At 63.2% G+C, this 114,864-nt stretch carries 104 protein-coding genes and 2 pseudogenes (2 of these 106 cut by a window edge); 45 read left to right on the top strand and 61 right to left on the bottom strand.

What is annotated here, in order from left to right:
• A protein-coding gene (locus tag ABIA90_RS03900) for a DUF892 family protein (RefSeq protein ID WP_354117355.1) crosses the window boundary here: on the top strand, positions 1-649 show its 3' portion. The gene continues 647 nt to the left of window position 1, outside the view; 649 of the gene's 1,296 nt are visible here — the last part of the coding sequence; its start codon lies beyond the left edge, outside the window; its stop codon occupies positions 647-649.
• A gap of 269 nt (positions 650-918) precedes the next feature.
• Here ABIA90_RS03900 and gor read toward each other — a convergent pair whose 3' ends face one another.
• From gor to rpiA, 3 genes are all read right to left on the bottom strand, one after another.
• Positions 919-2,307: a glutathione-disulfide reductase gene (gor, locus tag ABIA90_RS03895; protein WP_063984020.1), complete on the bottom strand. Its 1,389-nt coding sequence runs from the start codon at positions 2,305-2,307 to the stop codon at positions 919-921.
• Positions 2,308-2,438: 131 nt separating this feature from the next.
• Entirely contained in the window at positions 2,439-2,987 is a 549-nt protein-coding gene (locus ABIA90_RS03890; RefSeq protein WP_071915171.1) for a DUF2059 domain-containing protein, read from the bottom strand.
• Positions 2,988-2,989: 2 nt separating this feature from the next.
• The gene (rpiA, locus tag ABIA90_RS03885; protein ID WP_028146742.1) at positions 2,990-3,715 is read right to left on the bottom strand and encodes a ribose-5-phosphate isomerase RpiA; all 726 of its coding nucleotides are present in this window, start codon (positions 3,713-3,715) and stop codon (positions 2,990-2,992) included.
• Between the two features lie 165 nt (positions 3,716-3,880).
• Between rpiA and ABIA90_RS03880 the strand changes: the two genes are divergently transcribed.
• From ABIA90_RS03880 to ABIA90_RS03855, 6 genes are all read left to right on the top strand, one after another.
• Entirely contained in the window at positions 3,881-4,555 is a 675-nt protein-coding gene (locus ABIA90_RS03880; protein WP_063984022.1) for an HAD-IA family hydrolase, read from the top strand.
• Between the two features lie 153 nt (positions 4,556-4,708).
• Positions 4,709-5,212: a hypothetical protein gene (locus ABIA90_RS03875; RefSeq protein ID WP_354117354.1), complete on the top strand. Its 504-nt coding sequence runs from the start codon at positions 4,709-4,711 to the stop codon at positions 5,210-5,212.
• 131 nt (positions 5,213-5,343) lie between these two features.
• Positions 5,344-6,396, top strand: coding sequence for a GTP 3',8-cyclase MoaA (gene moaA, locus ABIA90_RS03870; protein WP_085404869.1), 1,053 nt, complete (start codon positions 5,344-5,346; stop codon positions 6,394-6,396).
• Between the two features lie 300 nt (positions 6,397-6,696).
• The gene (locus ABIA90_RS03865; protein ID WP_014496195.1) at positions 6,697-7,236 is read left to right on the top strand and encodes a TRAP transporter small permease subunit; all 540 of its coding nucleotides are present in this window, start codon (positions 6,697-6,699) and stop codon (positions 7,234-7,236) included.
• Positions 7,233-8,834 carry a TRAP transporter large permease gene (locus ABIA90_RS03860; RefSeq protein ID WP_063984025.1) on the top strand — a complete coding sequence of 534 codons (1,602 nt, stop codon included), beginning with the start codon at positions 7,233-7,235 and terminating at the stop codon, positions 8,832-8,834. Before ABIA90_RS03865 ends, ABIA90_RS03860 begins: the two co-directional genes overlap by 4 nt.
• A gap of 238 nt (positions 8,835-9,072) precedes the next feature.
• A complete protein-coding gene (locus ABIA90_RS03855; RefSeq protein ID WP_354117353.1) occupies positions 9,073-10,359 on the top strand; it encodes a M20/M25/M40 family metallo-hydrolase in 1,287 nt (428 codons plus the stop codon).
• Positions 10,360-10,485: 126 nt separating this feature from the next.
• Here the strand turns inward: ABIA90_RS03855 and ABIA90_RS03850 are convergent, their stop codons facing one another.
• The 4 genes from ABIA90_RS03850 to ABIA90_RS03835 form a co-directional block, all read right to left on the bottom strand.
• Positions 10,486-11,886 (bottom strand): sensor histidine kinase, encoded by a 1,401-nt coding sequence (locus ABIA90_RS03850; protein WP_354117352.1) that lies wholly within the window; start codon positions 11,884-11,886, stop codon positions 10,486-10,488.
• Between the two features lies 1 nt (position 11,887).
• Positions 11,888-12,562, bottom strand: a complete 675-nt coding sequence (locus tag ABIA90_RS03845) for a response regulator transcription factor (RefSeq protein ID WP_028146749.1) — start codon at positions 12,560-12,562, stop codon at positions 11,888-11,890.
• Between the two features lie 161 nt (positions 12,563-12,723).
• A complete protein-coding gene (locus ABIA90_RS03840) occupies positions 12,724-13,677 on the bottom strand; it encodes an ABC transporter substrate-binding protein (RefSeq protein ID WP_502916619.1) in 954 nt (317 codons plus the stop codon).
• Between the two features lie 131 nt (positions 13,678-13,808).
• Positions 13,809-15,572, bottom strand: coding sequence for a cache domain-containing protein (locus tag ABIA90_RS03835; protein ID WP_354117350.1), 1,764 nt, complete (start codon positions 15,570-15,572; stop codon positions 13,809-13,811).
• A gap of 464 nt (positions 15,573-16,036) precedes the next feature.
• Between ABIA90_RS03835 and ABIA90_RS03830 the strand changes: the two genes are divergently transcribed.
• From ABIA90_RS03830 to ABIA90_RS03820, 3 genes are all read left to right on the top strand, one after another.
• Positions 16,037-16,894, top strand: coding sequence for a hypothetical protein (locus tag ABIA90_RS03830; protein WP_063984030.1), 858 nt, complete (start codon positions 16,037-16,039; stop codon positions 16,892-16,894).
• 296 nt (positions 16,895-17,190) lie between these two features.
• Positions 17,191-17,796: a hypothetical protein gene (locus tag ABIA90_RS03825; protein WP_354117349.1), complete on the top strand. Its 606-nt coding sequence runs from the start codon at positions 17,191-17,193 to the stop codon at positions 17,794-17,796.
• Positions 17,793-18,080: a hypothetical protein gene (locus tag ABIA90_RS03820; RefSeq protein ID WP_208086091.1), complete on the top strand. Its 288-nt coding sequence runs from the start codon at positions 17,793-17,795 to the stop codon at positions 18,078-18,080. The genes ABIA90_RS03825 and ABIA90_RS03820 overlap by 4 nt, the downstream gene beginning before the upstream one ends.
• Here the strand turns inward: ABIA90_RS03820 and ABIA90_RS03815 are convergent.
• The 4 genes from ABIA90_RS03815 to ABIA90_RS03800 all read right to left on the bottom strand — a co-directional run bounded on the left by ABIA90_RS03815 (position 18,029) and on the right by ABIA90_RS03800 (position 21,962).
• On the bottom strand, positions 18,029-18,463 hold the full coding sequence (locus ABIA90_RS03815; protein WP_354117348.1) for a YunG family protein: 435 nt from the start codon (positions 18,461-18,463) through the stop codon (positions 18,029-18,031). The two genes, ABIA90_RS03820 and ABIA90_RS03815, sit on opposite strands and share 52 nt — an antisense overlap.
• A gap of 524 nt (positions 18,464-18,987) precedes the next feature.
• Entirely contained in the window at positions 18,988-20,079 is a 1,092-nt protein-coding gene (locus ABIA90_RS03810) for a TRAP transporter substrate-binding protein (protein ID WP_014496209.1), read from the bottom strand.
• Between the two features lie 194 nt (positions 20,080-20,273).
• Positions 20,274-21,416, bottom strand: a complete 1,143-nt coding sequence (locus ABIA90_RS03805; protein ID WP_247306983.1) for an Mrp/NBP35 family ATP-binding protein — start codon at positions 21,414-21,416, stop codon at positions 20,274-20,276.
• 108 nt (positions 21,417-21,524) lie between these two features.
• Positions 21,525-21,962: a VOC family protein gene (locus ABIA90_RS03800; protein WP_063984035.1), complete on the bottom strand. Its 438-nt coding sequence runs from the start codon at positions 21,960-21,962 to the stop codon at positions 21,525-21,527.
• Positions 21,963-22,151: 189 nt separating this feature from the next.
• On the opposite strand from ABIA90_RS03800, the gene ABIA90_RS03795 reads away from it, so the two are divergent.
• From ABIA90_RS03795 to ABIA90_RS03775, 5 genes are all read left to right on the top strand, one after another.
• Positions 22,152-23,024: an NAD(P)-dependent oxidoreductase gene (locus ABIA90_RS03795; RefSeq protein WP_354117347.1), complete on the top strand. Its 873-nt coding sequence runs from the start codon at positions 22,152-22,154 to the stop codon at positions 23,022-23,024.
• Positions 23,025-23,046: 22 nt separating this feature from the next.
• Positions 23,047-24,324: a sodium:proton antiporter NhaD gene (gene nhaD / locus ABIA90_RS03790; RefSeq protein ID WP_354117346.1), complete on the top strand. Its 1,278-nt coding sequence runs from the start codon at positions 23,047-23,049 to the stop codon at positions 24,322-24,324.
• 137 nt (positions 24,325-24,461) lie between these two features.
• Positions 24,462-26,057: a sensor histidine kinase gene (locus ABIA90_RS03785; RefSeq protein ID WP_028159846.1), complete on the top strand. Its 1,596-nt coding sequence runs from the start codon at positions 24,462-24,464 to the stop codon at positions 26,055-26,057.
• Between the two features lie 44 nt (positions 26,058-26,101).
• Positions 26,102-26,305, top strand: a complete 204-nt coding sequence (locus ABIA90_RS03780) for a DUF1289 domain-containing protein (RefSeq protein WP_028146760.1) — start codon at positions 26,102-26,104, stop codon at positions 26,303-26,305.
• 28 nt (positions 26,306-26,333) lie between these two features.
• Entirely contained in the window at positions 26,334-26,873 is a 540-nt protein-coding gene (locus ABIA90_RS03775; RefSeq protein ID WP_063984038.1) for a TIGR02281 family clan AA aspartic protease, read from the top strand.
• 108 nt (positions 26,874-26,981) lie between these two features.
• On the opposite strand, the gene ABIA90_RS03770 is transcribed toward ABIA90_RS03775, so the two are convergent.
• Positions 26,982-27,344: a hypothetical protein gene (locus ABIA90_RS03770; protein WP_354117345.1), complete on the bottom strand. Its 363-nt coding sequence runs from the start codon at positions 27,342-27,344 to the stop codon at positions 26,982-26,984.
• 45 nt (positions 27,345-27,389) lie between these two features.
• A complete protein-coding gene (locus tag ABIA90_RS03765) occupies positions 27,390-28,853 on the bottom strand; it encodes a hypothetical protein (protein WP_354117344.1) in 1,464 nt (487 codons plus the stop codon).
• A 488-nt stretch (positions 28,854-29,341) separates the two neighbouring features.
• Here ABIA90_RS03765 and ABIA90_RS03760 point away from each other — a divergent pair, with 488 nt between their 5' ends.
• Complete coding sequence (locus ABIA90_RS03760; RefSeq protein ID WP_038943855.1) at positions 29,342-30,010, top strand: outer membrane protein; 669 nt, start codon at positions 29,342-29,344, stop codon at positions 30,008-30,010.
• A gap of 52 nt (positions 30,011-30,062) precedes the next feature.
• On the opposite strand, the gene dusA is transcribed toward ABIA90_RS03760, so the two are convergent.
• Positions 30,063-31,058: a tRNA dihydrouridine(20/20a) synthase DusA gene (gene dusA, locus ABIA90_RS03755; RefSeq protein ID WP_354117343.1), complete on the bottom strand. Its 996-nt coding sequence runs from the start codon at positions 31,056-31,058 to the stop codon at positions 30,063-30,065.
• A 132-nt stretch (positions 31,059-31,190) separates the two neighbouring features.
• On the opposite strand from dusA, the pseudogene ABIA90_RS03750 reads away from it, so the two are divergent.
• A pseudogene (locus ABIA90_RS03750) lies at positions 31,191-32,375 on the top strand (aconitase family protein); the annotation flags it as partial.
• Positions 32,376-32,780: 405 nt separating this feature from the next.
• Here ABIA90_RS03750 and ABIA90_RS03745 read toward each other — a convergent pair.
• From ABIA90_RS03745 to ABIA90_RS03655, 19 genes are all read right to left on the bottom strand, one after another.
• Positions 32,781-33,482 (bottom strand): HpcH/HpaI aldolase family protein, encoded by a 702-nt coding sequence (locus ABIA90_RS03745; RefSeq protein ID WP_354117342.1) that lies wholly within the window; start codon positions 33,480-33,482, stop codon positions 32,781-32,783.
• A 16-nt stretch (positions 33,483-33,498) separates the two neighbouring features.
• Positions 33,499-34,302 carry an SDR family NAD(P)-dependent oxidoreductase gene (locus ABIA90_RS03740; protein ID WP_354117341.1) on the bottom strand — a complete coding sequence of 268 codons (804 nt, stop codon included), beginning with the start codon at positions 34,300-34,302 and terminating at the stop codon, positions 33,499-33,501.
• A 7-nt stretch (positions 34,303-34,309) separates the two neighbouring features.
• Entirely contained in the window at positions 34,310-35,992 is a 1,683-nt protein-coding gene (locus ABIA90_RS03735) for a hydantoinase B/oxoprolinase family protein (RefSeq protein WP_354117340.1), read from the bottom strand.
• Between the two features lie 13 nt (positions 35,993-36,005).
• Positions 36,006-38,072, bottom strand: a complete 2,067-nt coding sequence (locus tag ABIA90_RS03730) for a hydantoinase/oxoprolinase family protein (RefSeq protein ID WP_354117339.1) — start codon at positions 38,070-38,072, stop codon at positions 36,006-36,008.
• 163 nt (positions 38,073-38,235) lie between these two features.
• The gene (nac, locus tag ABIA90_RS03725; protein WP_231145246.1) at positions 38,236-39,174 is read right to left on the bottom strand and encodes a nitrogen assimilation transcriptional regulator NAC; all 939 of its coding nucleotides are present in this window, start codon (positions 39,172-39,174) and stop codon (positions 38,236-38,238) included.
• Positions 39,175-39,318: 144 nt separating this feature from the next.
• A complete protein-coding gene (locus ABIA90_RS03720) occupies positions 39,319-40,527 on the bottom strand; it encodes an aspartate transaminase (protein ID WP_354117338.1) in 1,209 nt (402 codons plus the stop codon).
• Between the two features lie 56 nt (positions 40,528-40,583).
• Positions 40,584-41,324 carry a branched-chain amino acid ABC transporter ATP-binding protein gene (locus ABIA90_RS03715; protein WP_354117337.1) on the bottom strand — a complete coding sequence of 247 codons (741 nt, stop codon included), beginning with the start codon at positions 41,322-41,324 and terminating at the stop codon, positions 40,584-40,586.
• A complete protein-coding gene (locus ABIA90_RS03710) occupies positions 41,317-42,087 on the bottom strand; it encodes an ABC transporter ATP-binding protein (RefSeq protein WP_354117336.1) in 771 nt (256 codons plus the stop codon). The genes ABIA90_RS03715 and ABIA90_RS03710 overlap by 8 nt, the downstream gene beginning before the upstream one ends.
• Complete coding sequence (locus tag ABIA90_RS03705; protein ID WP_354117626.1) at positions 42,084-43,070, bottom strand: branched-chain amino acid ABC transporter permease; 987 nt, start codon at positions 43,068-43,070, stop codon at positions 42,084-42,086. The genes ABIA90_RS03710 and ABIA90_RS03705 overlap by 4 nt, the downstream gene beginning before the upstream one ends.
• Before the next feature lie 43 nt (positions 43,071-43,113).
• Entirely contained in the window at positions 43,114-43,986 is an 873-nt protein-coding gene (locus tag ABIA90_RS03700; RefSeq protein WP_354117335.1) for a branched-chain amino acid ABC transporter permease, read from the bottom strand.
• A 21-nt stretch (positions 43,987-44,007) separates the two neighbouring features.
• On the bottom strand, positions 44,008-45,195 hold the full coding sequence (locus tag ABIA90_RS03695) for an ABC transporter substrate-binding protein (RefSeq protein ID WP_354117334.1): 1,188 nt from the start codon (positions 45,193-45,195) through the stop codon (positions 44,008-44,010).
• A 974-nt stretch (positions 45,196-46,169) separates the two neighbouring features.
• On the bottom strand, positions 46,170-47,135 hold the full coding sequence (gene corA, locus ABIA90_RS03690; RefSeq protein ID WP_354117333.1) for a magnesium/cobalt transporter CorA: 966 nt from the start codon (positions 47,133-47,135) through the stop codon (positions 46,170-46,172).
• A 102-nt stretch (positions 47,136-47,237) separates the two neighbouring features.
• The gene (locus tag ABIA90_RS03685; protein WP_354117332.1) at positions 47,238-48,098 is read right to left on the bottom strand and encodes a DUF4118 domain-containing protein; all 861 of its coding nucleotides are present in this window, start codon (positions 48,096-48,098) and stop codon (positions 47,238-47,240) included.
• Between the two features lie 810 nt (positions 48,099-48,908).
• Positions 48,909-49,163 carry a hypothetical protein gene (locus ABIA90_RS03680; protein WP_502916618.1) on the bottom strand — a complete coding sequence of 85 codons (255 nt, stop codon included), beginning with the start codon at positions 49,161-49,163 and terminating at the stop codon, positions 48,909-48,911.
• Positions 49,164-49,189: 26 nt separating this feature from the next.
• Entirely contained in the window at positions 49,190-50,524 is a 1,335-nt protein-coding gene (locus tag ABIA90_RS03675; protein ID WP_354117624.1) for a TolC family outer membrane protein, read from the bottom strand.
• An 83-nt stretch (positions 50,525-50,607) separates the two neighbouring features.
• The gene (locus tag ABIA90_RS03670) at positions 50,608-53,766 is read right to left on the bottom strand and encodes an efflux RND transporter permease subunit (RefSeq protein ID WP_354117331.1); all 3,159 of its coding nucleotides are present in this window, start codon (positions 53,764-53,766) and stop codon (positions 50,608-50,610) included.
• A gap of 20 nt (positions 53,767-53,786) precedes the next feature.
• Complete coding sequence (locus tag ABIA90_RS03665) at positions 53,787-55,016, bottom strand: efflux RND transporter periplasmic adaptor subunit (RefSeq protein WP_502916617.1); 1,230 nt, start codon at positions 55,014-55,016, stop codon at positions 53,787-53,789.
• Positions 55,017-55,534: 518 nt separating this feature from the next.
• On the bottom strand, positions 55,535-56,260 hold the full coding sequence (locus ABIA90_RS03660; RefSeq protein ID WP_071915194.1) for an outer membrane protein: 726 nt from the start codon (positions 56,258-56,260) through the stop codon (positions 55,535-55,537).
• A 65-nt stretch (positions 56,261-56,325) separates the two neighbouring features.
• Positions 56,326-57,948, bottom strand: coding sequence for an outer membrane beta-barrel protein (locus ABIA90_RS03655; protein WP_354117329.1), 1,623 nt, complete (start codon positions 57,946-57,948; stop codon positions 56,326-56,328).
• Positions 57,949-58,390: 442 nt separating this feature from the next.
• On the opposite strand from ABIA90_RS03655, the gene ABIA90_RS03650 reads away from it, so the two are divergent.
• The 7 genes from ABIA90_RS03650 to ABIA90_RS03620 all read left to right on the top strand — a co-directional run bounded on the left by ABIA90_RS03650 (position 58,391) and on the right by ABIA90_RS03620 (position 64,191).
• Positions 58,391-58,966 (top strand): hypothetical protein, encoded by a 576-nt coding sequence (locus tag ABIA90_RS03650; protein ID WP_354117328.1) that lies wholly within the window; start codon positions 58,391-58,393, stop codon positions 58,964-58,966.
• A gap of 329 nt (positions 58,967-59,295) precedes the next feature.
• Positions 59,296-61,005 carry a DUF4118 domain-containing protein gene (locus ABIA90_RS03645; protein ID WP_354117327.1) on the top strand — a complete coding sequence of 570 codons (1,710 nt, stop codon included), beginning with the start codon at positions 59,296-59,298 and terminating at the stop codon, positions 61,003-61,005.
• On the top strand, positions 60,998-61,723 hold the full coding sequence (locus ABIA90_RS03640; RefSeq protein WP_354117326.1) for a response regulator: 726 nt from the start codon (positions 60,998-61,000) through the stop codon (positions 61,721-61,723). The genes ABIA90_RS03645 and ABIA90_RS03640 overlap by 8 nt, the downstream gene beginning before the upstream one ends.
• Positions 61,724-62,085: 362 nt before the next feature.
• The gene (locus ABIA90_RS03635) at positions 62,086-62,208 is read left to right on the top strand and encodes a hypothetical protein (RefSeq protein WP_354122421.1); all 123 of its coding nucleotides are present in this window, start codon (positions 62,086-62,088) and stop codon (positions 62,206-62,208) included.
• A gap of 291 nt (positions 62,209-62,499) precedes the next feature.
• Positions 62,500-63,264 (top strand): outer membrane protein, encoded by a 765-nt coding sequence (locus tag ABIA90_RS03630; RefSeq protein ID WP_354117325.1) that lies wholly within the window; start codon positions 62,500-62,502, stop codon positions 63,262-63,264.
• 130 nt (positions 63,265-63,394) lie between these two features.
• The gene (locus tag ABIA90_RS03625; protein WP_166352105.1) at positions 63,395-63,595 is read left to right on the top strand and encodes a hypothetical protein; all 201 of its coding nucleotides are present in this window, start codon (positions 63,395-63,397) and stop codon (positions 63,593-63,595) included.
• Between the two features lie 155 nt (positions 63,596-63,750).
• Positions 63,751-64,191 carry a hypothetical protein gene (locus tag ABIA90_RS03620; RefSeq protein ID WP_081369286.1) on the top strand — a complete coding sequence of 147 codons (441 nt, stop codon included), beginning with the start codon at positions 63,751-63,753 and terminating at the stop codon, positions 64,189-64,191.
• A gap of 252 nt (positions 64,192-64,443) precedes the next feature.
• Here ABIA90_RS03620 and ABIA90_RS03615 read toward each other — a convergent pair.
• The 7 genes and pseudogenes from ABIA90_RS03615 to ABIA90_RS03585 form a co-directional block, all read right to left on the bottom strand.
• Positions 64,444-64,593, bottom strand: a pseudogene (locus tag ABIA90_RS03615) (DUF3088 family protein); the annotation flags it as partial.
• A gap of 28 nt (positions 64,594-64,621) precedes the next feature.
• Positions 64,622-64,942: a 4Fe-4S dicluster domain-containing protein gene (locus tag ABIA90_RS03610; protein WP_063984159.1), complete on the bottom strand. Its 321-nt coding sequence runs from the start codon at positions 64,940-64,942 to the stop codon at positions 64,622-64,624.
• Positions 64,939-66,567, bottom strand: a complete 1,629-nt coding sequence (locus tag ABIA90_RS03605) for an FAD-dependent oxidoreductase (protein WP_354117324.1) — start codon at positions 66,565-66,567, stop codon at positions 64,939-64,941. The genes ABIA90_RS03610 and ABIA90_RS03605 overlap by 4 nt, the downstream gene beginning before the upstream one ends.
• Before the next feature lie 24 nt (positions 66,568-66,591).
• Entirely contained in the window at positions 66,592-67,374 is a 783-nt protein-coding gene (locus ABIA90_RS03600) for a MetQ/NlpA family ABC transporter substrate-binding protein (RefSeq protein WP_354117323.1), read from the bottom strand.
• Positions 67,375-67,415: 41 nt separating this feature from the next.
• Positions 67,416-67,661: a hypothetical protein gene (locus ABIA90_RS03595; protein ID WP_085404152.1), complete on the bottom strand. Its 246-nt coding sequence runs from the start codon at positions 67,659-67,661 to the stop codon at positions 67,416-67,418.
• Between the two features lie 29 nt (positions 67,662-67,690).
• Entirely contained in the window at positions 67,691-68,488 is a 798-nt protein-coding gene (locus tag ABIA90_RS03590; protein ID WP_354117322.1) for a MetQ/NlpA family ABC transporter substrate-binding protein, read from the bottom strand.
• A 35-nt stretch (positions 68,489-68,523) separates the two neighbouring features.
• Positions 68,524-69,843 carry an O-acetylhomoserine aminocarboxypropyltransferase/cysteine synthase family protein gene (locus tag ABIA90_RS03585; RefSeq protein ID WP_354117321.1) on the bottom strand — a complete coding sequence of 440 codons (1,320 nt, stop codon included), beginning with the start codon at positions 69,841-69,843 and terminating at the stop codon, positions 68,524-68,526.
• 251 nt (positions 69,844-70,094) lie between these two features.
• Here ABIA90_RS03585 and ABIA90_RS03580 point away from each other — a divergent pair, with 251 nt between their 5' ends.
• Positions 70,095-71,501 carry an LLM class flavin-dependent oxidoreductase gene (locus ABIA90_RS03580; protein ID WP_354117320.1) on the top strand — a complete coding sequence of 469 codons (1,407 nt, stop codon included), beginning with the start codon at positions 70,095-70,097 and terminating at the stop codon, positions 71,499-71,501.
• Between the two features lie 12 nt (positions 71,502-71,513).
• Here ABIA90_RS03580 and ABIA90_RS03575 read toward each other — a convergent pair whose 3' ends face one another.
• Positions 71,514-72,368, bottom strand: a complete 855-nt coding sequence (locus tag ABIA90_RS03575; protein ID WP_354117319.1) for a LysR family transcriptional regulator — start codon at positions 72,366-72,368, stop codon at positions 71,514-71,516.
• 130 nt (positions 72,369-72,498) lie between these two features.
• Between ABIA90_RS03575 and ABIA90_RS03570 the strand changes: the two genes are divergently transcribed.
• The gene (locus ABIA90_RS03570; protein WP_354117318.1) at positions 72,499-74,121 is read left to right on the top strand and encodes an MFS transporter; all 1,623 of its coding nucleotides are present in this window, start codon (positions 72,499-72,501) and stop codon (positions 74,119-74,121) included.
• Positions 74,122-74,331: 210 nt separating this feature from the next.
• Entirely contained in the window at positions 74,332-75,297 is a 966-nt protein-coding gene (locus ABIA90_RS03565; protein WP_354117317.1) for an aliphatic sulfonate ABC transporter substrate-binding protein, read from the top strand.
• Positions 75,298-75,305: 8 nt separating this feature from the next.
• On the opposite strand, the gene nikE is transcribed toward ABIA90_RS03565, so the two are convergent.
• The 5 genes from nikE to ABIA90_RS03540 are packed head-to-tail and all read right to left on the bottom strand — an operon-like array spanning position 75,306 to position 80,887.
• The gene (nikE, locus tag ABIA90_RS03560) at positions 75,306-77,015 is read right to left on the bottom strand and encodes a nickel ABC transporter ATP-binding protein NikE (RefSeq protein WP_354117316.1); all 1,710 of its coding nucleotides are present in this window, start codon (positions 77,013-77,015) and stop codon (positions 75,306-75,308) included.
• Entirely contained in the window at positions 77,012-77,926 is a 915-nt protein-coding gene (locus tag ABIA90_RS03555) for an ABC transporter permease (RefSeq protein ID WP_354117315.1), read from the bottom strand. The genes nikE and ABIA90_RS03555 overlap by 4 nt, the downstream gene beginning before the upstream one ends.
• Positions 77,923-78,840 (bottom strand): ABC transporter permease, encoded by a 918-nt coding sequence (locus ABIA90_RS03550; RefSeq protein WP_071915210.1) that lies wholly within the window; start codon positions 78,838-78,840, stop codon positions 77,923-77,925. The genes ABIA90_RS03555 and ABIA90_RS03550 overlap by 4 nt, the downstream gene beginning before the upstream one ends.
• Positions 78,841-78,843: 3 nt before the next feature.
• On the bottom strand, positions 78,844-80,454 hold the full coding sequence (locus ABIA90_RS03545) for an ABC transporter substrate-binding protein (RefSeq protein ID WP_354117314.1): 1,611 nt from the start codon (positions 80,452-80,454) through the stop codon (positions 78,844-78,846).
• Positions 80,441-80,887: a hypothetical protein gene (locus ABIA90_RS03540; protein WP_354117640.1), complete on the bottom strand. Its 447-nt coding sequence runs from the start codon at positions 80,885-80,887 to the stop codon at positions 80,441-80,443. The genes ABIA90_RS03545 and ABIA90_RS03540 overlap by 14 nt, the downstream gene beginning before the upstream one ends.
• On the opposite strand from ABIA90_RS03540, the gene ABIA90_RS03535 reads away from it, so the two are divergent.
• On the top strand, positions 80,777-82,117 hold the full coding sequence (locus ABIA90_RS03535) for an LLM class flavin-dependent oxidoreductase (protein WP_354117313.1): 1,341 nt from the start codon (positions 80,777-80,779) through the stop codon (positions 82,115-82,117). The two genes, ABIA90_RS03540 and ABIA90_RS03535, sit on opposite strands and share 111 nt — an antisense overlap.
• 13 nt (positions 82,118-82,130) lie before the next feature.
• On the opposite strand, the gene ABIA90_RS03530 is transcribed toward ABIA90_RS03535, so the two are convergent.
• On the bottom strand, positions 82,131-83,222 hold the full coding sequence (locus ABIA90_RS03530; RefSeq protein WP_354117312.1) for an LLM class flavin-dependent oxidoreductase: 1,092 nt from the start codon (positions 83,220-83,222) through the stop codon (positions 82,131-82,133).
• Positions 83,223-83,639: 417 nt separating this feature from the next.
• Between ABIA90_RS03530 and ABIA90_RS03525 the strand changes: the two genes are divergently transcribed.
• The 6 genes from ABIA90_RS03525 to epsC are packed head-to-tail and all read left to right on the top strand — an operon-like array spanning position 83,640 to position 88,884.
• Positions 83,640-84,365, top strand: a complete 726-nt coding sequence (locus ABIA90_RS03525) for an ABC transporter permease subunit (protein ID WP_354117623.1) — start codon at positions 83,640-83,642, stop codon at positions 84,363-84,365.
• Entirely contained in the window at positions 84,362-85,090 is a 729-nt protein-coding gene (locus ABIA90_RS03520; protein ID WP_354117311.1) for an ABC transporter ATP-binding protein, read from the top strand. The genes ABIA90_RS03525 and ABIA90_RS03520 overlap by 4 nt, the downstream gene beginning before the upstream one ends.
• 17 nt (positions 85,091-85,107) lie before the next feature.
• A complete protein-coding gene (locus tag ABIA90_RS03515) occupies positions 85,108-86,112 on the top strand; it encodes an NrtA/SsuA/CpmA family ABC transporter substrate-binding protein (RefSeq protein WP_354117310.1) in 1,005 nt (334 codons plus the stop codon).
• A 15-nt stretch (positions 86,113-86,127) separates the two neighbouring features.
• Positions 86,128-87,360, top strand: a complete 1,233-nt coding sequence (locus ABIA90_RS03510; RefSeq protein ID WP_354117309.1) for an acyl-CoA dehydrogenase family protein — start codon at positions 86,128-86,130, stop codon at positions 87,358-87,360.
• A 44-nt stretch (positions 87,361-87,404) separates the two neighbouring features.
• Positions 87,405-87,977: a flavin reductase family protein gene (locus ABIA90_RS03505; protein WP_354117308.1), complete on the top strand. Its 573-nt coding sequence runs from the start codon at positions 87,405-87,407 to the stop codon at positions 87,975-87,977.
• The gene (epsC, locus tag ABIA90_RS03500) at positions 87,967-88,884 is read left to right on the top strand and encodes a serine O-acetyltransferase EpsC (RefSeq protein ID WP_166352076.1); all 918 of its coding nucleotides are present in this window, start codon (positions 87,967-87,969) and stop codon (positions 88,882-88,884) included. Before ABIA90_RS03505 ends, epsC begins: the two co-directional genes overlap by 11 nt.
• Here the strand turns inward: epsC and ABIA90_RS03495 are convergent.
• From ABIA90_RS03495 to ABIA90_RS03475, 5 genes are all read right to left on the bottom strand, one after another.
• Positions 88,881-89,747 (bottom strand): ABC transporter permease, encoded by an 867-nt coding sequence (locus tag ABIA90_RS03495; RefSeq protein ID WP_354117307.1) that lies wholly within the window; start codon positions 89,745-89,747, stop codon positions 88,881-88,883. The genes epsC and ABIA90_RS03495 overlap by 4 nt on opposite strands.
• Entirely contained in the window at positions 89,740-90,597 is an 858-nt protein-coding gene (locus ABIA90_RS03490; RefSeq protein WP_354117306.1) for an ABC transporter ATP-binding protein, read from the bottom strand. The genes ABIA90_RS03495 and ABIA90_RS03490 overlap by 8 nt, the downstream gene beginning before the upstream one ends.
• Complete coding sequence (locus ABIA90_RS03485) at positions 90,594-91,652, bottom strand: ABC transporter substrate-binding protein (RefSeq protein WP_354117305.1); 1,059 nt, start codon at positions 91,650-91,652, stop codon at positions 90,594-90,596. The genes ABIA90_RS03490 and ABIA90_RS03485 overlap by 4 nt, the downstream gene beginning before the upstream one ends.
• Before the next feature lie 22 nt (positions 91,653-91,674).
• The gene (locus ABIA90_RS03480) at positions 91,675-92,601 is read right to left on the bottom strand and encodes a TauD/TfdA dioxygenase family protein (RefSeq protein WP_354117304.1); all 927 of its coding nucleotides are present in this window, start codon (positions 92,599-92,601) and stop codon (positions 91,675-91,677) included.
• A 296-nt stretch (positions 92,602-92,897) separates the two neighbouring features.
• Entirely contained in the window at positions 92,898-94,337 is a 1,440-nt protein-coding gene (locus ABIA90_RS03475) for an FAD-dependent oxidoreductase (protein ID WP_354117303.1), read from the bottom strand.
• Between the two features lie 373 nt (positions 94,338-94,710).
• Here ABIA90_RS03475 and ABIA90_RS03470 point away from each other — a divergent pair, with 373 nt between their 5' ends.
• The 10 genes from ABIA90_RS03470 to ABIA90_RS03425 all read left to right on the top strand — a co-directional run bounded on the left by ABIA90_RS03470 (position 94,711) and on the right by ABIA90_RS03425 (position 104,872).
• Positions 94,711-95,547 (top strand): class I SAM-dependent methyltransferase, encoded by an 837-nt coding sequence (locus ABIA90_RS03470; protein ID WP_354117302.1) that lies wholly within the window; start codon positions 94,711-94,713, stop codon positions 95,545-95,547.
• A 36-nt stretch (positions 95,548-95,583) separates the two neighbouring features.
• Positions 95,584-96,927: an LLM class flavin-dependent oxidoreductase gene (locus ABIA90_RS03465; protein WP_354117301.1), complete on the top strand. Its 1,344-nt coding sequence runs from the start codon at positions 95,584-95,586 to the stop codon at positions 96,925-96,927.
• A gap of 45 nt (positions 96,928-96,972) precedes the next feature.
• Positions 96,973-97,788, top strand: coding sequence for a MetQ/NlpA family ABC transporter substrate-binding protein (locus tag ABIA90_RS03460; RefSeq protein WP_354117300.1), 816 nt, complete (start codon positions 96,973-96,975; stop codon positions 97,786-97,788).
• Between the two features lie 9 nt (positions 97,789-97,797).
• Positions 97,798-98,124: a hypothetical protein gene (locus tag ABIA90_RS03455; RefSeq protein WP_354117299.1), complete on the top strand. Its 327-nt coding sequence runs from the start codon at positions 97,798-97,800 to the stop codon at positions 98,122-98,124.
• Positions 98,125-98,337: 213 nt separating this feature from the next.
• Complete coding sequence (locus ABIA90_RS03450) at positions 98,338-98,490, top strand: hypothetical protein (RefSeq protein WP_155795282.1); 153 nt, start codon at positions 98,338-98,340, stop codon at positions 98,488-98,490.
• A gap of 45 nt (positions 98,491-98,535) precedes the next feature.
• Positions 98,536-99,048 (top strand): Lrp/AsnC family transcriptional regulator, encoded by a 513-nt coding sequence (locus tag ABIA90_RS03445; protein ID WP_354117298.1) that lies wholly within the window; start codon positions 98,536-98,538, stop codon positions 99,046-99,048.
• A 601-nt stretch (positions 99,049-99,649) separates the two neighbouring features.
• On the top strand, positions 99,650-101,302 hold the full coding sequence (locus tag ABIA90_RS03440; protein WP_354117297.1) for an ABC transporter substrate-binding protein: 1,653 nt from the start codon (positions 99,650-99,652) through the stop codon (positions 101,300-101,302).
• 38 nt (positions 101,303-101,340) lie between these two features.
• Positions 101,341-102,351 carry an ABC transporter permease gene (locus tag ABIA90_RS03435; RefSeq protein WP_354117296.1) on the top strand — a complete coding sequence of 337 codons (1,011 nt, stop codon included), beginning with the start codon at positions 101,341-101,343 and terminating at the stop codon, positions 102,349-102,351.
• A complete protein-coding gene (locus ABIA90_RS03430) occupies positions 102,348-103,196 on the top strand; it encodes an ABC transporter permease (protein ID WP_354117295.1) in 849 nt (282 codons plus the stop codon). The genes ABIA90_RS03435 and ABIA90_RS03430 overlap by 4 nt, the downstream gene beginning before the upstream one ends.
• Positions 103,175-104,872 (top strand): ABC transporter ATP-binding protein, encoded by a 1,698-nt coding sequence (locus ABIA90_RS03425; protein ID WP_354117294.1) that lies wholly within the window; start codon positions 103,175-103,177, stop codon positions 104,870-104,872. Before ABIA90_RS03430 ends, ABIA90_RS03425 begins: the two co-directional genes overlap by 22 nt.
• A 43-nt stretch (positions 104,873-104,915) precedes the next feature.
• On the opposite strand, the gene ABIA90_RS03420 is transcribed toward ABIA90_RS03425, so the two are convergent.
• Together ABIA90_RS03420 and ABIA90_RS03415 are read right to left on the bottom strand one after the other, a co-directional pair.
• Positions 104,916-105,929 (bottom strand): DUF2891 domain-containing protein, encoded by a 1,014-nt coding sequence (locus tag ABIA90_RS03420; protein WP_354117293.1) that lies wholly within the window; start codon positions 105,927-105,929, stop codon positions 104,916-104,918.
• Positions 105,926-106,849, bottom strand: coding sequence for a hypothetical protein (locus ABIA90_RS03415; protein WP_354117292.1), 924 nt, complete (start codon positions 106,847-106,849; stop codon positions 105,926-105,928). The genes ABIA90_RS03420 and ABIA90_RS03415 overlap by 4 nt, the downstream gene beginning before the upstream one ends.
• Before the next feature lie 89 nt (positions 106,850-106,938).
• On the opposite strand from ABIA90_RS03415, the gene ABIA90_RS03410 reads away from it, so the two are divergent.
• The gene (locus tag ABIA90_RS03410) at positions 106,939-107,853 is read left to right on the top strand and encodes a LysR family transcriptional regulator (protein ID WP_354117291.1); all 915 of its coding nucleotides are present in this window, start codon (positions 106,939-106,941) and stop codon (positions 107,851-107,853) included.
• 25 nt (positions 107,854-107,878) lie between these two features.
• On the opposite strand, the gene ABIA90_RS03405 is transcribed toward ABIA90_RS03410, so the two are convergent.
• From ABIA90_RS03405 to ABIA90_RS03375, 7 genes are all read right to left on the bottom strand, one after another.
• Positions 107,879-108,280, bottom strand: coding sequence for a VOC family protein (locus tag ABIA90_RS03405; RefSeq protein ID WP_354117290.1), 402 nt, complete (start codon positions 108,278-108,280; stop codon positions 107,879-107,881).
• A 133-nt stretch (positions 108,281-108,413) separates the two neighbouring features.
• A complete protein-coding gene (locus ABIA90_RS03400; protein WP_085404180.1) occupies positions 108,414-109,196 on the bottom strand; it encodes a class II aldolase/adducin family protein in 783 nt (260 codons plus the stop codon).
• A 16-nt stretch (positions 109,197-109,212) separates the two neighbouring features.
• Positions 109,213-110,205, bottom strand: a complete 993-nt coding sequence (locus ABIA90_RS03395) for an NAD(P)-dependent oxidoreductase (protein WP_354117289.1) — start codon at positions 110,203-110,205, stop codon at positions 109,213-109,215.
• 488 nt (positions 110,206-110,693) lie between these two features.
• Positions 110,694-112,391 carry a GMC family oxidoreductase gene (locus ABIA90_RS03390; protein WP_354117288.1) on the bottom strand — a complete coding sequence of 566 codons (1,698 nt, stop codon included), beginning with the start codon at positions 112,389-112,391 and terminating at the stop codon, positions 110,694-110,696.
• A gap of 63 nt (positions 112,392-112,454) precedes the next feature.
• Positions 112,455-113,786, bottom strand: a complete 1,332-nt coding sequence (locus ABIA90_RS03385; RefSeq protein WP_354117287.1) for an MFS transporter — start codon at positions 113,784-113,786, stop codon at positions 112,455-112,457.
• Positions 113,787-113,858: 72 nt separating this feature from the next.
• A complete protein-coding gene (locus ABIA90_RS03380; protein WP_354117286.1) occupies positions 113,859-114,665 on the bottom strand; it encodes an enoyl-CoA hydratase/isomerase family protein in 807 nt (268 codons plus the stop codon).
• A gap of 29 nt (positions 114,666-114,694) precedes the next feature.
• Positions 114,695-114,864, bottom strand: partial view of an AMP-binding protein gene (locus ABIA90_RS03375; protein ID WP_354117285.1) — the 3' portion only. Its footprint extends 1,375 nt past the window's final position; only the last 170 of its 1,545 coding nucleotides appear in the window; its start codon lies off the right edge, out of view — the gene reads right to left on this strand; it ends in the stop codon at positions 114,695-114,697.

Below are 114,864 nucleotides of genomic sequence, written 5' to 3'. Positions count from 1 at the left end.
AGGTCCCTGGAATGAAGGCGAGGACTGGGTTTTCATGGAATCACCGGCACTCCAGAACGGCGATCCCGGTGCGGCGCCTTCCATCGTTGCCGAGAGCTCGCCATCGGAACCGTCCGTTGGCCTTGACGACCTGCTGATCGATCAGCTGCGGGATCTCCTGCACGCGGAGAAGCAGTTGACCAAGGCATTGCCTCAGATGATCGAGGCTGCCCGCTACGACCAGCTCTCCGAGCTGTTCACAGTTCACCTGGCCGAAACCGAAGCGCAGATCGAGCGTCTCGACGAGTGCTTCGAACTTCTCGGGAAGAAGCCGCGCGCCAAGGCTTGCAAGGGCATGCAGGGGCTTGTCGAGGAAGGCGACGAAGTGATCAAGGAGGGCGCCAGGAAGGACGATGCCGCCGCGGATCTCGCGTTGATCGGTGCGGCACAGCGTGTCGAGCATTACGAGATTGCCGGCTACGCGACCGCCCGCAACCTGGCGCAGCAGTTGCGTCACACCGCCGTCGTCGCGCTGCTTTCCAAGAATCTCGCCGAGGAAGAGAACGCGGATCAGTTGCTCAATCAGGTCGCACGTTCGTTGATGTCGGTTGCGAAGATGCCCGCCGCCATCGAGCAGACCTTCGCCGAGGATGAGCCCGCCGGAGGCTAGGTCGGCCTTGAACCATTGACCACAAGGCAACGCGGCCCCTGCAGGGGCCGCTGCGCCACCACAGCCGGAAAGGATCTAGCATGCCCCCGAAGATCAAAGAACATACCTGCCCGCTGTGCAATGGAACCGGCTTTCCCAAATCCAAGGAGCCAGCGCACCCGGGTCGCAAGATCTATCCAGTCAAATGCGAGTCCTGCCAAGGCAAGGGCAAGATATCGGAGATGACGTGACGTGATCTCAGTGCTTTGAGGTCGCGCTGAAGGCCGGTCCTACTCCGCCGCCTGACGCACATGGCGCGCCGTCGGCGTGCGCATGGTCACGAGCTCTTCGGCCGCGGTCGGATGCAGCGCGATCGTCGCGTCGAAGTCGGCTTTGGTCGCCTTCATCTTCACCGCGATCGCGACCACCTGGGTGACCTCGGCGGCACAATCGCCGACGATGTGGCAGCCGAGCACGCGGTCGGTCGAGCCATCGACGACGAGCTTCATCAGCACGCGGGTGTCACGGCCGGACATCGTCGCCTTGATCGGGCGGAACGTCGTCTTGTAGATGTCGACGTGGCTGAATTGCGCACGCGCCTCGGTCTCCGTCAGACCGACCGTGCCGACCTCCGGCTGCGAGAACACCGCGGTCGGAATGTAGGAATGATCGACCTGCACCTCGCGCTTGCCGAACACGGTGTCGGCAAACGCATGCCCCTCGCGAATCGCAACCGGGGTCAGATTGTGCCGGTGGGTGACGTCGCCGATCGCATAGATGTTGTCGACCGAGCTCTTCGAGAAATGGTCCACCGCGATGCCACCATTCTCGGGGTTGATGGCGACGCCGGCCTTCTCCAGGCCGAGATTGGCGACCGACGGATGGCGGCCGATCGCGAACATCACCTGGTCGGAAGCAAGGCTCGAGCCGTTCGACAGATGCGTGGTAAATTCCTCGCCGTGCCGATCGACCTTCGCCACCGTGCAGCCGGTGAGAATGGTGATGCCCTGTTTTTCCATCTCGCTGCGGACGTGGGCGCGAACGTCCTCGTCGAAACCGCGCAGGATGTTGTCACCGCGATAGATCACGGTGACGTCGGAGCCGTAGCCGGCGAAGATGCCGGCGAATTCCAGCGCTATATAGCCGCCGCCCTGGATCACGATCCGCTTCGGCAGCTTCTTCAGATGGAACGCCTCGTTGGAGGAGATCACGTGCTCGATGCCGGGGATCGAGGCGCCGTGGTTGGGCGCGCCGCCGGTGGCGATCAGGATGTATTTTGCGGTGATCTTCCGGTCGTTCTCGAGCAGGCGCACGGTGTGCTTGTCCTCGATCACCGCGCGACTCTTGACGACCTGCGCGCCCGACTTCTCGACATTCGTCGTGTAGGCCGCTTCCAGCCGCGCGATCTCCTTGTCCTTGTTGGCGATCAGCGTCGGCCAATCGAAGGTCGCGGGCGGAACGGTCCAGCCGAAACCGGCGGCATCTTCCAGCTCGTGACGGACATGCGAGCCGATCACGAACAGCTTCTTCGGCACGCAGCCGCGGATCACGCAGGTCCCGCCCATGCGGTACTCTTCCGCGATCATCACACGCGCACCGTGGCCGGCCGCGATGCGGGCGGCACGCACGCCGCCCGAGCCGCCACCGATGACAAAGAGGTCGACGTCGAATTCAGCCATTGTCCACTCCGACCTCTTCTTTCAGCGCATGATCCGGAGACGTGTGCAGCGGTTCTCCGATAGGACCATGCGCAAATAACACCCTAAAGCGCGATGACGCGCTTTAGGGATTTCTGATCAGATAGGTACTGTCAGATTTCCTTGCCACGCTTGCGCATCTCGGCACGGAAGGCACCCATCACGGTCTCGGAGAAGTTCTGGGCCCAGGAGTTCATGAAGGCCATGCTGAGGCCGATGGCGCGCGGCTCGGCGTCGATCAGCTTCTTGCCCAGCGGCGACTTGTAGAAGGTGACGAGGTCCTTCAGTTCCTGCTCGGTGAACTCGCTGGCATAGATCTGCGCCATGCCTTCGCCGATCTCGTTCTGGCGGCCGTTGAGCTGCTGGGCCACGATCGGCGCGACCTCGCTGAGCTCCTTCTGGTAGTTGAGATTCTGCTGGATCAGCGTGATCTTGGTCTTCTCGACCATGCCAGGCACGGCACCCTGATACATCGCGGTGGCGTTCTTGATCTGCAGGATCTCCTTGGCCGCCGCGATCGCCGCAGGCGAGGCTTTCGGCGGGGCCGGCGCGGGAGCAGCCTTCTGGGCCGGCGCGGCCTGCTGCGCGATCGCCGGGACCGCCGAGACGGCCAGTCCAGCAGCAAGCGTCGCGGCCGGCAAGAATCTCAATACGCTCTTCATTCCTAGTCTCCTTTCGGCTTACGCCGTTCAATCACGCGAATTCCCTCGCCGCCCGCCAAAACGGCCGAGCTGGCCAAGCCGATAAACAAGCCATGCTCGACCACGCCGGGGATCGAGCTCAACGCCTTGGCGAGGCCAGGCGGATCCACGATGCGTCCGAGCTGAGCATCGAGAATCCAGTGGCCGCCATCGGTGACGAAAACGTGGCCATCCTTGTCGCCGCCTTTGGCCTTGCGGACCGCCATTTGCCCGGAAACGCCGCATTCGGCAAATGCCTTCTCGATCGCGCGGCGCGTCGCGCCGAGCCCGAACGGGATGACCTCGATCGGCAGCGGAAAGCGGCCGAGCGTCGGCACCCATTTGCTGTCGTCGGCAATCACGATCATGCGATCCGAGGCGGCCGCCACGATCTTCTCGCGCAGCAGCGCGCCGCCGCCGCCCTTGATCAGGTTGAAGTCGGGATCGATCTCGTCGGCGCCGTCGACGGTGAGGTCGAGATGATCGATCTCGTCCAGCGTCGTCAGCTTCACACCGCAGCGCTCGGCATCGAGGCGCGTCGCCTCCGAGGTCGGCACGCCGATCACTTTCAACCCGGCCTGCACGCGCTCGCCGAGCAGCTCGACGAAATGCTTGGCGGTCGAGCCGGTGCCGAGCCCGAGCTGCATGCCGTCACGCACCTCCTCGAGGGCGCGCGCCGCAGCCTGCCGCTTCAACTGGTCCATGTTCACGATGCGCCCGCCCCTGAATTTTAGAGTGTGCCGCCGATAGGTTGCTTGCGGCGGCCTATGTAGCCTCGTTTTTCCCGCCGGAACAGGCCTCCGGGCCGATCTTATAAGGTGAACTTATGGCTTCGGCCCTTGCGCCGATCCGGCCGGCCCGATAGCGCTGGGACCATGACCTCCCCTTACACCCTCGTCTTCGATCTCGACGGCACGCTTGTGGATACGGCGCCCGACCTGATCACCGCGCTGAATTTCGTGCTCGACCGCGAAGGGCTGCCGCCCGTGCCGATGGCCTCGGCCCGCAACATGATCGGCGCCGGCGCCCGCAAGCTGATCGAACGGGGGCTGGAGGCCGAAGGCCGCATGGTCACGCCGGCGGACATGGACCGGATGACGGCGGATTTCATCGCCTATTACGCCGACCATATCGCGGTCGAATCCCGCCCGTTCGAAGGGCTCGAGGCCGCGCTCGACCAGTTTGCCGCCCAGGGCCACCGGCTGGCGGTCTGCACCAACAAGCTGGAATGGCTGTCGAAGCGGCTTTTGGACCAGCTCGACCTCACCCGCCGCTTTGCAGCGATCTGCGGCGCGGACACCTTTGGCGTCCAGAAGCCCGATCCGACCATTTTCCGCGAGACCGTGGCGCGCGCCGGCGGAGCGGTCAAAGCCAGTATCATGGTCGGCGATGCCGGAACCGACGTCGGCGTGGCCCGGCGCGCCGGGGTGCCCGTGATCGGGGTCAGCTTCGGCTATACGGACGTGCCGATCGCCGAGCTGAAGCCGGACCGGCTGATCCATCACATGCGCGACCTGCCGGCCGCGGCCCACAGCCTGATGACTGCCTAGGAACCACAAGCCTCTGAGATAACTGCCATATTCTACGGAACCCTGCGTTAACCATCTATTAACTATGCGCAGCGCGCCGGTTGCTTGCTTGGAACGACGCTCGTAGGTTCGCCCGGGGATGTGGCGGTTCGTCGCAGTTAGAAGTGGGTGGTCATGCGTCGTGTCATCGCGATTGCGCTAGCGGGAGCGAGCCTTGGTGGCTGCTCCTCGATGTCTTGGGACATGTTCAAATCGGCGCCGCCGACCGTCCAGGTCCGGCTCGAATCCAATCCTCCGGGGGCTGACGCCACGACCTCGCTGGGTGCGGGTTGCAAGACCCCCTGCTCCGTCTCGGTTCCCGCCCCCGACGCGCCGTTCACCGTCGCTTTCGCGCTGCCGAAATATCAGCCGGCGAGCGTGCCGGTGAACGTGATCAAGAATCCCGGGGATTTCACCACGCCCGCCTCGGTCACCACCGACCCGAATCCGGTGTTCGCGGAACTCCAGCCGGCAGTGCCGCCCAAGCCTGTGAAGAAGCCGCACCGGCCGAAGAAGCCGAAGCCGGCCGCAGCCGCCGCGGCCCCTGCGGATGCCGCACCCGCTGCGGCCCCTGCGGATGCTGCACCTGCTGCGGTGGCGGGCTCGCCGTTCCCCGATCCGAACGCAGGAAAGCGCTGATCCAGGCGCTGATTACGTATACCACCCGATTGTCCTAACCGCGTCCGATGCTTAGATTGCTTCCAGAGCACCACTGAAGCAAAGGTGCGCCCGTCGCCGTAAGTGACAAGGCATTTGGCAAGGCATCTGGTATGAACGGACCTTCCGCGAGCCCTCTCGCAGCAGCGAGCCCCCGCGACGCGCTGTCGAGCGCGATGACCGATCCGTTCGGGCGGACCATCTCGTATTTGCGCGTATCCGTCACCGACCGCTGCGATCTGCGTTGCTTCTATTGCATGTCGGAAGACATGACGTTCCTGCCCAAGGCGGACCTGCTGACGCTGGAGGAGCTCGACCGGCTCTGCACGGCCTTCATCGCCAAGGGCGTGAAGAAGCTGCGGCTCACCGGCGGCGAGCCGCTGGTCCGCCGCAACGTGATGACGCTGGTGCGCTCGCTGTCCCGCCACCTTTCGAGCGGCGCCTTGAGCGAGCTGACCCTGACCACCAACGGCACCCAGCTTGCGAAACACGCCCGGGAGCTCGCCGATTGCGGCGTCCGCCGCATCAACGTCTCGCTCGACACGCTCGATCCCAAGAAATTTCGTGAGATCACCCGCTGGGGCGAGATCGACAAGGTGCTGGAGGGCATCGAAGCCGCGCGCGCCGCTGGGCTTGGCGTGAAGATCAACGCGGTGGCGCTGAAGAACCTCAACGAGGACGAGCTTCCCGACCTGATGCGCTGGGCGCACGGCAAGGGCATGGGCCTGACGCTGATCGAGGTCATGCCGATGGGCGAGATCGGCTCGGGCCGTATCGACCAGTACCTGCCGCTGTCGCTGGTGCGCGCGCGGCTCGCCCAGCAATTCACGTTGACCGATCTGGCCGAGAGCACCGGCGGGCCGGCGCGCTATGTCAGCGTTGCCGAGACCGGCGGCAAGCTCGGCTTCATCACGCCGATGACCCATAATTTCTGCGAATCCTGCAACCGGGTGCGCATCACCTGCACGGGCACGCTGCACACCTGCCTCGGCCACGAGGATGCTTCAGATTTGCGCAAACCCCTGCGTGCATCTGACGACGACATGCTGCTTGCGGATGCGATCGACCGCGCCATCGGGCTGAAGCCCAAGGGCCACGATTTCATCATCGACCGCCGCCACGACCGCCCCAGCGTCTCCAGGCACATGAGCGTCACGGGCGGCTGAGGGATTCGCGCCCTCCCCGCCATAAGCTTTTGACTCGGCGTCAATTTGCCCATTTTCCGATTGACGGCGCACAAGCCCGCTGGTTTGGTGCAGCCGCCTTTGCTTGCCCGGCAGCAATAAGCCGGCCGCGCCCCTTTGGCGGTCGCGGTCAAGACGGCAAGGCACGAGGGGAGGACTGACGCCGCAATCGCTCCGGAATATTGTCCGTGCGGTCGCGTGCTTTTCGCACGCCGGCCAGGCGATGCGTGCTGAAGCCTCCCGTAAAGTGTTGGGCCGCGACGGCGACGGAGAGAAAGTAAGATGCGTCCATTGCTGGCGGTGAGCAACGCCATCGACGCCCTCAATGAAAAGATTGGGTACGTCTGTAACATCCTGGTGCTGCTGGCGTGCCTGGTCAGCGCGGCCAATGCCATGATCCGCTATGCCTTCAGCAACTCTTCGAACGGCTGGCTGGAGCTGCAATGGTACATGTTCGCCATCCTGGTGATGTTCGGCGCGTCCTACACCTTCAAGCGCAACGAGCATGTCCGCGTCGAGATCTTCTACCTCACGCTCTCGGAACGCGGCCAGCTCTGGCTCGACATGATCGGCACGCTCTGCTTCCTGATCCCCTCCTGCCTCCTGCTCGCCTATCTGTCCTGGCCGTTCTTCATGCAGGCCTATAACGTCGGCGAGATGTCGGGCAATGCCGGCGGCCTGATCCGCTGGCCCATCAAGTTCGTGATCCCCGCCGGCTTCGTATTGCTGGCGCTCCAGGGTGTTTCCGAAGTCATCAAGCGAATCGCGGCTCTCCAGGGCTATGTGACGATCGACGCCAAGTACGAGAGGCCGACCCAATGATTACGCTGGAAATGATGCCGCCGCTGATGTTCGGCGGCCTGGTTCTGGCGATGCTGATCGGCTTCCCCGTCGCATTCACGCTCGCGGCGGTCGGCCTCTCCTTCGGCTTCCTCGCCATCCATCTCGGATTCTTCGACCTCAACTTCCTCCAGGCGATTCCCGGCCGCGTGTTCGGCAGCGTGCTTTCCAACGAGCTGCTGCTCGCGATCCCGTTCTTCACCTTCATGGGCGCCATATTAGAGAGATGTGGACTAGCCGAAGATATGCTGGACTCGATGGGCCAGCTGTTCGGCCCGGTCCGCGGCGGCCTCGGCTATTCCGTCATCATCGTCGGTTTCATCCTCGGCGCCATCACCGGCACGGTGGCGGCGCAGGTCATCGCCATGGCGCTGATCTCGATGCCGGTGATGATCCGCTACGGCTACAACATGCGCTACATCACCGGCGTGCTCGCGGCCTCCGGCACGATCACTCAGCTGGTGCCGCCCTCGCTGGTGCTGATCGTGCTCGCCGACCAGCTCGGCAAGTCGGTCGGCGACATGTATCTCGGCGCCTGGGGCCCGTCGGTGTTCCAGATCATGCTGTTCGCCGGCTACACCTTCATCCTCGGCCTGATCAAGCCGAGCCACGTGCCGCCGGTGCCGAAGGAAGCGCGCACCCTGACCGGCTGGGCGCTGTGGAAGAAGTGCCTGATGGGCATCATCCCCTCGGCCGTGCTGATCTTCGTCGTGCTCGGCACCATGATGATGGGTCTTGCGACCCCGACGGAAGCCGGCGCCATGGGCGCGGTCGGCGCCATCGTGCTCGCCGCGATCCATCACAAGGACTTCACCTCGAAGGACCGCATGATCCTGATCGGCGGCGTGATCGCCGCCGGCGTCGGCACCATCGTCGCGATGCTGTTCACCGAGAACCTGGTCTTCAGGCTCTCGTTCGCAGTCACCTATCTCGCCGTGGCCTGGATCTGCATCCAGGCCGCGCGCATCCCCGAGCTGCGCGACCTCATCAAGCAGGGCTACGAGTCCACCATGCGCCTCACCTGCATGGTCACCTTCATCCTGATCGGCTCGACCTGCTTCTCGGTGGTGTTCCTCGGCGTCTCCGGCGGCGTCTGGCTCGAGCATCTGCTGACCTCGCTGCCCGGCGGCGTGTGGGGCTTCCTGATCTTCATCAACCTCTTCATCTTCTTCCTGGCGTTCTTCCTCGACTTCTTCGAGATCGCCTTCATCATCCTGCCGATGATCGCGCCGATCGCGCAGAAGGTCCTCGCCCCGGTGGTGGGACCGGACGCGGCGCTGATCTGGTTCGGCGTGATGCTGTGCGTGAACATGCAGACCTCGTTCCTGCATCCCCCGTTCGGCTTCGCGCTATTCTATCTGCGCGGCGTGGCGCCGAAGGAAGTGAAGAGCTCCGACATCTATTGGGGTGCAATCCCCTGGATCGGCCTGCAGCTGATCATGGTGCTGCTCGTGATCATCTTCCCGATCACGGTGACGGGCCTGCTCGACAAGCCGCTCAACGTCGATCTCGACAAGGTCAAGATCGAAGTGCCGCAGATCGACCTGCCGCCGCTGGATCTCGGACCACCGCAGAAGTAGCGGCCGCGCTTTCTTCCTTCTCCCCTTGCGGGAGAAGGTGGCGCGAAGCGCCGGATGAGGGGTTCTCTCCGCGCACTCGAATGAGCGTTGGACCCGCGGGGACAACCCCTCACCCGTCTCGCCGCTATCGCGGCGAGCCACCCTCTCCCGCAAGGGGAGAGGGTGAAGTGACCCACACGTGACAAGCAACGCAAACACGGGCATACCGGGCCATCCTCCAACTGATGGACCGCCGCGCATGTCCCGATCGCTCCCTGCTCCGTCGCTCGCTCCCTTGATCGCATCGCTCTGGCTGGCATGTGCCGCAACGCTTGCGCATGCGGAACCGATGAGCGATGTCCATGCGCTGGCGCAAAAGGAGCAGCAGCCGCTGCTCGACACGCTGCGCGATCTCGTCAGCATCGAATCCGGCAGCAAGGACATCGACGGCCTGAACCAGATCGCCGAGCGCGTTGCCGGCCAGCTCAAGCAGCTCGGCGGCACGGTGGAGATTTTACACCCCACCGATGTCTATCGCCTCGACGACACGCCCGAGACAATCGGCCCGGCCGTGCACGCCGTGTTCAAGGGCACCGGCAGCAAGAAGATCATGCTGATCGCCCACATGGACACGGTGTACCTGAAGGGCATGCTGAAGGACCAGCCGTTCCGCGTCGACGGCGACAAGGCCTACGGCCTCGGCATTGCCGACGACAAGCAGGGCGTCGCGCTCATTCTCCATACCGTGGCGATGCTCCAGAAACTCAATTTTAGGGATTACGGCACGCTCACGGTGCTCACCAATGGCGACGAGGAGATCTCCTCGCCCGGCTGGCGCAGCACCATCACCAAATTCGCCGCGGATCAGGACGTGGTGTTCTCGTTCGAGGGCGGCGGCACCGACGGCACACTGCGCCTTGCCACCAGCGGCATCGGCTCGGCCTATCTTACGGTGCACGGCAAGTCCTCGCACGCCGGCGCGCGGCCCGAGGGCGGCGTCAACGCGCTGTACGAGCTCTCGCACCAGGTGCTGCAGATGAAGGACCTGTCCAAGCCCGAGCAGGGCCTGAAGCTGAACTGGACGGTCTCCAAGGCCGGCACCAACCGCAACGTGATCCCGGCCGACGCCTCGGCCCAGGCCGATGCGCGTGCGCTCAAGGTCGCCGACTTCGACGAATTGCAGAAGGCGCTGCAGGAGAAGATCAAGAATCGCCTGCTGCCCGACTCCAGGGTCGACTTGAAATTCGAGGTGCGCCGCCCGCCGCTGGAGGCCAACGACGCCTCGCGCCGCGTCGCAGCCTACGGCAAGACAATCTATGGGGAAATCGGACTGTCCCTCAAGGTCGACGAGAAGGCGACCGGCGGCGGCACCGACGCCGCGTTTGCCGCGCTCAAGACCAGCGGCGCCGTGGTGGAAGGCATGGGCCTGTCAGGCTTCGGCGCGCACTCCAACGATGCCGAATATGTGCAGATCAACAGCATCGTGCCGCGGCTCTATCTGGCCACGCGCATGATCATGGATCTGTCCACGGGCAAGCTGAAATAGCGCGCCGCTTTCTTCCCTTCTCCCCTTGTGAGAGAAGGTGGCGCGAAGCGCCGGATGAGGGGTCTCTATCCGCACGTTTTAATGAGAGTTGGACTCGCGGAGAGAACCCCTCACCCGTCTCGCCGCTTATCGCGGCGAGCCACCCTCTCCCACAAGGGGAGAGGGTGAAGAAGCCGTCTTCTCCGCCAGCCGAAACCGCAGCGTGAACTCCGCGCCGCCGCCCGGAAGATTCTCCACCGCCACCGTCGCGGCATGATCGTCCGCGACCCCGCGCACGATCGAGAGCCCGAGGCCCGCGCCGTCGCTGCGCTGGCGGTCGGCGCGCCAGAAGCGCTGGAAGATCAGCTCGCGCTCGGCCTCAGCGATGCCGGGGCCGCAATCGCGCACGCGCACCGAACCGTCCTCGCGCACCTCGACGTCGACGGAGGTATCCTTCGCCGTGAACTTGATGGCGTTTTCGGCGAGGTTGAAGATCGCGCGCTGGAGCATCTCCGCATTGCCGTGGATCAGCACCGGCGCGTCGGCGCCCTTCAGCGCGATGTCCTTGTGCTGCGCGATCGCGAACGGCGCGATGGAGCCGACCACCTCGGCACAGACGGCGCGCAGGTCCGCGGTCTCGCCGGGATCGAGCACCAGGGTGTCGAGCTCGGCGATCTCCAGCAGCTGGGCGACGATGCGGCTCATGCCTTCGATGTCATCGTGCAGCGCCTTCCTTGCGGCGCCATCGCCCAGCGTCTCGATCCGCGTGCGCAGGATCGTGAGCGGCGTGCGCAACTGATGCGCGGCATCCGCCGTGAACTGCCGCTGCACCCGAAAACCGTCCTCGAGCCGGTCGAGCGCCTGGTTGACGGCGGTGACGAGCGGCATGATCTCGCGCGGGATCTGTTCCGTCGGCAGGCGGATGTCGGTGCGCGCCGGGCCGATATTGCTGGCCTCCTCCGACGCCTTCCACAATGGCGCGATGGCGCGGCGGAAGATGATGATATCGGCGGCGAGCAGGATCAGCAGGATGGGAATGGTGATCCACCCGACCCGGCGGAAGAAGTTCGAGATGATGTCGTCGATGATGACGTCACGATGCGCCAGATCCTCGGCCACGCGGATGCGCACGATCTTGCCGTCGATGATGCGGGTGACGCCGGCGCCTGAAATCGTCTCGGAAAGTGTCGGCGGCGCCGACGCGGCCGCTCCCGTCTTGCGGCGGGACGAAAACAGCAAATGGCCGTCGGCATCGCGGATGTCGTAGAGATAGCGGCCGTAGGCTTCCGAATAGAGGCCTCGCAGGCTGTCCGGCAGGTTGAACGTCAGCAGGCCGTCCGGCGCCGCGACAATGCGCTCGGCCAGCACCTCGGCCTGCGCGCGCATGGCTTCGCGGTGCAGCTGGTCGACTTCGGAATTGAGCAGCCAGAACAGCACCAGCGGCAGGAAGATCGCGACCACCGCGACCGCCACGATGTGCATGAACACGATGCGCCAGATCAACGATTTGAATGTCGGCGATCTGCCATAGGCCCCGGCGGCCGCCACGCTATTTCTCCTCGGACATGAGATAGCCGACGCCGCGGATGGTGTGGATCACGACCTTGGCGCCGTGCTCGGTGAGCTGCTTGCGCAGCCGCGAGACGTAGACCTCGACCGCGTTGGAGGCGACCTCGCCTTCGAGCCCGAAGATATGGTCCTCGACGTTCTTCTTCGGCACCACCCGCCCCTGCCGGCGCAGCAGGATCTCCAGCACCGAGGTCTCGCGCGCGGAGATGATCCGCGGCTGGTCGTCGACGAAGATCTGGCGGCTTTCGGTGTCGTAGACGAGATTGGCGAGGCGCAGCGAGCGGCCGAGCAGCTGGCCCGGCCGGCGCAGGATCGCCTCCAGCCGCGCCACCAGCTCCTCCATGGCGAACGGCTTTGCGAGATAGTCGTCGGCGCCGCTGCGCAGGCCGCTGACGCGGTCCTGTAGGCCGCCGCGCGCGGTCAGCACCAGCACCGGCAGCGGCTCCATCTGCCGGCGCAGCTCGCGCAGCACCGACAGGCCGTCGCCGTCGGGCAAGCCGAGGTCAAGGATCATCGCAGCATAGCTGACGCTGCTGACCGCCTCGCGTGCCTCGGCCGCGGTGCTCACGATGTCGCTCTGGTAGCCGGCGGCCGACAGCCCGGCGGCAACGAGCCGCGACAGCTCGACATTGTCCTCGACGATCAGAAGGCGCATCGCAGTCCCGCCGGATGTTCCGGTGCAATCACGGCTCGCGCCGCATCTTCGCTCTCTTCCACCATTCCGGCCGCCTCGGCCAGCGAAAAAGCGCGTGGCAGGCTGGCCCACGCCCCCTGTCAGGTTCGTGTAAGCCGACCTGGGCGCGTTCCCATGATGATTTACTCGATCACCTCATCCGCGCCGGCAATGACTGCTGCGGAGAACGGATGGCCGAGCAGTTTCGCTGCCTTCAAATTGACAACGAGCTCCACCTTCGTGACGAGCTGAACCGGAAGATCGGAAGGCTTCTCGCCCGACAGAACGCGTCCGGCATAGATACCCGCGCGACGGTGCGACTGCATGAAATCTCCTCCGTAGCTCATCAAACCTCCAGCCACGGGAAAGTCTCGGGTCTGCGTGATTGCGGGCAATTGATATTTCATCGCGAGAGCCGCCAGCCGGGCACTGCGAAATGCAAAATAAGGGTCGGAGGTAAACACAACTCCGCCTGGCCCGTCCCTGGCAACGGCCGCGAACACGGATTCAAATTCATCCTCCTTGCTTGCGCTATAGATCTGCAGTTGAACCCGCAGGGTTTCTGCGGCCGCCTGAAGCTTCTGCAATTGTGATGGTGCGGTCGGACTTGTCGGGTTGGCGACCACCGCCAATCTGGTCGCCGTGGGCAACAGGTCGCGCATCAGCTCAAGCCGCTTTGGCGACACATCGACGCTCAGGCTCGATACCCCCGTGATATTTCCGCCCGGCCGCGACAGGCTGTCCACCACGCGTAGCTGAACGGGGTCGCCGCCCATCTCGAACACGATGGTCTTGGTCGTACCCGTACCCTTCGCGGCAAGTGCCACGGGAGCCCCGCCAGGAGCCACGATCAGATCTACATTTCTGGCGACCAATTCGGCAGCCAGGGCTGGCAATCGAGAATATTGTCCGGCGGCCCACTGAAAGTCGATCGCCACATTGCGCCCCTCGACGAAGCCGGCTTCCTCCAGTCCCTGTCGGAAAGCCTCAAGTCGACTGCCAAAGAGCTCGGGTGACTCCGGGCAAAGATATCCGATGACCGGCATGGAGGGCTTCTGCCCATACGAGACGGTCGTCCACGTCGCGGCGCCTGCCATCCAAAGAAGAAAATCACGCCGTCTGGCGCGTCTGCGTAGCGTTGCTGCTTCAGAGTTGGCGCACCTCATGCCCACGGACCCGCTGCCGTCAGCCGTTTGCCGGAGCATAGCCCCGGATACGCGGACAGTCTCTAGCGGATTGTGCCGGGCATCCCGCTGCCACTCGGCTCGAGAGCCTCGAAGGATATTCCGAAGACTGGAATGGCTTCGTCAAATCCTTTGATCTCGCGGCCCCCGAGATCCTCAACGGGCCGCCTGCCCTTGACGTCGGCGGCGACTTTGGCGTCGATCAGGATTTCCTTGTCTGCGGCAGATGCGCACAGCCGGGCCGCAAGATTCACGACGCTTCCAATGGCGGTGTAGTCGAGCCGGTCCTCGTATCCGATCCGGCCGACAGTCGCCGGCCCGCTGGCAAGGCCGATTCCGAAACCAATGTGGTAGCCACGCGATCGCCAGCCGGCGATGAGGGCTTGCACGTTCGTCTGCATGTCGATGGCGAGATCGATGGCTCTCAATGCAGGCTCTTCGACCGGGACAGGTGCGTTCACCAGCACCATCAGTCCGTCTCCGGAGAAATTGATCAGCGTCGCTTCGAATTTCGTGATGACCCTGCCAAGGCTTTCATAATATTCCGACAATACGCTCATGACGTCCTCGGGCGCGGCGCCTGCTGAAAACGCGGTGAACCCCCTCAAATCGCAGAAGACAACGACGACTTCCGTACGGCGGCCGTCCAGCACGCTGTCATCGCCGGCTCGATCGACGAGATCGGCGACCTGAGGGGCAAGGAACCGCTTGAGCTTGGCGATGCGCTCCTGGTGCTGCTGCGCCAGCGCCAACTCGGACGCCATTCTGTTGAAACTGTTTGCAAGACGCTGGAACTCGTCCCCGGTGTGGATCGAGATGCGGTGGTCAAAGGACCCGGCACCAATCCTCTCCGTGCCCTCCTCGAGCAGCTTGATCGGCTCCGTCATCCGGTGCGCCAATGCATAGGCAAGAATGCCTGCGAGCATGGTGCTGATTGCGAGAAGCATTGCCGTCCGCCACAGGGCGGAATAGATCGGCGCGTAAGCTTCGGATAGCGGCTGCACGACCACGACTGTCCAGTCGGGGCCCTGTACGGGAGCAGCGCTGGCGGCAACATAGTGTCCTTGCGCATCCCGGCTCGTGGCGAAGCCCGCTTTCGACCCTATCGCGTCCCGCACAGCCCGAAATGGCTTGGAGGTTGCTTCCTCCGCCCCGCGGAGCACGAGGCTGATGTCGGGATGGGCGATCAGGCGACCCGATCGGTCCAGGACGAAGGCGGAGCCGGTCTTTCCGACCTTGATCGCCGAGATCACGTCCCAAATCAGCTTGAGGTTCACTTCGGCTATGACTGCGCCGACAGCCGGCCGGTTGCCGGCAATCCCGACCGTCAAGTACGGTTCGGAGCCTCGATTGTAGCTGACGTCGCTGAACCAGATCTGAGCTGCGCGGGCACCAACCAAGGCGGGATCGGCTGATCGGTCCGTGCGGCTCTCGATACGATTGAGGCCGATCCGCGAGATGTAGAGACGCTCCAGGCCATTGCCGTCGAGGAGTGTGAGACTGACGATGGCGGGCGCTTGTCGAAGCAGGCGCAACGCGTCGGTCCGCCGGCGTTCGTCGAACTCGTCACTCCATGGAAGCTGAACCAGCCAGCCAAGCTGACTCGTGATGCCGTGGATGAAATCGTGTATTTCGGCGGCCGCGGATGCGGACTGGAGGCTAAGCCACTGGTCGAGCCTCGCGCGCTGATCGCGATAGCCGAACCACGCCTCAATGACGCCGTTGAATGCAAGTGGGATCGCGACAGCCACGAAAAGCGCGAACAGATATTTATGAAAAAGGCCGCGAAACCGATCCTGAGGAATCATGATCCGGTCTCCTGATAATCACATAAATACAATGACCCAGAATAACATGTCGCTCCGCCGTCGGGTGGGGTTCATTCGAACCCGAGCGTACCGGTGCACCCTTCGCGCTTTCTAGGGCGGACCAGCCGCGCGGTCCGGCGACAAATTGGCGCCATGGCTGAATTGTCGGCCGATGTCAGCCTCCGGCTGACTGGCCTTCGCGCCGCACGCCGGCTTTTGACCACCCTGAACGGGCGTTGCTGCCGAGCAGACGTAGCATGCGCCGCAGCCACGTTGATCTAGGTCAAGCATCACCCCCGCCTTTGGCCTCACGTCATGTTCAGCCCATTTCAGGCGGCGACGTCGCCTTTCAGTTCGCTGGCGCCCGGCAATTTCCAGCTCGGCGTCGCATTCTTCCAGTGGCCTCCTCTCCCTCCTGATCCTGCAGCAGGCTTATTGGGGGTTCGTCGACGAGGACCTTGCTCATGATAACAATTCCAGAACTGACGTCCCAGGCGCTCGGTGCGTTCCTCATCTCGGAGACAAAAGGCCGCTTCGGCTCATCGCATGCCAGCTTGCCGGAATTGCTCCCTTACGCGGCGAAGCTGGCCCTGGAATGTATCGGCAACAGCGATGCATTGTATCACAACGTGGAGCACACCCTGTTGGTCACGCTGGTGGGGCACGACATCCTGATCGGCCGCTCACTTCTGAGGCAAACCACGGCCAGCGATTACGCTCACTTTATCCTGGCCTGTCTGATCCACGACATCGGCTACGTTCGGGGCGTCATCTACGGAGACCAGGAGGGCGCCTATGTCGTTGATGGTACCGGCCGAACGGTTGAGTTGCCGGTCGGCTCTTCCGATGCAGCGCTTGCGCCCTATCACGTCGATCGCTCAAAATTGTTCGCGGTGGAGCGCCTCGACGCAGTCGACCAGATCGACGCCGCGCGCGTTGCCCAAGCCATCGAATATACCCGCTTTCCCTATACAGACGCACCAACGAGCGAACTCAAGGATGATCTGGACGAGGAAGAAGGTTTGTTGCTCCGCGCCGCTGATCTGATCGGCCAGCTCGGCGATCCGAACTACATGAAGAAATCAAATGCGCTCTTCTATGAATTCGAAGAGATAGGGCTCAACAAATCGCTCGGATACGCCACACCCGCGGACGTGGTGCACAAATATCCGCAGTTCTACTGGACCAAGGTCGCACCGCAAGTCCCGACGGCGATCCGTTATTTGAACGTAACCTCGAGCGGAAGACAATGGATCAGCAACCTGTATGGCAATGTCTTCCGCGCCGAGCGAGAGGTTAGACTATCTGGTCCGCAGCTGTAGATCGGTGGTCACCGCCTTGGCCTTCCTCCGAAAACATCTGGCGGGCCCGCGTCGGCCATGGCCTCGCGATTACAGTACGCATCGTCAAAACCTCATGTTCAGGGAGGGCGACAGCATGGCAAGAGCTCGCAGGATGACGCGGCGCCCTACCATCCTGCGCCCGCTTCATTCAAAATTGAGCATTCCGCGCATTATCGGTTGTTTCAATTATATTTACAACCTAGTCACGCTTGAGCGGTTCATCATCGACGGGCGCGCCGCGCGGAAGTCCGCTGCGGCACCGGGGATCCAGTCACATGAAGCGAAAGCTTGTTTGGAGCAGCGCGCTGAGCCGGATCGTTTTTGCTCTCGCCGCAACGATTTTCATCGCATCGGAGAGCCATGCGCAGTCCGGACAATCGAAGAGTACCGGTGCGATTTTGCCGGATGTCGCGATGCTGATTCATGGACCGTTCGGTGAGGACTCGTACAAGCTGACCAGTACAGCGGATGATTCCGTCACACTCGAAGAGTTTGGCGACCGGCGCATGCGTCTTGAGATACGTCAGATTCCAGACAAGAAATGCGTCTTTCTTTCCACAAGTCAGGAGAAGGATGGGTTCAACGTCGTGCAATTGGATTTTACGAAGTTCGACGGGACTTATCAGCTGTGGGAAGCTTGCCGCGGGCCGGCCGATGCTCCGCCTGACAACAGATGCACCTATTCTCTTCATTTCAGTTCGCAGAAGCGGGCATTCTGTCATTCGCGGCGTTCACAGTTGGACTCCGACGTGAGCAAGATGCCGTTTCCCGATGAAGCCTGCCAGCCGTACGCGCTCGGTGCGCGAGCAAAGCAATTCTACACCAAATACATCGATGCCTTCGAGCGCATCAAGGAGCAGTGCGGGGGTAACAGCCGATGACCGACGGCGAACAGAAGCTCCTGATCGCGCTTGTTCTGATGGTCAACCAGCATCTGGACGAGTACGGCGACGAAGTGGACTCCATTTCGGTGTCTGCTGGCGAACATGCGATTGAAGCGCTGGCGGATTATGGCCTGATGGAGGTCGTCAACACGCGGTTCGGCCGATGGACGGATGCGGGTAAGCAGTTTCGCCGAGACGTCGCAGGAATACGCGATCCGCAGCCGATCGATTATCCGGGGCAGATACGATTGGTCGGGAAGTCGGACCCGGAGGCCGACTGACGGACGCCGGGCAAGCCCGCCGTCCCACCAGCCGGGATAGTACTAGTACGGTGCCGCAGAAAAGCGGCTCTGAGTTCGGCCAGTTGGTCGCTCGTTGCTCCCGGCTCTGCGTCGGCTTGATCTGTGAGCAAGTCGACGTAGGCAATCGGCTGATCGAACTGGCTCGCCGTGAAGTCATACCGCCGTCCTTCGATCCGATTGTAGAAATGATCGCCCGCCGGCAGAGGCGTTTTCAGCAACTCGCCGCCGAAGAGTTCATGAACGAGCAGCGCCGTGACGTTGCACTGTCCTGCCGCCGGATTGCTCGCCGTCCATTGGCTGGAAGTCGACAGCGACCATGCCTTACGCAGCGCGCTTTGAACCTCATCGGGATCGAAGCTCATCGTTACCTCAAGGGATCGGCGCCGAAGTATCTATTTCGGATTATACGATTATCGCTTTTTGCCACTGTTTTGCCCGACGTGTCAAACGGCTTCGCTGCTGGGTTGAGCCCCGACTCCATGCCACTCGTCATTGCGAGCGTAGCGACTTGTCCGCCGAAGCCTCGGCGAAGGCGGAAGCAATCCAGAAACCCTCCGCGGCGACAGTCTGGATTGCTTCGTCGCAAGGGCTCCTCGCAATGACAATGTGGGAACAGAGGCGCGCCAAATGACGATGTCATTCCAGATGCCGCGATCAGGCCAAATCGCCGCGTTGGCCCCGGCTGCGCGACGATTGCCCCTTCCTGCTGATTTACCCCAACCGTCCAAATGGTTGGCGGCATCCAGAGGGCCACCTGCCCTGACCCCGCTTCTACTGTGCATGGGGTTGTTTTTCATATTTTTGTTTGGGCGGCCGCTGGCGGCAAAGAAAAAGCCCGGCCTCGCGAACGAGGCCGGGCTCTGTCGTCTTGCGACGTTTCGAAAGATCAGCCGCGGGTGCGCGAGCGGATCATGAAGCTGTCGTAGGTGTATTCGGCGACCTGCCACCACAGATATTCGTCGGAGCGGTAGGCCTGCATGGCGTCGATCGACTTCTTGAAGTCGGGGTTCTTGGCCGAGATCTCGCCCCACAGCTCGTTGGTCGACTTGAGGCAGGCCTCGAGCACTTCGTTGGTGAAGGGACGAAGCTGGGTGCCGCCGGCGACCAGACGCTTCAGCGCCGCCGGGTTCTGCATGTCGTAGCGCGCGGCCATCCAGCTGTTGGCGTTGGCCATCGCGTTGGTGAGGATCGCCTGGTAGTTCTTCGGCAGCGAATTCCACTTGTCCAAATTGGTGAAGGCGTGGACGGTCGGACCGCCTTCCCAGAAGCCGGGATAGTAGTAGTACTTGGCGACCTTGGCGAAGCCGAGCTTCTCGTCATCGTAGGGGCCGACCCACTCGGCGGCGTCGATGGTGCCCTTCTCCAGTGCCGGATAGATGTCGCCGCCAGCGAGCTGCTGCGGCACGACGCCGACCTTCTGGAGCACCTGGCCGGCGATGCCGCCGATGCGCATCTTGAGGCCGGAGAGGTCCGCAACGGTCTTGATCTCCTTGCGGAACCAGCCGCCCATCTGGGTGCCGGTGTTGCCGCAGGGCTGACCGATCACGTTCGACTTCTTGAAGAACTCGTTGCCGAGTTGCTCGCCGCCGCCCTGGTACCACCAGGAGTTCTGCTGGCGCGCGTTGAGGCCGAACGGCACCGAGGCGTAGATCGCCCAGGTCGGGTCCTTGCCGACATAGTAGTAGGAGACGGTGTGGCACATCTCGACCGTGCCGTTCGAGGTCGCGTCGAGCGCCTGGAGGCCGGGGACGATTTCGCCGGCGGCGAACACCTGGATCTGGAATTTGTTGTCGGTCATCTCGGCGACGTACTTCGCCAGCTGCTCGCCACCGCCATAGATGGTGTCGAGCGACTTCGGGAAGCTCGACGTCAGGCGCCACTTGATCTCGGGCATGGACTGCGCGATCGCCGGCGAGGCCACCGCGGCGGTCGCCGCCGCGCCTGCTGCCGACACTTTCAGGAAATCACGACGCTTCATCTTCAGGTCTCTCCTTGTTGGGGCGTTTCCCCTAAACTTCCTCGTTGTCGCCGCTCGTTCCGGCGACGCGTTCTAAGCCGCGTCGAACCGAAGGGGCTTGACTGCCGTGGCCTTTAACACGGAAGCCCCGCTTTCGGAACGCGACAATGGCATGACGGGGCTCTACGAAAGTCGCATGTCCCCAAAAGACCGGCTCAGGCCGCAGCGATAACGCCTTTGAGCTGGTCCCGGACCTGCCCCGCAATGGCGCGATAGATCGCCGCATGAGGGCCGTCCGGCTCGCTGTCGACCACGGGATTGCCGGCATCCGAGGTGGCGCGAATCGCCATGTGCAGAGGGATCTCGCCCAGGAACGGTACCCCGAGCTTCTCGGCCTCGTGGCGCGCGCCGCCATGGCCGAAAATGTCCGATTTCGTGCCGCAATGCGGGCACTGGAAGTAGCTCATGTTCTCGACGATGCCGAGCACGGGCACGTTGACCTTCCTGAACATCGCAAGCCCCCGCCTTGCATCGATCAGGGACAGGTCCTGCGGGGTCGAGACGATCACGGCGCCCTTGAGCGGTACATTCTGCGCCAGCGTGAGCTGGGCATCGCCGGTACCGGGCGGCATGTCGACCACGAGTACGTCGAGGCTCCCCCATGCGACGTCGCGCAGCATCTGCGTCACCGCCGACATCACCATCGGACCGCGCCAGATCATCGCGGTCTCTTCCTCCACCAGGAAGCCGATCGACATGATGGCGAGGCCAAAGCGTTTGAGCGGAATCATCTTGCGCTCGCCGTCCAGCGCCGGCTTCTCGTGGAGGCCCGTCAACCGCGGCACCGAGGGGCCGTAGATGTCGGCATCGAGCAGCCCGACCCTGAGGCCGAGGTCGCGCAGGCCCAGCGCCAGGTTGAGCGCGGTGGTCGACTTGCCGACGCCGCCCTTGCCCGAGGCAACCGCGATCACGGCAGCGACACCCGGAATCTCGGACTGGCGCGCCATCGGCGATTGGGCGCCGCCCTGCGGCGGTGGCTTGTGGGCGTGGACCGGCTGCACGCCCGGCGTGCCGCGGCTCGGCGTTGGCGGCGGAGGTGGTGTCGCACCCGGCTTGCGCTCGGCGGTCAGCGCCACCATCACGGTGGTGACACCGGGAATGGCGCGCACCGCGGCCTCGGCCTCGGCCCGGACGGATTCCCAGGCCCGCGCCTCGGCGGCATCGACGTTGATCGAGAAGAACACCTTGCCGTCGGCCGCGCTGATCGCGCTCAGCACATTGGCATTGGTGAGCGCGACCCCGCGGGGCGACTTGATCCTGGCGAGGCTGTCGAGAACCTGTTGCTGCGTCACGCTCAAAGCGCATCTCCTGAACAGAGCATGATCCGGAAAAGTGTGGAGCGGCTTTCCGATCAGATCACGCTCAAGGCTTGAGGATGCCCCATTAGAGCGGAAACGGCCAAAAGGCTACTGCTTGCCGATATCGTCAGCCATCTCCGCGGGGGCAGCCCCCTGCTCCGCAGCGGCCTCGTAATTGAGCTCGATCATGACCCCGTTGGGGTCGTGGACGAAGATCTGCCAGAGGTCGCCGCCCGGCACCTGGCGGGAGTCGAATTTCATGCCCTTGGACGTCAACCGCTGCTTCATGCCGTCGAACCCGCGGCTGACGAAGGCGACGTGGTGGACAACGCCGGAATCCGGCTTTTGTGGCTCCGAGGTCGGGGAAATATCGACGAGGTGCACCACCGCCTTGCCCTCGCTGTACATCCAGGCCCCCGGGAAGGCGAAATCGGGCCGGGCGCCTTTTTCCAGGCCCAGCACGTCCTCATAGAAGCGGACCGTCTCGGCCAGATTCCGGGTCCGGATGTTGAAATGATCGAGGACACCAACGCTCACGCCGCCCATGCTTTCGCTCCCTTTTTTTATGTAGGACCTTAAGTCCCGCCATCCTAGCACAGGCGGCTGCCAAACGAAGCCGTTGCCCTCTGGCCTCAAGGGTTTATGGTGCGCTCCTAATCCGCCCTCATAGCGGAACCAGGCGCCCCCTCGCCCGGCAAAAACCGTAAAACCCAAACTACGGACAAGGTACCACACATGGCTAAAGTCGCTTTCCTCGGTCTCGGCGTGATGGGCTTCCCCATGGCCGGACACCTCGTGAAAAAAGGGGGCCATGAGGTCACCGTCTATAACCGCACCGCGGCCAAGGCGAAGGAATGGGCGGACAAGTTCGGCGGCAAGACCGCGGCGACCCCGAAGGCCGCGGCCGAGGGCCAGGATTTCGTGATGTGCTGCGTCGGCAACGACAACGATCTGCGCGCGGTCACGATCGGCCCCGACGGCGCGTTCGCCGGCATGAAGAAGGGCGCGACCTTCGTCGACCACACCACCGCCTCCGCCGAAGTCGCGCGCGAGCTTGACGCTGCCGCCACCAAGGCCGGCTTCAAGTTCATCGACGCTCCCGTCTCGGGCGGCCAGGCCGGCGCCGAGAATGGCGTGCTGACGGTGATGTGCGGCGGCGCCGAGGGCGCCTATGCCGGCGCCGAGCCGATCATCACCGGCGCCTACGCGCGGATGTGCAAGCTGCTCGGGCCCGCCGGGAGCGGCCAGCTGACCAAGATGGTCAACCAGATCTGCATCGCGGGTCTGGTCCAGGGCCTCTCCGAGGGTATCCACTTCGCCAAGAAGAGTGGCCTCGACGTCGCCGCCGTGATCGAGACCATCTCCAAGGGCGCAGCGCAGTCCTGGCAGATGGAGAACCGCTACAAGACCATGAACGAGGACAAGTATGATTTCGGCTTCGCGGTCGAATGGATGCGCAAGGACCTCTCGATCTCGCTGGCCGAAGCCCGCCGCAACGGCGCCAATCTGCCGGTGACCGCGCTGGTCGACCAGTTCTACGCCGAGGTCGAGAAGATGGGCGGCAAGCGCTGGGATACGTCGAGCCTGCTCGCGCGCCTGAACCGCTGACACCTGTCGAACTGATCCCGCCTTGCTGATCGCGATCGCCGTCATCTTCATTCTGGCCTATGCGGCGATCGCGCTCGAACACCCACTCCGGATCAGCAAGAGTGCCACGGCGCTGATCGGCGCCGGGCTGCTCTGGGCGATCTACGCGGCCACGATCGGCGACCACGCCATGGTCGGCCGGCAGATCGACGAATCCGTCGTTTCCACCGCGCAGATCGTGTTCTTCCTGATCGGCGCGATGACCATCGTCGAGGTGATCGACGCCCACGACGGGTTCGAGGTCATCACCTCCCGCATCAGCACGACGAGCCAGGTCCGCCTGATGTGGCTGATCGGCTTCGTGACCTTCTTCCTCAGCGCGATCCTGGACAATCTGACCACCACCATCGTGATGGTCTCGCTGATCCAGCGGCTGATCGCCAGGCGCGACGACCGCCTGCTGTTCGCTTCCCTCATCGTCATCGCCGCCAATGCCGGCGGCGCCTGGACCGTAATCGGCGACGTCACCACGACCATGCTGTGGATCGGCGGGCAGATCACGCCGTTGAAGATCATGGGCTCGGTGTTCCTGCCCTCGTTGGTCAATCTGCTCGTGCCGCTCGCCTTCATCAGCCTTCTGGTGAAAGGCAAGACCATCGCGCCGCCACCCAAGGACGACGGAGTTCAGCTCGTCGGGTCGTTCGAGCGCAATCTGATGTTCTATCTCGGGCTCGGTGTATTGATCGCCGTGCCCGCCTTCAAGGCGGTCACGCATCTGCCGCCCTTCATGGGCGTGCTGCTCGGGCTCGGCATCGTCTGGCTGATCGGCGAGGTCGTTCACCGCGACAAGGACGAGCATGTCCGCCGGCCGCTGACGCTCGCGCATGCGCTGACGCGGATCGACATGAGCTCGATCGTGTTCTTCCTCGGCATTCTGCTGGCGGTCGCCTGCCTCGAACATGCGGGCCTCCTGTCGATGCTGGCGCGCTGGCTGGAGGCGACGATTGGCCGCCAGGACGTCATCGTCGTCGTGCTCGGCCTGCTCAGCGCCGTCATCGACAACGTGCCGCTGGTGGCGGCGACCATGGGCATGTACGACCTCGGCCACTACCCGCCCGACAGCTTCCTCTGGGAGTTCATCGCCTATTGCGCCGGCACCGGTGGCTCGATCCTGATCATCGGCTCGGCCGCGGGCGTCGCCGCCATGGGGCTCGAGCGGATCGAGTTCCTCTGGTACGCCCGCCGCATCGCCATCCCCGCGCTCGCGGGCTATCTGGCGGGCGCGGTGGTCTACGTCGCCCAGCATGCGGCACTGCACTGACCGGCACTGCGCGCGTTCAAAATTAACGCCGGGTTAACGTAATTCTTTAGCTCCTTAAGTCACCTCTTAAGGATTTCTTGCCAGAGATAGACAATGCAGAAGGCCCGCCTTTGCGCAGGCAGGAATGTTGTTGTTCGATGAGTAAACCCGCTGAAAAGCCAGAGGTCGTACAGCTTCCGGCCGAGCCGGTGAGCGCGCCATCGGCGAGCAGCCGCCGGGCTGCGTCGCAGCGGGTACGCGAGGCGCGCGACAAGTTAACGTCGACCAGCGGAACCCGGCCGGCTTTCGACGCCGAGATGCTGCGCCAATATGCCCAGACGCGGCTGTCGGCCTCCTATGTCGTGATGCTGCTGGTGGTCGCCACCGGCGTGCTGTTCGGGCTGTGGATGCAGCCGATCCCGGCCGCGGCCTGGACCGCCGGCATGCTCTGTATCCACGCCGCGATGATCCGCAGCTGCCACCGTTTCCTGGCTGAGGCCTCCTCGCCCGCGGCGACGCGCGCCTGGCGGACGCACTTCGTCGTGCTCGACCTGCTCTATGGCCTGTGCTGGATGGCGATCCTGATCCATCCCGTGCTCGACATGGTCACGGAAACGCTGATGATGTTCCTGATGCTGCTGGTGATCGCGGTGTCGAGCATGCTGGCCGCCAATCTGCCGATCGCCGCCCTCGCAGCCACGGCGCCGGTCGCGGTCGCGATGGCGCTGAGCTTTGCAATCACCGGCGCGCTCGACAATTACATCCTGGCGGCGCTCGCGCTCGCAGCCGAAGGCTATTTCGTGCTGCTGGCGCACCGCCTGCACTCCTCGACCTTCGCCACGCTCGAGGCACGTGCCGAGAAGGACGCGCTGATCGGCGAGCTCGAACAGGCCAAGGCGATCTCGGACGAAGCGCGCCACCGCGCCGAATCCGCCAACGTCGCAAAATCACGCTTCCTCGCGCAGATGAGCCACGAGCTGCGCACGCCGCTGAACGCGATCCTCGGCTTCTCCGAGGTGATGAAGAGCGAAATTTTTGGCGCGCACGCGGTGCCGGTCTACAAGGAATATTCCGCCGACATCCATAATTCCGGCGTGCACCTGCTCAACCTCATCAACGAGATCCTCGATCTGTCGCGGATCGAGGCTGGCCGCTACGAGCTCAACGAGGAAGCGGTGTCGCTGGTCGGCATCGTCGCCGACTGCCATCATTTGATGAAGCTGCGCGCCTCGAGCCGCGGCATCACCATCCACGAGGTGTTCGAGCAGGCCATGCCGCGGCTCTGGGCCGACGAGCGGGCGATCCGCCAGGTCGTGCTCAACCTGCTCTCCAACTCGATCAAGTTCACCCCGCAAGGCGGCGAGATCTGGCTCAAGGCCGGCTGGACCGCTTCGGGCGGGCAATATCTCTCGGTGAAGGATTCCGGCTCCGGCATCCCCGAGGACGAGATCCCGATCGTGCTCGCCTCGTTCGGCCAGGGCTCCAACTCGATCAAGTCGGCGGAACAGGGCGCAGGGCTCGGCCTGCCCATCGCCAAGAACCTGATCGACCTGCATGGCGGCACATTCACGCTGAAATCGAAGCTGCGCATCGGCACCGAAGTGATCGTCACCTTCCCGCCGGAGCGCGTGATGAGTGCGCTGGCGCCGATGTCGGACGATTCTCCGCCGCTCCAGCCGGACAGTTCCGCGGTGCCCGACGAGAAGCGCCGGCCGCGCCACAAGCCGATCATGAGCGCAGGTACGGGCTCTTAACGAGATGCTTGCAGACATGCCCGACGATCCCCCACTATGGCCACATGAGCAAAGAAACGCCGTGCGTCGCCGTCTGCATGATCGATCCCAAGACGCGGCTGTGCTTCGGCTGCGGCCGGACCTTGCCGGAGATCGCGCGCTGGCACGCCATGGAGAGCACGGAACGGCTCGCGGTGATGGCGCTGTTGCCGGCACGCATGGCGGACGCGGGTTTGCAGCCGATCGCGGGATCGCCGAAACGCGCCTGACCGCCCTGCGTCGCCTCGGAGGCGCGCAATGATCCGCTTCCTGCTCGTTCTCGTCATGCTCGCCGGCACGGCCGGTGCCGTTGTCGCCTATGGCGATCCCGACCGGATCGCGCGCGCGAGCAACAAGGTCTCGCACATGTTTCGCGCGCAGATCGCCTCCCCGGCCCCGGCCGTGCAGATCCAGCGCGGCCAGGGCGGCGAATTCGCGCTACGTGCGAAGATCAACGGCGTCGCCGCGCCGATGGTGATCGATACCGGCGCGACCTCGGTGGTGCTGACCTGGGAAACCGCGAAAGCGATCGGACTGCCGCTCGAGATGCTCGAATACGACGTCGATCTCGAAACCGCGGGTGGCCACACCAAGGCAGCCCGCCTTACGCTCGACCGTCTCTCCGTCGGCCACCTCGTCGAAAAGTCGGTGCCGGCCCTCGTCGTGCCGCGCGGGCAGATGAAGACCAATCTGCTCGGCATGAGCTTCCTCGACCGCCTGGAGAGCTGGGGTGTGCGCGCCGACAAGCTGATGCTCACAGGCTACCCGGAATTGCCCGATCGCCGCGCGCTCCGATAATTCGCTGCCCGCCCCATGCGCACGATCGGGGCCCAATCGGCCGGGACTGCCTGAGCCGCATAACGCGATCGGCGTTTGTCAAATCGCCCTTGGCCGCTCTGGCGCCAGTCAAACTGACGGAGCCGCGCCATCCAAACAGCCCCGCTTGATCCAGTCCGCGATCTCATCGATATCGGCATCTGCAAAGAAAGAATTCGCGTTGAGCGGCATCCGGCCGAACCGCGCATTCGGGTCGTTTGCATCGAAATCCGGCGTATCGCCCCGTAGGGCGTGAATCATGATCGAGTTGTCTGGATCGCCAACGACGACGACACGCTGCCCCTTGACCGTGCCGTCGGTGACGAACGTGGTGTGGGTCATCTCGCGCCACCAGCGGCCATGGCCCGACAGGTCCGGGTCTGCGCCGACCTTGGTACAACAGGCGTCCATGAAATTCTGGAAATCTGCATAGGTCGTGATTTTGCCTGCCATGTCCGATCTCCCAACCGCTTTGTCACTTCAATTCGGAACCAAACATCACTGACGTTGAAGCACGCGGGCCAATGCCTGCACCATCGGGTCATTGTCGAGGGCGGTCCTCGCCGGCGACCCAGCCTGATTGGTTTTTCGTGATGCCGTCTTGGCGCTGGCCCCTGTCGATAAGGGCGCTGCAATCCGCCGGAATGCCGCGGATGCCAGCATTTGCTGCGCTGGGTCATGTGCATCGAGTGCCATGAACGCGACGAAGTCCCGGCCGAGCTGATTTGACACGGCCTGATGGCATTCCATGCAGCTGGAGCCGTTCCGCTGCTGGTAGGTTTCCATCGTCGTGTTCGCCAGGGTCGAACCAACTCCCAGCGGGAACGGTCCTCCTGCGTTCGTCGGACTTGGTGTCCCCGGCGTGCTTGGCCATTGCGTCATGATCAGCATGTAGTTGGCCCAGACCGTTCCCCTGATCTCGGGGAGATTCCAATACGCCCGGTTCATCTGCATCGTATCGGGCTGGATCGGTTGCAGACGAACGACCTGCATCGGATCCGGGTTATCGCTTGGAGGATTGTCGTCGGAGATCATCTTGGGGGCCGGCGTCGGCGCGAGCCCCGGAGGCGGAGATCCGGAGTTGAACGAGTAAGGAACCTGCGCCGCCTTGGCGTCCGGCTCATCATTTTTTGGTGGAACGTTATCGATATGCTCGAACGAGCTCCAGATCCATTGCGGCCGGAGCTTCGTCTTGATCACGATATGGAGGCCGACGAGCGCGATGTCCCGCTCGTTGCAAACGATGCTTCCGCCGCGCGTCGTCGCGACCGGATCAAAGACCATGGCTTTGGCGATGTAATAGCGGCCGCGGTCGATCCCATCGTTTGGCTTGAGCACCCGCCAGGCAGCTTTCAGCTCAATTGAACCATCCCGAAACGCTCCGGGTTTCGCTGCGGTGGGCAGATTCTGCTTGATGTACCACTTGTTGTTGTCATCGACGATTGAATCGAACTGCTCTCGGTTAAAGCGAACCTCGTAGCGGCTGTACATCCGGCTCTGATCAATCAGCGGATTGGCAAGGCGGGCCAGCGTGAAGGCGGCCTGATTGAAATCCGCGAAATGGCTGAATGCGCTGAGCGTCTTGGTCTGGTTGGTGACAGAGCCTCCGCACGGGTTCGTACCGTCGTAGCTGGCCCATGATGCCGGTTTCGGCGCGCCCGGCGCAAAGACCTCGTAGCGCGCCTTGTAGGTCTCCCAGACGCGGGGGCCCGCGTCGCCGAGCTTCTTGGTCCGATCGGGCTGCCCGCGGTTTGGGGCGCCATCCATAGCCGGCCAGTTCAACGCGACGAAGGCGCGCCAGCTGAAATTGTCAAACCGCGGAAACGGATTGCCAGGCGCATCCGGGACATCATCGATGCGGTCTGGCAGCGCCTGCGGCGTCACATCCTGCGCCGACGCATTGCGCGGACCGAAAAATATCGAGACGCTCACCAGGATCACTATGGCCATGAAAATTGGCATCGCTGGTCCCTCATCAAATCGACCCACATGAAGGGCCCGAACCCAACGTCTCCGACGCGAAAACAACCGCGAACGTCACCGCATGAAATGCTGCGAGGGCCGAAGGATCGTCGGACGAGTAAATAACAGATCAATAAACAATCTTAGATTGCAGAACGCATCCTGTCTAATGCTTTATTGTCGCAAACCCTCTCGATCCACCCATCATTGCGATGTCGAGCATGCGCGACGCCAGAGGCATGTCGGCTCGTCATCATGACGGACAGCGGCCGATCTGGCGCCTCGTAAGGCCACCTTTGCGCCAGCGCGCTGCGCAACATCGGCGCGGCTGCCGGCCAACCGCCTAACCCCGAGCCCCGCGAACAATCCATCGATGTGGCATTTCCTCTATTTACAAACCGCCTAGTCGGTTTATAACGATCTCATTCCCGGATCGGGGTTGGACAAGGCTGCTCCGTGAGGTGCGGCCAAGTGGGAGATTGAGAAGCATGACTGCCAGAGCCGCCTTACGCCGCACGATGCGCGCCCTGCCCTTTGCCGCGGTGTTCGCCGCAAGCAGCGCCTGCGCTGCCGACCTGTCGCCGCGCTACGCCGCGCCCTCCTCCGCCTACACGGCGCCGCAGCCGGTGTATTCGTGGACGGGTCTCTATGCGGGCTTCAACGCCGGCTACGCAGAGAGCGGCGACGACGCGTTCAATAATCTCGTCGGCATCAGCGGCGGCAAGGTCAAGGGCGCCGTTGGCGGCGTGCAGATTGGCTACAACTACCAGCTCTCGCCGATGTTCGTGGTCGGCATCGAGAATGACTTCGAGGGCGGCGACATCAAGAACCACGACGCGCTCAACAGCGCCGCGGTGAGCATCCCCTGGTACATGACCGGCCGCGCCCGCGCCGGCATCGCGACGATGGATTCACGGCTGCTGTTCTTCGGGACCGCGGGTCTTGCCACCGGCGAGTTGAAGGACGGGCCGATCAACAAGATGAAGATGGGCTGGACCGCGGGCGGCGGCGTCGAATGGGCGTTCCTGCCGAAATGGTCGGCCAAGGCCGAATATCTCTACACCGAGTTCAAGCACGACGATCTGCCGGACTGGAACGCCGCCAAATTCCACACCTTCCGCGTCGGCGTGAACTATCATTTCGATCTGCTCCGCTGACGCGGATCGACGAGGAGCCGGATTTTGCGATCCGGCTCTTCACCCGTTTGGGCTAGGCCGCGGCCTCCGCCGGAGCGCGCGCACCGACACGCGCGATCGCATCGCGCAGCACGTCCACACCGGCGCCCGGGTTCACCCCCTGCTCGGCAAGATGGCGGCGGAAGGCGCGCGCGCCGGGCACGGCGTGGAACGCCCCGACGAAATGCCGCGTGATCGCATGCAGCCGCGTGCCCCGCGCAAGCTGCTGCTCGATATAGGGCATCATCGCTTCGAGCGCGTCCTGCATCGTCGCATGCGGCGCCGCTTCGCCGAAGATGTCTTGATCGACGGAGAGCAGCCGCCATGGCTCCTGATAGGCGGCGCGGCCGAGCATCACGCCGTCGACGTGCTCGAGATGCGCTTTCGCCTCGTCGATACCGGGGATGCCGCCGTTGATGATGATGGGCACATCAGGCATCGCGCGCTTGAGGCGATAGACGCGGTCATAGTCGAGCGGCGGGATGTCGCGGTTCTCCTTCGGCGACAGACCGTTGAGCCAGGCCTTGCGGGCATGCACGATCAGCGCATCGCAGCCTGAGGCGACCACTCCGCGCGCAAGCGTATCGAGCGCGACCTCCGGATCCTGATCGTCGATGCCGATGCGGCATTTGACGGTGACGGGAATGGAAACCGCGCCCTTCATCGCGTCGACACATCGCGCCACAAGCTCCGGCTCCGCCATGAGGCAGGCTCCAAAGCGGCCATCCTTCACACGATCCGACGGGCAGCCGACATTGAGGTTGATCTCGTCATAACCGAACTCTTCGCCGATCCGCGCGGCCTGTGCGAGCTCGCGCGGATCCGACCCGCCAAGCTGAAGCGCCACCGGATGCTCGACCGCGTCGAACCCGAGCAGCCGCTCCCGATCGCCATGAATGATGGCGCCAGTCGTCAACATCTCCGTATAGAGCAGCGCCCGCCGCGTCAGATGGCGATGGAACACCCGACAGCGGCTATCGGTCCAGTCCATCATGGGGGCTACGGAAAAGCGATAGTCTTGATATTCCAACGAGTTATCCTATTCTTACAATGGACTAGAGCAGGAACAGGTGCACACGTGTGCACTCCAAACTAGCCAAAATTGCACACGTTTGTACCGCATTTGATCTCGCGGTGCACACGTAGCGCACACGAAATCGGGGTGGAGTATGGCTGCACCACTTGCATCGGCAATTCCGGGCCGCTCGCGCCCGTGATGGCCGATGCCGTGACATCGCAAAAAATTGCGCCGGTTGCGGTGCTCTCCGGCAATCGCAACTTTCCCGGACGCATCCACAGCCAGGTCGAGAACGGCTTTCTTGCCTCGCCACCGCTGGTCGTCGCCTTTGCGCTTGCCGGCGATGCGCGGCGGGATATCCTGCATGATCCGATCGGACGCAGCAGTGATGGCCGCGACATTCATCTTGCCGATCTCTGGCCGAGCGGCGCTGAGATCGATGCTGCCCTGGCCGAGGCGCGAGACGTCAGCGATTACGCCGCCGCCTATGACGCCGCCGAGGCGAGCGCCGACTGGGCCGCGCTCGATGCGCCCCGCGACACGCTGTTTCCCTGGGATCAGGCCTCGACCTATATCCGGCGGCCGCCATTTGCGAGCCTCGGCAAAGGCACGCGTCTCGGCCATTATGCCGCGACGCCGCTGCTTGTGCTCGGCGACGATATCACGACTGACCACATCTCGCCGGCCGGTGCGATACCGGCGAGCGGCGACGCTGGCGAGTATCTCGTCGCGCGTGGCGAAGCACCGCATGATCTCAACGTCTTCGCCTCGCGCCGCGGCAATTGGGAAGTGATGCTTCGTGGTCTCTTCACCAACAAGAGCGTGCGCAATCTCCTCGCACCCGAACTCCGCCCCGGCACCACAATTCACGCCGGCTCCGGCGAACGCCTGTCGCTGTGGCGGGCCGCCGAGCGATACGCCAAAGAAGGCCGCTCCGTCGTTTTGCTCGCCGGAGAGCGCTATGGAATGGGCTCATCGCGCGACTGGGCGGCTAAGGGCGTGGCTCTGCTCGGCGTCCGTGCCGTGCTGGCCCTCAGCTTTGAGCGCATCCATCGCTCCAACCTGATCGGCATGGGCATCTTGCCGTTGCGATTGCCCTCCAATCGTCGGCCTCAAAGTCTCAACCTACTCCCGAGCGACACGATCGAGATCGATGCTCCGCTCGATGCCATCCGCCCCCGCGGGAGTGTGACTGTACGCCTCCATCGCGGCGAAACCGAGTTGGACAGCTTCCAGGCGACCGCCGCAATCGAAACAGGCCTCGAGTGCGAGATCCTCTGCGCCGGCGGCCTACTGCCTCTGATCCTACAAGGCACTCTAGGATCGTGAATATTTGCGGGCCATGGCGTCAAACATCGTGGCGCTTGAATGCTGGTCAACCATAGTTCGCCTTGGCCCTTGGTTGCATGCACTCGGAAAGGTCGGCACACCGCCATCGTCGGCAATCATTGCATGCGGCTGATGATCTCCGCGGGTATGACGACGCGGCAATGCCCTTTTGGGCGCACGTTTCGGCGTTCAGGCGGCGCTGATGGCTGCAGGCTCGGTTTGTCGACGATGTTCAGGGCACTAAAGGGATAGCCACGTTTGTCGAGGATGGATTTTCTTTGATCTCCCGGTGCACACGTCGTGCACACGCCGCCCTCTAACCGTTTGAAAAACTTAAACTCTCGCTCCAATCCATCATCGGCAAGTTTGCGCTAGTTTCAGCCACCGAGCTCCAACTCGATCCAATCACCGAACGAGCATCTTTTTGACGCCAATCAGTCCAACACGAAGGAAAGGGTCGGAGTGGATGTAGAAATACCGAACCCCCTGCTCAAGCCAGGACGGCAGCTCGTCCAGCGTGACGAGCGTACCTGCGACCTTTCCGGAGGCGCGGATCTTCTTCACTGCAAACGCGACCCGCTCCATCACGGCCTGCGGCCGCGGCTGACCGAACGGCGGCGCCGGCGGATAGCCCATGTTCTGCGAGAGGTCCCCGGGCCCGATGAAAAAGACATCAATTCCCTCGACCGCGGTCAGTTCTTCGATGTTGTCGATCGCCCTGGGAGTCTCGATCATGGCGATGACCAACCGCTTTTCGTAGTCGGCGGGACAGGCATAGCGGACGGCATCGACGATGGCACACGCCTGGTCCGCGGTATCGACCATCGGCACCATCAGTCCGTCCGCGCCGGCGTTGAGATAGCGGATCAAGACCGGCCGCTCGTGGGAGTGGGGGCGAACGATCGCGGCGCCCCCTGCGCCACGAACGGCCTGGGCGGTAACGCGGACATCCTCAAAGCTCCAGGTGCCGTGCTCGCAATCCACGAAGATGGCATCGGCACCGAGTTCCACCAGGCGGACCGCCAGCCCCGACGAGGCGTGATGCGGCGTAAGCATGGTGACCGCTTCGCCCTTGGCGAGACGCTCGCGCAATTTAGCTCCGTTCATTGGGGGTCCTTCTCTGTCAGGTCTTCGGCTTGTCGCTGAGGCCTTCGGGCGCGCCGACCCAGCGCGCGGCCTCGATGTCCGCGGAGGTGTCGCGCATGAAAGTCGGGCAGATGTGCAGCTCGGGGATCACCGCGCCCTTCTGCAGGCTGGCGCAGAGCAGAACCGCGCGCGCGACGTCGTGTGGATGGAGCATCACGGCCCGCTCGCCTTCGAGCGGCGGCCGGGCGCGATTGTCCATGATCGGCGTATCGGTCTCGCCGGGCAGGATGGTCGTCGCACGGATGCCCTGGTTGCGGTAGGTGGTATGCAGGAAGCTCATGAAGTTCTTCACACCGGCCTTGGCTGCGCCATAGGCGGCGCCGCCGAGCAGGTTCGGATTGACGACCGCGAGCGACGAGACGGTAATTACCGTGCCCTCCTTCTTTGCGATCATATCCTCCAACACGGCCTGGGTCAGATTGAACACCGCGGTGAGATTGACGTTCACTGTGGCATTCCACTCGGCCTCAGTGATGAAGCGGGCGTTCAGCACCTTGCTGGCACTGCCGGCGTTGTTGACGAGAATATCGATCGCCCCAACGTTGCGCCTGGCCCAGGCGACCGTCTCCAGAATCGCCTCGCGCGACGCGACATCCAGCACGCGGGCGACGGCCTTGCCGCCCGCATTCTCGATGACAGCGACGACGTCCCGCAGCGGATCGATTCGACGCCCGGTCAGGACGACCGTTGCGCCTTCCTGCGCCAGCAGGATCGCGGTCTCACGTCCGATCCCCGTTCCGGCGCCGGTGACAAGCGCGATCTTTCCATCGAGCAGACCCATGACATTCCTATTCGGCGGCAGTCGCCGCCACGTTTGAGCGCTGATAGCCGTAAATCTGCCTCGCCGCCGCAGGCGTGATCAAGCCTTCGGCGAGGTCGAGCTCGATTGCGGCCGCCGAGCGCTCGGACGTCCGCCCCCATCCGCCACCGCCGGGCGTCTCGACCTCCAGACGGTCACCCGTCTTCAGGACCACCTTTCCCTTGGGAAATTGCGGATCCCCGTTCTTGTACACCTTGCCGGCACTGCCGGACTTGCCATCGACGACGCCGAAGCAGGGATGACGTACGCGCTCCGACGCCAGATAAATGTTCATCGGATTGCGCCCGAGATTGCGCAGCACGACACGCTGGCCGAGGCCGCCGCGGCTCTTGCCGGCGCCGCCGGAGTCCGGAATGAGTTCCTTGCACTCGGTGAGCGCGGGTACCGCGATCTCGAACATCTCAATCGCCGTGACCCTGCAGTTGGATGGGAAGCTCAACGTGTCCAGGCCGTCGAACTCCGCACGTGCGCCCTGCCCGCCGTGAAAATTCTGCACCGAACCATATTGCGAACCGTCGTCGCGCCGTCCCACGCAATTGGCGGCCCAGATCGGCGCGCCGCCGCTATCGCCCATCACCTTATCCGGCACCACGCCTTCCAACGCCTTGAAAATCAGCGATGGGATGACATGCCCGATCAGGTTACGCGAATTTCCCGCCGTCCATTCCTCCGGATTGAGAATCGAGCCGAGCGGCGCCTCGTCCGTGATCGGCGTGATGCAGCCCTCATTGTTCGGCGTGTCCGGGTCGAGCAAGCATTTCAGAGCATAGACCGAATGGGCGTAGCGATAATTGGTCCGGCAGTTGATCGAGTGAAGAATTTGCTCGGATGTTCCGGTGTAGTCGACGTGGATGGAATCGTCGCGGACGATCACAGCCGCCTTCAGCGTCACATCGGTATCGTAGCCGTCGAGCAGCACCTCGGCATTATAGGTGCCATTCGGCCATTGCCGGATGGCGCGGCGGGTCTGCGCTTCGGAGCGGGTGTGGATCGCGTCAGCCAGCTCGTCGATGCCATCGAGATCATATTCGTCGAGGAATTTCACCAGTTCGCGGCCCATGACATTGTTGGCCGCGACCATGGATTCGAGATCACCCATCACCTCGGTCGGAAGGCGAACGGAGGCGGCAATGATGTCGAGCACGTCCTGGTTGGGGACTCCGGCCTTGTGCAGCTTCACGATCGGGAAACGGATGCCCTCCTCGAAGATGTCGCTGGCCTCGGAATGCAAGGGAGCACCACCGATATCCGGCAGATGCGCGATCGAGCCGGCATAGGCCACCACCTTCCCCTTCTTGAAGATCGGCGTGATCATCGTCACGTCAGGCAGGTGCCCGGTGCCGATCTCCGGATCGTTGGTGGCGAGCACGTCGCCTTCTTGCAGGGTCCCGGCCGGAAACTTCGACAGGAAGTATTTCTGCGCGGCGACCGGCAGCGAGGTGATGAATACCGGGATCGACCAAGTGCATTGCGCCAGCGCGCGGCCGCGGCTGTCGAGCAGCACGGTGACATAGTCGTGGTTCTCGCGCACGATCGGCGAGAACGCGGTGCGGCCGAGCACGATGTCGGCCTGGTCGGCGATGAAGATCAGGCGATTCCACATCACCTGCAAGTTGATGGGATCGTTGAAATCGGCGGCGTTCACGGACATAGGTGCGTCGTCCTCAGGCGATGTTGATCACGAGATTGCCGTTGATGTCGACGTGAGCCGTGCCGCTCGGCCCGACGACCGCGGTGGATTCCCGCTGCTCGACAATGGCCGGGCCCTTGATCTCTTCGTCGACCAGCAGCTTGTAGTGATCGTAGACCGGCGTTTCGACGAAGCCATTGCGCTCGCTGAAATAGACCGAACGGTTACCTTTCTTGGCCTCGGCAGCATGCCGCGTGTGCGGGCGGGTCACCTGATCCTTTTGTCCGCTGGAGCGCAGACGCCAGGTGATCACCTCGACCGATGAACCCGAGACAGTGCGGCCGAACAGTTCGCGGTAGAGCTTGTAGAAATTGGCGAGAAGCTCTTCGTGGAACTGCTTCGGCGACAGGCTGCGATCCGGCAGCGCCACCGTGATCTCGTGGCCCTGGCCGACGTGACGCATGTCGACGGTGTAGGTGTTGGTGATCGTCTCGGGCGCAACGCCGGCGGCGCGGACGACATCCGCGCCCTGCGCTGCGAGGTCGCCGAGCAGGCGATCCATCGCGACAAAATCCCAATTGTCGACCTGCATCGGAAAGCTCGCGGAGAGATCGACAGCCACCGGTGCGATCAGCAGGCCGATCGCCGAGGTGACGCCGGCGCCGGTCGGACAGATGATACGCTTGATGCCGAGCTTGCGCGCGATGCCGTAGGCATGCACCGGGCCTGCGCCGCCGAAGGCGACCATCGGCAGGCTGCGCGGATCGACGCCGAGGTCGGTCGCGTGCACCGCCGCCGCCTTGCTCATGGATTCATTGACGAGATCATGGATGCCGAAGGCGCAGCGGGGCACGCTGACGTCGAGCGAGGCCGCCAGCTTTGTCATCGCCGCCAGCGCGGCGTCCTTCGACACCTTGAACGAGCCGCCGACGAAGGATTCGGTGCCCATATAGCCGAGCAGGATATCGGCATCAGTGACGGTCGGCTCGGTTCCGCCGCGCTGATAGGCGGCCGGCCCCGGCATCGCGCCCGCCGAGCGTGGCCCGACATCGAGCAGGCCCAGCGGGTTCTTCGCCGCGATCGAGCCGCCGCCGGCGCCGATCTCGATCATGCGGATCGACTGGATTTTCAGCGGGAAGCCCGAGCCCTTGCGGAAGCGATGATAATGCGCGACCTCGAGATCGGTACCGACCGTCGGCTCGCCGTTCGGGATCAGGCACAATTTGGCGGTGGTCCCGCCCATGTCGAAGGACAGCACGCTGCCCTCGCCGGCGATGTGGCCGAATTCGGCGGCAGCAACAGCGCCTGCGGCCGGACCCGACTCAACCAGGCGCACCGGCAACTCCGCAGCGCGGCTGCTTGGCACGAGGCCGCCCGACGACGTCATCCACAGCACCTGCCGACTGATCCGCTTGGCGGCGAACTCACGCTCGAGATGTGCGACGTGTCCCGACATCTGCGGCCGCGTATAGGCGTTGACGACGGTAGTCGAGGCCCGGTCGAATTCGCGCACCTCCGGGCAGACTTCGGAGGATAGTGACACAAAGATATCTGGGTCTTCCTCACGCAGCAGTGCGGCGATGCGCTGCTCATGATCAGGATATTTGTAGGCGTGCAGCAGGCAGACGGCGACGGATTTGATGCCCCCCTCGCGCAGCCGGCCGGCGATCTCGCGGACCGTCTCCTCATCCAGCGCCGTGATGACCTCGCCATCGGCAGCGATACGCTCGACCGCGCCAAAGCTGTTGGCACGCGTCACCAGCGGATCGGGATATTTCAGGTTCAGATCATAGAGATCGTAACGGCCTTCGTTACGAATACGCAGCATGTCCTGGAAGCCGGCGGTCGAGATGAAGCCGGTCTTGACGCCCTTGCGCTCCAGCACGGCATTGGTGACCACGGTGGTGGCGCCGAGCACCTGAAGCCCGTCGAGAGCGACGTCGTCTCCGAATTGTTCGAGCAGCTCGGACACGCCACGAACCACGGCCTCGGCTGGGTTGGCCGGCGTGCTCAGCACCTTGTGGAGATGCAATTCGCCCTTGTCGTCGAGCAGCGCGAAATCGGTGAAGGTTCCCCCGGTATCGAATGCGAGCTTGGCCATCTTTGTCCTCGAAGCGATTGCCTTCGAAGGTAGAAAATGCGGTTGCGGCCGACCACCACAACTCCCGTCTGCCGCCATAGGTTTTGTTTATGGCCTGACGAAACCGGCGCGATGCAGCCGCCGCGCACGGCGTTGCCCGGACTCTGGCCTGCAGCCGTGTTGCCTAGACCGCTTTGATGCCCTGCGGGTGGCTGCGCATCAGCTTCTCGACCACGGTCAGAAGCACCGAGCGCGTGGCGAGCGCGGGCTCCGACAGCGGCAGATGGTCCGAAATACACAGGGAGACGGTCGCCTCGATCGCGGGACGTACCAGCCGCCGCACTTCGACCCCGCCAAAGCTCGACGCGGTCGCTGCGACCGAGGCCGGCAGGATGGTCGAGCCGAGGCCCTCGGTCACGGCCGCACCGAGCGCGGAGACGGATTCGATCTCGGAGGCGACATTCGGCTTCACCCGTGCCCGCGCCAGCGATTCATCGATCAAGCGCCGCAGGAAATGCCCCTGGCTCGGCAGCAACAGCTTTACGTCGGCCAGCGCGGACAGCGGCAGCGGCTCGTCGGTCGGCTTTTTCGCGACAGGCCCCGCCGGCGAAACGAGATACAACTCCTCACGGAACAGCGGCTGCAGCTTCACGCCTTTGATCGGGCCGGAGCCGTAGATCATGGCCATGTCCATCCTGCCGGTCATGATCAGCTCGCTCAACACATGGCCAAAGCTGTCGTTGATATGGACGATGATCTGCGGATGCAGCGTCGACATCTCCTTCAAGATCGGCAGCGACAACGTGCTCGATGCCGAATAGGTCGCAAGCCCGATCGACACCCGCCCGGCCAGCGCCTTGGTCGATTGATCGATGTCGATCTGTGCCTGCTCGATCTGCTTCAGCAGCAATTGCGCGTGGCGGTAGAGGATGAGGCCGGCCTCGGTCGGGACGATGCCGTGATTGCTGCGCAGCAACAGCTTGTGCTTGAAGTGAGTTTCAAGGGCTGCGATCTGCTGCGACAGCGCCGGCTGAGCCGTGCGGAGCAGCCCGGCGGCGCGCGAGACGCTGCCGGCATCGACCACCTTGACGAAGCTCTTCAGCTTCCTGAAATCGACGCTCATCTGTGTCGAACGCTGGTCCTGAACCGGACGGGCAACGCCCGCGCGGCCGTTCATGAAAACACGATCTGGATCGACACTATCCTTTATCTACGCCATTGATTTCAATCGGTTTCGTCGCCTGCGCGCCGATTTGCTTGATTGCCCTCAGCGCAGCGCCCGGCAGGCCTTCTCAATGCGGTCACAGGCGTCCTTGATCGCCCCCATCGAGGTCGCGATCGACAGGCGGAAATACGGCGAGAGCCCATAGGCAGCGCCCTGCACCGCGGCTACGCCGACATCGTCGAGCAGATAGAGCACGAAATCGAGATCGCTCTCGATGAGCTTACCATCAGGCGTCGTCTTGCCGATCACCCCCGCGCAGCCGGGATAGAGATAGAAGGCGCCATCAGGCACCAGGCAGGACAGGCCGGGGATCGCGTTCAACCGCGCGCAGGCATAGTCGCGGCGCTCCTTGTAGAGCTTGACGCTATCGCGAACGAACGACTGGTCGCTGGTCAGCGCATGGGCGGCGGCCGCCTGGCTGATCGACGAGGGACAAGATGACATCTGCGACTGCAGCTTGTTGATGGCGGCGACCAGTGGCGCGGGACCCGCGGCATAACCGATCCGCCAGCCGGTCATTGCGTAGGTCTTGGACACGCCATTGGCGAGCAGGACGCGGTCCTTCAGGGCCGGCACCGCCGCGGCAAGGGTCGTCGCGGGCTCGTCGCGGTACCAGATCTGGTCGTAGATGTCGTCCGACAACACGAGGACATTGGGATGGCGGAGCAGCACGTCGCCGATCGCCTTGAGGTCTTCGCGGGAATAGGCCGCGCCGGTCGGGTTCGAGGGCGCATTGAGGATCAGCCAGCGCGTGCGCGGCGTGATCGCGGCCTCCAGTGCTCCCGCCGTCAGCTTGAACCCCTGGTTCTCGGAGCAGCGGACGATGACAGGCTTGCCGTCATTGGCGATGACCATGTCGGGATACGAGACCCAATACGGCGCGGGAATGATGACCTCGGCCCCCTCCTCCACGCTCGCCATCAGCGCGAGAAACAGAATCTGCTTGGCGCCGCCGCCGACGCAGATCTCGCTGTCCGAATAGTCAAGACCAAGGCGGCGCTTGTAGTCCGCGATAATCGCGTTTCGTAGCGCGACGGTGCCATTGACGGCGGTGTATTTCGTCTCGCCGCGATCAATCGCCTCATGCGCCGCCGCCTTGACGTGATCGGGCGTATCGAAGTCGGGTTCGCCGATCGCCATGTCGACGATGTCGCGGCCGGCGGCCTTCAGCTCGCGCACGCGCGCGGACGCGGCCGTGGTCGGGGATATCTTGATGCGCGAGACGCGCGCGGCCGGCACGAAAATCGTCACTGTGGTCGTCCTTTTGCGTTTTCGATGATCCGCGCCCGTCAAGCAGGCGCCCATTATCAATGTTCGACGTCGGTCTCGCCGCGCATGCGGCCGGTGAGGAAGAGTTCGCCGAGCTCGTCGTGGGTGATGTCGGCGGGACGGCCGTCCCAGATCACCTTGCCGAGCCGCAGGATGACGGCGCGCTGCGCCACCGCCATCGCCTTCTTGGTGTTCTGCTCGACGAGCAAAATGGTCTGGCCGGCCGCGTTGATCCGCAACAGCTCATCGAAGACGATTCCGATCGCGGTCGGCGACAGACCGACAGAGGGTTCGTCGACCAGCAGGATCTTTGGCCGCTGCAGCACCGCCATCGCGACCTCGAGCAACTGCTGCTCGCCGCCGGACATGTTGCCGGCCAGCGTGTTGCGACGTGTCTTCAGGATCGGAAAGAGATCGTAGACATAGTCGCGCTCGGCCTTCACCCTGCTATCGCGCAGCGTATAGGCCGCCATCTGAAGGTTCTCGTCGACCGTCATGACCGGGAAGTTGCAGCGACCCTGCGGTACCCAGGAGATGCCTTCGGCGAGGATCGCGCGAGATTTCAAGGCAGTGATGTCCTTACCCTGCCAGTCGATGCTGCCGCCCTTGACGGTGGTCATACCGTAGAGCGTCTTCAGCAGCGTCGACTTGCCGGCACCGTTCGGTCCCATCAGGGCGACGAACTGCCCCTGGGGCACGTCGAGATCGACGCCATTGAGGATGTCGAGCGAGCCGTAACCCGCGCGCAGGCCCTTAATTGAGAGAGAAGGTTCAGCCACCGAGGTAGGCCTCCCGCACCGCCTGGTTCTGGACGATTTCGTCGGGTGTTCCTTCCGCGAGCTTACGCCCCTGGTCGAGCACGACCACGCGCTTGCACAGGCTCGTGACCACGTCGATGTTGTGCTCGATAATCAGGAAGCTGACGCCGAAGGAGGTATTGGCGAGGCGGATGCTCTCGACCACACGCTCGATCAGCTTCGGATTAATGCCGGCCATCGGCTCGTCGAGCAGGATGAGCTTTGGTTCCGGCATCAGCATCGAGGCGAACTGGATCAGCTTCTGCTGGCCGCCGGAGAGCTTGCCCGCGGGCTGGAACCGCACGTCCCAGAGCCCTGCGATCTTGATCAGCTCGCGCGCCCGCTCGCGCAGCGCCGCGACGCGATTGCGGGCCGCCGCGCCGATCCCGAAGGTCGACAAGATACCGGGGAAAGTGAACATCTGGCCGGCGATCACGAGGTTCTCCTCGATGTCGAGCGCGGAGAACACCACGGTCTTCTGGAACGAGCGCAGCATGCGCCCCTCCCGCGCGATGTCGTTCAGCGACCAGCCCGTGATGTCCTGCCCGTCGAGCTTCACCGCGCCCGCGCTCGGCCTCGCGAGCCCGGTCACGCAATCGAAGAAGGTGGACTTGCCCGAGCCGTTCGGGCCGATGAGACCGCAGATTTCGCCGCGGCCGACATGCAGGTCGACACCATCGACCGCGCGCACTGCGCCGTAGGATTTGCAGAGGCCGGAGATATCGAGAATTGGCAGGCCGGTCATTTGCGCCTCTCGAGGAATGACCAGAACCGGCCGATCAATGGCGCGAATCCGCTCGGGAACCAAAACACGAGCGCAAGCAGGAAGAAGCCATAGGCAATCATGCGCAGTTCCGGCGCCACGCGTAGGGCTTCCGTCAGGCCGACAAACATCAAGCTGCCGAAAATGACGCCCGAGATTGTCCCCGCTCCTCCGCCGAGCACGATGATCAGCATCGTCGTCGAGTAGTACATCTGGAAGGTCAGCGGGCTGACGACCGTCAGGTAATGCGCATAGAGGCTGCCGCCGAGGCCGGCGAAGGCGGCGCTGATCATGAAGACGACGAGTTTGTAGTGCCAGGTCGGGATGCCCACGGATTCAGCGAGCGTCTCGTTCTCGCGAATGGCGATCATGTTGCGGCCGGCCGGCGATCGCACGATCAGATAGATCGCCAGTGTCGCGAGGGCAGCGATGACGAGGACAAGATAATAGAAGCCGACGGTTCCGGAGACCGTGAACGACGCCGGCCCCAGCGCGAAGTAAGGCTTGGGAATCGCCGCCAGCCCCATGTCTCCGCGCGTCAGGCTGATCCAGTTCTTGGCGATGGCCTGCCCGATGATGACGAAACCGAGCGTGCACATCACGAACGACGTCGCACGCAGCCTCAGAGCGGGAATTCCGAGCGGCGCCGCAACCGCGCCGGTCACGAGGCCGGCGGCGAGGAAATTCAGATAGAACGGCGTGCCGAAATGGACCGCCAGCAGCGCAGAAGTATAGGCCCCGATGCCGAAGAACGCCGCCTGCGCTAATGACAGGAGACCGGTGTAGCCGAGCAGCAGATTGAGACCATGTGCTGGCAGCAGGAAGATCAGCGCGATGATGATCGCATGCAGCGGGTAATTCCCGAGGAACAGCGGCGCGACGCAGGCCAGCGCGATGAGCGCGAGGCCAAACGGAATACGGAGATCCCGCCCTGTCGCCGCAACCGGGCTTTCGGCTGGTGTCATGGTCTGCTCTCGGACGATCTCAGTCATGTCACATCCATGGCAATCAGAAGCGGGCCTGCGCGGAGAACAGCCCATGCGGACGCCACATCAGCACCAGCATCAGGGTCGCAAAGCCCACGGTGTCGCGGAACTGCAGTCCGACATAAGTCGCGACCAGGCTCTCTGCGATGCCGAGGATCATCGCCGCCACGAACGTGCCGCGGACGTTACCCAGCCCGCCCATGATGATGATCGGCAGCGTCTTGAACGTGATGAGCTCTCCCATGCCGCCGTAGACGCTGACGTTCACGGGCGCTGTGAGCACGCCTGACAGGCCGGCCAGCGCCGCGCCGAGGATGAAGGTCCAGAGCGCGATATGGCGGACGTCGATGCCGACCACCGCGCAGCACTCGATGTTCTGCGAGACCGCCCGCATCGCCTTGCCCATCCGGCTATAAGTGACCATCAGCTCGAGGCCGACGAACACGATCAGGCCGATGACGATGATCAGGATACGCTGCTCTGCCAAAGTGAAGCCGAACAGAGTCACCGGCTCGATATAGCCGCCGGAGAAGAACTTGTAGCCGCCGCCAAAGACCAGGATGACGGTGTTCTGCAGGATCAGGGCGACGCCCAGCGTCGCGAGCACGCCGGCCTCGGCCGGCGCCCCCACGATCCGCTGCATCACGAAGTTGCCGACCACCACGGCGATCACCGCGGTGGCAACCACGCCGATCACGACCGCTACCGGATACGGCAGATCGAAATACTCGATCGCGAACCAGGCCCCGAAGGTGCCGAGCATGTAATATTCGCCATGGGCGAAATTGATGGCGCGCAGCACGCCGAAGATCATCGTCATGCCGACGGCAACGATCGCATAAACCGATCCGGAGACGATGCCGTTAACAACCTGCTCGATGATCGTATAGAACATGTGGTCTGCCGTCCCGTTGCCTTACTTGGGATAGTCGATCTCGGCCGAATAGGCTCCTTTGATGGCCGGCTTGCCGTTCTCGATCTCGAGCAGGATCATCGGCAGGCGCGCCTGATTGTGGTCGTCGAAGGTGACTTCGCCCACCGCGCTCGCATAGTGGATATTGGAGAGCGCGGTACGAACCTTCTCGCGGTCGATGCTCTGGGCCTGCTCGATTGCCTTGGCCAGAAGATGCGTCGTCTCCCAGTGCACATAGGCGTGATTGTTGGGGGCTTCGCGATACTCGGCGGTGAACTTGTCGACGAAGGCCTTGCTCTTCTCGGACTCATAGGCCGGAAGCCAGGCCGCGGCCTCGATTGCTCCCTCGAGCGCCTTCGGTGCCGCCTTGATGGAGCTTGCTGTATTGAACTCGGCGTTGCCGATCAGGGGGATCTTGCCGGCAATCCCGGTTTCGATCATTTGACGACCGACGATGGGTGTGGAATCGGCATTGCCATACATGATGATGGCCTGGGCACCGGAATCGCGGATCTTGGACAGGACGCTGCGGAAATCGACCTCGCCTTCCTTGTAATAGTCTTCCGTCAAGATCTGACTCTTGAAGCGCGGCAGGTACTTCTTGGTAAACTCAATGGCCGCACGCCCGTAGTCGGTGTCGACCGATAGCACGGCGTATTTGGAAAATCCCTTCTTCTCGGCGGCGTATTGCAGCACGACGAGGGCGCGGTTTTCGTCGGTCGGATAATTACGATAGGTCCATTTGAATCCGCCGACGCCCGCCTTGTAGGTGATCTTCGGATTCGACGAGGCGGCATTGAGGAGAAGCACACCGGCGTCCTCCGCGACCGGCTGCATCGCGAGCGTTACCGAGCTCGAGACGTCGCCAATGATGAAGTCGACCTGGTCCTGATCGATGAGGCGCCGGGTTGCCGAAACACCCTCGACCGGGGTGCCTTGGCTGTCGCCGGCCAGGATGTTGATCTTGCGCCCGCCGACGCCGCCAGCGCCGTTGATTTCCTTCGCCGCCATCTGGGCACCGCGCATCGAGAAGGCGCCGTACCGGGCATTGGGTCCGCTCATCGGCGCGACGAGACCGAGCCTAACCGTCCCATCTTCGCTTCGCGCCGCGAAGGCGCTGGAGGAAGCGGTCTGTAGTCCAATCAGGGCGGTTCCGATGCAAAATCCTCGTCGGCTCAACTCGATGGTCATTTGCCCGCTCCGTTGCTGCTACAAAATGATGCGCCCGCGAACGCCGCCACTTCTGTGGTCTTGCCCTTGGAATTTTTTGCTGCGGCCGACGGTAAAAAATAGATTTACGTTCGATGACAGGGGAAGCACGACTGTCCTCTGCCGCCATAGTGAATTCTTATGGCGCCCCTGAGTTCTGTCGATTTGCCGCGCTCGATATGCAGCTAGCGCGCGCGAGAGGGACCGCTAACAAATGCCCGCTTGAATCACGTTCGCCGTGTGCTCAGTTCCGAACGGCCCCTCTCGCCCCGCGCGCGAACCGGCGCGAACGGCGCTTCTGCTACCCCGCGCCTCGACCGAAATCGTCGAACAGTAAAGGCGGACGAGCAGTCCAGCGCCCCGGTGCGGCGCCACCCGCATCGGAAGGCCTGATCACGTTAGCTGTGATGAGATTTTTCTTGATCTCCCGGTGCACACGTCGCGCACACGGCACCTCCTAACGCATTGAAAAACTTGAACTCTCGCTCCAATCCATCATGGGAGCCGTAGAAAACTTCCAACGCAAGTCATTCATTTTATTGAACTATTTTATCTAGGATCGACCCCGTATGTGACTGGATCGACTGAGAAATTTGGTACGACGAGGCTTTCGCAGATTGCTCCTTCTAGGCTCATCTATGTCCGAATTGGAAGCGAAAATCTGGCCTTCGGATTCTCACCACGCACACGAAAACCCCATGTACACGTCACTCGCGCAGCGCTCGCCCTTTACGCGGGTCACATTGAAGGCGAATTCGCGCAAACCGGGTCGACATTTGGCCGGCACGTTTTGCGGGAGATCACAAGTGGGAAGAGGTGGTACGCAGCACTCACGGCGATCTTGTGTTGGTGGCAGATGTCTACGAGTCGCGAGCTCTCCGAATTTCCACAACTGAGCTTTGCCGCGGTGCGATCTATGAATTAGCCCAACCCGGCAATCCGACGGGTCACCAGCATCAGAGCCATCGAGCGCGTTTGAAGCGCAGGTAAAGCACCCCGCAAAGCAGGATGATAACGCCCACTACGACAAAGTAGCCGTATTGCGTCTTCAGCTCGGGCATATTTTCGAAGTTCATGCCGTAGATTCCGGCAATCGCGGTGGGTACGGCCAGTATGGCGGCCCAGGCGGCCAACTGCCGCGTGATCACGCCCTGACGCTGCTGCTCCAACAGATTGCTCACCTCGAAAACCGAAGTCAGAACGTCTCGCAGGGAGTTCACCATCGCTTCGACGCGCCGCACATGGTCCAGGACGTCCTGGAAATAAGGACGAGCGTTGGCGTCAAGACACGGCGTCTCGAGGTGCACGAGCCGGCCACAGACCTCCGTCATCGGGCCGATAATTCGCTGGAAGCGGATCAGTTCTTGGCGAAGCCCGAAGAGCCGCTTGACGTCCGCGCGGCTAAGAAAGCTGTCGAGAGCGCTTTGCTCCATGGTGAGAACGCGTTCCTCGATCGTCTCGACCACCGGAAGATAGCCGTCGACGATAAAGTCGAGGATGGCATGGAGAACGTAGTCGGGGCCATAGCCCAGCAGGCTGGGGGCTGCTTCGAGCTGGGCGCGGAGATTGCTATGCGCGCGCGCCGAGCCATGCCGAACCGTGATGATGAAATTCTTCCCGACGAAAATTGCGGTTTCACCATAGGCGATGCGGTCGTGCTCGAGATGGGCGGTGCGCGTCATCACGAACAGCTGGTCGCCATAAACGTCGACCTTCGGCAATTGGTTCGCTTTGAGGGCATCCTCGATCGCGAGAGGATGAAGTCCGTAGTTCTTCTCGAGTTGTTCAAGCTCCAGCTCTGGGGGCTCGAACAATCCGATCCAGACAAATTCGGATTTTCCCTTGCAATCGATAGGCTCGTCCAATGAGACGGCTTTTGCCTTCTTGCCATGACGATACAAATGGGCTGCTACGACGCTCACAACGAGCTTCCTCCAAACCTGTCGAGCGGTGTGCACCACCCCGTCACCTTAAATCGCCTGCCTTCATTTTGTTGCAGGCTTGGAGCGCGGGATGGTTCGGATTCAATCTGACGGTCGGGCATCGCGTTTGACCCGCGCATGTTGACGGTCAAGCACCAAGGCTAAGATGCGCACGACGACGTCGATCTGCGCATCCGGTGACGAAGGGCGTTCATCAGGGTCGAATGCGATTCCAACCACGGCATTCCGGCCTTCGTCCGTCTCCACGGGCCAGAAATCAAAGCGGGAGGCCAGATTGGGGTAGATGCCACTGCGTATGACAGTTCCGGTCGCCAGGGACGATCGTGCCGCCTCCAACTCGGCCTCCTGCGGCTCCACGTCTCCGACTTGCTCGAGGGAAACCACCCTGCCCTCCCTAACGAGCATCACGATGACGGGAACCTGGAAAAGCGTTGCCAGTGCCCGGGCCGTAACCGAGACGATCGTCTTCGTATTGTCGGCCGCGACGACATCACGGCAATAGCCTTGCAGCAAGGTCGCGCGCCTTCTCGACAGCTTCGCTTCGGTCGCCCTCTGCCGGGAGGTGAAGGCAACTGCACTCACGATGACCCCGACCACGAACAGCAGCCCAATCGCCCAGATGTTCGCGGGGTCATCGACCACCAATGAGTAGCGTGGCTCGGTCAGGAAGAAATTGAATGCCAGAGCACCTGATATCGCCGAACAGAGTGACGGACCGAGGCCGAGACTCACCCCTGCGATGATCACTGGAAGTACGAAGATAAGCGACAGGTTGGGGATCGTGACGCTGCTGTCAATACCGACAGCGATGACCGTCGCAGCGGCGGTCATGGCGATTGAAACAAGGTAGCGCGCCAGTTCCGATGCTACCGGCCCCAGAAGGGGCTCGGCATCAGGCGCCGGCGTGATGTCCTGCGGCACCTTCGATTCAACATCCGTCACCACTTGAACTCCCGCCTGGCAGGCGACACACGTCGGCCGAAAAGCAAGCCCGTCAGCGTGCGCTTGCGGCGCTGATAGCTAACCGAGCATACAACAACTCCATCCACATGTGAGCCGCATCAAAGGCAAATTCAACGTCGCGCGAAGCGCGCCGTCGCCCGGAGTTTCAGGTATTTGATTTTCCGATTGGCGGTTGGCTGAGGCAGTGCCGCGGGTCCGCCATTAGCGCGCGATCATTCCTGTCCAGGGCGCGGAGAGGTGATCGACCGTGGGGGAGAGACAGACTCGGCCAGATATTTCGCACGCCATTTCGGCCCTGGGCCGCGCATGTAATGATTTTCCGGCCGGTATCTGGCGGACGGTCCGTACCAGGCCGGGAACAGGAACGTCATCAGCACCTCAAGGGCGCGATAAGTGACGAGCATCAGCCTAGCGAACGATTCCCTTGCCATATTGCCCCCGAAGCCAGACGCCGCCGATACCCGCGTTCGCACTCTTGGTTCGCACTCTTGGGAGTGAGATCGCGGTCAATCCGGAATGAATTGGTTCGATCCTCGAGAGCAGACCGGCTGCGATGGTGATCGGCACCTCGCCATCCTGGCCTCCACGAACGGATATCGCATGGAAGCATGATGTGGGTGATCGGATAGGAAATCGAGATAGCCCGGCGTCCGCTCATATAGGCGCCGCATAGTGTGCACGACTGCCCGAGAACCGAAGTTCATCAGTCGCCGTCGCGAGCAACGGCAGACGTTTAGCGGCCATGACGGTCGTCGCAATGCTGGCGAATGGTCGTCGGCCGGCGGTGCGCTAGTTCTTCTTCTTGGACGCCTTTGTATCCGTGGCGCGAGCGCCACCCCAGGGATCGTACTTCTCGTCAGGCACCGGAATCCTGTCCAGCGCGGCCTTGTAAGCCTTCTCGTCGACCTTTGGCCGGCTTTCGACGGACGGACCTGAGTTGCCGCGGCCTCGGCCAAAACCCTGTGCGTTGGCCATGAAAGTAGAGGCCAACACGGCCGCGACGGCAACAACGAGAGCCGGGAGTGCGCGCCTTCCGCCGACCATGCTCATTCCTCCTGCGGCGCCAACGCCTATTGTCCGGATGGTGTGCGGACGCCGTGCCAAGCGTCGCGCACCTGGTGATAGTGGGCCTCCGGCAGATAATCCGGCGTATCGAGATTGAGCGTGCGGACATCCAGCCGGCCGACGGCGCTGAGCAGCGTGTAGGAAGCGATCACCCGGTCGCGCTGCGCCTGGATCTGACGCGAACGGGCCGCGGTGAGGTCCTGCTGGGCGTTAAGCACGTCGATCGTGGTGCGCTGTCCACCGGACGCCTCGCGGCGCACCCCCTGCAATGCGACGTCTGCTGCCTTCGCCTCCGACTCGGCCGCTGTCAGTGCGACCTTGGTGCCCTCATTGGACACCCACGCGCCGACAACGGCCGTCCGCGACTGGCTCCTGACCTGCTCAAGCACCAGACGGCTTTGCGAGGCGAGTTCCTTGGCCTGGCGCGTCTGGGAGGCCGCGGTACCGCCGTCATAGATCGGCACATTGATCTGGCCCAGGATCGAGGCCTGATTGGTCGCAAACGTGCTCAGCGTCGAATCCGAGTCCTTGGAGCGGCTGGCGTTCGCCTGTACGGCAGCCGTCGGGAGCAGACTGCCTTCTGCGACCTTGATGGTGGTCTGCGCGACATCCATATCGTAGCCCGCACCGAGCACCGCCGGATGCTCGTGATTGGCGGTCTCGATCGATGCCGGCATCGTCACGGGTGATAACCGATCGACTGGCGTGGCCGGCGTCAACTGACCGGGCGCCCCGCCGATCACCTGGACGTAGGTCGCCTTGCTGATGGCAAGCGTCACCTCAGCGGCATTGAGATCGGCAAGGCCCCGACTGAGGCGCGCCTCGGCCTGGGCTGTATCGGTCGGCGTCACATCGCCCGCATCGAGACGCTTCTTCGTCGTCGCCTGGATCTCACGCAGCACTGCGACGTTGGTGCGCTGCGCCTCAACCAGGGCCTGATTGGCCAATACGTTCATATAGGCCGTGACGGCGTCGAGCAGCACGCCCTGCCCGGTGTTACGCAGCGCCTCGCGCCCCGACAGAACCTGATACTCGGCGACGCGCACGCTGTTGGCGGTCTTGAAGCCGTTGAACAGAACCTGGCTGACGGTCACGCCAATCGTCCAGGGACGCAGTGTCGCGCCCTGAATCGTATTGTCGGGCAGCGTATTCCTGACCGCCTGCAAACCCGCGCTGAGGCTCGCGACCACCTGCGGCCGGTAGCCGGCGAGCGCCTGCGGCACGTTCTCGTCCGTGCCGCGCTGCCGGGCACGATCGGCGTTGAGCTGCGGGCTCGACTGATAGGCCCTGACCAACGCCTCGGACAGCGTTTCCGCGCGCGACGGCCCGCAAACCATCATCGCCGCCCCGGCAAGGAAAAGTACCAGTGACCGGCCGGACGCTCGCACAGCCCCCCTGACGATCTTGTTACGCACGCCCCACCTCATTCTGCCGGCGCCAACTGAGGCTGCGCCGCCAGGCCCGGCCGGGTCCGCCGCGAGAACATCGAGATCAGCGCTGGCAGCGTGACCAGAATGACGATCGGCGCCAGCATCATTCCCGCGACGACCACGACCGCGAGCGGCTTCTGCACCTGCGAGCCGATGCCGCTGGAGAGCGCCGCGGGCAAGAGCCCAATGCCCGCGACCACGCAGGTCATCAGCACCGGACGAAGCTGAAGCTCGCCGGTGCGCAGGATGGCGGCACCGCGTTCCATACCCTCGTCGATCAGCGCGTTGTACTGGGACAGGATGATGATTCCGTCCATCACCGAGATGCCGAACAGTGCGATGAAGCCGATTGCAGCCGAGACGCTGAAGGGAATGCCGGTCACGAGCAGGCCCAGGATGCCGCCGAGCACGGCCATCGGGATCACACTCATGGTCAGGACGGTGTCGATGATCGAGCCGAAATTGAACCAGATCAGCATGGCGATCAACGCGAGGCTGATCGGCACCACGATCGACAGCCGTCGGATCGCATCCTGTAAATTGCCGAATTCGCCGACCCATTCGAGATGCGAGCCCGCCGGCAATTGCACGTTGGCCGCAACCTTCTCCTGCGCCTCCTGGATCGCGCTGCCGAGATCGCGCTCGCGCACCGAGAATTTGATCGGCAGATAGCGTTCCTGCTGCTCACGATAGATATAGGCGGCGCCGGACAGGACCTTGACTGTCGCGACTTCGCTCAGCGGCACCTGCGTGACGCCGTTCGGCCCCTGCGCCCCAATTCGCAAATTCTGGATTGCCTCGGCGCTCTTTCGGAACTGTGGTGCAAGGCGGACGATGATCGGGAAATGCCGGTCGGAGCCCGGCTCGTAGAGGTCCCCGGCGCTGTCGCCACCGATCGCGGTCTTGATCGTCGCATTGATATCGCCCGGCGACAGCCCGTACCGCGCGGCACGGGCACGGTCGACATCGATCTGGATGGTCGGTTGGCCGAGCGAGGTGAAGACCGCAAGGTCAGTGATCCCCTGAACGGTGGCGAGCTGCGCCTTGATCTTGTTTGCGGTGTCCGTCAACGCCTGGAGGTCACTGCCATAAAGCTTGATCGAGTTCTCGCCCTTCACGCCCGACACGGCCTCCGACACGTTGTCCTGGAGATATTGCGAGAAGTTGAACTCGACGCCCGGAAACTTTTCCTGAAGCTGCCCCAGCAGCGTGGCAGTCAGCGCGTCCTTGTCCTCGCCCTCAGGCCATTCCTTGGCGGGCTTGAGCGGCGCAAAGAATTCCGCATTGAAGAAGCCGGCGGCGTCGGTACCGTCGTCTGGCCGGCCATGTTGCGATACCACCGACTCGACCTCTGGCCGGGCAGCGATCACCTTGCGCATCTGGTTGACGTAGGAGTTACCCTCCTGGAGCGAGATGGTCGGCGGCAAGGTTGCGCGGATCCAGAGATTGCCCTCCTCCAGCTTGGGCAGAAACTCGAGCCCGAGCAATCGCACGGCGACGATCGTGATCAGGACCAGGACGGCGCCGCCCGCCAGCACGACGCGGCGATGCGCGAGCGATCGCGCCAGCACCGGCATATAGATCCGATGCACCCAGCGCATCAGAAACGTCTCGGTCTCCTCGACATGGGCTGGAAGGATGATGGCGCTCAGCGCCGGCGTGACCGTGAAGGTCGCAAGCAGGCCGCCTGCAAGGGCATAAGCATAAGTCCGTGCCATCGGACCAAAAATATTGCCTTCGACGCCACTCAAGGTGAACAGCGGCAGAAAGGCCGCGATGATGATGGCAGCGGCAAAGAAGATCGAGCGCGACACGTCCGAGCCAGCCGTCAGGATGGCATGATGCTTCATGTCCATGACAGTGCGTGACGAAATCGTCGCCCGCTCGCCCGGCGTCAGCCGCTCGGTATGCGACAGGCGCCGGAAGATCGCCTCCACCATGATCACGGTCGCATCCACGATCAGCCCGAAATCGATCGCCCCGACCGATAGCAGATTGGCGGATTCGCCTCGCAGCACGAGGATGGTGACCGCGAAAAACAATGCAAACGGAATCGTTGCGCCGACGATCATCGCGCTACGCAGGTCCCCGAGGAAGACCCACTGCAACAGCACGATCAGGCCGATTCCGACCGCCATGTTCTCCAGCACGGTGTGGGTCGTGGTCTGGATCAGGTCCTTGCGGTCATAGATGCGCTCGATACGCACGCCAGGGGGCAGGATCGACGAATTGTTGATGCTGGCGACGAGCTCTTCGACGCGCGAAATGGTCGGCGAGCTCTGCTCTCCGCGGCGCATCAGGACGATGCCCTGGACGATGTCGTCGTCCTGATCCTGGCCGGCGATGCCGAGCCGCGGTTGCTCGCCGACGGTGACGGTTGCGACGTCGCGGACCAGCACCGGCGTGCCGCCATTGGAGGCCACCATCGTATTTTCGAGCGCGTGGATCGAACGGATCAGGCCGACGCCGCGAACGACGGCGGATTGCGGGCCGATATTGACGGTGTTGCCGCCAACGTTGACGTTGGCGTTGTTGATAGCCTGTTGAAGTTGCGGGAGCGTCAAGCCGCTCGCCACGAGCTTGTTGAAATCAGCCTCAACCTCGTAGGTTTTGGTCTTGCCGCCCCAGCCAGTTACATCGATCACGCCCGGGACAGTGCGGAAGCGCCGTTGCAGGACCCAATCCTGCAACGTCTTCAGATCGAGCACGGAGTAATTGGGCGGCCCCACCAGCCGGTAGCGGTAGATCTCGCCGATCGGGCTCAGCGGCGAAATCTGCGGCTGCGCATTGTTCGGCAGCGGCGGCAATTGCGAGAGACGATTCAGGACCTGTTGGAGCGCTTGCTCGTAGGTGTAGTCGAAGGAGAACTGCAGCTTGACGTCGGACAAGCCGTACAACGAGATGGTCCGGATCACCTTCATGTTCTTGATGCCGGCGACCTGAGTCTCCAGCGGGATCGTGATGTAGCGCTCGATCTCTTCGGCCGACAGCCCCGGACTTTGCGTCACGATGTCGACCATCGGCGGCGTCGGATCGGGATACGCTTCGATGTTGAGCTGCTGAAACGCGATCAGGCCGCCGACCAGCATGGCGGCGAACAGGCCGACCATGAGGAAGCGGCGACTGACTGCGAAGGCGACGAGACGTTCCATGTGAACCGGCTTGCCTTGAGTTAGCTGCCGGAAGCGGCACGGTCGATGAACAGGCTTCCGCGCGTGACGATCTTTTCGCCGGCCTTCAGGTTACCGCGCGCCTCAACGAGGTCGCCATTGGTCAACCCGATCTGGATTTCGCGCAGCTCGACGGAACCGTCGTCGCGCGAAACCCAGACCCGGACCCGATCGCCCTCGAAGATTAGAGCCTGCTTCGGCACGCCGACCGAGGGACGGCTTTCGCCGGCATAGACGGTAACGTTGGCGAACATTTCCGGCTTGAGCGATCCGTCCCTGTTGTCGATGGTGGCGCGGACCATGAGACGCCGCGTCGACGGATCGATCGCGGCGGCGACGTAATCCACACGCGCCTTGAACTCGCGACCGGGAAGCGCCAGCACCGTAAAGGCGATATCCTGCCCGATGGCGATGTCCGCAGCCTCGCTCTCGCGCACGAAGGCCGTGAGCCAGACCGTCGAGAGGTCCCCGATCACGAACACCGGATCGCTGGCGCTACTGCTGATGAACTGGCCGGGACCGATCTTGCGCTGCACGACCGTGCCGCCGATTGGCGAAGTGATCGGCGTCTCGGCGCTGATCTGGCGCGTCTCCTGGAATTTGGTGATCTGATCCTCGGACCGCCCCAGGATACGCAGCCGATTATGCGCCGCCTCGAGCGCGGTCTCCGCCGAGCGCATGTCATTCTGCGCCGTGATGAGATCGGCTTGCGCCTGCTGCCAGTCCTTGAGAGGCACCGCTTTGCCGGCATAGAGGTCGTTGGCACGCTTCTCGACGATCTGCGCGAGGTTGAGCTTGGAGCGCGCGGTATTGAGGCTGCCGAGCGCCGTCACGAAATCGTTCAGGCCCTGCACGGTGTCCGTGGCTTCGACCACGAACAGCGGCTGCCCGCGCTCCACGACATCGCTGGGCTTCACCAGAAGTTTCACGACACGGCCCGCATAGGGCGAGAAAATCGGCGTGGAGCTGTCTTCGTTGACGGCGATCTTGCCCTCCGTGACGTGCTCCGCACGAAACACCCGCTCCGTCACCGGCGCAATCGAGAGCGTCGCCAGCTCGGATGCGGTCGGAACGTAGCGCGGCGGCTTTACCTTGGCCTGGCTCGACATCTCCATGGATCTTCCATGTGACGCGAGCATCCGCGTCGCGCCGACGGCCGCAATGGCAAGCGCGATCGCCGCAGTCGCAAGCGTAACGATTCTTTTCCGGCTAAGGCTCGAACCGGCGTTCATGATGCAAACGCGCGCATTGACTCATGCACTCCCGTGCCTCCTGCGAGGCTTTGGCTTACTCGCCCAAACGGGGCTCAATTCCGAACGCGGCCGCGCCACATCGGCGATCTCGACCCGCGGTAGTACCGCATCGGACCGTGATTGCCGGACATGCCGTCGGCGATCCGCCGTGATGCTCCCAGGCTGTCATGGCGTCGGCAGCGCGTAGCATGGTTCGCTTGCACAGAACTGACAGCACGTCCCGTCAACATCACACTCGCGGCAACGGAGATCCCGATCCGCACGGCGCGTCCGCTCACAGGGCACGCCGTGCCGATCGATCTCATTGGCTCGGCCACATCGGATATTTGGGCCCGCCGTAGTAGCGCATCTGGTGAGTACCCGGCGCATCTGTTGCGGTGGCACCGAGATCGCTCACGCATCCGGCAAGGCTGGCGCCAAGCCCAACGAGAGCGATCATCGCCGCAACTTTCAGTCTTCGTCTCGAGCCGATCATGCAGTCCCCCTGCCTCCTGGCGTCAATACTTCGCGACCACCGCGTTGCCGCCGAACTTGAAGTCGAGCCCGACCATCACGGTCGAATAGGTGTTCGCCACCGTGTACGGCAGCACACCGTTGGTCGGCGCATCGCGATGGAACGTGCCGTAGTCGAAATAGCGATACTCGAACTTTCCGATCAGATTGTTGGTGAACGCATAAGCGATGCCACCGCCGGCGGTCAGGCCGCTCCGTGTGGCCTTGAACGTGTCCACGCCGACGCCGGGATTGGTGTTGGTATGCGTCAGCTCGCCATAAGCCCAACCGCCCGTGAAGAACAGCAACAAGCGATCGACCGCGATACCGCCGCGCCCCCGCAGCGTGGCACCCCAGCCCAGCTTTGTCGCGTCGTTCCAGCCGAGCGCGAAATTGTCGTTGCCCTTGATGTCAGCGCCAAAGCCGTCTGCTTCGATGCCGACGACGATGTTGCCGCTCTGCCAGTTGGCGCCGATCTCGCCGCCGCCGAAGCCGCCCGTCGATTCGTAGTTCGCCGTGAAGTTGGCGAAGCCAACCGGGCCGGTGGCGTTGTTCACGTTGTGATTGCCGAGCCCCCAGCCGCCGAAGACGCCGACGTAGAAGCCGGACCAGTCATAGGCCGGCGCCGCGACTGGCGGAGCCTTGCCGTAGATCGGCAGATCGGCGCCAAACGCCGGCGACATCGCCGTCAATGCGCCCAATGCAACCGTTGTGAGAAGAATCTTTTTCATTGTTTGCCCCTGTCGAATGTCTCTTCCGAAGCGGGTGGCGCTCGCGGCGCCACCCGTCCGCAGAATCAGAAGTGGATGATGATGTCAGCCGAACCGATGACGGCCGTCTTCTTGTTCGGGGGAATGCCGAAGTTGGCGTTACCGTTGAACGCCGGCGCGTCCAGCGCGTGATACACCGACACTTCGGGCCGGATCTCGATCTGCGGCGAGAACCAGTGCTGCCAGCCGATCCCCGTTTCGACGTAGCGCGTCTTCACACCGGTACGCTGTCCCTGCTTGTCGTCGAACCACTCGAGACGATAGGAGATGTTGTCCATCTTCGTCGGGCTGTAGTTCACGTAGGTCAGGAAGGTCTGGACCGACGCCGTGCACGAGAGCTGGGTTGCGTTGCCGCAATGCGCGCCGAACGGTGCGTTCCAGGGCATGACGTCGAGCGAGAACGGTGTACCGCTGGCCACGAGCGCGACCGAGGCCGGATTGTCGAGGTTGAGCACGTTGTTCTGGTGCTCGTTATAGGTCTCGAACGAGATGTGCCACTGATCGTTGAACTTGTGGTAGTAAGTCAGCCCGTACCACTGGAGATTGTTATAGCCCCAGGTGCCGTTGTTGATGCCGTTGGCGATCACGTAGACGCCGTCATTGCCGCTGTCGGTCACATAACGAACGGCCGCACTGAAGGTCGGCTGCGCGCCGGGATCTTTCAGCATGGTGCTGTCCGGGAACAGCGGATTTGGATTCGCATTGGCGATCTTGGCGCCGACATGCCACGGCATTGCTTCGGTGCCGACCGAGAAGCCTCCCTGGATCATCCAGTTCTTGTTCAGCGCGAGCGAGGCGTTGATGCCGGTGTTGGTATAGTTGTCGAACGTATACGTCATCGAATGCGTATACATGTAGTTGTTCGGCGCGAGTTGCGCCTCGATGTCCGGGATCGAGATGTAGCGGCCGAACCTCAGCAGAAGGCCGTCGGCCAGATAGGGAATGAAGACCTCGCCATAGGCCATCGGCATGTCATAGCCGTAGTTCCTGTTCTGCTGAAGGAGCTGATTGCTCCACAAGCCGTAAGCCGTGGTGTAGCGATAGTTCTCGCCATAGATCGGCGCGATGCGGAAGCCCCAGTCGATGTGGTCCTTCTGGACTGTGTCGGGCAGTCGCTCGATATAGACCACGGCCTGATCGAGCTGAACCGTGTTCGGATTGTAGTCGTATGCTGCCGGCGAATTGCCGCCGCGGACGGTATTGTTGCTGAGGTTACCGCCGGCGTTGACCCAGCCATAGACTTGGATGTGCGCGTCGTTCATCCACTGCCCGACGGCCGTGTTGCTCATCGCGTTCATCAGCGGGCTGTCGACCGAGTTCGGACGCGTGACGCCGATTGCGGTCGCACCGCCATAGGGCCATTCGGTGAACGGCATCGGCGGAATGCTCTGCGGTGTCGCGGGCCATCCGTCGCGGCGCGACGCCGCCGCCTTCGGATCGGACGGCGCGGCCTCATGACCCCATTCGAGCCGATAGTAGTTGATGAAGCGGGTCATGAAGTCCTGCCCCAGATAGGAGTCCATGCACGCATAGTTCTTGTAGGGATCGCAGAACGTCTTCCCCACGGGCGGAAGCGTGTCCGCTGCACTGGCGGCGCCACCAATCCCGATCGCGACCAGCGATACGCCCGCCAAAAGATAGTTTCTCATCATATTGCCCCAAGCTGTTGGACCGACGCCTTCCAGGCGCTCTTTCGGTTTGGTTAAGCTTCAGGTGCAATCTTTCGTGAGGCAGGCAAAAAAAAGCGATGCGGTTTCCGGCACGCGTTCGTTAAAATAAAATAGCGCGAGGCGCCTCGCGGGCATCATTTGCATTCGTAAGCATCAGATGCTCACCGCGTTTGCTCAAATCGTCAGCGAAAAAGTGGTCTTTTGCCGTTAGAACGATGATGCAGCGCAAACGTTCACTTCGAGCTGTGTCATTTTCGTCATAGTGCGCGACGCGCTGTGCTCGACTTACTCGCAACCAAGCGCCGTTTGCTTACCACAGCTATTATTTTGCTACGTATGTGCGCCAGATTGTCGATCGAAGATATATGCCTGGACTCGCTAAGCTCGCCACGTAAGCAAATTTGCTTCGCGAGGTTTGATCATGGAAGCCGTGACTTGTGCAGCGCGCGCCGGCGACAACACAACAGCGGACGGTGTCGCGTCCGACCTCGGCTTCCTGCCGAAGAACCTGACGCGGCAATGTTGCAGCCTGATCGAATCGTATCACGAGGTTCACGGCTTCGCCTCGTTGCCCAATATGCTTTGGCACTTTCACTTGGGCCCGCTGATCGAACGGCACACTGAGCTTCGCCGAATCCTGCGCCGCGCCTCGACGACCCGCAGCTCGAAGAAGGCCAATGACGGCTTCGTGCAGATCGCGACCACGATTCTCTCCCTGGAGATTCTGGCGAGCAGCTTCGCCGGATGGAGCGCGATCTATCCGGTCGCCGGCGAGACCGCGCGTGACGTCCTGAAACAGAGTGCGCACGGGCCGCATATGCCGCTGATGGACTTCTATCTCTATCCGACCAAGCAGATCAGCGCCGCGGCGGTCGCGGCCCTTGCGCTGCCTCAGACTCGCTCGGCCGACGACGCCGGCCTCTACCGGGCATCCAAGCCGGAGCTTCTCGGCGAGAAGCGCGCCCTGCAATATGCGAGCTTGGTCCGGCAGGCATAAGACGCCTCACAGCCACGAATCGCGGCGGTGCCCTGAGGCTCGGTACAATCGTTGAGGGAATCAGATCTCGACTTCGCCTGACGCGGAGTCCGGAGCGAACTTATTCCGTAGAATTACGGAGGCTATGGCTATTTCTTTTTTATGTTGGACCACTCCCAACATCATAGATTTTCTACGTCGATCTGGAACATCGTTCCTTCGCCGGGTAGTTGACGACATCGAAGAGGCTGCATCACGACATTGAACGGGTTCTGGTGCGCGCCGTTGGTCGACGCATGCCGATAGCAATCGAATTTCCGAACATTGTCCGATCGGGTCTTGTTTGACCATTGATCCGTTGCGGCCGACGCGGCCGGAGCCGGATCTTTCGATGTCGCCGTCGGCAAGGGCATGTACGTACTTTGATTCTTCATCCACCTCTGGGCCGCATGTTTTCGATGACGAGCGTGCGGCAGACCGATTCCAAATTGCCATCCTCGGGGATACCGGCCCTGGATGAGGTCGCGTCGCTGCGTGTCGTCGTGTGGCGCAACGTGATCCCGGTGTTGCTGTCGGTTCTGAGCATCGGACTGGTCACCACCGCGCTGTTCGCACTCAGCACGACCTTGGCGTCAAGCCTGGTCCCGATCGCCTACCTCGTTCCAGTCATGTATGCTGCGACTCGATGGGGCGTCTGGCCGGCAATGACGGCATCGATCACGGGCACGGCAGCCGCGGATTTCTTCTTCTTCGAACCTCTTTACAGCTTTCGCGTCGACAACCCGCAGGAGGCGGTCGATCTCCTGCTGTTCCTGATCGTTGCGCTGGTCAGCAGCAATCTGGCCTCGCGGCTGCGCAAGGAAACGGACACGTTGCGACAGCGCGAGAAGGAGATGCATGCGCTCTATGACTTCTCGCGTCGCCTCGCCTCCTGCTTTACGGTCGTGGACTTGATTTCCGCCATCCGTCAACATTTCGAGGGCGCCTTCGGTCACGCGGCAACTCTGTTCGTGACGACCGCGGATGGGCATTTCGAACCGCCTGAGTCGCGCGTTGCTCCACTTTCAGTGCAGGCAACTGCGGCAGCGATGAATTCCGGAGCGGGTCCAGGGTTGCAGACCATCGTCGACGAGCAGCGCGGCGAGATCTGGCTGCTCAGGGCGATCTCGTCAGATTCCGCAATTCACGGCGTGATCGCGGTCAATATCGGTCTGGGTTCCCAGCCAGCGATTGAACGGCGGACTCGACGGATCCAATCAATCCTCGACGAGACCGCGCTGACGCTGCAGCGCCTCGACATCGGCAAGGTGATGGAGAGCGCGCGATTGCGCCTGCAGGCGCAAATGTTACGCGACGCCTTCCATGGAACACTGTCGCACGAGCTTTGCACGCCGCTCGCGGCGATCCAGGGTTCGGCGAGCGTGCTGGAGACCATTCCAGCCATACGTGGGGACGCGCGCATAAGTACGTTGGTCGAGGCGATCTCTGACGAGGCGAGCCATCTCGACGGCTATATCAGCAACCTGCTCAGCGCGACTCGCGTCACCGCGGGCGGACTGAGCCCACGCCGCGAATGGGCGGACCCAAGGGATATCGTCAACGGCGCCATCACGCGCCGCGCGCGACGGCTTTCGGCGCATCGGATAGAGGCAAATTTCACAGATGATCTTCCGCTGCTCCATGTCGATTCGGGCCTGGTGGAGGAGGCTTGCGGGCAGATCCTGGAGAACGCCGCGAAATATTCGCCGTCCGGTTCGACGATCACCGTGGACGTGCGTTGCGAGCCCCATCGCGTGCACGTCGTCGTGTCCGATCAGGGCGTCGGCATCACCGCCGAGGAACAGCAAAAGCTTGGACAGCGATCCTTTCGAAGCGCGCGACATCAGGCGTCGGTGCCGGGGTCGGGCCTCGGCTTCTGGATCGCCTCGACCTTCATCCAGGCCAATGAGGGCATGATCACAGTTCATAGCCGCGGCCAAGGACAGGGAACAACGGTATCGATCTCCCTGCCCGCGCTCGAGCCATCCACCTCCGAACCGATCGCGCTGACAGATGAGTAAGCCGGCAAACATCGTTCTCCTGATCGACGACGAACCGAAGATCAGGCGCTTCCTCCGCGCCGGCTTCGAGCTCAACAGCTTCGCCGTGCTCGAGGCCGAAAACGCCACCGAGGCGTTGAAGCTCGCGACCTTCAGTTCACCTGACCTCATCGTTCTCGATCTGGCGCTACCCGATCTTCACGGCGCGGAGGTGCTGGAGCGGATCCGTGCGTGGTCCAACGTGCCGATCATCATCCTTTCCGTCGCTGCCGGCGAGGACGAGAAGGTACGTCTGCTCCAGGCCGGCGCCGACGATTACGTCGTCAAGCCGTTCGGCATGGCCGAACTGCTGGCGCGAAGCGAGGCGGCCTTGCGGCGGTACTTCAAGTCGGCGACGGAAAATCCGGTCGTGGTCGCAGGCCCGCTGTCTGTCGATCTCGTGACCCGTACGGTCTCGCTGAACAACAATCTGGTCCGCCTGACCCGCAAGGAATACCGACTGCTGCACGTTCTCGCTATGCATGTCGGCCTCGTCGTCACCCACGATCAGCTCCTGAAGGATATCTGGAACGGCAATCAGCGCGACAACATCCAGTACCTTCGGATCCTCGTGCGCAAGCTTCGCCAGAAGATCGAGGCCGACCCCAACCAGCCGCGTCTCCTGGTGACCGAGTCGGGTGTCGGCTATCGCCTTCAGAACCGTCTGGACGCCGCGCCGGTAGCGGCACGGGTGAGTTGATGCTTCGCCCTTCGCCAAGACGGTCCTTTTACGTCGTCGTGTCCTGGTCCGGCGATGCAGGTCAGGATTGGTCCTGGGAGATCCGGCGCAAGCGCAGGCCGATGGGCATCAGGCTTCGTGAAGCCGGGTTTCGCTCGCACCGGGCTGCACACGAGGCCGGACGCATAGCGCTCGAAGATTTCCTCAACGGACTGGTCATCGAGCGCGCCTCGCGATCGGCGCTCTGACCAGGGCGGACCCACATCTTGCGCCGCCCGCGAGTGCCGGCATGCCTGCGCACGACGCGCAGAACACCCATCGTATAAAAATAATATATTTCCATTCCCGAACCGCGTAACTTGCCCAACAAAAGGGCGAGTGCAGTGGACTTCCTCATTCAAAGATTTAGCGTTTTTGGCATCGACGCCCAGTACTGGATGCTTGCGGGCGCAGCCGTTGTCGCAATCTTCATCATCTTCGCCTGGCGAACGCGCGACAGGGATTGACGGGATTGCGCGCCGGACCACCGGCACAAACACAGTGATCCAATCTCAGGCAACCTTCGACGTATCGCGCGGCATGTCCGGCGTTTCAACTTACCGAAACCACTCAGCGATTCCGGAAGCTATTTTTCCTTAATTCTTTTCGGCATTTTGCGATGTCGCGAGCGTACAACGCGCGCGCAAAAAGCGACCTCTGCGCGCTCAAGCAGCCCTTTCGGCATCGCGGAATCCGTGCGCTGTCCCTAACATCATCTCCGAAGATGAATTGGCCTCATGGCCATGCAGGGGGCTCGAATGTACGGACGATTGAAATCTCTTGTTGTCGCAAGTGTGCTGATCGGGCTCGGCGCGGCGAGCGCCGCAGTCGCTGCCGATCTGCCGTTGAAGGCGCGGCCAATGGCTGCCGCTCCGCTCTACAACTGGACCGGCTGCTACCTCGGCGCCAATGTCGGTGGCGGCTGGACACGGCTGAATACGGCCCGCGCGCTCGACGTCGGCGGCGTGGCTGCACCAAACGACTACGGCCGCGAGAAGGACAGCGGCGTGATCGGCGGCGGCCAGGTCGGTTGCGATTTCCAGACCGGCAATCTGGTGTTCGGCGTCGGCGGCAGCTTCGATTTCGGCAATATCAAGGGCAGCCACGCCTTGACCGACTTCCCCGCCTTCTCCGAAGCGAACAACCTGAAAGAGATCTACACCGCGACCGGCCGCATCGGCTATCTCTGGACGCCGCAATTCCTCGGCTATCTCAAGGGCGGTGCGGCCTTCATTCGGGAACGCAACCAGGTCTTTGCGCCTGGCGGCGCGCTGATCGAGTCCGCAAGCTTCATGCAGCCCGGCATGACCATCGGTATCGGCGCCGAATGGATGTTCGCGCCGAACTGGTCGGTCTTCGCCGAGTATAACTACATGTGGTTCCTCGACGACAGCGCGCGGGCGTTCACACTGGCCGGCGGCGGCGCGGGTGAAGTCATCAACGTCCAGCAGCGTGCCTCGACCGCGCTGGTCGGCGTCAACTACAAATTCCATTGGGATGCCCCTGTCGTCGCCAAATACTGAAGTCTCTCGGCAAACCTCCAACCACTCGAGCCCCGGCACGTCCGGGGCTCCTTTTTTGAGCGAGGCTCCGGTTCAGGCCAGCCCTCCAATTGTCCGATCTGTGCAACGCCACCAGGGATGGGGAAGTCTCATGGGTTTGCGCTCTTGGCTTCTCATCCTGGTGACGGCCGCCGTCGCGCACGTCATTCTTCATGCCTTGGATCGCCAGATCGACGCCGGCATCCATCGCCTGTCGGAGGCAACGATCAACCATCCTGGTGCAGGCAGCAGTGCGGAGCCCGACCTGAGATCGGTGACGGCACGAAGCGCCTACATGCGCAACGAACGTTGAACGCACCTCAACCTCGTCCCGATCCTATGCCGTTCCTATGAGATAAGCCTGCCTGTCCCCTCGAAATCATACTGGCCGCGAACGATATTGGTCGCGCCATTCAGGGCAAATTCTCGTTCCAGTGCGCCCGCGCACCTACTGTAAGGAGTATCTTCGTGCTCCACCCCGCTCCCTTCACCGATCGCGACCAGGTGGTCGAGACCATGATCTCGCTCACCCATCTGTCGAATCTCAATCGCGCGATCGTCGCGGGCCGTGGTAGCGCCGAACTCTATCAGGCGCTGCGCCAGCGCGGCTTCACCCGAATTGGACTGCCCTCCATCTTCTTGCGTAAGCCGGCCTTTTCCGTCGGCCTCATCACCGTGCAAGACATGTTCAGTGAGTTCGAGATGGCGCTGTCCCAGATCGCACCATCTCTCGGCACGACCGCTGCAATCGCGGTGCTGATCAAGTCGAACGAGGCGGGCTTCGCGCTCAAGGTCCGCAAGAAGCTCGAACAGCTCGGCTTTCGAATCGAGGCCGGGGTCAGATGCCGTCAGGGCTTCGTCATGTCCGCCTATCGGCAGGATTCTGCCCAGATGAAACGGGCGGCCTGAAACGCGGAGCTGCGGCTGATTCCGTCTATATGAGTTTCCTACGCGGCGACGCCGCAGGCGCTCTCGCTTTCCTACATCCAGCACGTCATCCTGCCGCAGCAGGCACGTTGCGGCGAATGATCGCGATGTATTGGGAGCTTCATGACGTCGCCCTACTACCTCGCCATGGCCGCCTTGTTGGGCCTGGTGACAACGTCCTTCTCCCTGATCGGCGCCGCGATCGGACTTCACGCTCCCTTTTCAAAGCGTCCCCAGGCGCAGCACCTCACTCTGTGTTGCCAGCCCTGGAAACGACGCCAGCACCCCCTCAATCGCATTGCAGTGCGAGCAGACGAAGAAGCGGCCCGGCTGCTCGGGATCCTCAAATCCGGGCCTCAACAGGAACAGGCGATCTCCAGTCATGTCCGTTCTCCCGAAGTCGTCGTAAACTTCAATGGCCGAACAGCCGGTAGCTCCGATCCGCATCGCGCAAGTGCCGGCTCTCATTGGTCCAGCCTACTGCACGCCGATAGCTGCCGAGCACTGCGGCTTCCTTCAACGCGGCGACGTCGACCTGTTGCGGCGCGTCGGCGAATGGCGAGACGAACAGCGCGTCCTCGGGGCAGTAGAGCTCGCACAGGAAGCAGGTCTGGCAATCGCTCTGGCGCGCGATCCTTGGAATGTCGTCGGTCTTGTCGAAGACATTGGTCGGGCACACGTTGACGCAGATATCGCAAGCCGTGCAGCGCTCGGCATCGATGACCTCGATCATTCCGCGGCCTCCGCATACTGAGAGGAACGCAGCGGGCGCGCCGAGGTCCAGACGTCGTCGAGCCCTCCGGTCGTCACGTAGTGGCGATAGCGGTCGTCCTGCTCGGGATAGTCGTCGCGGCGATGCATTCCCCGGCTCTCCTGACGCGCCAGCGCGCTCCGATACATCCAGCGCGCCGTTGCGAGCATGGCCGTGGCCTCACGTGCGCGAAGCAGATCCTGCTTGTCTGACGCGCCGGCATTCGATGCCTCAGACCAGAAGCCGTCCAGACGCCATAACGCCTCGCTGAGGCGCCCGGCTTCGCGGAAATAGTTCAGCTCGTACGGAAACACCTCGTCCTGAACGTTCCGGGCGAGCTTGTCAGCCTGAAGCGGTCGCCCACTGCCGGAGCGAAGCGCAACGCTGCCGCGCCGAAATGCCTGACGCCCGCTTGTGGTGCCCAGTTGATGCGCGAATTCGGCGGCGCCCTGACCGGCCCAATACCCCGACGACATTGCCCAGGCCGCATTGTGGCTACCGCCCCCGGTGAAACCACCGCAGATCAGCTCGCGGGTTGCCGCGTCGCCCGCAGCGTAGAGACCGGGAACGGTAGTCGCGCAACTGTCGTCAACGATCCGCAGGCCACCCGTGCCGCGGACGGTCCCCTCGAGGCGAAGCGTGATCGGAAAACGCTGCGTGAACGGATCGAGGCCGGTCCGGTCGAACGGCAGGAAGAAGTTCGGCTGAGATACCCTCATATGCCGCTGGGTCTCGGCGTCGGCCTCGTCGAGCCGGGCGTACACCGGGCCCTTGCGCAACGCCCGAGCAATAATCGACCGGCCGCCCTTGGATGACGCCCCTGGGATCACACTGCCTTCCTCGTCGGTGAAGCTCGACCAGCTGTAGAACAGGGTCTTGGTCACGGAGCCGAATGCCGGCGAGATAGCATAGGCGTTGGAGAACTCCATGCTGGTGAATTCCGCGCCGGCCTCGGCCGCCAGGAGATAGCCATCGCCGGTCAGAACGTTCGAGCCCAACGTCTTGCTAAGGAAGGCGCATCCGCCGGTGGCGATCACCACAGCCTTCGCGTTGACCACCCAACGGTCGCCTTTCTGCCGTCGCAGGCCTGCGGCACCGGCCACCACGCCGTTCCCATCCACCAAAAGCTCGAGCGCCGGCGAGTGATCCAGAATGATGACGCCGGCTTGCTTCGTTCGCTTGCGCATCAGCCGCATGTATTCCGGACCCTGGAGCGAGTTCCGCTGCGGCTTGCCGTCGTCATCCGAAGGATAAGGATAGCCCCAATCGGCGAGCTGGTTGCTCTGGGCGTAGGTCCGGTCCAGCACGCGCGCCATCCAGCGACGGTCCTGGAGGTGGCCACCGAGTTTCTCACGGCTGGCCATCGCGGCCTCGCGGCGTTCCGGAGCGGGGTCGACGTACCAGACACCGGTGCCGGCCGCCGCGGTCGCGCCTGAGGTGCCGCAAAACCCCTTGTCCGCCAGCACGACGCGCGCACCACGCTCGGCGGCGCTTATTGCGGCCCATGTGCCCGCGGGACCGCCACCGAGCACCAGCACATCCGCATCGAACACGACGGATCCTGCCGAACTCGATAGCTTCTCGGCACGGCCAGGTGGGTTTGTCATCGCTCGTCTCCGGATTGAATCAGTTCAGAACGCGGGTATCTGACCCGGCAGTTTGTCCTTGATGGTCTGGCGGACCGTATCGTTCTGATAGGCACGCACCAGCTTCGCGACCCAGGGAGCATCCTTGTCCTTCTCGCGAACGGCGATGAAGTTGTTGTAGGGATTGTTGACCGAGGATTCGATTGCGATGGAATCCTTGCCGGGAATGAGGCCGGCGGGGACGGCGTAATTGGTGTTGATGACCGCAGCATCGACGTCGTCCAGGCTGCGCGGCAGTTGGGCGGCGTCGATTTCACGGATCCTGAGCTTCTTTGGATTTGCGGTCACATCGAGCGCGGTCGGCAGGATCCCCACGCCGTCCTTGAGCTCGATCAGCTTTTCGGCCTGAAGCAGCCGCAGGGCCCGGCCACCGTTCGACGGATCGTTGGGGATGCCGATCGACGCCCCCTCCTTGATCTCGGCAACCGACTTCGCCTTGCGGGAATAGAGCCCAATCGGTGCGACGATCGTCTCGCCGACGGCGACGATCTTGTATCCCCTGGTCTTGATCTGGTTGTCCAGGAACGGCTTGTGCTGGAAGGCATTCGCATCGAGATCGCCGACATCCAGCGCGGCATTGGGCAACAGATAATCGTTGAAGACGACGACCTGCACATCGAGGCCGTCCTTGGCCGCGATCTCCTTCACCTTCGCCCAGATGATTTCGGCATCGCCGCCCGATATCCCGACCTTGATCTTCTGATCCGCGGAGGCCGGCGCGGTGAATAGTGCAAAGGCGGCCATCACGAGCAACAAGCGACGTCTCATGGTCTACGATCTCCTTATCGAGCGATAATCTGTTCCGACGTCTAGCCGACGCGGGCAACCAGGACGTCCGCCGTGGCATCCGCGAACTCAGACGACATGTCGTTGAAGAGAGCAAGTTCCTGAACCGTCGCAGCACGCGGACGATGGCTCGAACCGTTGGAGCCTTGAAGGAAGAAACGATCCAGAGCCTGCACAAACCCCGGCGAGCCTGCAATCTCCGATGCGTGCCTCTCGCTTCCCGCCACGAAGGCAAAGCTCATCTGATTGACGTCGACGACATAGATCATGGTGCAGTTTCCCAACGAACGGCGCCCTCCTAGCTGCTGAACCCCGCCGGGATGAAGGCCGGGATCTTCTCTTCGATGAACTGCTTCACTTCCGGCGAGTTGAACACCTGGATAAATGCCTTCAGGCGCGGATCGTCCTTCTTGTCGGGCCGGGCCGTGAAGCGCAGCACGAGCCCGTCATCAATGGTGCGGTCGATGATGAGCGCAGATTTGGGATCCCCGCCGGCCGGAATGAGGTAGGTGATGTTGACGAGCGCCAACGTTACGTCGTCGAGCGACCGATAGGTTTGGGCGGGGTCGAGCTCGACGATCTTGAGGTTCTTTGGATTCTCGATGATGTCGAACTTGCTGACCGAGAAGCCCTTACCGGGCGCCAGCTTGATCAGCCCGGCCCGCTCGAGCAGGATCAGCCCGCGTGCGCCGTTGAGCGGCTCGTTCGGAATGGCGACGCTGTCGCCGGACTTGATGTCGTCGAGCTTCTTGATCTTCTTCGAGAACAGGCCGACCGGCGCAATGACGCCGACCTTGTCGACCTGCACAAGGTTGAAGCCGCGTTGCCTATTCTGAAGCGCGAGATAGGTTGCATGCTGAAACAGATTGGCGTCGACGTCGCCGCTGTTCACGACCTCGTTCAATGCCACCCAGTCCGACAGCTCGACGATCTTGACGTCCTGCCCTTTCTCCTTGGCGAGCTTGGCGGCAAAGGACGCCAATTGCCCAACCGGGCCGGCGCTGGTCGCGATCTTCAGCGGCTCGCCGGCGAAGGCGGCCGCCGTGAGAGCAAGCCAGAGACCTGCGGCCTGGGCGGTACGACGAAGAATTTTCATGATCTCAAGTCCCGTTACGATTCAGATGATGTGCCTCACGCAGCCTTGCGCGCCCCAACGTCGGCCTGTGCGAGCGCCTGACCGAGATCCGCCAAGATGTCGTCGGGATGCTCGATCCCCACCGACAGGCGTACGTAGCCGGGCGTGACCCCGGCGGCGAGCTGCTCGGCTGCGGTCAGTTGCTGATGCGTCGTCGATGCAGGATGAATGGCTAACGACCTGGCATCGCCGATATTGGCGACGTGATAGAACAGCTTGAGCGCGTCGATGAAGCGACGGCCGGCCTCGACGCCCCCTTTCAGCTCGAAGCCGACCAGCCCGCCATAGCCGCCCTTCAGATAGGCGTCCGCCCTGCGCCGGTTCTCTCCGTTTTGCAGACCGGGGAAGATCACGTTCGAGACCGAGGCGTGCTTGGCAAGGAAGTTCGCGACCTTCACCGCATTCTCGTTGTGCTGGCGGATGCGCAGCGGCAGGGTTTCGAGGCCCTGGATGAACTGGAAGGCATTTTGCGGCGCGATCGATGCGCCGAGGTCGCGCAGCAGCTTGACGCGGGCTCGCAAGATGTAGGCGATCGGGCCAAGCGGCTTCGCGGCCTCAGTCCAGATCGCGCCGTGGTAGGCCTCGTCGGGCTTGTTCAGAAGCGGAAAGCGATCGGCATGCGCGGCCCAGTCGAAGTTGCCGCCGTCGACAATGGCGCCACCGATCGCGGTTCCGTGGCCTCCGATATACTTCGTGGTCGAATAGACCACCACCGCAGCGCCATGCTCAAACGGGCGTGCGATCAGCGGCGACGCCGTGTTGTCGAGGATCAGCGGCACGCCAAGCGAGCGGCCAATGTCCGCGACCTCCTTGATCGGGAATACGTGCAGCTTGGGATTCGGAAGCGTCTCGCCGAAATAGGCGCGCGTCTTGGCGTCGGTCGCGCGACGGAAGTTTTCGGGATCGGCGGGATCGACAAAGCGCACTTCGATGCCGAACTGCTTCAGGGTCTGCGATAGCAGCGTCCAGGTGCCGCCGTAGAGATCGGTCGAGGACACGATATTGTCGCCGGCCTGGGCAATGTTGAAGATCGCGAAGGCGGAAGCCGTCTGTCCAGAGGCAACTGCGAGGGCGGCCGCCCCGCCCTCGAGTGCAGCAAGCCGATCCTCAAAGGCCTGCTGGGTTGGATTGCCGATACGGGTGTAGATCGGTCCGAGCTGCTCGAGCGCGAACAGGCGCGAGGCGTGATCGGCGTTCTCGAACTGGAACGACGTGGTCTGATAGATCGGAACCGCGACCGCGCCGGTGGCGGGGTCGGAGCGGTAGGATCCGCCATGCAACGCTAGCGTCTCGAAGTTCCGGGTCTCCAAGGTCATCAGCAATTCCCTTTCGATCTCGAGAGCGCGCCATGCGCGGCAAGCGGTGCTTGTCGACGAAAATGATGCGGTCGGATTCTGCTGCTGTCGAGCGTGTCTGAAAAATAGCGATGCGCGTGCTGCGTCATTGCAGCTTCGCAACGCGTTTGTTCCCGGTCCTTCGCTGAATTGGAAACAAACTCGCTCGCGCAAAATGCTAAAAAATGCTCACGCGAAGAGATGTTCTTCGCAATTGACGATTGGGCCCGACCATGACGAGACCGCGCGAGCTGCGCTTTAACGCTTTCAACATGACTGCGCCCAGCCACAATTGGGCGGGCCTGTGGTCTCATCCGCGCGATGCGTCCATCGACTACAACACGCTCGATTATTGGGTCGACTACGCCAGGACCGCGGAACGCGGACTGCTCGATGGCATCTTCCTGGCAGATGTGTTCGGCGTTTACGACGTCTATGGCGGCACAGCCGATACCGCCGCCCTGCATGCGGTGCAGCTTCCGAACTCGGATCCGACGCTGCTCGTATCCGCCATGGCGCTCGTCACCAGCCATCTCGGCTTCGGCATCACATCGAACCTGACCTTCGAGCATCCCTATCAACTCGCACGTACGTTTTCGACGCTCGACCATCTCACCAAGGGCAGGATCGGTTGGAACATCGTCACGGGCTATCTCGACAGCGGCGCGCGTGGGATGGGCCTTCCGGCTGGCCGCGCCCATGACGAGCGCTATGACGCGGCCGAGGACTTTCTGACCGCGGCTTACAAGCTATGGGAGGGAAGCTGGGAGGACGATGCGGTTCGCCGCGACCGCGGCAGCCGCGTCTTCACGGATCCCGCTAAGCTCCACCGGGTTCTGCATGATGGTCCCTACTTCAAGGTTGACGGCATCCATCTCGCCGAGCCCTCGCCACAGCGAACGCCGCTGCTGTATCAGGCCGGCACCTCGAAGCGCGGCCGCGCCTTCGCCGCCCGGCACTCGGAAGCGATCTTTCTCAACGGTCAGACCAAGCCAATCCTCGCACGCGCTGTCCGCGAGATTCGAGAAGCGGCCAAGACCTATGGCCGCGATCCCTACGACATCCGCCTGTTTGCCGGCGCGACCGTGATCGTGGCGCCGACGCGGTCCGAGGCGAATGATCTGCTCGAGGACTACGCACGGCATGTCGATCAAACCGGCCAGCTCGCTTTGTTGTCGGGCTGGACCGGCATCGACTTCTCGACCTACCGGCCCGACCAGCCGATCAAATATGTCGAGAGCAACGCCATCCAGTCGATGGTCGAGAATTTCACGGTCCGGAGCGACCGGCCGGTCAATGTCGGCGACCTCGCCAGATTGAGCCGCGCCGGCGCCCGCTCGCCCTTCGTGGTCGGCTCGCCGCAGGACGTCGCCGACGAGCTGATCGCTTGGGCTGACGAGACCGACGTCGACGGGTTCAACCTGTTCCGCCTGGTCGCGCCGGAGTCGCTGAACGCCTTCGTCGACCTCGTGGTGCCGGAGCTGCAATCGCGCGGCGTCTACAAGACCGCCTATCGCGAAGGCACGCTGCGCGAAAAGCTGTTCCCGGGACGCTGCCCGCGGTTGCACACGACACATCCCGGCGCGAGCTTCCGGCGCGCGCCTTCGACGACTGCGCTCCAATCCGACGCCGCCGAATAGCAAGGACGGAGCTCACGCCTGCGTGCGATGCTCGCGGAACGCGGCTGCCAGCGCCCCCAAGGCGGCCCGTGACCGCTGATCGGTCAAGGACGAATGAAGCACGACCTCGGACGGCGGCAGCTTGGGAAGCCCAAGCTTCTCGCCGATGTCGATCGTGCCACTCGGCGCGATCCGATACGACAGCGGCGCGATGGCGAGCCCCGCCACGACGGCGGCGTGAACCGCCGAAGAGCCGCCTCCCAGGAACACCTCGATCCATTTGATGCCGACCGCATCCAGCGCCTGCGTGGCTACGTTGCGCACGCCGCAGGTCGGAGCCAGCGCAGCCAGACGTAAGGGCTCCCCCGGCCTCTGCTCGAACCCCTGCGCCGCAAACCAGCCGAAGCGCTCACGCGCCAGCGTCTCGCCATCACGACGATCGTCCTCGCGCTGGACGATGGCCGCATCGAGCCGTCCCTGGTCGAACAGGTCGAGGAGGTTGCGCGAATTGTCGAGCTGGACCTCGATGGTCAAATTCGGATCGTGCGCGTGGAGACGTGACAGCAGGGCTGGGACTTCCGGCCCGGCGACATGCGCAGCGATACCAAGTCCGAAGTGGCGCGGAGACGCATCGAGCCCCGCGATCGCGCGTTCGTGAGCAACGATCAGCTCTCGCGCGCCCTGCAGAAAGGCCGTCCCTTGCGCAGACAACCGGACCGATCGCGGCGTCCGCTCGAGCAACCGATGCCCGATGCGATCCTCGAGCCGCTTCAGCTTGACGCTGATCGCGCCTTGCGTCGTCCCCAAGGCTTTGGCGGCACGCGTGAAGCTGTGAAGGTCGGCCACCATCACAAAGGCTCTGACGGCATCGACATCGAGCGAGAGCATTCCATCATCCGGCTTTGTTGTCTCTGAAATCTATATCGATCGGATTTTGTTGTGGTCAAGGGCCCCCTATGTTCGCTCAGCCTGAAGCGGGCCTAAGCGCACGGGACGCCAATCCCTCCCGGAGCGAGCGATGGCGCATGCGTGCTGGCAATCGACACCATGTTTGGAGGTCACGGCCTTGACGGTCTTATCATCACGACGAAACACGATCGCCCTGGCCGCAGCGTGCCTCGCGTCCCTCATGTTCGGCCTGGAGATCTCCAGCGTACCGACGATCCTGCCGACGCTCGAGACAGTGCTGCACGCCAGCTTCCAGCAGCTGCAATGGATCATGAATGCCTACACCATCGCGGTCACGACGGTGCTGATGGCAACCGGCACGCTGGCAGATCGCTATGGCAGAAAGCTTGTATTCGTGGTCAGCATCGCCGTGTTCGGCCTCGCCTCCCTGATCTGCGGCCTGGCGGAAGACGCGCTCCTCCTCATCGTCAGCCGCTTCTTCCAGGGCATGAGCGGTGGTGCGATGCTGATCTGTCAGGTGGCGGTTCTCTCCCATCAATTCCGGGACGGCCCCGAGCGCGCACGCGCCTTCGCCGCCTGGGGGATCATCTTCGGCATCGGTCTTGGTTTCGGACCGATCATCGGCGCGACGATCGTCGCGGTCGCCGGCTGGCAATGGGTGTTCCTGATCCACGCATTCATCGCAATCGTCACGATCGCGCTCGCCGTGACCGGCGTGCGGGAGTCGCGCGATCCCGAGGCAAAGCACCTCGACATCGCAGGCATTGCGACGCTCTCGACGTCGGTGTTCTGCGTCGCCTTCTATATCACGGAAGGCCCCGACTTCGGCTTCACTGGCCCAACCGGCCTTACGGTCGCCGCGACGGCCGTTCTGAGCTTCATCGCCTTCGTGTTGGCGGAGTTGCATAGCGCCCGCCCGATGTTTGACTTCTCCGTGTTCCGGATACGCGCCTTTTCGGGCGCGCTGCTCGGATCGGCCGGCATGAATTTCAGCTTCTGGCCCTTCATGATCTACCTACCGATCTTCTATCGCAGCGCCCTTGGTTACGACAACGTCGCAGCTGGCCTTGCGCTTCTCACCTACACGCTTCCGGCGCTTGTGATTCCGCCGCTCGGCGAACGGATATTGCTGAGGTTCGGCGGCGGCATCGCCATTCCGGTTGGCCTGTTCGTCATCGGACTTGGCTTCATGCTGATGTGGGCCGGTAGCGGCGTTGAGCATGTTACCTGGTTGACACTGGCGCCAGGATGCCTGCTTGCGGGCGCTGGCCTTGCTCTCACCAACACACCGGTGACCAACGTCACGACGGGAGCGGTGTCGAGCACGCGAGCCGGCATGGCATCGGGCATCGACATGAGCGCCCGCATGATCGCGCTAGCCATCAACATCGCCTTGATGGGCTTCATCCTGATCGCCGGTATTTCCTCCCGGCTGAGCAGCGCGCTTCCCGGTGCGCTCGATGCCAGCCATCTGCAACACCTTGCGGAGCGGATCGCCGGCGGCACCGCAGGCATGTCCGACTTCCCCGAGCTGAGCCTCCTGCCGGCAGCGGAAACTGCCGTGCAAGATGCGCTGATCCACGGCTTCAGGCTGATGATGCTCTATGGCGGACTGTCCGTCTGGATCATGGCACTGGTAAGCTTCGCGATTTCCGGTGAGAGCTACGCCGCACGGAAGCGCTCCGCGCAGAACAGCGATGAGCCAAGCTGTGTTCCCCGCTCATCGCCCTGATCGGATGCGTTAAGGCAGTGCGCTACGACAACATCCTTTCCGCGCCGATAACTCCATTCTCAATTCCGAACGCACGAGAGAATGTTCGTTCCCTTCTGCGCCCGACTGCGAAATTGCCACGCGGACCCGTTTGCCGTCAAAGTGAGCCGTCCAGTCTCCCCAAACAGAGGTCGAGACGGCAAGGCAGTTTCGTTGAACAGGATACCCGAAATGCATCATCTCACGTTCCGCCTGCGAGCCCTTGCCGTGGTTGCGCTCGGCTTCTTGGCCGTGGCGTCCGTTCAGCCCGCGAGGTCCGATGAGATCCGCATCGGCTATCAAAAGTCCTCGACACTAACGGCGATCCTGAAGACGAACGGGGAGCTGGAGAAGGCGCTGGCTCCGCTCGGCATCACCATCTCCTGGCACGAATTCACCAGCGGCCTGCCGCTGCTGGAAGCCATCAACATCGGCAGCATCGACTTCGGCGCCGACGTCGCCGACACCGTGCCGATCTTCGCGCAAGCCGCGGGCGCCAAGCTCGCCTATATCGCGGAAGAAGCCGCCTCGCCGGCGGCGCAGGCGATCGTCGTTCCACAGTCTTCAACTATCAAGACCATTGCTGAGCTCAAGGGCAAGAAGATCGCCGTCACCAAGGGCGCCGGCAGCCACTATCTGCTGCTTGCGGCGCTGGCGAAATCCGGGCTCAACTTCAAGGACATCACGCCCGCTTATCTGACACCCGCCGACGGCCGCGCTGCGTTCGTTAGCAACAACGTCGATGCCTGGGTGGCCTGGGATCCGTTCCTGACCAGCGCCTTGCACCAAACCAAGGGCCGAATCTTGTCCGACGGCAGCAATGGCCTTGCAAGCTACAAGCGATACTATCTCGCCTCGGCCGCTTATGCGGACAAGCATGCCGAAGTCCTCGACGTGATCTTCGCCAAGCTCTCGGTGACCGGCAAATGGGTGAAGGCGCAGCCGAAAGACGCGGCCACGTTGCTGGCGGGCCTCTGGGGGATTGACGCGGCGACCGTCGAAGAGGCCAACAGCCACCGTTCCTATCAGGTTGGCGCGGTGACCGGCCCGGGCCTGTCCGAGCAGCAGCGCATTGCGGACGCGTTCCACGCCGAGGGCCTGATCCCCGTGAAGATCGATACCACGGCGATCAAGATCTGGGCGCCGAAGGGGTCCTGACTTCCGGCTTAGGCCGCGCTCAAGCCACGCTCGATGTCCGGCACGGATGCCAGCAGGCTCTTTGTGTAGGCGTGCTGCGGTTGCCTGAGCACGGCCTCGGCGCCACCCTGCTCGACGATGCGGCCGTTCTGGAAGACGAGCACGCGGTCGCACAGATGCTCGATGACGCCGAGATCATGCGAGATGAACAGCAGCGCCGTTCCGAGCCGCGACTGCAGCTCAGCGAGCAGATCGAGCACCTGGGCCTGGATGCAGATGTCGAGCGCCGAGACCGGCTCGTCGCAGACGATGATGGCGGGTTCAGCCGCTAGCGCCCGCGCGATCGACACCCGCTGACGCTGGCCGCCGGACAATGATCGCGGCATGCGGTCGAGATGATCGGCACTCAGGCCGACCAGTTCGAGCAGCGACACGATCCGGTCCAGGCGCGCGATGCGGCTATCGGCGCCCGGAAGATTCTCCGCAATGATGTTCCTGACGCCGTAGCGCGGATCGAAGCTGCTAAGTGCGTCCTGCGGAATGTATTGCAGCTTGCGACGAAGCCGGCGGCGCCCGACTTCCGCGACCGAGGACCAGGGCTCTCCGAGCAATGTTACCTCACCGTCATCCGGGTGAAGCAGCCCGAGCACGATCTTGGCACAGGTGGATTTTCCCGAGCCGGATTCGCCGACGATACCGACGACCTCGGCGGCCCTGACATCGAAGCTGATGTCCTGCAGGACCACCGACTTCGCCCGTCCGGCGGCTTTCGGCGCAATGAAACTCTTCGAGATCTCCTTGACTTCGAGCACGACCTCGCCTGCCGCCTGTCGCTGCGGCAAGGGCTCCCGCACGATGGAGACCGCCGTCGCATCGCTCGCATCGGGCTCGAACCTCGCCGACGCGAGCCTGGACCCGCGCGACCGCCCCGACGGAACCGCCGCGATCAACTGCCGCGTATAGGGATGGCGCGGATGGGTAAGGACATCGCGCGTCGGCCCGCTGTCGACCACCCTGCCGTCGCGCATCACGATGACACGGTCGGCGATGCCGGCGACCACCGCGAGATCGTGACTGATGAGCAGGAGACCCGCCCCCTCGCGGATTCGCTCCGCCAAGACCTGGAGCACCTGCGCCTGGACGGTGACGTCGAGCGAGGTCGTCGGCTCGTCCGCGATAATGAGATCGGGGTCAGCCGCGATCGCCGACGCGATCAGCGCACGCTGGCGCAGGCCACCGGACAATTGATGCGCATATTGCAGGGCACGATCAGCGGGGTTGGGAATGCCGACCTTGCCGAGCGTCTGCAGCGTCCGATCCCGGATAGCGCCTGCATCGGTCAGAATGCGATGGCTCGAAATGACCTCGGCAACCTCCTGGCCGATCGTGCGCAAGGGATCGAGCGAGACCAGGGCATCCTGCATGACGAGCCCGGTCACGGTCCCGCGCAGCTTGCGCCAGTCGGCTTCGCCGAAGCTGCGAGCGTCGCGTCCCTTGATCTCGAACCGGTGCGCGGCGGTCCTCGCACCGTCGCCGGCGAGATTGAGCAGGCTTCGCGCGGTGATGCTCTTGCCCGAGCCGGATTCACCGACCAGGGCAACGCATTCGCCGGGCCCGATCGTCAGATCGAAATCAACAACGATCGGCTTGCCGCCATTGGCGCCGGCAAAGCCGATGCTCAGTCCCTGCACCTCGACGATCGGCGCTGCCCGATCTATCTGCGAACCTGCGCTGCTCATGCGAGCCGCCCTTCAAATCTCTGTTGTAGGTGATTGCCGATCACGCTGAAGGCGATCACCGTCGCGGTGATGGCGAGGCCCGGGAAGACCCCAGGCCACCAGGCGACGCGCAGCACATCCCGGCTCTCCGCCAGCATCACGCCCCATTCCGGCGTCGGCGGCTGCGGTCCGAGCCCGAGGAAGCTCAGGCCGGATACGATCAGGATCGTCGAGCCTATATAGACGGTGGCGATGATCGGGATGGCAACAAGGACGTTGGGCAGGACGTGCCGGATGAACACTTGCCAGCGGCTCAACCCGTAGATCGCGGCCTGCGTCACGTAATCGGCATCGCGTATCAGCTGGGTCTGCGCCCGCACCACGCGACCAAATTTCGGGATGCCGGCGATGCCGACCGCGATGGCGATGTTGAGCATGCCTTGGCCGAGGAAGGTCACGATCAGCATGGCGAGCAGCACGCCGGGAAATGACGACAGCATATCGAACAGGCGCGACACGGCCTCATCCAGAATGCGATTGCGCTGGCCCGCGATGATGCCGAGGACAATGCCTGCTCCGAGTCCGACCGCAACACCGCCGAACCCTATCAGGAGCGAGTAGCGCGTGCCGAAGACGGTCCGCGCGAAGACGTCGCGGCCGAGCCGATCGGTCCCGAACAGGTGCGCCCAGCCCGGCGGCTTCAGGCCCTCGCTGAAATCGCCGACGAGCGGATCGAAGTGCGTGAACAGCGAAGGCACGATCGACGCCGCGATCAGGAACGCGACGAAGACGAAGGACAGGACGAGCCCGAACGGAAGACGGCGCCGAACAGCGATTGCAGCCAGAGAATGTGACGCCTCGAAGCAAACGAGGTCTTGCGGGGCCTCGAGCGGTACGGCCGTGTCGAAGGAGCGATGCGACGGCGCGGTCATTGGGCCCTCAATCTCGGGTCGATCAGCACATAGAGGATGTCGAGCAGCGTGGACGCGGCAACGTGGATGAAGGCTGCCAGCAGCACGACGGTGAGCACGACCGGTACGTCGTGGGTCAGCACCGCGCCCAACGTTACCGTGCCGAGGCCTGGCCGGCCGAACACCTTCTCGGTGATGACCGCACCACCGAGCAGGCCGCCGATCAGCCAACCGCCTAACGTCACCGCCGGCAATAGAGCGTGCCGCAACACGTGACGCCAGCGAATGACGAGTTCGCCGACGCCGCGCGACCGCACGGTCGTCACGAAGGGCTGGTCGAGCGTCTTCTCCATGGCTTCACGCAGAACCTGCGTCAGCAGGCCGGCGGTCGGCAATGCCAGGGTGATCGCCGGCAGCACGAGGGAATTCCACCCCTCTGCGCCCGATACTGGAAACCAGCGCAGATTGAACGAGAATGCCATCAGCAGGAGGATGCCGAGCCAGAAGACGGGCGTCGAGGCGAACACCAGTTCGACGAACGAGGCCAGCTCGCGCGAGAACCGCCCTCGCCCCGCAGTCAGCAGCGCGATAAAGCCGGCAATCACGATCGCAAGCACGCCGGCCGTGAGCGCAAGCTCGACGGTCGGCAGAAGCTGCGATCCGACGACCTCGATCACCGGCTGGCGCAGCACATAGGACGTACCGAAATCGCCGCGGAGGATGCGCGACAAGAACTCGACGTACTGCTCGGGCAACGAGCGATCGAGGCCCCATTCGGCTGCGATCGCCTCACGGAGGCCGGGATATTCGACGTCACCGGCGAGGATGTCCTGAATGCGGCCGGGCAGCGCATGCAACGCGAGAAACGTTGCTGTCACGCTCGCCCAGGCCACCACCAGGCTGGTGAACAGCCTGGAGATGATGCGGGACCACATGGCCTACTTCTTCGCGATCCAAAAATCGTAGGCGCTGGACGGCGAGTCGAGGCCGGCCTCGAAGCCCAGACCGTTGACGTTGCTCTTCGCCGCCAGGAACCAGCTCGGCGCGAACAACGGCACGATGAAGGCCTGGTCCACACCCCGCTTCTGAATCGCGTCGGTGAGCTGCCGCTTGCGGACCGGATCGGTCGTCCGCAACGACTCGTCGATCTGGCTCGTGATCTCCTGGTCTGGATTGGGAATGTTGGAATAGAGGAAACCCTTCGATCCCAGCATGTCCCAGAGCTCGCGGGCAGGATCGGACGGATTGTCCGTATTGGGATAGATCACCCAGGTGCCGTTGCCGTTGTTCTTGGCGTATTCGCCCGCAGTGATCAGGCGCAGGTTGAGATCGAGGCCGACATTCTTGCGCAACGCCGCCTGGACGCCCTGGATAAGGATGTCGCGATTGTCGCGCACATAGGGCTGCGGATAGCCGACCTCGATCGAGAGGCGCTTGCCGTCCTTGGTGCGGAAGCCTTCGGAATCGCGGCCAGTCCAGCCGGCTTCGTCGAGCAGCTTGTTGGCGCCAGCAATGTCGTTGCCCCAGGAACCGACCAGTGCCTTGTTATAGGCGGGATTGGCCGGGCCGATGATCGACCAGGCGCGCGGCACGGTGCCGAGATAGACCTGCTTCACGATCGGCTCCAGATCGAAACCGTCGCGCAGCGCGCGGCGCACGCGAACATCGTCCGCCGGCGGGCGCGTGTAGTTGATGTTGAAGGTGAAGGACGTGCTGGCGCCGGACGGGCCGGTCAGCAGCTTGAAGCCCGGCTGCTCCGCGAACAGCGGCGCATCGGTCGGCTGCACGCCCTCGATCAGATCCACCTGCCCCGAGGTCAATGCGCCCGTGCGAACGGCATATTCGGGGAGGAAGCGGAGAGTGACGCGGTCCAGATGAGCAGGTCCGTTATGCGCGGCATTGCCAGGCGCCCAATTATAGGCCGCGTTGCGCGCGAACACCGCGGACTGGCCGCGCGTGTAGCTCTCGAACACGAACGGTCCGGTGCCGGCCAACCCGCGTCCACCTCCGCAGAGATCACCCTTCGCCAGCGATTTCGGCGAGATCAGGCCGAGCTTCACATTCGAGGTCGACTCCAGGAAACTCGAATCCGGCGTCGACAACACCAGTTTGACCACATAGGGCGAGACCACTTCGGCACGATCGTAGGCCTGGAGCAGCGAGACCGCGGTGACCGCGTTCTCGGGCTTCTTGACGAAATCGTAGTTGGCCTTGACCGCTGCAGCGTCGAACTTCTCCCCGTCGTGGAAGACGACGTCTTCCCTCAGTCTGTATGTGTATTCCTTGCCGTCGGTCGAAATCGACCACTCGGTCGCAAGCCAGGGTGCGAACGTGCCATCCGCCTTCTTCGCGATCAGCGAGTCGATGTAATTGCGGGCCACGAAGAACGCGGCCTGCTGTGACGAATAATGCGGATCGAAGCATGATGGCTCGGTCGTCACGCCCCACCGCAACGCGCCTCCGGAAACCGGCTTGTCTTCGGCATTCGCTACATTCGACGCAAGCAAGGCAATCGCCACGCCGCTCACCAGCAAATTATTCTTCTTCATCCGCGTCACTCGCAATCGTTTCTGCTGCTGCCCCTGCAATCGGCGCATCGAACATCATCAATTGAAGGATGACGTTCGTTTGCGCTTCATCCGATCTGCACGAGGCGTTATCTCTTGTTGCATCGCGATGTAATTCGTCGTCGCGCGCAAACGCAACATGCAAACGGTCGCGACCACGGCTGCACATGAAGTTTGAAAAATTATTCGAGCCCTCACGCCGACGGTGGATGAAATCGACGACATCGAACGCCAATCCGACAATTCGATGCTGCACGATCGTTGCGCATCGTGACCCGACAACCAGCTGACCTTTGGAATCCCCATGTCGCCACGCCAATTGCACCTGAACGTCAACCTGCTTCACTCCGGCGTATATCCGTCCGCTTGGCGACTGCCCGACAGCGATCCACGCGCCTTCTTCGATCTCGGTCATTATGTGCGCGTGGCTCAGATTGCCGAGCGCGGCAAGTTTGACGCAATCTTTCTGGCGGACTCGCCAGCCGTGAACGACCGCATCGACTACCGGTCGTTCACGTCGATGGAGCCGACCATCGTGCTGGCAACAGTTGCCGCAACGACCAGGCACATCGGTCTGATTGGGACGGTGTCGACGACCTACAACGAGCCCTACAACATCGCACGCCGTTTCGTGACGCTCGACCACGCCAGCGGCGGCCGCTCGGGATGGAACGCGGTCACCACGGCAGATGCCGCTTCAGGCCGCAATTTCGGTCTGTCGTCGGTGACGGAACACAAGGCACGCTACGAACGCGCCAAGGAGTTCACGGAAGTCGTCCACGCATTGTTCGACAGCTGGGAGGACGACGCCTTTGTGGGCGACAAGGCGAGCGCGCGATTTGTTGATACGTCGAAAGTGCACCCGATCGCGCACCGCGGCCCGCATTACTCGGTGGCAGGACCGCTGAACGTCCCACGCTCACCACAGGGGCGACCGGTCACGGTGCAGGCGGGTGGCTCGAATGACGGGCGCGATTTCGCGGCAGCCTATGCAGAAGCCGTATTCACGCTGGCGCAGAGCATCGAGGAAGGCGTCGCGTATGCGCGCGATCTGCGCGCACGCGCCGCGTCCTATCGTCGTTCCGGCGATTCCATCGTCATTCTGCCCGGGCTCGCCACCGTCATCGGCAGCACCGAGGCCGAAGCCAAGCGGCGACAGGACGAGCTCTGGGAACTGGTGCCGATCGAATACAGCCTGGCGCGGTTGGCCGGCACGCTTCAGATCGACCCTACCCTCCTCGAGCTCGACAAGCCCCTGCCGGATCCCCTGCCGCTTCCGGCCAATGCCAACCACACCATGTTCCAATGCACCGTGAATATCGCACGGCGTGGCAATCTCACAGTCCGACAGCTGATCCGCGCGCTCGGAGGCGGCGTCGGACATCGCATCATCGTCGGCACGCCGGAGCAGATCGCCGACGACATCGAGGCTTGGTTCAAGGCGGGTGCCGCCGACGGTTTCAACCTCATGCCAGACGTACTGCCGTCCGGTCTGGAGACCTTCGTCGATACCGTCGTGCCCATCCTACAGAGTCGCGGGCTGTTCCGCACCGAGTACGCCGGCTCGACGCTGCGCGATCATTTTGGCCTGCAGCGACCAGTGAGCCGATATGCGAAGCGGTCGCCGGAGGTCGCATCAGCCTAGCTGTCCCGACGATCTATCCCAGAGATCGAGCCCGCCCGTCGGCGGGCTTGGCCGATCGCCTGGCTCGCACGCGCGGAATTACCTCGAGTGCAAATCGCCGCATCTCGGCCTCGAACGGCTGGAATTGCAGCATGAAGAGCTCGATGCCGGCCGTGTGGAACGCCTCGATGCGCTCAACCACCTCGTCATAGCTCCCGACCAGCCCCGCGGCAGTACCGCCATTGCTGCCAACGCGCGGCGTCTTCTGCATGGTCTGCATCATCACAACCTCAGGGTCGGTGTTCTGCTTCTGGATCGCCTTCATCGGCGCATCCTTTGCGGCGAGGCCCAGCAACCGCTCGTAAGCGGCCTGCGCCAGCTCCCGGGTTTCGCGTGCGACCACGAAGGCCGACAAGCCGAAACGGAGCGGCGGCGCGGCATCGCGCGGGCGCACTGCGACATCGGCAATCAACCCAGCCACATCCTCCAGCGGCTGGCCATTGATGAACCAGACGTCGCCGTGGCCTGCAACGAGGCCGCGCGCCGGCTCGGACTCACCGCCGACATAGATGGCCGGACGCTTGCGATACAGGCTGGTCGGGCGCAGGGCATAGTCCGTGACGTTGAAATGCTCGCCCGCATAATTGAGACGTTCGCCTTCCATGAGACGCGAGACGACAGATATCCACTCGCGGCCGTAGGCATAGCGAGCGTCATGGTCCGGGAAGCCGATCCCGGCCTTCTCCAGTTCGGGACGGTTCCAGGCATTGACCAGATTGATCGCAAACCGGCCACCGCTGATGTTCTCGATCCCGAGTGCGAGCTTCGCCAGCACGACGGGGTGATAGAGATAGGGCTTGATTGCAGCAATGATCTCGATGCGCTTGGTCAGCGCCGCGATCGCTGCCGCGGCACTCCAGGCCTCGAGCTGATCGAGGTCTTCCTGATGCGGGTTGATGGTGTGCTGCGCGATCAGCGTTGAATCATAACCGAGCTCTTCGGCTGCAAGGATGAGATCGCGATTGCGCTCCCAGGACGCATCATAAGGCTCTTCGGGATCCTGATGCGCCGCGCGCGGCCCATGCACCAGCGCCCAAATGCCGAAGCGAAGAGGTGCAGTCGCCATCGTGCTCTCCTGTAACTTTCTTTGGCCATGCTATCGATCGGTACCTGTTTTCGCCAACGGCTGATGCGAGATCAAGCACATCCGCCTCAAAAGATTTTCTTTGTCGTGCAGCGGCGCCGCAACGACAGCAGATCACTCCGTATCGAATGACAATTGAAATAGCGCTCTATTTCTGTCGGGCCGATTTCGTGGGACATTTTCCGCGGACGGCAAGTCATTGGCGTCGCACCTCCCGGATCGGATGCAGGAGGTGGAACGAGGTCTCGCGTCTTGAGCAATATCGAACTGAGCCAAATCGACAGTACGGCGATCGGCGCGGCTAACGCGCCGTCAACGCAGGGCAGCGTTCAATCGCCGGCGCGAGCAAGCAAGCTTGGTGCTCGCGGCCTTCAGCTCCTGTCCTGGATCGCGCCCGTGATGCTCGTGATTGTCTGGGAGGCGCTTGCACAGGCGGGATGGCTTTCGCCACAGGTTCTGCCCGCGCCGAGCAAGGTCATCCGGACAGCGTTCAAGCTTGCGACCACCGGGAGTCTGTTGAACGACCTCGGCGTCAGCCTCCTGCGTGCCACAGCCGGCTTTGCGATCGGTGCTACGGTTGGGGCCACGCTGGGCATTCTTGTCGGCTTCTCGCGGGTAGCGGAAGCCGCGATCGACCGCAGCGTGCAGATGATCAGGGCCGTCCCTTTCCTCGCCGCGCTCCCCCTCGTCATCGTCTGGCTGGGCGTCGGCGAAGCGGAAAAGATCTTCCTTGTCGCACTTGGCGTCACGTTCCCGATTTACATCAATACGGTGCTTGGTATCCGCCAGGTCGATCCCAAGCTGCTCGAGCTGGGGCGCGTCCAGGGCCTGAGCTCGCTTCAACTGATCCGCCGGATCATCCTTCCCGGCGCGCTGCCGTCGATCCTGACCGGGGTTCGTTACGCTCTCGCCACGGCGTGGCTCGCGCTGGTCGTGGCTGAAACCATCGGCGCGCAGTCGGGGATCGGCTTTCTCGCGATGGATGCGCGCGAATTCCTGCGCACCGATGTGATCGTCCTGACGATCGTGATCTACGCGCTGATCGGCGTCGCGGCCGACGCCATTGCACGCTTTCTCGAACAGCGCCTCCTCGCCTGGCATCCGAATTACGGAGCAGCGAGGTGAACGTGCACGTCGCTCCGCAGCCTTCCGCGCCGTTCGAATTCGGACCGGCCGTCGTTGTCAGCAACCTCGTCCGCAGCTACGGCAGCCGCGTCGTGATCGAGAAGCTGAACCTGCGCATCGATCGTGGCGAATTCGTCGCCCTGCTCGGCGAGAGCGGGTGCGGCAAGACAACATTGTTGCGGGCGCTGGCCGGGCTCGACCCCATCCAGGGCGGCCGTATCATGGCGCCCCGCCGGCCGGCCGTGGTGTTTCAGGAGCATCGCCTGCTGCCGTGGGACAATCTCTGGCGCAATGTGGCGCTCGGCTTGCAGGTTCCGGATCCGCGCGAACGCGCCGCCGAAGCGCTCGCCGAGGTCGGCCTCGGCGACAGGCTCGACGACTGGCCGCGCAATCTTTCCGGCGGACAAGCCCAGCGCGTCGCGCTCGCCCGCGCGCTGGTGCAGCAGCCCGAGCTTCTGCTGCTCGACGAGCCGTTTGCCGCGCTCGATGCGCTCACCCGTATCCGCATGCACGAGCTGGTCCGCGCGCTGGTGGCCAATCATCAGCCCGGTGTCCTGCTCGTCACCCACGATGTCGACGAAGCCATCGCGCTTGCCGATCGCATCCTCGTGATGCGCAACGGCGCGATCGCCTTCGAGCATCGCGCCGTGCGTGACGGCTCGACACCTATCTCGCGCGCCGAGCTCCTCGGCGAGCTTGGCGTGGTCCCCCATTCTCCCAGCTAATCATCCGGAAGGCCAACATGTCCGACTCTTCATCTGCCAAACCATCCCGGCGGAGCTTCCTCGGCTCCGCAGCTTTTGGCATTGGCGCGCTCGCCGGCATGAATATCAGCGAATTCGCCCAGGCCGCGCCTGGCCGTACCACCGACACGGTCCGCCTGACCTGGGGCCTGAGCGGCCTCAATCTGATCGCCAAGGAGCGCGGCGAGTTCGAGAAGGTGCTGGCCAAGGATGGCATCAAGGTCGAGTGGCTCGGCCCCTTCCCGAATCATGCGCCGACCTTGCAGGCGGTGACGGGCGGCAGCGCAGATTTCAGCTTTGGCGGCAGCACCACGCCTGCGCTCGCCGCTATCATCGCCGGCTCGCCGCTGGTGTTCACCCAGTTCGTGGTCTACGAGCCCCGCACCACAGCGATCATCGCCAAAGACGGGTCCGGCATCGACAAGGTCGAAGACCTCGTCGGCAAGTCGGTCGCGGTCAATCGCTCAGGCCTCGGCGAGTTCCTGCTGGTCGCGGCGCTCGAGAAACACAAGGTCGACCGCTCCGCGGTGAAGTTCGTCTATCTCAATCCTCCTGATGCGGCGCCGGCGCTCGCCTCCGGCAAGGTCGACGCCTGGTCGATGTGGAGCCCTGGCGTCGACATCGCCCGGCTCGAATACAAGGCGCACGACATCTTCCTTGAGGGGCGCGATCTCGAATTTCAGATCGACTACACCTCCTACCTCACCACCCGCAAGTTCGCGACCGACAATCCCGCGCTCGTCCGCGCCGTGAATGACGCGTTCCGCGCCGAGGGCAAGTGGATCTCGGAGAACAGCAGGGATGCCGAGTACATCGCCCAGAAGGCGGGGAAATACAGCGATCAGGTCCGCGACCAGTTCATCGCGATGAACCGCAAATACCGCTACTTCGCGGTCAACGACGAGCGCTTCATCGGCGAGCTGCAAAAGGCCGCCGACTGGCTCGCGGCCCGCAAGGTTCTGCCCGAGCCGGTCAAAGTGACCGACCATCTCGCCCAGCTCTAATAACAGGCCAACACTATGAACAAGACCGTGTCCGCCCCCTCCCTCGGCACACCTGAACCGCTCAAGACCGGCTCGCCGGAGCTGGAGGCGCTCCTCAACCAGATCGCCGAGGGCGCCAGTGACCGCGAGCGCGACCGCGTCCTGCCGTTCGAGGTCATCGATCTCATTCGCCGGGCCCGCCTTGGCGCGTTGCGGCTGCCGTTGAACGCCGGTGGCGCCGGCAGCACGATCCGCGATCTCTTCGCCTTCGTCATCCGCCTCGGCGAGGCCGACGCCAATGTCGCGCACATCCTGCGCAACCATTTCAGCGTGGTCGAGCGCCTGGTGCGTACACCCAAGGACGAGCAGAGCCGACAATGGAAGAAGGCGGTCGCCGAGGGCGCCATCATCGGACTTGCGACGACCGAGCTCGAAAGCCCGCGCGTCGGCAATGTCACGCCGGGGACGACGTTCACGCCCGACGGGAACGGCGATTATCTGCTGAACGGCACCAAATACTACAGCACCGGCACGCTGTACTCGGACTACGTACTGGTGCGCGCGGCCGATCCGTCCGGTGCGACGGGCGCCACGATCGTGCCGATCAAGCGCGAGGGAATCGAGCTGGTCGACGACTGGGACGGGCTCGGGCAGCGACTTACCGCAACCGGCACGACGCACTTCCGTAACGTCAAGGTCAGGCGCGAGGAAGTGGTGTTCGATACGCCGGACGGCGGTTATGGCGTGCCCTATTCCAACACGTTTGCGCAGCTGTTTCTGACGGCGATCGTCGCGGGTATTGCGCGTGCGACGCTGCGCGATGCGACAGCCCTGGTCCGCTCGCGCAAGCGTACGTTTTACTACGCGCCCACCGAGATCCCGACCGACGATCCGCTCCTGCAACAGACGATCGGCCAGATCGCCAGCGGCGCTTTTGCGGCCGAGACGGTGGTGCTGGCGGCCGCCGAGGCGCTCGACATTGCAACCGATGCGTTCGACGTCGGCGCGGCGAACGCTACAGAGGCGGCGCACACCGCAGCGCTGCTCTCGGCAAAGGCCAAGATCATCGCCGATGATTTCGCCATCCGAGGTGGCAGCCTGCTGTTCGATGTCGGCGGCGCATCGGCGACCAAGAAGGTCACCAACTTCGACCGTCACTGGCGCAATGCGCGCACGCTCTCTTCGCACAATCCGACCACCTACAAGGCGCGTTCGATCGGCGAACACGAGATCAACGGCACGCCGTTGCCCGCGAAGGGCTTTTTCTGAGAGCGAACAGGCCGATCCACGGCGTCCGATGCGAGGAGCGACAGATGGGAAAGTCCGACATTCATCTGGTCAGCGGCGATGACGAGGTCGAGCATCAGTTTCGAGCCGTGATGCGGCGCCTGGCCGGCGGCGTCACCATCATCACGGCCGGCCGCGACGAGGACATCACCGGCATGACGGTGACGTCCCTGACATCGCTCAGCGCCAGTCCGCCCCGGCTACTAGTCAGCGTCAACCGGCAGGCCTCGTCCTTTGCTCGAATCGCGCGTTACGGCGTATTCGGCGTCAACATTCTGGGATCGGATCAGCAGGCCCTCGCCGGGCGCTTCGGCGACGGAAGCTTGAAGGGCCATGAGCGCTTCGACGGGATCAGATGGTCCGCGGGGGCGGCCGGCGTGCCGCTGCTTGGCGACACTCTCGCAACTATCGAATGCAAGGTCGAGGAAATCATCGAACGGCACTCGCATGGCATCATCATCGGCAGCCTGTTGAGCTTCGAGCTGTCCCGCGAACTGTCGGGCCTGGTGTACTGGAACGGCCAGTACATCAGGATCACCCATGACTTCGACCTCGACCTCCTCGCCGAGATCAGCATTCCGTTGGCCCATGTCAGATAACCCGCCGGAATCGCCCAGCGGCGGGCGCTGGCAGCTTGACAGGATTGTCGCCGAGCTTCGCCTCTCGCGCGAAGAAACACACAGCATAAGGCGCGACGGAGAGGCGCGGCGCGCTCCCTCGCGCGAGGCGCTTCAGGCCATTCTGGATGGCCTCACCGAGGCGCTGTTTCCGAGGCATTACGGTCAGTTCGACCTCGACGGCGAGAATATCGACTATTTCGTCGGCAATCGCCTGAGCATCGCCCTCGACGGCCTTTGCGACCAGATCCACCGCGGCGCACGATTCGTCGGTGACGAGCTGATCCCGGGCTACCGGCGCGAGGACGCGGTCGAGCTGACGCGGCAGTTCGGCGAGCGCCTGCCGGTGGTGCGTGGGCTCCTGATCTCCGATCTGAGAGCCGCCTTCGTCGGCGATCCCGCAGCCAGGAATTTTCCGGAGATCCTGATCGGATATCCGGGCATGACGGCGATCATCCATCACCGGCTGGCACATATCCTTGATGGGCTCAATGCGCGCTTGATCGCCCGACTTGTCGCGGAGATCGCTCATACGAGAACCGGGATCGACATTCACCCCGGCGCCAGCATCGGATCCGGCTTCTTCATTGATCACGGGACCGGTGTGGTCATCGGGGAGACCGCAATCATCGGCGACAATGTCCGGATCTATCAGGCCGTGACGCTCGGCGCCCGCCATTTTCCAACCGACGACGATGGCCATTTGATCAAGGGCGATGCACGGCATCCGATCGTCGAGGACGACGTCGTGATCTATGCCGGCGCAACCATCCTCGGGCGGATCACGATCGGCCGGGGCGCGACGATCGGCGGCAACGTCTGGGTCACCCAGGACGTGCCGCCGAACAGCATCGTGACGCAGGCCACCGCCCGCAACAAGCAGGGCTAGACGGCCGGCGCCTTCCAGCGCATCAGGCGGCGTTCCAGCGCCTCCAGGATCGCGTTGAAGACGAGACCGATCACGGTAATCCCCAGGATGCCAAAATACATCTGCGGGATCAGGAAGCTGTATTGGCTGTTGATGATGAGATAGCCGAGCCCGGATTTCGCGCCGACCATTTCTGACGCCACCAGGACCAGCATCGCGGATGCGCTCGCCAGACGGATGCCGACGAAGATTGTCGGCAATGATGCCGGCAGGATCACCTTCCGGAACAACTGGCTCGGTGTCGCGCCCATCGTCCGCGCTGACTTGACCAGCAGCGGATCGACCTGGCGCACGGCGGCGATCGTATTGAGAAGTAACGGCCAAGCGCAACTATAAACCACCATGGTGACCTTCGAGAGCTCTCCGATCCCGAGGAGCAGGATAAACACCGGCAGCAGAGCCAGCGGCGCCGTGTTACGGGCGATCTCGATGATCTGGTTCAGGAAGTCGCCCAGCCGGGCGTACCATCCCGTCAGCACACCCAACGGCACGAACAGGACAATGGCGATCAGGAAGCCGCTCAGGGCTCGCAGCAGGCTTGCACCGACGTCGTCATAGAGTTCACCGCTCTGCGCGAGCTGCCAGCCCGCGGCGATCACCTCAGAGAACGGCGGCAGGAACGTCACGTCGATCAACCCGAGGCGCGGCGTCGTCTCCCAGACAGCCAGGAACACCAGTAGCAGCAGGGATCGTTGCCCGATGGTGCCGAACCATCGCACCAGGCTGCCCGTCGCGGCGGCAACCGCGCCGGCGCGTGGTCTGACCCGATCCTTCGGACTCCCCTCGGCGAGTTCCAGCAGCGTCAGGATCTCCAGATTAGACATGAGCCAACTCCTTCTTTCCTGCGCGCTCGCCGTCCGGCGCGGGCACCTGGGAGCCCTGCGCCTTCAACACTTCGTCGCGCAGCAAGGACCACACCTCGTGCCTGACCTGCCCGAACTCGGGCAGCGAGCGGACGTCCTCGGTCTCGCTGTGCAGCTCGGCGGGAATATCGACAATCTGCTTGATCCGGCCGGGGCGCGAGGTCATCACGGCCACGCGCTGGCCGAGCACGACGGCCTCGTCGATGCCGTGCGTGATGAACAGGATGGTTTTCCCGGTCCTGCGCCAGATCCGCAGCAGCTCGCCTTGCAGCGTCTCACGCGTCTGTGCGTCGAGCGCGGCAAAGGGCTCGTCCATCAGCAGCACCTCCGGATCGTAGGCAAGGCTTCGCGCGATCGCGACGCGTTGCTTCATGCCGCCGGAGAGTTCGTGCGGATAGCGGTCGGCAAAGCCGGACAGTCCGACCAGATCGAGATAATGCAGAGCCCGCTCGCGCCGCTCCCTGGCTTTGAGACCCGCGATGTCGAGCCCGAACTCGACGTTCTGCGCGGCTGTGCGCCAGGGAAACAGCGCATATTGCTGGAACACGATGCCGCGGTCGCGCGCCGGGCCCTCGATGACCTTGCCATCGAGCAGGATGCGTCCGCTGCTCGGCGCCGTCAGTCCGCCGAGCAGATCCAGCAAGGTCGACTTGCCGCAGCCGCTCGGCCCGACCAGTGCCAGGAATTCGCCGGCACGAACATCCAGCGTGATATCATCGAGCGCGGTGAAGCTCTGCGCCGGCCCGCCATCCTTGCCGCGGACCAGGAACTCCTTGCGGACGTGCTCGAAGCGGATCTTGGCCATGGTCATTTGGCCTCCGCGGTCTTGCCGGGGCGGAAATGGTTGAACTCGTTGGTATAGATGTCCGATGGCTTGAGCTGGTCCTGCTTCAACAGACCGTCCTTGACCAGCCAGTCGATCCACACCTGGAGCTCAGCATCGCCGATCAGGCCGCCCCTGGTCGCGACACCCGTGCTCTTCCAGTATTTGATGGGTGTTGCGTCCTCGTTGCGCTTGCGATCGGCAATGATGCGTTCGAAGCGGGCGCGGACCTCCTCGGGCGGCGTCGTCTGCGCCCAGGCGATGGCACGGGACACGCCCTCGATCAGCTTGCGGGACGCGTTGGGATTGTCCTTGATGAACTTGTCCCGCAGCACATAGGACCCGCCGGTGAAGTTTCCGAAGATGTCCGAGTCCGCGAACAGCCTGCGGATGCCGCCGCGCTCCAGCGCCTTGTCGCGCAGCACGCCGTTCAGCGTGCTGACCTCGACCTGCCCCTGCCGCAGCGCCTGCTCACCGGTGACCGGCGGGATCGCAACCAGCGTCACTTGCTTCGCCTCCGCCGGCGTCAGGCCATTGCGGGCCAGATACTCGCGCAGCACGAATTCGAGATGCGCCCCCAGCGTGTTCACCGCGACCTTCTTGCCGATCAGGTCGCGCGCGGTCTTGATCGGACTGTCCTCCTTCACGTAGTAGCCGTTGTAGGTGTTGTCGTCCGAGCCGTAATAGCCGACAACAGCCTTGATCGGCGCCCTGGCTGCGATCAGCTTGATGATCGCGCCATAGAACGCGCCGCCGATATCGATGTCGCCGGTGACGACGGTCTGGATGTCCTGCGGACCGCTGATGGTGTTGCCGACCCATTTGAGCTTGAGCGGCGCGAGATAGCCGAGATCGTCGGCCAGTTCGATGAACGTCACCTGCCCGGCCCAGCCCTGGTAACGAATCTCGGTCTTTTCGAGCTGCGCCTCGGCCATGGCACTGCTGGCGAGAGCCGCCAGGCCGAGGCCGGCCAGACCGAGTTGCCGCCCTCTTGCCCGTAGGCCGGCAACCAGACGACGCAACGCAGAGATAGCGATCTTCATTGTGTTCACTCCATTGCTCGCTTCAGGCGGCCTTCGCCTGCGGCTTCGCCGCCTTGACGCGGGTCACGCTGCTGCGGCCGTCGATGCTGACCGGCACCTCGCCATCGATGGTGGCACGCCGGACCACGCGGTGCTGGTCGCCGTAATCGTTGACCGCGTAGTGCTGGGTCGCGCGCTTGTCCCAGATCACCACGTCACCTTGCCGCCAGCTCCAGCGCACGGTGTTCTCGGGTGCGGTGATGTGCGACTGGAACAGGTCGAAAAGTTTCTGGCTGTCGTATTTCGACAGGCCGACAAAGCGCTGGACGAAATTGCCGAGCACCAGCGTGCGTTCGCCGGTCTCGGGATGGACGCGGACGACGGGATGCTCGGTCTCGTAGACCGTCGCCGTAAAGACCTCCTCGAACTGCTTCCGGTCAGCATCGCTCGCGCGGGTCTTGACTGCATAGTCGTAGGCATTGCTGTGCACCGCCCACAACTCGTCCGCGAGCTTGCGCAGCGGAGCCGGCAGATCCAGATAGGACGCCGCCGTGTTCGACCAGATCGTGTCGCCGCCGAACTCGGGGATCACGACGCCGCGCAAGACTGAGATCTTCGGATAAGCGTCGACGAATGTGACGTCGGTGTGCCACTGGTCGGCGCGCCCGCCTCCACGCGCGGAGTCAAGTTCGAGGATCGAGGCCGTTCCCTTGGTGGCGCCGACCGTGGGATGTGGCACCAGCTTGCCGAGCCGATGGGCAAAACGCTCCTGCTCGCCATCGTCGAGATGATTCTGGTCACGGAAGAAGATGACTTTGTGCTCGAGCAGCACCTGGTTGATCGCCGCAATCGTCCGATCCGGAAGATCGCCCGAAAGCTTGATGTTCCTGATTTCGGCGCCGATACGGGCCGATCGCTTGACGATATCCGAACGCGGAATGACGTTGTCGATGGTGATTCCGTCTGTCATGTCATCTTCCCCGAGACCGCGATCCATTTTGACAAGGCTCCGCCGTTCGCCGGTCGCTGCTGCGATGGCGGAGTGAAAGGCAGTGATGTTGCGATCGATCCTCTTGCGAGACCGCCGTCTGCTCTGACGACAATCGCGTCTGGCGGGATCTTCCCCAGGGCTGCATCGATGCAGTCCCTTGTTCAGTCACAGGATGCTAACTCAAGGACTTCGGAAATAGCTTCCAAAGTTCGAGGCCGTTAAGAAACAGACGCATCCACGATCATGGCGTGTCCAGTTGCTACTTGCACTCTGCTCTATTCTGCCGCGACGATATTCGGCGACCGCCAGACGGCCGACGCGTAAAGGGCCGGCTCGAAGTCGTCGGCGATCGGCCCGTTGATCCGCGCCTCGTGCGCCGGAAGGTCGTCAAGGAACAGATCCCTGCTGATCCGCGCTAAGACGCCCGGAATATCGCGCTTGAAGCTCGGCACGTCCCCAATCGGCAGGCCGAAGCTGACGAATGCCGCGGGGTTGAACACGTGGATGTTCCGCAAGTAAGGCGCGCGGCCGGGCTCCTTCTCCAGGAATTCATGGCCCGCACCGAGATAAGGGTGTGCGCCCAGGGCCTCGTCCTGCTCGTCCGCGGCCGGAGAATAGCGGTCGCGCCATAGCAGGATCTCGTCCGAGAAGGCGGCGAGCTCAGGCCGCTTCGCCAGATCGACCTGGTAGCCCGTACCGGCGATGACGAAATCGAATGCGATGTCGCCCTCCGTCGTGGTCGCGAGCAGCCGCCGTCCGAACGGCTTGGCTGACGTCCACGACGCTGCCAGATGAAGGTGGAAGTTGGGGAACTTGACCGCACGCGCGATTGCATCGGGCGGCGGCGTCGATCCCGCGCGACGGAAGCGAATGGCCTGATGCCAGCGCACCGCGTCCGGGAGCGCCCCGTAATTGTCATAAGCGCCCGGATATCCACGCGTCCTGATCACCGGCTCCGAGGCCACCCTGCCGCGGCGTGCAAAGAGATGCACCTCCCTCGCCCCTGCTTCGAGCGCAACTGCCGCGGCATCGAACGCGGAGGCCGCACTGCCCAGCACCGCGACCGACTTGTCGCGGAGCCTGTCGAAATCGATCGCCTCCAACGTATGCGCGTAAAGCTCCTTTGACAGATTGCGGGAGAGCACGTCGGGGACGGACGGACCGCCGTTGCTTGGGAAACCGCCGGCAAGGATGATCTTGCGGGCCGTTTCCGTCTTCGCTTCGCCCGCTATATCGAGATGAAGCCGCAGGTGGTCCTGCGCCGGTTCGATAAGAACAAGCTTGGTACGATAGCGCACCTCGATGCCGAGCGTGTTGCGATACCAGTCGAGGTAGGCGGCCCAATCCACGCGAGCGATGCGATCGATCGCTTCATACGCGGCCGCGCCGTGGCGGGCCTCATACCAGGACTGGAAGCTCAGTCCGGGTAGGCCGAGCTCGGGTCCGGGCAAGCTCTTCGGCGTGCGCAGCTTGTGCATGCGCGCGCTGCTCAGCCATGGACCGGACGACGACGCGTCATGTGATGCGTCGATCACCGTGACCTTGCCGATGCCGGCACGGCGCAATGCAAAGGCGAAAGCGCTTCCGGATTGCCCGCCCCCGATGATGGCGACGTTGTGGTCGCCCCCGTGACGATCCGGAACCCAGTTCTGCGGATCTGGACCAATCAGACGCAGGGTTTCTCGAGCCGCGTCATCGACATCAGACTGAAACATGCTGCCCCCGGATTTGTCTGCATCAGATGCGACCAAATCGTAGAAGCCAACGGTGCTCAGTCAATGAAATGGAATTGGCTTTGTTTTGCGGCCTGAACAACGAACAGACCGCGAGGTCACGCGGCGTTGAAAGATTTGCGCCGACAGCGGCGCGAGCCAGAAGACACGACCGGCCATTCGCTCGCCAGATCGACTTTCAGTTGAGACGATCGGTTCGCGACGTCATCTACTGAATGCGCTCCCGCCACTAGATTCATGCTCGCATCGCACCGAACAACGCAAATCCATTTCATCGACTTTTCTCACCCCGGCAACATAGAGTCCGTCTCGATCAAGCCGTCTCGACGGCTCGTTGGAGATTTTGGAAAGCACGATGTCGACCGCCGGCGTCATCAGCCTTGAACGGGACACGCCCGAGCTCGCACGGACCTACGAGCAAGCCGGCATCCTCCAGTTTCACCATGGCAAATTTCTCATTGGACCGCTGGCTTTGAAGTCAGGGGATCGCGTGCTCGATATCGGTGCCGGCACCGGCCGCCTGACCGAATTCGTCGCGGGACTTGTCGGCCCGACCGGGCGCGTGATCGGCATCGACCCGTTGGAGAACCGGGTCGCCATCGCGCGTCTGCGCGCCTCGGGGACGCTGACCTTCGATGTCGGCCGTGCCGAGGACCTTTCGCGCTTTGGACCCGCGGAATTCGACGCCGTCTACCTCAACAGCGTCTTCCACTGGATCGCGGACAAGCGGCAGGCGCTGCGTGAGATCGAACGCGTCCTCAGGCCGGGCGGCCGGATCGGGCTGAACGTTCAGGATCCGACCAAACCTCACGAGTCGCGAACCCTGCTCCGCCAGGCGATCGAACAGGCCGGCTTCGGCGAGAGAAGCAGCGAGTCGCATCGCGTGCTCGGATCGACTGAGGACGAGCTTAAGGCTCTGTTTGCCGAGGCAGGCTTCGTCAATTGCCGAAGCGATCTGCGCTCGCTCATCGATCTCCACGACGACGTGGACTCGGTGCTCGGATGGTCCGAAGCCAGCGCATTCGGCAACTTCCTTGGCAGCTTCTCCTCGGAAGAACGGGCAGCGATTGACGCCGCCTTTGCCGCGCTCGTCGAGGCGAAGCGTACTCCGGAGGGCCTTCGCCTGGAGCGATATCTGCGTTTCGCCTTCGCGCGAAAGCCGGGGTCACACACCGTCACTTCCGTCTCGTAGCCGCTCCGCCTCTTCTCGCATCTGGACATTCGAACCATGGGCAATCAACGGCAGCTTGTTCTCAATCTCTTCATCTATCCCGGCGGCCACCACGAAGCCGCGTGGCGCTACAAGGGATCTGAACCAGATCGCATTCTCGACATCACTCACTATCAAGAGCTCGCACAGCGCGCCGAAGCCAGCAAGTTCGACGCCATCTTCTTTGCCGACGGACCGGCGCTGGCGGACAATGTCCGTTACGCCCAGCGCTTTCGTTTCGAGCCGATCACATGGCTCGCGGCTATCGCCGCGGTGACCAAGCGCATCGGCCTGATCGCAACCGCATCGACGACCTATACCGAGCCTTACAACCTCGCGCGCCTGTTCGCCTCGCTCGACCATCTGAGCCAAGGCCGCGCCGGCTGGAATATCGTGACGACCAGTGCGCCACAAGCAGCGCAGAACTTTGGCCTGCCCGAACATCCCCCGCATCACGAACGCTACGAGCGCGCCCGCGAATATCTCGACGTGATCTCGCGGCTCTGGGACAGCTGGGAGGATGACGCGCTCGTCAACGACCCCATCTCGGGCATTTTTGCCGATACCAGCAAGATCCACACGCTCGACCATGTCGGCAAACACTTTCGCGTACGCGGTCCGCTCAACATTTCGCGCGTGCCGCAGGGCCGGCCGGTCTATGTCCAGGCCGGCGCCTCCGACGACGGCCGTGCCTTCGCCGCCCGTTTCGCGGAGGCAATTTTCACCGCGCACCAGACCCTGGACTCGGCCAAGGTTTTCTATGCGGACATCAAGCACCGGGCTCGTTCCTTCGACCGGGGTCCCGACGAGATCAAGATCCTGCCCGGCATCAGTCCCATCATCGGCAGCACGCAGGCCGAGGCGGACCGACTCCAGGACGAATTCAACGCGCTGATCCAACCGGAATATTCCCTGACCCAGCTGCGCCAAATGATCGGCGTCGATCTCACCGGCTATGATCTCGACGGCCCCGTCCCGCGCCATCTCATCGACACCGCGAGCGCGCGCGGCGTTGCCAGCCGCTTCAAGCTGGTGGTCGACATCGTCGATCGTGAGAAACCGACGATCCGGCAGCTGGTGCAGCGCCTCGCCGGCGCCCGCGGCCACTGGGTGATTGCGGGCACGCCGGAAAAGATCGCCGACAACATCCAGACCTGGTTCGAGGGCGGTGCGGCGGACGGATTCAACGTGATGCCACCCTGGCTGCCCGGCGGCTTCGACGTCTTCGCCGAGCAGGTCGTCCCGATCCTGCGCAAGCGCGGCCTGTTCCGCGAGGACTACACCGGTACGACCCTGCGCGAGCATTACGGCCTGGCGCGTCCCGCCAGCATCTACTCCAACGCGGTCAAGGCGATCGCCTGACACCGCTTCCGCACTGACATCCCAACTCGAGACCAGTAAGAAGACATGAAGACAGCGTTGTTTCTCCTCTCCGGCCTTTTGGCTCTTTCCCCTTTCGCCGCCGAAGACGCCTTGGCGCAGCAGCCCGCGAAGCCGGAGCTCCGGGTCGGCTTCGTGCCGGGGCCGTATATCGACGAGTTCAAGGTCGGCGTCGAGCCAGAGCTGAAGAAGAAAGGCTACAAGATCCGCTATGTCGAGTTCTCGACCGGCCTTGAAGCCAACAATGCGGTATTCAAATCCGAGATCGACGCCAATGTGATGCAACACACGATCTTTCTCGATTCCTACAACGAGCGGCAGAAGACCGATCTCGTCGGCATCGTCCACGTCCCCACCCCGCCGATGGGCCTCTATTCGAAGAAGCATCCGCTGGGCACGCCGATCAAGTCGGGCTCGAGCGTCGCCGTGCCGAACGATCCGGTCAATCTGCAGCGCGCGCTGTGGGTGCTGCGTGACCTCGGCCTGATCGAGATCCGTGATAGCAAGTCGGTCGACGTCACCGAGCTCGATGTCATCAAAAATCCCGGCGGCATCAAGATCGTGCCGCTCGAGGCCGCACAGGCGCCACGGGCGCTCGACGACGTCGATTTCGCCACCGTACAGGGCAATTTCGCGATCTTCAGCGGGCTGAAGCTGACCAATGCCTTTGCGCTGGAGAAGATGACCACGCCCTACATCAACGTGCTCGCGGTGAAGAAGGCTAACGCCAATGCCGAATGGGCTCAGGACATCGTCGCCGGTTACAAGTCGCCGACGTTCAAGACGGCAATCCGGGCCGATCGGTTCTATGACGGCTTCACTTTGCCTGATTACATGAAGTGAGCGAAGCGCATGTTCGATTTCACGCTTGAATGGGCAAGCCGCCGCTCCGCCGCCGAGCGCGCGATCGACGCGCGAGCGATGACCGATAAGCTTCGTTTCCAGGAGGCTTTCGTCCTCCCGCTGGTCCTGCTGATCATCTTCCTGTTCGCACTGGGCATCATGACAGGAGCTCATTTGAACGGACGAGCAAACCACGCTTTGCCGTATCTCGTGTCGGGGGGCATGGGTATGCCCATGCTCTATCCCGCATCGGAGTCCTGTCGCAGGCCATCGAACCTCGGTTCCGTGCCGCGGCTCCGGCAGGCTGAAGCGCTTGCGCTACTGACGGCCGACTAGCGGCAAGACTATGCCTTCCATGCTTTCGGCGCGGTGATGGACATCAAAATCATCCATCTCAGCCGAGCATCGTGGAATTTTCCAGCCGCGCTCGCGACGACGCCAGCATGATTCAACCAAACTGATTCCGACGAGTGTGTAGCAATGTTCAATTCCACCCCTGCCGTGATAGCTTTTCCGGGTTCTCGTCCTACACCGTCGTCCGGAGCGAACATGAGCTACGTCATCTCGCTGCATTCAGGCTTCGCTCGTTTGATCGAACAGGCACGTGGATGGTTCCGGCGCTCGCTGCGGCCACGGACAGGCGGCTCGGACAACACGCAGGACGATCTCTACGAGATCTTCCTGTTCGGGCCCCACGGCTGACGCCCGGCAACGCGTCCAACTTTTCATCACACTGAGGTTTATGACATGACCGACGCTGCGTTGCAGCTCGCCGACACCGGCCGCCGTCTCGACGCCATCGACCGCAAGATCCTGGCGGTCCTCCAGGAAGACGCTTCACTCTCGGTTGCGGAAATCGGCGACCGCGTCGGTTTGTCCTCGACACCGTGCTGGAAGCGCATTCAGAGGTTGGAAGCGGACAGCGTGATCCTGAGACGGGTTGCACTAGTCGACCAGAACAAGATCGGGCTTGGCCTTTCGGTATTCGTCTCCGTCGAGAGCTCCGACCACTCGGATGCCTGGCTGAAACGCTTCGCCGAGGCCGTCAGCGCCATGCCCGAAGTGATGGAATTCTACCGGATGGCCGGCGATGTCGACTACATGCTCCGCGTCGTGATCCCCGACATGCAGAGCTACGACGTGTTCTACAAGAAGCTCATCCACGCCGTGCCGCTGAAGAACGTCACCTCACGCTTTGCGATGGAGAAGATCAAGTCGATCACGGCGCTGCCGATTCCAGCGGCTGTGACGGTGGAATAAATGCTGACGAACCGCGAGCCTATGTCACGCGACGAGTTTACCGATAGCGCACCAAAGCATCCCGACTGACGCTACCCCTTAGACTAGAGTTTTTTGGTGAGCCTACCAACGGACAGTTGCCATCGCCTGTCGCCACGCCACATATCCCGCTGCTCTCAGACATCGCGCGGCTTGCTCGAAGAGCGCTTAGTCCACTTTTCAATGTCTGCTCACAGTGGCCTTGATGGGATTTTTCTTGATCTCCCGGTGCACACCAGCGCTCGGCTTTCTGCAGAATGTCTTTTCAATTTGGTGATGCGCCGCGCGACATAATGCGCCTGAGAGGACCGCCTCGACGCCGAACTCGGGTTGACGCGCGAATGAAGCCGCAATCGTTGCGCTGTTCGGTCACGGGCAAACCTAGATCGGGCGGGTTCGCAATGAAAACAAAATGACCATCGCGTCCACTGCCCCGCCCCCGACGCTTTTGTTGTCTGTCCCAAGTGAAATTTGGAATGGCCAGGTCCCCTTGTTTCGCTTCTCCTACGAGGAAACGCTGATCGTGCCGTAACGCTTTCGCGAAACGGTGACCTGATCGCGCATCAATCATCAGGGGCTCTTCATGACCGCACGTTTCCCAATGTTCTCGCTCTCCCGGCGCCGCCTCCTCGCTACGGCCTCCGTGATTGCAGCAGCGACTTTGACGGCGATGGCAGGTCTCTCTCCAGCGCGAAGTGCCGGCGCTCCACCGAACGGCGGCGACATCACCTTCCTCATCGACTCGCTCGGCAGCACCTGGATTCCGAACAACAGCGCGATCTCCAGCTTCCAGGGCCACATCTGGGGCCACGTGACCGACAAGCTCGTCTATGTCGATGCTGACGGCAAGGTCAGCCCCTGGATCGCCGAAAGCTGGGAGCAGAACGGCGAGGCCACACAGTTCACCCTGCACCTCAAGAAGGGTGTGACCTTCTCCGACGGAACACCGCTCGACGCGTCAGCCGTGGTCGCCAATCTCGACATCTGGTACGCAGGCCGGCGGAATGAGGGGATCAATCCGATTGGCCTCTTCCCGAAGACTTACGACCACGCTGAGGCGGTCGATGCCGCCACCGTGAAGGTTGTCTTCAAGGCGCCGACGCTCGGGTTTATCCCGACTCTCGGCTATCACGGCTCGATCCTCATCTCCCCGAAGACGATCGCGCAGCCCGCCGCGCAGCAGGCTGATCTGGCCAAGACATCCGGCAGCGGCCCGTACGTGGTCGCTTCCTGGAAAGAGGGCGACTTCGTCAAGCTGGTCAAGCGCAAGGACTACAATTGGGGGCCGGCAGCCGTCGGCCACACCGGTCCGGCCTACCTCAACTCGATCACCTACAAACTCGTGACCGAACCGTCGCTGCGGGTCGCCGCTGTCCAGTCGGGACAGGCCGATGTCGCCTACAGCCCCTCACCGCAGGAACTGAAATCGCTCAAGGAAGCGGGCTTCACGGTCGCGACCCCGCGCTATCTCGGTTTCGTCAACGGCCTCGCGATCAACACCAAGCTGGAGCCATACAATGACGTGAAAGTGCGCCAGGCTCTTCAAGCCGGCATCAACCGGAAGGAGATCATCGACACCGTCTATACGCCTGACTGGAAGCTGGCGACGTCCTTCATCCAGAGCAACGTGCCGGGTGCAACCGACCATAGCGAGCTCCTGGCCTACAATCCCGGCAAGGCGGAGAAGCTTCTCGACGAAGCCGGCTGGATCAAGGGTGCTGGCGGCATCCGGACCAAGGACGGCAAGCAGCTGTCGCTGACGCTCCACTCCAACCCTTATCTTGCGACGGCAAAGTCGATCGACGAGCTCATCGCCCAGCAACTCGGCAAGCTCGGCTGGAAGGTCACCATTCGCGCCTACGACGTCGTGACGTTCGGCGAGAAGGTCCGGTTCGGCGGGCCGGCCGTGCCGGCCTACGAGGTGACGCGCAGCTTCATCGACGCCGGCACGGTGGCCAGCATCCTCACCGACGCCAACAACGGCGAGAATTGGTTCAACCTCGGCGACAGCGACAAGAAGCTCAATGAACTGCGCGACAAGATCGCCGGCGCTGCCTCTTTCGACATTCGCAATCCGCTGCTCGACGAGTTGCAGACCTACGTTCTCGAGCAGGGCTATTTCATCCCGCGCACGCAGATCGTCCAGCGGATCTACGTGCAGTCCCCGAAGCTCAAAGGAGAGGTCTACAACGGCATCGCCTACGCCAGCTATTACACGGCAACGATCGGCGAGTAATCCGCAGTGCAAACAAGCAGCGTGAGGAGGCGACCGGCATGAGAAGCGCCTACCTGTCCTATGCCGCGAAGCGCTTCGCCCAGGCCGTCGTCGTTATCCTGCTGGCTTACGTCTTCACCTTCGTCGTCGTGAGTATCTTGCCTGGTGACCCCATCACCAACGTGCTGCGCGACCCGCAGAATGGATTCAGCGAGGATCAGATCAAGGAGATCATCGCCGCTCAAGGCCTGGACCGGCCGATTCCGATCCAGCTCTGGGCGTCCTTGTCCAACTTCGTGACCGGCGACCTCGGCCTGTCGATGCGATCCAACCGGCCTGTGACAACCCTGATCGCCGAGGTTCTCCCTTCGACACTGATCCTTGCGTCTGCAGCTTTCGCCATCGCGCTGCTGCTGGCGGCTACGATCGCCTACGGCACCCAGTTCCTTCCGAAACGATTCGGCCAGGGCTTGCTGCGTGGCTTCCCATCGTTGTTCCTGTCGGTGCCGAACTTCGTGATCGGCCTGGTGCTGATCCACATTTTCGGCTTCCAGCTCGGGTTCTTTCGCGTAATCGCGCCGGACAGCTTCTGGGCGACCTTCTTCGCCGCGGTCGCGCTCGGCATCCCCATCTCCGCACGGATCACCGAGGTGCTGATCGCGAACCTCGACAACGAGTCCGAGCAGGAATACGCCGCCGTTGCGCGCAGCCGTGGGCTCGGGCAGATGCGCCTCTTTGCCAAGCACCTGCTCAAGCCGTCTTCGCTCCCGGTCATCACCGTCATCGCACTCGCCATCGGCGAACTGCTCGGCGGTTCGCTGATCACCGAGACGGTGTTCGGACGCACCGGCATCGGCAGCCTGGTGCAGCGTTCGGTGAGCACGCAGGACCTGCCTGTCCTGCAAGCGGTCGTCTCGCTTGCGGCAGTGGTGTTCGTGCTCGTCAATTTGATCGCCGACCTCGTCTACCCGCTGCTGGACCCGCGCGTGAAGCTGATCGGCGGTCGCAAGGTCCGCCCGACCACCGCCGACGAGAGTTCCACCAATCTTTCCCAGGCGGTGGCGCCATGACCGTCGCCTCCGTCTCGCCGGCCTCGCGCATCACGGCGATCAGCCGGCTGACAGCCCTTCGGGTGCCGCCGACCGTCGCGCTCGCATTCGCGGTCATCGCGATCGTAATCGCCTGGTCGCTCGCGCCGAGCTTGTTCACGAGTCATGATCCCGCCAGCGGCGTCCCCGCTGACAAGCTGCTCGGCCCCAGCTCAGCGCATTGGTTCGGCACCGATCACCTCGGTCGCGACCTCTATACCCGGGTCGTCTATGGCACGGCCTCCTCGGTGACGAGCGCGCTCATCGCGGTCGTCATCGCCGCGGTTGCCGGCGGGCTCATCGGCCTCCTGGCCGGCTTCCTCGGCGGCTGGATGGACATCGTGCTCGCCCGCCTGGTGGATGTGCTGCTGGCGATCCCGAACTTCCTGCTGGCGGTCATCGTCGTCACCGCGATCGGTTTCGACACCACGAACGCTGCGGTTGCGACCGGCGTCTCGGCGGTCGCCGTGTTCGCGCGGGTGATGCGCTCGGAAGTGATCAAGACCCGGCAGGCCGTTTTCGTCGAGGCATCGTTCCTGATGGGCGGCTCGCGCTGGCACATTCTGTTGCGGCACGTGCTGCCGAATGCATCGCGCTCGGTGCTCCCGCTCGCGGTGCTGCAGTTCGGCCTGTCGATCCTGGTGATCGCCAGCCTTGCTTTCCTCGGCTACGGCGATCCGCCTCCCGCCTCCGACTGGGGCCTGCTGATCTCGATCGGCAAGGACTACCTCAAATGGCCGTGGCTGGTGTACGCCCCCGCCTTCGTCACGATCGCGACCGTCCTCTCCGCAAACAGGATCAGCCGATGGCTCCGCAAGACAGACTGACCGCCACGTTCACCCGCGCCGAGCGCGTCGCGCCGACGCCGCTGCGGTCGATTCCGCAGCTCCGGGTCGACGGCCTGTCGGTCTCCTATGGGCCGCACGAGGTCGTGACCAACGTGAGCTTTGAACTCGGCCGCGGCGAGAGCCTCGCCCTCATCGGGGAGTCCGGCTCCGGCAAGTCGACGATCGCCCGCGCGGTGCTGCGGCTACTCCCCAGCGGCGGGCACGCCACCGGCCGCGTCGCGTTCGACGGCCAGGAGGTGCTGGGGATTTCCGAGCGCGGCTTCCGGCCGCTGCGGGGACGAGCCATCGGGTTCGTCCCGCAGGACCCCGCCAACTCACTCAACTCGGTGCGGACGATCGGTGCCCAGGCGCAGGAGGCGGCTGCGCTGCTCGACGAGCCCGACAAGGCGATCCGCAAGCAGCTCATCCTGGAGACGTTCGCCCAGGTTGGGCTCGACAACCCCCTGCGTGTCTACGACTCCTACCCGCACCAGCTGTCCGGCGGCATGCTCCAGCGCGTGCTGATCGGCCTTGCGATCCTGCCACGGCCGGCACTGCTGGTCGCGGACGAGCCGACCTCCGCGCTCGACGTCACGATCCAGAAGCGGATCCTCGACCTGCTCACGCGGCTGCAGCACGACCTCAAGATCAGCCTGCTGCTCATCACGCACGACCTTGCGATCGCCGCCGAGCGAGCGGACGCGCTAGTGGTGCTCAAGGACGGCGTCATCCAGGAGGCTGGCCGGACCGCTTCCGTCTTCTCCTCGCCGGCGTCGGCCTACGCAAAGAGGCTGCGCGCGGATGTCCCGGCCCTCAACCCCGACCGTTACGCCGCACTGCGCGACACCGGCTTCCGTTCCCTCAAGACCGGCCAGGCACCGAAGATCGAGGTCAGCGCCGTCACGAAGACCTTCACAGTCGACGGCAAGGCGCTGACGGCCGTCGACGATTTGTCGTTCAGCGTCCCTGCTGGCACCACGCACGCGCTGGTCGGCGAATCGGGCTCGGGAAAGACCACGACGGTCCGGTTGCTGCTTGGGCTGGAGGGACCCGACACCGGGAGCATCTCAGTCGCAGGCGAACAAATCACCGGCCGCTCGCCCGAGGCACTGCGGACGGTGTGGCGCCACCTTCAATTGGTCTACCAGAACCCATTCACCTCGCTCGATCCGACCTGGACGATCGAGCGGCTCGTACACGAGCCGCTCGATCGATTCAAGATCGGAACGCGAAAGGAACGGGATGAGCGCGTCCGCGAAGCGTTGGCCGATGTCGGACTTGGCGAGCACCTGCTCTCCCGCAAGCCCGGGGCCCTGTCAGGTGGCCAGCGCCAGCGCGTCGCCATCGCCCGGTCGCTGGTCCTCAAGCCCGACGTGATCGTGCTTGACGAACCCACCTCCGCGCTCGACGTCAGCGTCCAGGCCGGCATCGTCGAAGTCCTGCTCTCGCTACAGGCCAATCTGGGCCTGACCTACGTGTTCGTGTCTCATGACCTGGCGCTGGTGCGTCAGCTCGCCCACACCGTCTCCGTGATGCATCGCGGACGCATCGTCGAACACGGGACCGTCGCCGACATCGTCGACAACCCTCAGCAGCCCTATACGAGGTCGCTGCTGGCGTCGATCCCGTCGGGTGGCGACGATATCGCACACATGCGCACGCGCGCCTTCGGTTGATCATGACCGCAGATTGAATAAGCCGCGGAAGGCCCCTGCCCGCTCAGTTCTCATCATCCAGTGCAAGCACGGCAAAGCTCGCGAGCCAGTGCTCTCCCATGTAGTGACCGGCGATATGGGGGAGGCCTGCGACCAGATGCTCGCGCGCCGCTTCGTGAGCAACGACGCGGCGGGGGTCGCCTGCCGGCAAGGCGTCGCCGAGAGAGCGCCAGCACCAGGCGCGGCTGAGATTGAGTCCGTCGAGATGAGCGATCTTGCCGTCGGTGCGATCGGTGACCGTCGCAGGCTTGAACAGCGTTGCCGGCCGTCGTTCGACCAGCCGCGGCAGAAACCGATCAAACCAGGGCAGGAACGCGTCCGAGGGCAACAGCCGCCGCATGCATTCGGCCTCGATAAGAGCCGAGGACTGGAAGTCGTCGCCACTCGGCTCACCCCAGGCGGGACAGTCGGTGTCCTCACCATACCAGCGCTGGCCAGTCTCGTGCAGCAACCTGGCAAGCGCTTCATCCTTTTTGATGCCGGCGTAGTCTGCCGCCATCCGCAGGCCAAACGCCGTATTGAAATGGGTGCCGACGCGTACGGGATAGAACGCCAACGGCAGGAAGTCGCGAAAGCGTTGCGCGATGATTTCGGTCAGCGGCGCGAGATTGCGGCTCCAGCGATCGTCAGGGTGGAGCGCCAGTTCAGTCGCGAGCTTCAGGAGCCAGGCCCAGCCATACGGCCGCTTGAAGCCGCGGGCAGTCGGGCGGGCGAAGTAAGCACGTTCGGCGTCGACCTTCTCGGGCACGAATTGCGTATCGAAGAGAGCGCGGATGTCGGAGGCTGCCGCAAAGTCGGGAAACCTGCGCAGCAGTCGCGCCAGCATCCAATAGCTGTGGACGCAGGAATGCCAGTCATAACTGCCGTAGAAGATCGGATGCAGCTGGCTCGGCGTGCGGGCATCCGCAGGTTCAGCCAGCGCGTGGTCAACGTTATTGGGATATTCGCGCCCGACATGGCCGAGCGCGATGTTGGCAAAATGCGAGGCATGTTCGCGGGTAAGACGGGGCGTGGTCACGGCTTGGCCTTTCCAGTGTCCCGGCCGATCAATGTCTCGATCAGGCGCGGCAGGAGGTAGATCGGAAATTGCGTCGCGGCGAAGTATAGCGCCATGCGTGGCGAGGCGGCAGCCCCCAGCGCCGACCAGACCAGGCCGACATTGCGGTTGCCGAGGATGAGCCCGACAGTCAGCCGCTGGCCCAAATTGCCCGGCAGCAGCACGGCACCGGCTGCTTGAAGGGCGATATTGCATGCAAAGGCGAGCCCGAGGCAGAGCGTGGCGGCCTGCACATCCGCCGCGATCTGCGCGCGAATGTCAGCCATCGTCGCCACCGCAAAGACGAGAAGCGCCGCGACGATGATCCCGTCGACCATCCCGCCATGGGCCGCCAGCACCGGGGCTGCATGCCGGCGGACCAGGAAGGCCACCCCTTCGGCGCCGCCGATCAACAGCGCCAGACGAAGCGCGAGCTCGAGCGCGCTGATCTCGAGTCCGCCGAACCAGCCTGCAAGAAGCGGCACGGTGACCGGAGCCAGCACCATGGACAACACCGTCACCACGAGCGGCACCGCTCCGTCGAGCCCGAGCATGCGTGCCACCGCTGCCGTTCCGCTCGATGGCGGCGCCGAGACGGCGAGCACCGCCGCGAGCGCGATCTCCGGACCAAGGTTCAAGGCGTGACCGGCAACACCGATGACGAGTGGACAGGCCACCATGACGACGGCCGGCAAGAGCACGGAAAGCGATGGCCGTCGCAGCGTTGCGACGACGGCCTGACTGTCGATCCGCAACAGCGTTCCCAGCACGATCAGGAAGATCGTGGTTGGCATCAGGGGGCGAGCGAGGTCCGCAAGAGCCGGAAAGACCAATCCAAGCAGGACGCCAAGCGCCAGCAAGGTCGGTCCGCGCGGGATGAAGTGCAGGAGTGAGGATCGCATACGCCGCGCCCAATCATGTCGTCTCCGCCAAGAGACCACACCCCGCATCATTCTTGAAATCGATTATTACCATATCTATCATCGTTCAAATGAATTTGGCTTCCGTCGACCTCAACCTCCTGGTCGCCTTCGAGGCGCTGATGGAGGAACGCCATGTGACCCGCGCCGGCCAGCGCATCGGCCTGGCGCAACCGTCCATGAGCAGCACGCTGACGCGGCTGCGTGCGCTGTTTGGCGATGAGCTCTTCGTGCGCTCGGCCTCCGGCATGCAGCCGACGGCCAAGGCGCTGGCGCTGGCGCGGCCGATCAGCGACGCTCTGGGCCAGATCAGGGGCGTGCTCGAACCCACATCAGCCTTCAATCCGGCAACAGCCCGCCATCGCCTGTCTATTGCGGCGACCGACTATGGCGACCTCGTCGTGGTGCCGCGACTGGTCGAGGCGTTGCGGCGGGACGCGCCTGGTATCGATCTCGTAGTGCGCCCCATCATTGATCCGGCCGCGAGTGTCGCGAGCCTGGAACACGGCGATGTCGACGCGCTGATAGGCGGCCATCTTCCCGCTTCCGCGCGCATCATCCGATCCACGCTTTTCACGGAGAGATTCGTCTGCATTCGCGACGCCAAACGCGCCACACTGAAAGCCCGTCTCACCAAGGACGATTACATGCGGCTTCCGCATGTGCTGTTCTCCTCCGCCGGCGGCGACGGGCTTCCCGGCGCAATCGACACGATGCTGAGCCGGCACGGACACAAGCGCCGGACCGCGATCACGCTCGCCCATGTCGTCGCGGTGCCGTTTGCCGTCGCCGGCACCGATCTCGTGGCAACCATGGCCGAGCGCGTCGCGCGCCGCTTCGCGACAGCCGCCGGCGTGTCCGTCGTTCCGGTTCCCTACGATGTGGAGCCATTCACCATCGACCTTCTCCACACGCGCCGCGCCATGGCCAATCCGGCGCTGCGCTGGTTCATCGAACTGGTCAATCGAGTCTGCGGGACGCTGTAGCGATCGGCGGGCCGGCAGCAGGCTGCTATTTCCGCTCAATCAGCTGCGCGATCTCCCAGACATGGCCTGAGGGGTCGGCAAAGGACGCAGTTCTTCGCCCCCACGGACGGTCGATCGGGCCATTGAGCAGATCGACGCCAATCTCCTGCAGGGCTGAGCACACCTGATCGACGTCGACGACCCTGATCGTCAGGAGTGCGCGCGCCCCTGCGGAGGACTGCGCGACACGCAGCGGCTCGACAAGCGGCGGTGCCTGAGTCGCGTCGAGAAGGTTGATCAGGAGTCCAGAAAATCTGAGCACGGATGAGACCGCATCTTCCCAGACCGTCTCGGACGCGAAAACCTTGGCGTAAAACGCTTTCGACGACGCAATGTCATCGACGAACAATGTGATGACTTCAACTTCGCTTGGCAGACCATTGACCATGTCGCCCTGCTCCTCACCGTTGCTGCGGCAGCCTACACAAGCGTGACAAGACGCTTGCCGCTATATCTCACGATGTTAGAGCATGACGCAATTCGGCTAGCCGGTCATCGGCCCGGCTTGGAAGCCTCGATCCCTAATTGAATAGATCCGGTTCCGCCTCGGTGATCCAGTCCCACAACGGCTGGAAGCTGAAATAACCGCCCTTGTGCGTGCCAACCTGCCGCGAGGTCAGGCTGGCGATCTCGTGCGGGATCGGCTTTGGCGTTCCGGCGGCTTCCGCAAGCAGCTGGGCACGCGCAGCATTGTCCATGGCGATGTACCACCAGGCGGCGGCCTCGATGGTCGGTCCGACCGTGAGCAGGCCGTGGTTCTGCAAGATAGCCGCCTTCTTCGATCCCAGCGCTTGCGCGATCTTGCGGCCCTCTTCCGCCTCCAGCACGACGCCGGAGAACGGATCGAACAGCACGTGATCCTCGTAGAAGGCGCAGGAATCCTGCGTCAGCGGATCGAGCAGGCGGCCGAGCGCCGACCAGGCCTTGCCATAGGTCGAATGGGTGTGCGCGGCCGCGATCACCTCAGGATGCGCGGCGTGGATTGCGGAGTGAATCACGAAGCCGGCCTGGTTGATCGGCTTGTCACCGATCAGGATGTTGCCGTCATGGTCGACGAGTTGAAGGTCGGAGACCTTGATCTGACTGAAATGCTTGGACAGCGGATTGATCCAGAACCGCTCGGGGAACTCCGGATCACGCACGGTGACATGGCCAGCGAGCCCCTGATCGAAGCCGTAGCGCGAGAACAGGCGGAATGTTGCGGCAAGCCGCTGTTTGCGGTGCAGCCGCTCTTCCTCGAACGTCGCGGCCGGCGTGCGCTCGACCAGAGAGTACTTCTTGGGCTTCTCGACGACCTTGTTCATTGTTGTCTTTCCTTTTTTAGTATTCGAGATTCTTGTCGAAGACGTCGGCCAGCGCCACGCCATGCGCGTAGGCGTCGAGGTTGACCAGCGTCTTATCTGCCAGCCGCTTCGCATCCTCGCCACCCGTCCATGACACATGCGGGGTCAGGACGACCTTGGGATGGCGATAGATCGGATCGCCCTCCGGCGGCGGCTCGGGATCGGTGACGTCGAGCGTCGCGCCGGCAATCCGCCCCTCGTCGAGCGCCTGCAACAGCGCACTCTGATCGACGATCCGCCCACGCGCGACATTGATTAGGTGCAGCGACGTCTTGGCCCGCGCCAGCACATCGGCGTTGATCAGACGCGCGGTCTTGGTCGTCGCCGGCAGAGCCAGGACGAGATGATCGGAAACCGCGACTAGCTCCTCGATGCTATCAACCGGCTGGATACCCGGAAGGACATATGGCCAGGCCGAGCGCCTGAGAACCCTGATGTTGACACCGAACGGCTTGGCCCGCTCGGCGACTGCGCGGCCGATCGCGCCGAAGCCCGCAATGCCGATCGTCTTGCCGCTGAGCGAGCCCAGCGGGGAGATCTTCCATTGCTCACGATTGCGCGGCCGGATGTCATGGATACGCTTCTCGAAACCGAGGATCGCCGCAAGCACATATTCCGCGATCGGATCGGCCGAGATGCCGCGGCCGACCGTGACCACGGGACCGTCGAGCAGCCACGCCGGAAAGAAGTCGACTCCCGTCGAAGCGGTCTGGATCCAGCGTAGCCCGAACGGCCAGCCGGCCGGCTTCTCCGCAGGCGCCTTGTGCCATCCGGCGAGCGGCCGCGTCAGCAGCACGTCGGCTTCGGGAGCAACCTCCCAGGGCGCGCGATCGGCGGGATGATCGACGATCAGCGGGCGCGACCAGTGATCGACCAGCGCCGCACGAATGTCCGGGCCAAGCTGATTGACGATGATCGGCGATCGCACGCTGGTGGAGGCGCGCTGGTTTTCAACTCGGGGAGTGTTCATGTCACGCAGTCACGATGGCAACGATCCGGGTATGCTAGGCGTTTGCGGCAAGATAGTCTTTTCAAAGATGACGGGTGTCTTGCAACAAGAGGACGACGCGCTTCGGCAAGACAAAAGGATTTGTCTCTGGAGCCCTGGCGCCTCTGCGGGGGCTCGCGCCCGACGCGGCAAAGGCTCGAACCCGAGCCCCGCTGATTAAGAGCCAGTTGGTCTCATCCCAGGACGTCGCGTCATTGATCGAATAGGTCGCAGTTAGCTGCGTGAGTGCAAAGAAGCTGCGCTTTCCGCGACCAATCCGCCTGCTTCAAAAACGCCTGCTCACGTTGGCCTGCGCAAGATTTTTCTCGATCTCCCGGTGCACACGTCATGCACACGCCGCCCTTTAACTGATTGAAGCTTCCTGTTCAGGAGTCAATCCAATGGAGTGACCTCGTGGATCTCGAATACCTAACGCAGGAGGGCGTTTCCGCGCTGGCGCAGCACAGAGCTTAATTTCGCGACAGCAGGGCATCACTGATCTTCTCGGCCGCCATGATCACGGGGATGTTGGTATTGGCCGTCGGCAGCCGTGGCATGATCGAGGCATCCGCCACAAAAATGTTCTCACTGCCGATCACTCGGCCCCCGGGATCGACCACCGCCATCCGATCGGCGGGATCGCCCACGCGGCATGTCCCCACTGGATGCCAGACTCCGAACACGCTTTGCCGTACGAAAACTTCGAGGGCACGGTCGTCGGCAAGCGTCGCTTGGAAGGCCGTGCCGTTGAGTAGCACGAGCCGGATCAGAAGCGCCCTGAGGCCCGCGGGTATGTCGAGCATCGGCCCGAGGATGGACGCAACGATGCGATTGCCGGTGCCGTACCGGCTCAGCCGCTTGATACGCGGAGAAAAGGAGGCCGGGAAGAAATCGCCCGCCTCCGGGTTGAGCGCGGGATGAACGACAAGCTTCGCGAGCAGCCGGACGGCCGCGACCATCCGTTCGAGATCGCGTCGGTCGGACAGCAGGTTGAAATCGACAACAGGATAGGTTTTCGGGTCGCTGCTCGCCAGCGTGAGCGAGCCGCTCGAATACGGCCGGTTGCACCAGAGAAAGTAGAGACCAAGCCGCGTGCCCAGCGCATGCCACCCGCCGCGCGCCGAGGCCGTGATGTACATGTCGGAGGCGTCGCAGCCGGGATGTTCGGACGAGAAGCGCATCGCCGCGAAATTGGGACGCCGCCGGGCAAGCGGCAAGCGCAACCGCCGCGGCAAATATTGACAGAAGGTCAGCGCGGGATGATCGCGCAGATTGCTGCCGACGCCCGGCAGATCGATCGCCACGGCAATGCCGAGCGCTTGCAGCGCCGCACCCGGGCCGATGCCCGCCCGCATCAGGATCGCCGGCGATTGCAGCGCGCCTGCGGTGAGGATGACGCGGCCGGCGGCGACGGCGAGCTTCTGCCCGCCCCGCGCGACCACGACGCCCGTCGCGCGGCGGCCATCGAGCTGGAGTTGTTCGACCTCGCTGTCCGCCCAGATGGTCAGGTTCGGCCGCGCGCGCGTTGCTGCGTCGAGATAGCCGGCGGCGGTCGAGACGCGCCGGTCGTTACGGTTCGAAAACGCCGGCGGAAAGATGCCGTCCTCGAATTCGGCGTTCTGGTCTTTCCGGAACGGCAGGCCGGTTGCCGACAAAGCCTCTCCCACGGCCTTGCCAAACGGCGGCATCGCCTCGCGCGCGATGCGGCGGATCGGGATCGGGCCGTGCTTGCTGTGCAGCGGGCCGTCGAAATCCAGATCAGTCTCGAGCTTGAGGAAGTACGGCAGCACATCCGCCCAGCCCCAGCCCCGCGCGCCGAGATCGAGCCACTCGTCATAGTCGCGCGGCAGGCCGCGATTGGCCGATTGCACGTTGATGCTGGAACCGCCGCCCATCACCCGCCCCTGTTCGTAGGCGCGAACGACCGGCTTGCCCTCGGCATTGCGGCCGGCGGCCGCTGACAGGCCCGGCCAGATGTATTTGTCGCCGAAGAACAGCGTCATCGGATAGCTGTCGAGGATTTCCGGCGGCGTCGCCTCGGGCGGCGTGTCCATCCCGGCTTCGATCAGAAGCACGCGGCGGCTTCCGTCTGCGGAAAGCCGATTGGCGAGCACGCAGCCCGCCGATCCGCCACCGACGATCACGTCGTCGAAATGCAGCCCATCCATTCCCGTCTCATCGCGCAATTCGATGGATCGGCGCGGCCACGAATGCGGCCGCGCCGATTTGGCTCAGCGGAAGTTACCCTTGGTCTCGGGGATCACGACCGCACCAATCAGGTAGATCACGAACACGCCGACTGCGAAGTAGGCCAGCGACAACGGGATCTCCGCAGGGCTGCCGCTCACCAGCGAGACGAAGGTCGGCATCATGCCGCCCAGCGCAAAGCCGATGTTCCACGACAGACCCGTGCCGCTAGCGCGCAACGCGGTCGGAAAACGCTCGTTGAGGAAGATCAGCACCGGCGCATAGCCGGCATTGCCGATGAAGGCGATGGCGAGCGCATAGAGCGTGATTTGGGTCGTGTCCTTCGTCGCCGCGAGATTGAGATAGCACAGCGGCAGCAGCACCGCGGCCAGGACGCCGATGATGAGGAACGTCTTCTTGCGGCCGATACGATCGCTCAGCGCGCCAACCAGCACGGCCGAGAAGAACGCCGACACGCTCGCGCCCATCAGGATCAACGACGAGGTCTGGTTCGGGACCGCATTGATGACTTTCAGGAAGCTCGGGAGATAACCCGAGGTCAGATAATAGCCGGCACCACCGCCGAAGGTGATGAGAAGGTTGACCAGCAGCACGCCGCGATATTCGCCGGAGAACACGTCCCTGACCGGCGCCTTCGAGACCTTCGCCTGCTTGTTACCCTGCTGGCGCTTGAGCTCCTTGAAGTAAGGCGACTCCTCGAGGTTGCGGAAGATGAACCAGCCGAGCAGCGAGCTCAGCAGCCCCGAGAAGAACATGAAGCGCCAGCCCCATACCGCGAAGGCATCGCCGGGGAAGATCGACGACGTGATCAGGAAGATGAAGGACGCGAGCAGCGCACCGATGCCGGCGCCACCGCCGCCGACCAGGCCCGACATCGCGCCGCGCCATTGCGCCGGTACCGACTCGGTGCCGATGGTGTGCGTGGAGGCCACGACGCCGCCGACGAAGATGCCCTGCACCAGACGCAGGATCAGGAAGAGGATCGGCGCGATCACGCCGACCTGGGCGATGGTCGGCAGCAGGCCGAACGCCGCCGTGCTGATGCCGACGCCGATGATGGCGATCAGCATGGCCTGCTTGCGGCCGTGCACGTCGGCATAATGCCCGAACACCGCCGAGCCCAGCGGCCGCATCAGGAGCGTCACGGCGAACGAGCCGTAGACCGCAGCCAGCGACAGCGCTGGGTTGCTCGACGGAAAGAACAGCGCGCCGACGACCGGCGCCACGTAGAGCAAAATGAACAAATCGAACAGATCCAGCGCCCATCCGAGCACCGATGCGATGATCGCATTGACCATCTGCTTGTTATCCGCCGACGCTTGCGCGCCGGCGACCGGCATATCCATCTCAGCCATGTTGTTTTACCTCCCCCGTTTTGATAGAGCCGCGGTTCACGTCATTGCGAACCGCGGCAGTCTTGTCGCGCATCAGCGCCCGGTGAACTTCGGCGGACGCTTGGCGTTAAAGGCTTCGACGCCTTCCTTGAAGTCTTCCGACTGGCGCAGGCGGCTGTAGCAATGGCCTTCGAGCTCGATCGCGATAGCGAGCGTCGAATCCTCGGTGTCGTTGAGGAGCTTCTTGGCGGTACGTTGCGCCAGCGGCGAGAAGGTGCGGAGCTCGTCGACCAGCTTGTCGGTCGCCTTCTCCAACTCTGCATCCGGCACGAACTCGGTGGCGATACCCCAGTCATAGGCCTGCTTGGCCGAGATACGCTTGGAGCGCATCACGATGTCCTTGGTGCGGGTGATACCGACCATCTTCTGCAGACGGGCCGAACCGCCCGAGCCCGGGATCTGGCCGAGCTTCTGCTCCGGCAGCGCGTATTGCGTGGTCTCCGAGGCAATGCGGAAGTCGCAGGCGAGTGACAGCTCGAAGCCGACGCCGAAGCAATAACCGCGGTTGGCAACGATCACGGGCTTGGCGCAGCGCGCAGGCGCGGCGATGTTCCAGGCGAGCTTGGAGACATGCTCGGGGCTCGCTTCCATGAAGCCGCCGATATTGCCGCCGCTGGAGAAATGCTCGCCCTCGCCGCGCACCACGATGACGCGCACGCGCGGATCCTCGTCCAGCGTTTCGAAGGTCAGGCGCAGCTGGTCGCGCTGCGGCATCGCCACGACATTGTAGGGCGGCCTCCCTAAGATGATGTCGGCGCGCTCATGCGCCTCGTCGATCTCGACCTTGAACCCGTCGAGCTTGGCGAGCCGCGGATCGGCAAATGTGTAGGGTGATGGCATCGGTGCTTCCTTCTGTTGATGATTGATGATCAGGCGGCGTCTGATGGTGGCAGGCGCTCGGCTTCGTATTCACCGGCGACGAGCAGTCGCCGCAGCAGTTTGCCGACCGGCGATTTGGGAATGGCGTCGACGAAGACGTAGCGTCGCGGCCGCTTGAAATTGGCAAGGCCCGTGGTCCGGCAGAACTGCTCCAGCTCGA

This window comes from Bradyrhizobium sp. LA6.8 (assembly GCF_040547935.1).
Classification (GTDB): domain Bacteria; phylum Pseudomonadota; class Alphaproteobacteria; order Rhizobiales; family Xanthobacteraceae; genus Bradyrhizobium; species Bradyrhizobium barranii.
The sequence above is the reverse complement of the archived record's forward strand: the minus strand, read 5'-3'. Positions and strand labels throughout refer to the sequence as shown.

Bases quoted from the DNA above. Each gene is read 5' to 3' on its own strand.
- gor (WP_063984020.1), bottom strand. From the start codon at position 2,307: ATGGCTGAATTCGACGTCGACCTCTTTGTCATCGGTGGCGGCTCGGGC.
- ABIA90_RS03890 (WP_071915171.1), bottom strand. From the start codon at position 2,987: ATGAAGAGCGTATTGAGATTCTTGCCGGCCGCGACGCTTGCTGCTGGA.
- ABIA90_RS03880 (WP_063984022.1), top strand. From the start codon at position 3,881: ATGACCTCCCCTTACACCCTCGTCTTCGATCTCGACGGCACGCTTGTG.
- ABIA90_RS03875 (WP_354117354.1), top strand. From the start codon at position 4,709: ATGCGTCGTGTCATCGCGATTGCGCTAGCGGGAGCGAGCCTTGGTGGC.
- moaA (WP_085404869.1), top strand. From the start codon at position 5,344: ATGAACGGACCTTCCGCGAGCCCTCTCGCAGCAGCGAGCCCCCGCGAC.
- ABIA90_RS03865 (WP_014496195.1), top strand. From the start codon at position 6,697: ATGCGTCCATTGCTGGCGGTGAGCAACGCCATCGACGCCCTCAATGAA.
- ABIA90_RS03860 (WP_063984025.1), top strand. From the start codon at position 7,233: ATGATTACGCTGGAAATGATGCCGCCGCTGATGTTCGGCGGCCTGGTT.
- ABIA90_RS03855 (WP_354117353.1), top strand. From the start codon at position 9,073: ATGTCCCGATCGCTCCCTGCTCCGTCGCTCGCTCCCTTGATCGCATCG.
- ABIA90_RS03845 (WP_028146749.1), bottom strand. From the start codon at position 12,562: ATGCGCCTTCTGATCGTCGAGGACAATGTCGAGCTGTCGCGGCTCGTT.
- ABIA90_RS03840 (WP_502916619.1), bottom strand. From the start codon at position 13,677: ATGGCAGGCGCCGCGACGTGGACGACCGTCTCGTATGGGCAGAAGCCC.
- ABIA90_RS03835 (WP_354117350.1), bottom strand. From the start codon at position 15,572: ATGATTCCTCAGGATCGGTTTCGCGGCCTTTTTCATAAATATCTGTTC.
- ABIA90_RS03830 (WP_063984030.1), top strand. From the start codon at position 16,037: ATGATAACAATTCCAGAACTGACGTCCCAGGCGCTCGGTGCGTTCCTC.
- ABIA90_RS03825 (WP_354117349.1), top strand. From the start codon at position 17,191: ATGAAGCGAAAGCTTGTTTGGAGCAGCGCGCTGAGCCGGATCGTTTTT.
- ABIA90_RS03820 (WP_208086091.1), top strand. From the start codon at position 17,793: ATGACCGACGGCGAACAGAAGCTCCTGATCGCGCTTGTTCTGATGGTC.
- ABIA90_RS03815 (WP_354117348.1), bottom strand. From the start codon at position 18,463: ATGAGCTTCGATCCCGATGAGGTTCAAAGCGCGCTGCGTAAGGCATGG.
- ABIA90_RS03810 (WP_014496209.1), bottom strand. From the start codon at position 20,079: ATGAAGCGTCGTGATTTCCTGAAAGTGTCGGCAGCAGGCGCGGCGGCG.
- ABIA90_RS03800 (WP_063984035.1), bottom strand. From the start codon at position 21,962: ATGGGCGGCGTGAGCGTTGGTGTCCTCGATCATTTCAACATCCGGACC.
- ABIA90_RS03795 (WP_354117347.1), top strand. From the start codon at position 22,152: ATGGCTAAAGTCGCTTTCCTCGGTCTCGGCGTGATGGGCTTCCCCATG.
- ABIA90_RS03785 (WP_028159846.1), top strand. From the start codon at position 24,462: ATGAGTAAACCCGCTGAAAAGCCAGAGGTCGTACAGCTTCCGGCCGAG.
- ABIA90_RS03780 (WP_028146760.1), top strand. From the start codon at position 26,102: ATGAGCAAAGAAACGCCGTGCGTCGCCGTCTGCATGATCGATCCCAAG.
- ABIA90_RS03775 (WP_063984038.1), top strand. From the start codon at position 26,334: ATGATCCGCTTCCTGCTCGTTCTCGTCATGCTCGCCGGCACGGCCGGT.
- ABIA90_RS03770 (WP_354117345.1), bottom strand. From the start codon at position 27,344: ATGGCAGGCAAAATCACGACCTATGCAGATTTCCAGAATTTCATGGAC.
- ABIA90_RS03765 (WP_354117344.1), bottom strand. From the start codon at position 28,853: ATGCCAATTTTCATGGCCATAGTGATCCTGGTGAGCGTCTCGATATTT.
- ABIA90_RS03760 (WP_038943855.1), top strand. From the start codon at position 29,342: ATGACTGCCAGAGCCGCCTTACGCCGCACGATGCGCGCCCTGCCCTTT.
- ABIA90_RS03745 (WP_354117342.1), bottom strand. From the start codon at position 33,482: ATGAACGGAGCTAAATTGCGCGAGCGTCTCGCCAAGGGCGAAGCGGTC.
- ABIA90_RS03740 (WP_354117341.1), bottom strand. From the start codon at position 34,302: ATGGGTCTGCTCGATGGAAAGATCGCGCTTGTCACCGGCGCCGGAACG.
- ABIA90_RS03735 (WP_354117340.1), bottom strand. From the start codon at position 35,992: ATGTCCGTGAACGCCGCCGATTTCAACGATCCCATCAACTTGCAGGTG.
- ABIA90_RS03730 (WP_354117339.1), bottom strand. From the start codon at position 38,072: ATGGCCAAGCTCGCATTCGATACCGGGGGAACCTTCACCGATTTCGCG.
- nac (WP_231145246.1), bottom strand. From the start codon at position 39,174: ATGAGCGTCGATTTCAGGAAGCTGAAGAGCTTCGTCAAGGTGGTCGAT.
- ABIA90_RS03710 (WP_354117336.1), bottom strand. From the start codon at position 42,087: ATGACCGGCCTGCCAATTCTCGATATCTCCGGCCTCTGCAAATCCTAC.
- ABIA90_RS03705 (WP_354117626.1), bottom strand. From the start codon at position 43,070: ATGACACCAGCCGAAAGCCCGGTTGCGGCGACAGGGCGGGATCTCCGT.
- ABIA90_RS03700 (WP_354117335.1), bottom strand. From the start codon at position 43,986: ATGTTCTATACGATCATCGAGCAGGTTGTTAACGGCATCGTCTCCGGA.
- ABIA90_RS03695 (WP_354117334.1), bottom strand. From the start codon at position 45,195: ATGACCATCGAGTTGAGCCGACGAGGATTTTGCATCGGAACCGCCCTG.
- ABIA90_RS03680 (WP_502916618.1), bottom strand. From the start codon at position 49,163: ATGGTCGGCGGAAGGCGCGCACTCCCGGCTCTCGTTGTTGCCGTCGCG.
- ABIA90_RS03675 (WP_354117624.1), bottom strand. From the start codon at position 50,524: ATGATGGTTTGCGGGCCGTCGCGCGCGGAAACGCTGTCCGAGGCGTTG.
- ABIA90_RS03670 (WP_354117331.1), bottom strand. From the start codon at position 53,766: ATGGAACGTCTCGTCGCCTTCGCAGTCAGTCGCCGCTTCCTCATGGTC.
- ABIA90_RS03665 (WP_502916617.1), bottom strand. From the start codon at position 55,016: ATGAACGCCGGTTCGAGCCTTAGCCGGAAAAGAATCGTTACGCTTGCG.
- ABIA90_RS03660 (WP_071915194.1), bottom strand. From the start codon at position 56,260: ATGAAAAAGATTCTTCTCACAACGGTTGCATTGGGCGCATTGACGGCG.
- ABIA90_RS03655 (WP_354117329.1), bottom strand. From the start codon at position 57,948: ATGAGAAACTATCTTTTGGCGGGCGTATCGCTGGTCGCGATCGGGATT.
- ABIA90_RS03650 (WP_354117328.1), top strand. From the start codon at position 58,391: ATGGAAGCCGTGACTTGTGCAGCGCGCGCCGGCGACAACACAACAGCG.
- ABIA90_RS03640 (WP_354117326.1), top strand. From the start codon at position 60,998: ATGAGTAAGCCGGCAAACATCGTTCTCCTGATCGACGACGAACCGAAG.
- ABIA90_RS03630 (WP_354117325.1), top strand. From the start codon at position 62,500: ATGTACGGACGATTGAAATCTCTTGTTGTCGCAAGTGTGCTGATCGGG.
- ABIA90_RS03625 (WP_166352105.1), top strand. From the start codon at position 63,395: ATGGGTTTGCGCTCTTGGCTTCTCATCCTGGTGACGGCCGCCGTCGCG.
- ABIA90_RS03610 (WP_063984159.1), bottom strand. From the start codon at position 64,942: ATGATCGAGGTCATCGATGCCGAGCGCTGCACGGCTTGCGATATCTGC.
- ABIA90_RS03605 (WP_354117324.1), bottom strand. From the start codon at position 66,567: ATGACAAACCCACCTGGCCGTGCCGAGAAGCTATCGAGTTCGGCAGGA.
- ABIA90_RS03600 (WP_354117323.1), bottom strand. From the start codon at position 67,374: ATGAGACGTCGCTTGTTGCTCGTGATGGCCGCCTTTGCACTATTCACC.
- ABIA90_RS03595 (WP_085404152.1), bottom strand. From the start codon at position 67,661: ATGATCTATGTCGTCGACGTCAATCAGATGAGCTTTGCCTTCGTGGCG.
- ABIA90_RS03590 (WP_354117322.1), bottom strand. From the start codon at position 68,488: ATGAAAATTCTTCGTCGTACCGCCCAGGCCGCAGGTCTCTGGCTTGCT.
- ABIA90_RS03585 (WP_354117321.1), bottom strand. From the start codon at position 69,843: ATGACCTTGGAGACCCGGAACTTCGAGACGCTAGCGTTGCATGGCGGA.
- ABIA90_RS03580 (WP_354117320.1), top strand. From the start codon at position 70,095: ATGACGAGACCGCGCGAGCTGCGCTTTAACGCTTTCAACATGACTGCG.
- ABIA90_RS03575 (WP_354117319.1), bottom strand. From the start codon at position 72,368: ATGCTCTCGCTCGATGTCGATGCCGTCAGAGCCTTTGTGATGGTGGCC.
- ABIA90_RS03570 (WP_354117318.1), top strand. From the start codon at position 72,499: ATGGCGCATGCGTGCTGGCAATCGACACCATGTTTGGAGGTCACGGCC.
- ABIA90_RS03565 (WP_354117317.1), top strand. From the start codon at position 74,332: ATGCATCATCTCACGTTCCGCCTGCGAGCCCTTGCCGTGGTTGCGCTC.
- nikE (WP_354117316.1), bottom strand. From the start codon at position 77,015: ATGAGCAGCGCAGGTTCGCAGATAGATCGGGCAGCGCCGATCGTCGAG.
- ABIA90_RS03555 (WP_354117315.1), bottom strand. From the start codon at position 77,926: ATGACCGCGCCGTCGCATCGCTCCTTCGACACGGCCGTACCGCTCGAG.
- ABIA90_RS03550 (WP_071915210.1), bottom strand. From the start codon at position 78,840: ATGTGGTCCCGCATCATCTCCAGGCTGTTCACCAGCCTGGTGGTGGCC.
- ABIA90_RS03545 (WP_354117314.1), bottom strand. From the start codon at position 80,454: ATGAAGAAGAATAATTTGCTGGTGAGCGGCGTGGCGATTGCCTTGCTT.
- ABIA90_RS03535 (WP_354117313.1), top strand. From the start codon at position 80,777: ATGTCGCCACGCCAATTGCACCTGAACGTCAACCTGCTTCACTCCGGC.
- ABIA90_RS03540 (WP_354117640.1), bottom strand. From the start codon at position 80,887: ATGACCGAGATCGAAGAAGGCGCGTGGATCGCTGTCGGGCAGTCGCCA.
- ABIA90_RS03530 (WP_354117312.1), bottom strand. From the start codon at position 83,222: ATGGCGACTGCACCTCTTCGCTTCGGCATTTGGGCGCTGGTGCATGGG.
- ABIA90_RS03525 (WP_354117623.1), top strand. From the start codon at position 83,640: ATGCTCGTGATTGTCTGGGAGGCGCTTGCACAGGCGGGATGGCTTTCG.
- ABIA90_RS03515 (WP_354117310.1), top strand. From the start codon at position 85,108: ATGTCCGACTCTTCATCTGCCAAACCATCCCGGCGGAGCTTCCTCGGC.
- ABIA90_RS03510 (WP_354117309.1), top strand. From the start codon at position 86,128: ATGAACAAGACCGTGTCCGCCCCCTCCCTCGGCACACCTGAACCGCTC.
- ABIA90_RS03505 (WP_354117308.1), top strand. From the start codon at position 87,405: ATGGGAAAGTCCGACATTCATCTGGTCAGCGGCGATGACGAGGTCGAG.
- epsC (WP_166352076.1), top strand. From the start codon at position 87,967: ATGTCAGATAACCCGCCGGAATCGCCCAGCGGCGGGCGCTGGCAGCTT.
- ABIA90_RS03495 (WP_354117307.1), bottom strand. From the start codon at position 89,747: ATGTCTAATCTGGAGATCCTGACGCTGCTGGAACTCGCCGAGGGGAGT.
- ABIA90_RS03490 (WP_354117306.1), bottom strand. From the start codon at position 90,597: ATGACCATGGCCAAGATCCGCTTCGAGCACGTCCGCAAGGAGTTCCTG.
- ABIA90_RS03485 (WP_354117305.1), bottom strand. From the start codon at position 91,652: ATGAAGATCGCTATCTCTGCGTTGCGTCGTCTGGTTGCCGGCCTACGG.
- ABIA90_RS03480 (WP_354117304.1), bottom strand. From the start codon at position 92,601: ATGACAGACGGAATCACCATCGACAACGTCATTCCGCGTTCGGATATC.
- ABIA90_RS03475 (WP_354117303.1), bottom strand. From the start codon at position 94,337: ATGTTTCAGTCTGATGTCGATGACGCGGCTCGAGAAACCCTGCGTCTG.
- ABIA90_RS03470 (WP_354117302.1), top strand. From the start codon at position 94,711: ATGTCGACCGCCGGCGTCATCAGCCTTGAACGGGACACGCCCGAGCTC.
- ABIA90_RS03465 (WP_354117301.1), top strand. From the start codon at position 95,584: ATGGGCAATCAACGGCAGCTTGTTCTCAATCTCTTCATCTATCCCGGC.
- ABIA90_RS03460 (WP_354117300.1), top strand. From the start codon at position 96,973: ATGAAGACAGCGTTGTTTCTCCTCTCCGGCCTTTTGGCTCTTTCCCCT.
- ABIA90_RS03455 (WP_354117299.1), top strand. From the start codon at position 97,798: ATGTTCGATTTCACGCTTGAATGGGCAAGCCGCCGCTCCGCCGCCGAG.
- ABIA90_RS03450 (WP_155795282.1), top strand. From the start codon at position 98,338: ATGAGCTACGTCATCTCGCTGCATTCAGGCTTCGCTCGTTTGATCGAA.
- ABIA90_RS03445 (WP_354117298.1), top strand. From the start codon at position 98,536: ATGACCGACGCTGCGTTGCAGCTCGCCGACACCGGCCGCCGTCTCGAC.
- ABIA90_RS03440 (WP_354117297.1), top strand. From the start codon at position 99,650: ATGACCGCACGTTTCCCAATGTTCTCGCTCTCCCGGCGCCGCCTCCTC.
- ABIA90_RS03435 (WP_354117296.1), top strand. From the start codon at position 101,341: ATGAGAAGCGCCTACCTGTCCTATGCCGCGAAGCGCTTCGCCCAGGCC.
- ABIA90_RS03430 (WP_354117295.1), top strand. From the start codon at position 102,348: ATGACCGTCGCCTCCGTCTCGCCGGCCTCGCGCATCACGGCGATCAGC.
- ABIA90_RS03425 (WP_354117294.1), top strand. From the start codon at position 103,175: ATGGCTCCGCAAGACAGACTGACCGCCACGTTCACCCGCGCCGAGCGC.
- ABIA90_RS03415 (WP_354117292.1), bottom strand. From the start codon at position 106,849: ATGCGATCCTCACTCCTGCACTTCATCCCGCGCGGACCGACCTTGCTG.
- ABIA90_RS03410 (WP_354117291.1), top strand. From the start codon at position 106,939: ATGAATTTGGCTTCCGTCGACCTCAACCTCCTGGTCGCCTTCGAGGCG.
- ABIA90_RS03405 (WP_354117290.1), bottom strand. From the start codon at position 108,280: ATGGTCAATGGTCTGCCAAGCGAAGTTGAAGTCATCACATTGTTCGTC.
- ABIA90_RS03400 (WP_085404180.1), bottom strand. From the start codon at position 109,196: ATGAACAAGGTCGTCGAGAAGCCCAAGAAGTACTCTCTGGTCGAGCGC.
- ABIA90_RS03395 (WP_354117289.1), bottom strand. From the start codon at position 110,205: ATGAACACTCCCCGAGTTGAAAACCAGCGCGCCTCCACCAGCGTGCGA.
- ABIA90_RS03390 (WP_354117288.1), bottom strand. From the start codon at position 112,391: ATGGATGGGCTGCATTTCGACGACGTGATCGTCGGTGGCGGATCGGCG.
- ABIA90_RS03385 (WP_354117287.1), bottom strand. From the start codon at position 113,786: ATGGCTGAGATGGATATGCCGGTCGCCGGCGCGCAAGCGTCGGCGGAT.
- ABIA90_RS03380 (WP_354117286.1), bottom strand. From the start codon at position 114,665: ATGCCATCACCCTACACATTTGCCGATCCGCGGCTCGCCAAGCTCGAC.